We start from the raw sequence: 113145 nt of genomic DNA, 5'->3' as shown, positions 1-113145 counted from the left end.
TTGTAAGCATTGCTCCAAAGCTCATGATATGTAACCCATTATGTACATTGCATTCAAAGGAAATCTGTCCGTGCCAGATACATTATTTGGTGCTGGCTCGACAATTATACTGTTTCCAGAAACATAAATGCGGCGGCGGTTATCACCAACCCCATCTGTTGAACTATCAGGCATTACGACAAACCGAAGGGTAAATCCGGCAGGTATCGAAAAGTTGAAGGTCGCGTTAAGAATATTTTCATCAATTCTAAAATATCCAAGAATATTGACAGGAATTAGTCCATTATTACTATAGTTACCGCTTGCATCCCACGTTCCAAACCCATATGCCATTAGCTGAGTTTCCCCATTCTCACGCGCAGGACACCATTTCCGTCATAAACGGATATCTGATTGTTGGTTTGCACCATCCGACCATTGCCAGGATCATAACCATTATTTTCAAAGGTTCCGTCCTTGCTTAATCTCCAGCCCGTGGCTCCGGCAACGTAATTTGTAGACTCGATATAGGCGGCAATCATTGCACTGGTAATGGTGGCGTCACCGATAAAAGCCTGATTGATAATTGTCTGGCCGTTCTGAATGGCAAAGAAAGTTTTCGGCGTAGCGCCAACCTGCGACATTACGGCGAAGCGGTCAGCCAGGAACAGCACCTGCGTCTGCATGCCGGAAGGAGAATTCTCAACGCCAATCCCCATCCCAGCCGCGTACTGGCGACCATTGCTGTCTACCGCCACCTTGACAGAGTATTGAGCAGAGAGCTTGCCGTTGGTTTCAGCCAGCGCCGTGGATGTCTGCTGAATAGCAGCAACGTTACTCCCCACTGCGGCCTGCACCTGCTCAAACTTCTGCGCATAAGCCTGGTCGTTAGTGGCGATGGTCTGCTTAACGGCCAGGATATCGGCGCGGTTCTGGTTGTTTGCGCCAGCGATTGCCATCTGGTGATCAACAGTTGCATCGAGGTTCAGCGCGTTCTGCAGCATCGCATCAATGTTGGTATCTACCCTGGCAATGAGCTGCTTACCGGCATCCGTTTTCAGCACCTGCCCGGTAATATCTCCCAGCAACGCGGTAGCATCAACACTGCTGGCACCTTCTGTAAAGCCAGTCCAGTCGCCTGTGTTGCCGATACGGTCCACCAGCCGTGCACGATACCAGCGGCGAACACCAGCAGGCATAGGGCCGTGCTGATAGCTCACTCCGGGGTAAGGCACATAGGCCAGAAACTGCGGATTCTGCCCGTCTGCCGTTGTGGCCACCTGCATCTCTGTATGAGAGGTATCACCGGAACCATCAGGAAACGCCCACGTTACATCAATTGCCCACACCACGTTGTCAGTAGCGCGGAGGTTAACCGGCGTGCCTGGCTTACCCGCTTTGCCAGTGAGTGAAGTTGAGTCTGCGTATCCCCAGGGCGAAGATGTTTCCACCGCGTTAACAGCACGCACCCGGACATCATAGACGCCAGTGTAAATGCCCTGAATGCTGAAGCCCTGTGCGCTGGTGACTGCGACGTTAATCCAGTCGCCTTTATCCTTGCGCCACTGAGCCTCATAGCTGATCGCACCCTCTACCCTGTTCCACGTGACCTGCATTGATGAGACGGACAGCCCCTGCTCAACAAAGCTGACTTCGCTGATTTTGATGTTGGCCGGTGCCTTAAGCACGCTGATAGGTGTAACCGTGATAGGCGCGGGCTCAATGCGTACGCCATCATCAATGTAGCGGTACTTGTTCGGGTCGTGCTGCACCCCGGTGATGGTGAATGTACCATCATCGTTTCCTGCTACTGAGGTGACACGAAAATACTGAATTGCCAGATTGTCGCTGTCGATGGCCCAGACTGCGCCCGCCACCGGCGTCATGCGGAAGGCGGTATTCACGCTGACGGTTTTATTATCGGCGCTGATGCTGCCAATTGTTCGTGTCTGTGCAGTGCCGTCCGGCAGGTTCAGAACCAGCCGATCACCTACAGCGTAATCAACAGCACGGTCGAGCGTGATGTGAAGGCCATTTACCGCGCTGATGCGGCCACCATTCTGCTTACCGCTGCGGAACGGGTCTGCTACACCGATAATTTCAGCCGGGATCGGAATGTAACCATCCAGGCCAACGCCGAATGACACGGTCCCATCTTTCGCGTTGGAGAGAATGGCCCAGCGCCCGCGCCGATGCGCCTCGCTCTGAGACGTGCAGCCGATGGCGGTCAGGCTCATTTCGCGAACGTCATAGCGCTGCACCAGATCGGCGTCGTATACGCCTTCAACAGTGTCAGAGTAGTGATTAATTGGATCGGACCAGCTTACCTGACAGGATGAATAACGATTCTTATAGCTGCCACCGGCATACGTGAACAAGCCGTCGATAACGTTCGCCGCGTGGTAAACAAAATCTACGTCAACATTGCCGTCTGAGTCGATCTGCGGCACGTCCGCATTCACAAAAATCTGGCTGTTGCCCCAGAACGTGATGCCACGGAATATCGCCGCAATGTCCTTCAGCACGGTATACGCATCCTGCTGGCTCTGGATGAAGACGTTACAGGTAAAGCGAGGCTCCGTGCCGCCTGCGCCGTCTGACACCATCTGATCGCAGTACTGCGATATGCTGTAGAGCTCCCACTTGTCGATCATCGTGGCATCGACACGCGTCCCCATACCGAAGATTTTATCCAGCACCAGGTCATAGAAAATCCATGCCGGATTGTCGGTATAGGCATATTTGAAATCACCCTGCCATGTACCGGTATACGTGCGTGAAACCGGATCATAGGTCGTCGGCACTCTGACCATACGCCCTTTTGGCTTACAGGTAACCTTCGGAGCCTGTCCGCTAAACTGGCTGGCATCGACCTCAATGTACAGCACCGCAGTATTGGGATAACGGAGTTTGCTGTCGATGACCTCTGCGAATGAAAAAACTTTGAAGGCGTTGAGCAGCTTTGAGGATGTCGAGTCAGGGGTAATACGGCGCACCCGGACAGACCAGCCGGATGTCGCATCAGGCAAATCGATACGATGATCGCGCTGGTATTCAGACGTGGTCTTGCCGTTGAAGCTGCCGTCGACAACAGTGGTCCATGACCCACCGTCCGTCGACAGATCAATGGCATACTGTGTCACGGTGCCAACCATGTCGCCATTGTCTTTGTACTGATACTGGACCGGCAGGCTGAGCTTAATGCGGACTGCATCAAGTGTGAGATTTGAAAACTGGCGCGTCCAGGCGACAGCCTGCGTGACGGCAACACCCACTGAAAGTTCGTTGTCGACCTCCGGCATACCCTGAATATAGGTCTGGTCCTGCGTTCCTCTGCGCCAGTCCCACACGACACCGGTAAAGTTATAGGTGCCGTCTTCGTTCGCCAGCTGTGTATCGTTCAGGTAAATCTGCTGCGCGGTTAAATCGCCCTGAATCTCACCTTCGGAGATTGCCAGCAGCATCTTCAGTTTGGCGACAGACAGAAGATCGTCTGCCTGCTCTACCGGCGTATGAGCGCTACCGCCACCGCCTTTCCTGCCCTTAATCACGGCACCTTCGAGAAGTCGCATATTTCACCCATAAAAAAAGCCACCCGAAGGCGGCTTTAGAATTACTGTTCGAATATCAGGATGTTGCTGATAGACACTTAAGGATATGTTGAGTATTCAGCCCGTTCATGTTTGGGGCATGGACGCACACAGCAATGAGGGATGGCTGATTACCTCTGGAAAGGAAAAGGTATGCAGTATTTACATAAAAGAATGCACCTCAACCAGGGCGATACTGTTGTCGTTAACTGTTCTCATCAATGTAACGTGCTAATGACGACTGACAGCAATTTTAATAACTACAGAAGCAATCGCAGATTTCAGCATCATGGAGGTGGCGGTTTTTTCAAGCGCCTGCCGGCTCATCTGCATGTTCCTTATTCCGGCTACTGGAACATTACTCTGGATTTAGGTGGTGGCTCGGCCAATATTCAGCACAGTATCAGTGTCATCCAGGCTTAGTGCTTCTTATTTAGCCTGACCCAGAGCATCCATAAGGGCGTCAATGACTTTTTTCTGTGTGCCGCCCTTCATGTAATCTTGATGAGCATCGCCCTGTTAATTGTCACCATCACGCATCCAGATAAACTCTCTATTTAAAAAGGTTCATACTTCTTCAGTATACTTCCGGTTTATTTATTACTGCTGGTCGCTGGTAAAGTTGCCTGCACTGATGACCGCGCCGCCGATTTCCCGCGTTCCGTAAAGCACCGGCACCGGATAGCCCATCGCTACGGTGTTAACCGGGGCACCGAACGCGTAGTTCGGCTTATTGTCCGTACTGGATGATGCGCCAACGTTAAGCTTGGGCTGTGGCATCAGCATCTGCACGACTCCACCCAGCAGCATGCTGATACCCATACTGGTAAGCGCAGTTACTGCCAGACCTGTCGCAGTAGTGGTACCCAGCGCTGCGCCGTATGCCGCAAGTGTTATGCCTGCTGTGAAGAAAGCGGCCACAATCGCAACGGCACCGATGATGATCTGGAGTGTACCGCCACGCTTTGAACCTTCCAGCACAGGCTCCATCTGAAACTCGGTCGCGGCTGAGGACATGTCGAATTCATGCAAGCCGATATTGTCTTTTCCGCTGAAGAAGGCAAAGCGCACGCCGTTCAGATGCGCGTTTGACACATACTTTTTGAATCCCGGCACCTGTGAGCACATCGCACGCAGCAACTCCCGCAAATCAGCTACGTGGAACTGGTGAACCTGTCCAAACATTTTTGCCATCCGGCCTTTGAGTCGCATGGTTTTAAGCATTCATCAGCTCCTTTCTGCGCACGATACGCACGGTACGGTTACGCCAGTATTCGCCATAAGGCACCCGTGCAGACAGGCTTCCGGCGTTGTGATGAAGAATGATATTGTTGCCCAGGTAGATTGCGGCGTGGTTCGTTACCGGGGCGCTGATGCGCATCATAATCATGTCGCCCTCGCGCATCTCCGCTGGCTCAACCTGCACAAACCCCTCTGACTGCCAGTTGTCGTCATAAAGGTTTTCTTTGCCGTCCACCCACCACTCATAGTCTACAGACCAGTTTTTCAGGGTGATGCCGTGCTCACGCTGGTACCAGTCCATGATGAGCGTCCAGCAGTCATTGCCGCCAATCAGCCAGGGGCGACCTGTGTAGTCGCGATCAGTGCGCGGACTGATAGTGCAGAAGTCACCATCCGGCCACGACATGATGCCCCACTCCACACCGGAAAAGTCGCACTGCACCCTGTCATGCTCTGACGGGATGAGCTGCGGCACGTCCGGGTGCGAGTGGATAACCATCAGGATTTCGCCCTGCGCCTCCGCTGCCCGCTTATCCTCCGGCGACAGCGTGAAGTGCTCTGTCGGCACGTTAGCGATATTTCTACAGGGGATGTAGTTCTGGGTCCGGCCTGACTGGATGACCAGACCACATGCCTCTGTCGGGTATTCGGCGGCCACATGCTCGCGTATCGCCTCAAGAATTTTTCTACGCATTGTTATTTACCCTGAAGGTTTGCTGCCGGGAACCCTCCGAATGGCAGTGGCTGATCGTCGCCAAAGCGTGCTTTGCAATCTGCCATTCGCCCTCCACAAACATCTTTAGACGGGTCATTCGTGGGCGTGCCATCTTTCGCAAAGTACCGGTTGCCCGTGTAATCACACCCGGTGCCGGTGCGATACCAGCCACGCATGCACCAGGTACAGACCGGCGTTATCTGGCGCGATGGCAGTTGCAGGCTCTGGATATCAAACGGAGAGCAGAGTTCAAAATCTACCTGAGCACGTGTCTCAGATGTTTTAGCATTCACGTAAAACAGCTGAACGCGTTCTTCCTGCGGGTTAGCGGTGGGATTGCCTGCGGTCCAGTTTGCCGCATCAAGATACTTTGCCAGCGTGGTGTGGATACGTACCTTAGCCTTAACCATGTCGTCAAACTGCAGGCAGAGCGCGGTCACATAGTTGCCCACGTTGCCGACAGAAAGCTTTGGCGTCGGCTGTGAACCGGTGCTGCTCATTTCCATGCCGGTCAGCTCATAGGGGTGCGGATCGTACTCATTGCCCTGCCAGATGATGGACGGCAGGTTTTCCGCTGCAAAAGACTGCCAGCCCTCGGTCGGCAGGTTATACGCATGGAAGCGCAGCACGGTATCCAGCCCGAAGGCCGTACCGTCAATCTCAATCAGCTGGACCAGACTCCCCGGCTCCAGCGCCTGAATGTCCTGGTTGAAACTCATTTTTCACCCAATAAAAAAGGGCGCACATGCGCCCTGTTGTTATCGTGACATGTCACGGTGCGAAAGCCTGCTCAAAGGTAAAGCTGATTTCCACGAAATTGCCGTTGATGAAGGCGGGCCGGATCGAGTCCGACTTAACGCGGTAAAGCTTTTTCTCTCCCCACGGATTGACCCACCAGCAGGAGGCCGTAACGTGGGCTTTGAGAAATGCTCTGACAGTCGCCATATCGGCTTTGCTGCCGCTGCAGGTGACCGGCCACGATTCACGCTGGTCATTAATCCCGACACCAGCCACCTGCTTATAGCCCTCACCGAACTGGGCCTGAAGCGTGGCAACGTTGACCTCCTCCGTCGCCCCCGTTCTGACGCACCAGTCAAAGGTATCAGTCGCCATTTATTACCTCACGAAGTCCGGTATAGCAGTCCGCCCGGAGAGATCTCCTTCCTGAGCCGCTCGGTTAGTGTCATTTCGACAATAGATTTAAGCTGCCTGGCCGTGTCAGCCGTACCGCTGGCAGAAGTTTCGCCCGCCGCGCCTCCCTCACTGATGGTGACCGGAGCGCTGATGTTAAAAACCGTATTACCGTTACCGGAAGCGCGGTTAACGCCGGAGGTAAACGCAACTGTGCCGGGGCCGACAACACCGCCATCAGCATAACCTTTCATCAGGGAATAGAGGTTTGACACACCGATGCGATCTGTTGCCTCTTTGGTGAAAACAAATTCCCCTTTATGAACAATGCCCGCGGGATCATATTTACCGCCCTCGCCGGTAAACCCACCGCCGTCATAGCCGGTGTAGCTGGTTGAAAGCCCCATTGCGCCGATAAACCCACCGCCGTCATAGCCGCTGTAGCTGGTTGAAAGCCCCATTGCGCCGGTAGAACCGGTAGTGCCGCCCGTAGCTCCTCCGGATACCGCTCCACCGATGCTGCTGGCAATCGTGCCAAAGATACTTCCCCACGATGATGATGAAGATTTCAACGTATTCACGACAGCCATCTGAAGCGCGATCTTCGCAATGGTCTGCATGATGGAAAGGCCCCAGCTCTTCCAGTCTGCTTTACTTCCGTCCAGCATGGACGTCATGTTGCCCATTGCACTGTCCAGCATTGACGTCATACCCGATTCCACGGCGCCTGACACATCACTGGCGCTTTCAAGCCAGTTCTGAAAACCCCTGGATGCACCGCTAAGCCAGTCAGCTTCTGATGCCGCAATCGCCTGGTATTTTTTGTCCAGGTCATCCATCGCCTGCTGACGTGCGGCAATGGCTGCAGAGCCTTTATCCGTTTTATCGAAAACGCTATCTATCTGTTGCGTTTCTTCATAGCGGCTGCGCTGACGTTTACTGAGACCCGCTGTCGCCGTGGTCTGTGCGGTATCATCACGATATTTACGCGCTGCTTCGGTCAAATCTTTCAGCGCCTCAGCCTGATCGCGCTGTTTTTTAACGTTCGCCTCGGCTCGCTGCGTCCATATGGCTAATTCAGATGAGTTGTCGCGAATAGCTTTGCGCTGCTCTTCAGTCCATTTAGTTCCTGCCTGATGTGATGCGGCATATAGCTCCGATGCCTTTTCACCCTCCGTTGCGCGAACCTTCTGCACTTCAATGGCCGCACTCAGATCTTCAATTTTGCGGGCGTAGTTCTCAGCCTGACTTGCCGCTTCCTGCTCGGCTTTGTTCTGCGCATTGGTTGAAGCAGTACCAGCTTTTTTTGCTTCTGTAGCAGCGGCATCTTTTTTTGCGGCCTGGTCTTTGTTGTAAACGTACTGGGTATAATGTGCGCCAGTCAGTTTAAGATCGTCTGCTTCGTACTGATGCTGAGCATGTAGTTTCTGCAACCCGGTGAGACTGGAAAGCTCATTTTCACGACGGGCCCTCTCCAGCGCCGTTTGCTGCTCAGGGGTTGCACTGGTAACGTCAACAACCGGTCCTGCATACTGAGGTGGCTTTGCACCAGCAGTGGCGGACATTGAGCGGTTAAGGATGTCATAGGCACCCTTCAGGATAGAAACCGCGCCTGCCTGTTCAACGGCCTTCTGCGTTGCAAGATCGCTCGCATCGTTGACCAGCTTTTGCGTACTGGCGATTTTTGCCGCAGCCTGCTCACGCTGATACTCCAGCTTGTTTAGCTTATCGGTAAGTTCCACGTTCTTAGCCGTGATATCGGCCTGATCCATAAACGTGTTGATATAAGTCAGCGTGGGGTGTTTGTTGTAGTCCTGCTGAATATGGTCCAGACCACTCAGGTTTTCTTTTACCTTAGCAATCTGCGTGTCAAGGTCGCTCAAATCCTTCTTCTGCGCCTGTAGCGATGTCCGGGCATCAATGGCGGTAGACTTCAGGACCAGCACGGACATTTGCTTTAGCCTGCTGTTAACCTCATCAAGGTTATCGGCGAAGCTCACCGCCTCTTTGTGCACCTGCTGAGTGTGCTGATACAGACCAAACATAGCTGCACCAGCGCCAATAATCAGACCCGGCCAGCCGCCGATAAGACTCAGCAAGCCACCGCCAAGGCGTGACATCACGGAGGCAGTGCTGCTCAGGTTGCTGATGGCAGATGCTCTGCCAGCAATAGCTCTGTTAAGTCCGGACTGCGCGGCGATCAGTGCTCGCTCAGCAACAATCTGCGACTGAATCGATACTGCGGCGGCTCTGGCCTGTTGAGCGCGAAAAACTGTCTGTCTGGCCGCCGCCACACTGACCTGAGCGCCACGAACCTGAGCTTGTGCGAGCGCCACCTCTGCACCAATGTTAGAAACCACCGCCGCTGTTGACCGGTAAACGCTCCCCACCATATTGCCGAAGTAACGCACCAGACCAATGCTGACCAGCACGCCAGCAGTGTTAGCTACGGTGTCGATATTTTTCGCCAGATCGTCCAGCACTCCGGCAAGCAAAGAGGATGCCCCAACCGCCTGGTCGGCCCCACCGACCCAAGCCAGGAAGGCGTTTTCTACCTTTTGGGCCGATCCGCTGATGGAGGCAGGAAGGCTTTCAAATTCTTTTCTTAGCACTTCAACGTTGGTAAGCAGCGGCACGATTGTATCTGTGGTCAGCTGCCCATTGTTTGCCATATCGCGAAGACCGCTTACCGAGGTGCCAAGACCATCAGCCAGCAGTTTCGCCAGGCGACCACCATTTTGCATGATGGAATTGAAATTCTCTCCACTCAGCACACCTGAAGCAAGCGCCTGGCTTAGCTGAGTAACAACTGAGCTTGCCTCTTCCGTACTGGCACCCGAAAGATTCAGTGCTGTTGCTACCGTTTCGGTGACCCTGGCAATGTCTGCTGAGGCGTAGCCTGCAGAACGTATTGACTCAGCGATACGGCTATAAAGATTTGTATTAGCCTCGAGTGACGTGCCGCTGCGCTGGCTGATTTCCATCAGTGCTCGTTGGGCATTGGCAAAATCATCAGTTGAGGTAGACGCCATTTTCAGGCGTCCACTCATCTGATTCCAGGTATCGGCAAACTTAATGAGCTGATGAGTTGCAAATGCGTCAGCCCATCTACCAGCCAGACTGGCAGCAGATGACTTCACCGTTGCCAGTTGAGAATTCAGTTCCGATATAGACCGCCGAGTTTCACGGGCAGCGGCGGCGGCCTTCTTGTTACCCTGCTCCAGAGTTTTGTAATAATCGGCCCCCATGCGTGAGGCGCGCGAAATTTCAGACTGAAATGAACTGGAATTTGCGGAGATTTTAATAATGAGTTCGCGCAGCGTTGCCATAATTCACCTGTATAAACCGCACCGGCGCGGTAATCAAAGACTACTCATCCACCCTTCAAAGCCGCTGATTTCTTCCTCTTCTTCAGCGTTGCCCCATTTCAGCAGCATTTCATCAATCCTGGCCTTGCCACCCTGCGCGTTAAGAATGGCTGTTGAAACCTGCGCCGCCTGAACATCCCCGCGCCAGTCACCAATCGGGCTAAGACGATCATAGGCAATCCACATTTTTAGCTCGCTGGCGGTGATTGACGTGCGCAGTTCGTTCAGTGTGCGGCCCATACGAAGCGCAAGGGACATCATGAGGAAGGTCAGCGGCTCTTTTACTTTACCTCTGCTTTTTCCTGTGACATGCCCAGGCCGATAGCCTGGGAAAGCAGGCGCGAATGCACCGGGCCGTAAATTTCAGATACGGTCTGTTCGTCGCTTTCGCTGAATACGCGGTTGCCGCTCTCATCCATCAGCACATCGATAAACATCACCACGTCAGCCAGTTTGTTACGCAGGTATTCGTCCTGAATACTCAGTTTCTGCGGCTCCTGACCGTCTTCAGTCTCAGGAGGCATCATGATTTCTCGGAATTTCACCCAGGCTTCACCAGATGGCTCCCGCAGCATGACTTTAGCGCCGTTCCACTCCGGCACCTCAACTATCTTTGAGCGGAAACCTGATGATGCAGCAAGCGCAAGTGCGCGAAGTGAAGCTGGTGATGTTTGGGCTTGTTTTAATGACGGCATTTCAAATTCTCTGCATTTTCAGAAGTGGGTATGATGAGCCACACTGTGTGGCTCATTGAAGAGACAGGGATTATGATCCTGGTGCAACAATCGGCTTTGGTTTACCGCGCACGCGCAGTGAGTAGGTAGAAGAAACCACTGCTGATGTGCCCGCGGACCACGAACTCTGGCGTACCTCGATCAGAGCGTAATAGCCATTCCCGGACGGGAAAACGACCTTCAGAACGCGTAGTTCATCATTGTCATAAGCCTGTTGCAGTGCCTGACGCGCCTGTTCATCCCCCACCCAGTTTCGGGTCAGCGCCATTTCAGCGGGCGCAGCGAGACCGTTTGTTTGCTCCTGCTCGATAGAGCACAGCGTTGTCACATCAATATCGCTTTTTTGCCCACCGGTGTAGGTGACTTCTTTGGTCGCGCACTCCGCATTAAAGAACGTGATACCGTTCGGAAAGCCGCTGGCATTAAATGCATCCGCAGTAACTGGGGTAGATGAAACGCCAATCGTCATCCCCTGCGTTTTTTCATATTTGCTGGTCATGTTTTCTCCAGGCGAAAAAAAACCACCCTGCGGTGGCTGTTATAGTGTATGGGTGAGCGATTACTGGATGCTCTGAACTTCCAGAGTCGCCCGAAAAAGACCGGTTTCAGATTCGTAACCGTTGGTGTTATTGAGTTGCGTAAAATTCAGGGGTGACAATGCTGAAGATACAGCCTCACGCAGTGATCGGGCTTCATCCGGGGATGATGCGTACACGTCGATGTGCAATGAGCCGTTTTCTTCAGCCGGTCCGCTCAACGTGTCGCGGAAAACTTCACTGACCACCATGAATACGATCCACGGTGCGCTGATGGCAGGTGAACCCTGTGCATTAAGCGGTACTACATAAGGATACACCTGGCCGCCAGCCAGACTGCCAATCAGATTAAAGATTGATGCCTCGGTCATTTTGTCAGTGCCTCATCTATGGCCCGGTTCACCGTATCAAACGCGGCCTTAACGGCCTCGTCCTGTTTTGTTTCATACGCTGGCCGGATAAATGGTGTAGCGGCGATATCAGACGTGCCTAGCTCAACAAGCTGCCAGTGAAAAGCGTTACGGGAGTCACTGGCTTTCATCTTTTTGCTACTGTTATCCGTGTCGGGGTTGCGACCGCGAATGTCAATACCTGAAGAAATATCACCGTTACGTGTGCGCTGCGTGAGCACCACGATATTTTCCGCCAGTTTACCCGCGCGTTCAGGGGCTCTTCGTACGGCTTCGTCTTTAATTAAGGTAGCTGCTGAACGGGTTGCATTGCGCAGCATCCTGCCACTTTCAGCCTTACTCAGCGCATCAAGATCGCCGGAAATATCCAGTAGCCCAGAGAAGTCCAGCTTCATGTCTATCACGTATTTACCCCCTGCTTACAAAGCATTTCTAGCTCCGTCGCCTTTGCGGTCGGTATCGGATCTCCGGTTACATCAAGAACTTTGCCCTTGAAAGGACCGGTAATGCATTTAATCCTTGACGCTGCTGTGACATCGGTCCTGAAACGAATACAGACACGTACCGTTGCCTCTGATTTATGAGCGCCAGAAGTCATGAGTTCCCGACTGCTGACCCCTTTAACTTCAGCCCACACCGTCATGCCATCAACCCAGACGTTTTGCTGCTGTCCTGATGGCAGGCGTGTTACCGTAAAGTTCTGAATCGTCACTTTGTGACACAGTCTTCCTGCCTGCATACGTCCACCCTACACACTGTAAATTCGATAAGGCTGTAAGAGAGCCTCAACGCCCAGTGGCACCTCGCTGGAAATCTCACCGATACTCACTGCCTCACGATTTGAGTACCAGTGCCCGACAAGCAACAGCATCGCCGTTCGCACATCGTCATCCAGCAATAGTCGGTCTTCATCAGTATCGAAACCGGGTTCGGCATTTGTTTCGTAAAGCTTTCTGCGGGTCCAGGTTTCCACGTAACGCTTCGCGGCACCACTATAAATACTCAGTAAGGAATCTTCACTGCTGTCATCTTCATCGATACGGCAGTGTGCCCTGACAGTAATTAACTCAATCATAGCCATTGCTAACACCATCAAAAGCGGCCCGGAGGCCGCTGAATTAATGATTAACTGCCTGAAGCAGTCAGGGAACCGAACACAAACGCCTCAGGGCGGTATACCGCCAGAGCAAGACGCTCTTCGCAACGAATAGAAATCATGTTCTTTTCAAAGTCGTCAGCGTTTTCGGTAGAGATCACCACGTTAACGTCTTGACGGTCGAACAATTGAGCACCAGAGTCAAACGCTCCCGTCAGGAACTTACCCAGGAACTGAGATGCTTCGGTGGCAACAACCGGCAGCCCCCACAGCGTTGGCGTGGTTAGTTGAGCCGGATTAGCCAGAATATAGCGTCCCAACTCATCTTTGGTCAGCTCAATACGCGCCCAGTCGGTGAAGTGCAGAACGTGACCAGACGCCGGGAAGCGGGCTAGCTGAGCCTGAAGCATCGCCAGACGCAGCACGTCAATGCCGGTCTGCTTTTCAACGGCGAAAGCTGGATTGAAAGCCACGGCCTGCGGGATGATCCCCTTGAGGTGTGCGCCAGTACCCTCACCAAACAGAATTTCCTGCTCTTCCACATACTTCAGGCCGTAGCGCATCTCCGCATCAACGGTTGACTGAAGCTGAGCAAAATCATCCAGAATCTGCTTAGACGCTTTAAACATGTGAGCGATTGTGCTGACAGGGGCGGCTTCTTCAGCAAATTTAATGTCGCTGTAAGGCTTTGTGGTATTTTCAGGCACAACGCTGGCGTTGTTGGTAAAACCAGTCTGCTTCACATAATAGATTGTGTTGGATTGAGTGCAGCCCGGTGCGATCAGGTCACGGATGAACAGGCGCTGCTTAGGTGCCTGGTCAATGCCAGGCAGACGCACAGGCGGAACAATCTGACCGGGTACATTAACGCTTGTCAGCTCTGCCTTAACCTGGACGCTCGTGCGCTTGCCGCCTTCCATGCTGGAGCGGATATCCTTCATCACTTCCGCAGAGACCAGTTGCTGGCCAACAGACTGAATTACGTCCTTTGCGGCATTGATATTCATGCCAGCAACGTGTTGCTCAAGTTCACCCACAGAAGTCTGGATGGTTTTCATCGCTTCGTTGAGGGCATTGTGCTCGGTGGCAATCTTATCGACTGCCGCTTTGGTTTCAACTGACAGCTGACCAGAGTTTTGCGCCTCTTTGAGTGCATCTTCAGCCTTTTTGCTGAAGTCAGCAGAAACTTTCTCAAGTTTGGCTGACACGCTCTTCAGGAGCTCATTTACATCAGACATTTTTTTCCTTATTCGCCGAGCGAAGCCAGCGCAGATTTGAGGGAGTTGATTACCTCAGGATTCACTACATTCACAGCGCCCGGCTTGTCGTGATTTTCGGGGGTAGCGCCTGGCATACCCGGTCTGTTCATTGATGAGTGGGATGACAAAGCCAAAAATATTAATCAGGATGAAGATGTGCCAGTCCATCAGGTCAATTGGCTTGCCTGCCAGATCGCCTTTGACATGCGGCACAAATTTGTAAAAATTAAGAATGTGCTGGGCGCGGCTTTCACTGAAGTGAATATCTCGCTGCTCACCATTTTCAAATCGTCAAGAAAGCGGGAGCATGCCTGTTTTACATATTTTCCGGCAACAATCTCTCCCGCCACAACCCTTTCGGCGTGGTGTATACCATCAGCAACCTTCGCCATCAGCCTCTCGCTTTAAGGTGGGTCAACGTCTCCGGCACCGCCAGAATTCACCATGCTGCGTGACGCCGGGGTCATGCCAAATTCAGACATCATCCCGCGCAGTCGCTTCCAGGCATCAGCCATCATCGCCACTCGTGGGTGTGCCTTGATGAGCGTGTACCCAGCGCCGTTTTGGTCGTGCAGGTTTCTCCCTCTTCGTCCAAAATATCGCGGTGCGTTCTCCACTCAACGTAAGCACCTATCAGAAGCTCAAGAGCCATACCGTCAAGCGTTGTAATAACGCCAATGCAGCCCGGCTCCTCACCCAGCCGCTTATACCAGTATTTCTCCTGCTTGCTGAAATGCTTCGGAGTAGCAGGAACCCCAGAGGGAGGTCTGGGCTCGTTTTTATTGATTGCCCGTTTTGAAGGGTTACCCATCACCAATTGTAGATGGGTAGGGGTTTTCGGCGGTCCTGGCATAATCGAAAACTCCTATCAATCATTGCATGAGGAAACCCATAAAAAAGTTCTCTAACCTGCGGCGGTGTAAAAAAAGGTTAGGCGGCGGTCCTAAAGGCGCCAGACCCTGAACTTTCGACCCGTCCTCCCCGGCTTATTATTATGGTTGTCACTCACATCGATACAGTTGCCTTTGCATCCAGCCTAACGTGAATAACTATCATTTGAGGCGCTCGCGTGCGGTTTTGTTCTTATGGCATGGCCAGCAGAGCCCCTCAGGATTCGAATCCTCATCAGTACTCCCATGTGCCTTTGGCATGATATGGTCAACGGCCTTTGCTGCCGCTGCCCTGCCGTTGCGATTACAGTTCTGGCAGAGATATTTGTCGCGATTCAGTGTACGTGCCCGCCTGTCATCCCAGCCGCTGCCATAGACGCGCTGGTGCCTGCTCAGTCCGTTCTGATGCTGCTGCCAGCCTTCATTGAGATGATCAGCGCAATAGCCAGAGCGGTCTGTGGTTGTCTTAGCGCAGCCATGCTTACGGCACGCTCTCGGTATTCGTTGCGGCATCCAGTCTCCACGCCCTGCGGCGCTCAGTACGAGGTGTGTTGTCGGGATGGATTTCAACCGTTGCCGTATCTGCGTGGTCAACAAGTGAGTAGCATGGATAAACCACAACACCACCGCATGCGTCACCCACGGCGTAATCAGCAGGCGAACCATGATTCCAGCGGCTGATAACCTGATTGAGCTTCAGCTTTGGGACGCTGTAGCAAACGCCATGAATGAGCCGGTTAAGCGTGATGAAATCCGCCTGCTGCCGGTCTGTTTCAATTAATTTTGTTGCTATCTCAGGCTGATACTGCGGCGGTCTGCCGGTCCCAAGGTAGAAACTCAATAAGTCTTCAGGAAAGCGTGTCAGCCACTCAGCCACCTTCTCTGCGAAGCCCGGCACCGGAAGCGCATCATCTTCCAGAATCACTACCCGGCAATGCTGCTGGCTGGCCCATTCAATGGCGCGTCGGTGATTCCAGTTTGCGCCGTGCTGGTCATCATCAATCAGAAGGTGTGCATTAAGCTGGCATGCCAGTTGTTCTGCCTGATGCCTGCGGGAGTGATGACCCACAATCAGAAAGCTTATTTGTGTTTCCACCAGGCGCACTCCTTACCGATACCTTCAGACTTAAATACCGTATGCACGCAGGGGCCGGTGACCAGTCGATCACTGAAGCGATGCGCCACAACCCCGAAGGCCATCAAGTCACCAACAGCTGACAAGGATGATTCCTGTCCCCAGAACCTAAATGATTCGATGTGGTAATAAAGCCGGATAATGCCGTGTGCGATTGCCATTACACTAGTGCGACTGCCACCCAGCAGCCCGGCATTCAGCATCGAATAATGCGTTGCGTCTAACTGAGTGACGTACCACGGCGACGCCGGTGATTTATTGCTGTCGTTCTGGAGAAATATTGTGTCAGGCAGGGCTTTACTCTGTCCGCCGATAGGGATAGCGCCGGAAAATGATATGCCCGGTGTACTCGTGCCAGCAATGACAGTGGCACCGGGTATGGTAAACATTATTAATTCCCATCAAAAAACCGCCCTCTGGCGGCTGTTTACTACTGTTTTAATTATTACGGCTGTCTGATTTTACAGCCATTTGGGCAAGAATGTGGAATTTCTCACATATTCCCAGGCGATGAAGGTGATCATCAACAAATTTGTGGCAGAATAAATACTCAATGATTATCCTGGCGCTTTCGCCCTGAAGGAGTATTTTTAATGTTTTCTGCCATATGCGTCCCTGAAATTCATCATCAGCCGCATTCGAAAATATGTTTTTTGATGCTCTTTTCCTGGCCGGGATTGATATCACTTTTTGCTGAATTCAACACTATCAGTAGTACAGTCCAGCAGGCCAATATATTCCTCAGTTGCTGACTGGCCGCTGCGCTGACTAAACGGGACTAACCAAATGTCATTTCCAAACGATATCTGGTCGTAATCGATAAGAATCCCATTTTTTTCCGCTAAGTCCTGAACGTCAGAGAAATTTTTCAACTGAGACTCATCCCGGGTTTTAGCACGAATTACTCTCGTCATGATTGCCTGATTATCATAGTGGCGACAGGCTTCAGCCTGAGAATCACCGACCTTCGATGGTCTTGCTGATACTACGATAGAAATCATTACAGCTAATGCGAGTACTGCCAAAGCTATAGCTAAGATGACAAAATTTTTCACTAACTTTTTCATAGGATTCTCATCCTTACCGTCAAAGATGAGAATCATACTCGTTTACGCTCTAAAACTTAACAGCTGTTTCACCATTAATTTCGATTTTATAGGGCACGCCGTTAAATCGCTCACCCATCCATCGGCCAATGGTAGTCAGATCCTCGTTAGTTTTGCTGCGGTGTGTGCTTGCATTGAAATCATATAAATCAGGAGCCTGAGCCCTGACGACACCCTCAAAAGACCACGATCCGGTAGCATTGCGAGTAAAAGTACCATCCAGCTGTAAAGTAATATTACCGAGAATATAAGGCATGAAAACATTAGAGCTGGCCGTGTTGTATGGGAATGAAAATGTAAGGTTATGACGTCCGGGGTTCCCGATTGCATTCATGCGATCGCTAAAACCTGGGATATTACCAGCCTGGATAAACTGTAAAGACAAAGTGCTGATATCCACACTCATTGTCCTGCCATTACCCCACAAAAAATTGCTTAAAGCCGTTGCAATTGCATAAGGAGAGTTACTCAACTTTGGTGGTCCCTGAACTGGCGAGAAGTTAATTCGCTCACGGGTATCAAAGCGTTTTGCTAACTCTTGCAATGGATTTGGCAAAGTTTCACACATATTGATAAATACGCAATTTTTAAACCACCACATTGCGTTTTCTAATTTTTTCGATTCGGATAAGTTGCTCTTCAAATCCTTTGCTATAAGTGGTGTAGCATTCTTGTGGTAACTACCACTGTGCAGCTCTACTGCATATCTAACATTATGTGGTGGGCCTCCTGATGCAACATTACCCCCGCGGCCGCCTGGATACATTACACTGCTGCTACCTGTAGTTACTACAGGTGGAGAGACAACTACCATATCAGCCATATTTCTTCCTTTTCATTGTTTATGGATCGACCTGATAAATCAATTTCTGGAATGTTATTTTCTGCACTGCTCTCTTATATATTCTTGCAATCCTGCTATTTGCTTCCCGGAAACCAGAATTCGCGCTCTGAGGGTAAAATAATCCCGTTGAGCGGCGTCAGTAAGTCTGGCGCTGGCTGCATCATCCACGCCGGGGGTGCCGGTGGCGGGTTGCTTCGGGCAGATTGCGTTGAGTTGCAACCGGCGCTTGCCACTATCAACATCATCATGCAGCTGATCGATAGTCGCTTTAGCATCGGCTAACTCCTTCGTGTATTTCTCATCAAGTGCGGTCACATCACGCTGTCGTTTCTGCATATCGGCGATAGTGTCATGAATCTGCTTAAGGCTGCTTGTTGCAGTATCACGCTGCGCCTTGTAATCAATGGCACTGCCACGGTAATAGAGCGCGAATGCTACTGACGTGGCTAAGAGCAAAAGAGTCAGTAGCATGAGCGTACTAAGCACTTTAGCCTTTGAGGTCATCGTCACTCTCCGCCAGACACAATGAGCGTTCCATGTCTCGCCGGTTCATAAGACCTCTCCATTTCATGCCACCGGCATACACCCAGCGGCGAAGTTCTTCACACGCACCAGTAACATCACCTGAGTTCAGGTGCTTTAACAGAGTGGATTTAGAGAATGCGCCGGAGCCAACGTTGTAAGTGAAGCTGTAAAGAGCAGCGCGCTGATATTCACCAAGCGGCACTTTTACCATGCTGTCTACCGTCCTCCTGACCGGCTGCAGGTCACTCGACAGAAGCCGGTCACATTCCCGGTCGGTGTACTTTTTGTCTTTGATAATGTCGGTGCCGGTGTGACCGTCGCAGACTGTCCATACACCAGCCACGTCTTTGTAAGGCTCGTACGCCCTACCTTCGACTCCATTCTTTCCGCCCAGGAATACCGTAGCGATAGCCATAGCTCCGCCACCCGCTACAGCAATTAACCTGATACGAAGGCTTTTTGAGATAGCCATGAGTCACTCCTCGTTGGCGTCTGGGTCAGTGAGTCAGCGTTTAAGAGCTTTTATCTGCGCCAGGGTAGCCTTGCGTTTGTAGTACCAGTTGATGCCGAGTGTGAACAGGGCCACCAGAATCCCGGCCAGGACACCGACAGCACTCCATTCATCGGGGTTTAGTCGGGTCAACAGACCATTAGCGATCGTCCCGGCAGATGCGCCATATGCTGCGCCTGAAGCCAGTTTGCTCATATCAATACTCATATCACCAACGTCATTACGGTCGGTGCTATCGGTAGTCAGAAGAGAATTGCGCAACACCACGTTGTCAAAAAGTGTGTGGAGACTGATTGGTATGCGCAAAAACGGAAAAGGCCCACCGAAGTGAGCCTTTGAATCAGGATATTTAAAGCTGTCAGGCAGCGACTAACTCAAGCCGCTTGCCCAGCGCATTCAGCGCTATTTGAACCGTATCAATTTTGGTCGAGTGTTGCAGGTCAAAGATGCGCGTCACTTCCTGCTTTTTAACTCCCATGCGTAAAGCCAGCTCAACCTGAGTTAAGCAGGAAACAAGGAAAGCCTTCAGCAACAGCAACTTCGCCGACGCCTCTACAACATCGCAGGTAACCGGACCCGTTACCGGGACTGGCTGGTTATCATCAAAGTAAAAATTAAATCGCATCCAGCCCCGAAGCGTTGGATAATTGTTTCAGGCCTGGCTGCTTCAATATAGTCTTTCGCAGTGGTTCTTTAACGCAGCGACTGAACCCGCTCTGCTTCACTACTTCTCTTATCTGTTGAACATGTAACTAAAGCAATCTTTTATGTATGCCATGTCAACTTTGTTGTTTACCCCGGAGCGATTTAAATGCGTTATTTAGAATGAGCCCCTGACGCAAAAGGGGTAACTGCCTCGCCCATTGTCAACAGGGTTAACCTGCCTATACCCTATAGGGGATAAGAATCTATCTATCCCCTATAGGGTATAATTAAAATAAAAAACGCCTCCAGGCTGGTGAGACCCGAGGCGCTTAGATTTCCAAATCTGGAACTGACTTTTAGCAGATAAGCTGCACTGCCTTGTAACCGACCTTATCAGATTACTAAGGAAAATGCGGACCGCGTTAGCGGTTTTTTGATATTTTTTTTCGGCATCAGTTCGTCGTCCATATCAAGCCGCACATCCAGCATTGCCAGACATCCCTCAATAAAGCCTTCAGCCATCTGGATTTCAATTCTGACTATCTTTTCATCGCGCCTGGCCTGCTTAGCCAGGGCGCGCTTTGATATATTATAAAAGTAATGAAGCACAATGATCGCGTGCTCATCCGGCCGTTTAGCTCTAAGCCGTGACAGGCAACCTTCAATAATCAGCCCGTCTCCGTCGCTGCATGTAAGCGTTAACGTTGATTCCTGCGGCAGCAGCCCTTTAAACCCAGCCGCGATTGCAGAGTAATCGATACCGCTGCGGTCTGATTTAGCCCATCCCGCCCAGCGCTCTAATACCTGTGATATGTCACGCATATTTAATCCTCTCCACACACTTTATTTTTTTTTCTGTCCCGACAACGCCGACTGCAATCGCGAAATCAAGGAACCTGAATAGCAGCTCAACCTGACTGCCGTACTTCTCTTCAAACGCTTTCATATCCCGGAGCACTTCCGTGATGCGCTCTGCATAGCGGTATCACAAATAAATCATGTGCCTTCGTTCCTATTTCCCCCTGTCCATGTCCGATGATGTGATGAGGATCGTCAGCCTTCACGCCGCAACATGCGCACGTCTGCGACTTTACCCATCGTGTGTATTCCTCACTTTCCCAGCGCTTTCGCCTGGGGCGCTTCATGAATGATTCTGGAGAGTCCGGGTCGGTGCGCAGGTCGATTATCTTATTGACCAATTGAGCAGCATCCTGAATCACCTTGCGAGCCGGTCGCACCGGAATAATTCGGGCTTCTTTCAGCTCGCCGCTCTGGATAGTCTCTTTCGGCATGCGCAGAGCGCGCCGGGCCGGTGCCTCTGGTATCAGGTCAGTCACATCATTCAGGGTTGCCCACCAGCAAAGTTCCGGCAGGGTCAGCTGGTGTTCGACTGTTAACGCCATCTGGTTACATGCGGCCCTGATTATCCAGAGCGCAGTGTTTCCCATTGCGATGCTCTCTACCTTACCAGGCACACCATTTTCTCTAAACTCATTATCGTGGCTGTAGCAAAGAGACACCAGGCCGTCTTCAGTTTCTGACACAGTAAATTCATGGTGATGCCATACCCCCAGCTTTTCCCGTTCCCACTGGCAGTAGTTGAAAGACTGGACGAAGGATGCCAGTGCATTACGCCCACCAGCAGCCTTAATTACACGTTCATGACTGAAAAATGGAATCAGTGAGGACTCATTGAGTAACGGCTGTGTGCCATCATTCAGGCGGCCTGATGGCAGATCTGCCATATCCAGTGTCGGCGGGCAGATCACAACACGTCCCTGAAATAGTCTTAATAGTTCAGGACCAGGCTTAAACAGGACAATACCTGTGCGTGGGGCCACCTCGGGTGTTAGCAAAGCTCTCATGCGGACACCTCTTCAAAAGGGGTGATCGTTACTTCAGTTTTACCCTTCTTCGTCGTTGCGCCCCACTCTACCGTAAATCTCTTTATCGGACTGTCATCGCCCCACACACCGACATGTGTAAGACCGTCAAATAATGCTTTGTGATAGTTATTCAGATCCCGCTGGCGCTTGTCTGGCGGGAACAGCATAACTCTTACCTCTACGTTCGCTGTAAACGGCGTGAGAGAATGCTTTAACTGTTCCTTGACTGACGCCAAGGCGTTAGCGCGGAGACAGCGACCGGAAGCGCTGCTCCATACTCTCTCTCTGGTGTTACGCCAGTATGTGTTGACGCCTGGCGGAAACGGGAGAATTAACTTCATGCAGCACGCGCTCCCATATCCCGGATAGTCATTTCGTCAGGCAATCCACGAGCAGCCGGACGCAGAATGAGGATATTTGACCCGCAATCACGGTCGCTCTGTTCCACCAACACGCTGAATTCCAAAACTGTGCATAGTTGGTTTAATAATACAGCTGAGAAGCGCTGCATCTGCCCTAAAGCCAGCTCTCGATGATCATGTTGCTCTGATAAACACAGTTTCAGGTTGAGATCGTTCTGATACTGCCCGGTAATACGACCTTGACTGGCAATAGTTTCTGCCGGAACTATCAAACAGGCTGGATTCTCAGCGGAGTCTGGCGCCCTGGCGGATGTCCATTTAGTTTGGATGAACGTGTATTCCGCAGTTTTTATTTTAAAGGCGGCAATAACGTAAGCCGATGCTTCAGCAACGCTTTGCTCAAAGATTTCGTGCTCTGGCAATAACAAGTCATTGCCATCATCTTTTTCAGACTGAACAGCTTCCGCGCAATCATCCTTAGGGTGCTCTTTCATTGGCGATCCTCACTCAGAAAGCTTTCACCAATACGGCCTGTATCAAGCCCGCTGTAGCTGCCACAGTTGAGTGAGCCCCTTACGGCACAACGGTCGCAGTTCTCTTTGGCTTCATTACGGGATGCATCAAACCTGCCCACCAGCACTGCTTCACGCCATACCTGTGCTGCACGCAACCAGAAACCTTTACTCTCCAGTTCAGTGGCTTGCTTCGCCAGGTGGCTGTATTTCTCACTTTCTGTCGGTGATGGGACGGTGTTAATTGAATAACTCCAGTCGCTCGACCGCCTGAGATTCCCTCTTATGAAAAGAGGTTTGATGACTCGCTTCACTGATGTCTCATGCAGCCCTGTTAATTTGCAAAGATCGCGAACCTTCAGCGGCCCATTACGTGTAATCAGATCAAGAATTTTTAATTCGTGGTTGATCATGATTTGTCTCCCGTTAACCGCGAAAGCCTTGAGGCACTGAGCTGTCAGGCTTTGGAATATCCCGAATATCCCGCTGAATGTTGCGCTTCAGCGCATTCCACTCAGAACGCGGTGGGCGGCCTGCCTTATCCCACTTGATTGCTGACTGGAGATAGCCAGGCAAATTGCCAGGGATGAACAACGTTTTGGGACGCAGGTACTGGTATTCATCCGTGCCTTCCCAGTGGGCGTGTTTGTAATCCACCACCAGACAAAGCTCTTCCACCGTAAACGCATCTTTCAGCCGGGACTTGATGTGGCCCATCGACGACTGCGCCTCTGTGTGCTTAGCGCCGGTCATTTTATTAAGGTGGCGTAAGACTTCCCGAGAGCGCCTGATGATTGACCACTCATCGTCAGGGTGCGCCGCAACCTGACAAGAAGAACCTGGTGTAATCTCTGTAGTACTCTCTGTTGTATTCTCTGTAAGACGAGAGCAATTTGCCCCTATCGATGGGATTAAACTGCCCTTATCGATCGGTGTAGTCTGCCCTTTTCGATGAGAGCAATTTGCATCTTTCGATGAGGGCAATCTGCTCTCATCGGCCAGCAGTGGGTTTGCGTGGTTGATCGCGTAAAAATTCGTTCTGTCATGTCGCGTTTTTTTTAGCTGCTCAACGTAAATCAGCCCACTTTTCTTAAGTGAGGTTAGAGCACGTTTAACGGTATCTGACGACCACCACGGGAACTGTTCATTCCAGTCTTCAATAGTGTTGTAAATCCAGCGTTTGCCATCATGCTCAACACCTGAAGTGGTGTCCTCCAGCCAGTAGCAAATCTGTTGCAGCACGATGGCCTCATTAAGCCCAATACGCTGTGCAAGAGCCGGGCTGATGACCAGCGGTTTAACCTTCAGCAATAAACTCATAACCCCACCTTCCTGAACGTCTGACTGAACAGAACGCGGGGCTGTATGCAGGGTTCCGGATAATCAGGGCGCATGTAAATCACGCGATGATTCACCACGTCTACGCCTACCGTCACCACAACAACACCACGTGGGTCCATGTAGCGTTCCACCCAGGGTTTAACGATCTCGTTTTCCATCAGTTCACACCTGGCTGCGCCGTAAGGCGGCAGATAGACTTCCACACAGACTCAACTGCCGGAGCCGTGATTGGCTGGTAGTAGTCAGGTCTGCCAGCTGTCGGTATGATTTGCTCATAGACAGAAACACCAGCGATAACGCGGCGCCTGATTTGCCCAACTGCTTTGGTTTGGCTTACAATAGGCATGCGATTGATTCTCCACACACGTTGATTTAGTCGCGACCGACGCTCAGGGCTGCAATCTCTGGGCGTCACCTTTTTGGATTGAAAAAACGCTGCTTTCCGGGTTTCCAGCACATTGATATGCACACCTGAAGCATCAATTTCCCTGTCATTCGTCCTAAACACACCACCAAATGCCTAATACCCCGACGCCATATAGCGCCATGTAGCCGTGAATCTGGTGACGCATTTTTTGGAACAACGCTGAAGTGTTTTGCGCTCTTTCCTGTAGCTCACGCTGTCAGGCGCTGCGGCAATCTTTGCTATGGCTAACTCACCAGCTGCTGCACTCGCCTTTATTTCAGTGTCATAGAGATCGACCTTATCCATCTCTTTCACTGCGGAACTCCCACCAGCTACCTTGAGTTAGGTGCCGCGATAATTCTGCCAGGCATGCCATCCTTCGGGTGCGGGTAGATGTCAGGTCTTAGCTGATGCGGAGTTACAGCCCATCCTCCCAATTTGCATAGTGAGATCACTCGCTCTGAAGGAACACGGTTATTAGTGATCCAGTTAGCTACTGACTGAACGGAGTTGAATCCAAACAGCCGGGAAACTTCTGACATTGAACCAACAGCGCGAACAGCCTGCTCACTAACATTTCTGAAGCTTTGCTTCATCTTTGGGTCCTCATTGATAGGATGAAACCCATACTACTTACAGTAGCATTTTAGTGCAACTTAAAATAGAAATGACAACTCTGCTTTGTGCACTTACTCTTCCACTTATGGTGGAAGAAACTAAATACAAAGACTTTGCCGACAGGCTTAATAAGTCGCTCCAGAGCAAGGCGATGGGAGTTAAAGAGCTTTCAGAACTTAGTGGTGTCTCTTATGAGATGGCGCGGCGCTATACGCTTGGCACAGCAAAGCCGAGGGACAAAAAAATGTTGAGGATCGCAGACAAGCTTTCAGTATCGCCTGCCTATCTTGACTATGGGGTTATGGAAAACCTTGATATGCCTGACAAAGGAACTGTACGTATTAAGCAGTTAGACCTGCATGCATCCGCTGGAAATGGATATATAAATCCTCCTTTTCCAACCGTAATTAGCTCAATAGAAATACCTGAAACAAGAATTCATGAGCTATTCGGCAGACGTACACTCGACGGAATAGAATTAATTAATGTTGATGGAGACAGTATGATGCCAACGTTGTCTCCACGGGATTTATTGTTTGTCGATAGAGCTATTGATCATTTCAATGGTGATGGAGTCTATGTTTTTAACTTTGAAGACTCGACTTTTGTTAAGAGATTACAGAAGGTTAAGGGAAGAAAATTAGCCGTTCTTTCTGATAACGAGAAATATCCTCCATTCTTTATCGAAGAGAACGAAATGTCCGATCTTTACATTTTTGGTAAACTTATCAGGTGCTTACCGCTGAAGATGCTCGATTTCGGATAATCATAAACATTATAACAACCGGCCCAGGCCGGTTTTTTTTCGCCTTAAAATCAGTGAGTTATTACTAAAAACACCATTACCCCGCATCATTCTACTTTTTGTAGTTGATTTACTCTACTTAAAGTAGCTATATTCTACACATCGAAGTTACTCACGACTTTTGAAAATGAGAATGAAGATGAAAAAGAACATGTCGAACACAACGATCCAGGATTTGATTACTTTTCTACGCCTCTTCCCTGAAGCCGATGTGATCTGCTGTGGTGATGCAGGTGTGGTGAGTGTGCAATGTGATATCGGAGATGTGGTTCGGAAACCAACGTTTTAAGAGTGCGAAATTGCTGTGTTGGCGGTTACGCAGAGCGTTCTGTTTGACCGCCCTTTTTCACAACAACAAGGGCATTTGCAACGCGGGTGTTTTCACACGCTTCAGTGACGTTGAGTAAGTATCCTTTTTGTTGTGGTGAATGCGGCCAGCGCACGTGGAAGATTGACAAAAATTGCACACAGTCTAAGAATTTCCGCTCTGGTTTTTGTCAGTCTGACCAGAGTACCGGGAGGCACCCGGCACCGCAGCAACCTTCAGATGTGTGGAGTAATCAGGTTGTGGGTTATTGCAGTAACCCACCAACCGACTTTAACGAATCCTTAGTGTTTTTTATTGCCGTCACTGGCAAGGGATTCATGCAACCAAAAATCGTGTGTGGAGACTGTTATGGGTTACTGGAAGTTCACCAGCGCTGAGGCGTTAGCAGCATGGGAAAAGGGTGGCGCTGATGAAGTGCAGATGTGCAAAGAAGCGGCAGAGCTTTCTTCGCTGCCGGGTGGAAAGACCGCGTTGAAAAGCGATCTGACGCGCTCAACCTTCTGCGATGTGAATTTTGAAGCGGCACCTTACATTGCCAAAGAGTCAGAGACAGTACCCGCTGGTAATACCGGCTATACATCCTGGCCTGAAGCACGCTTACCAAAAGGCATCAAGGAAGAGCATTTGGCAATTCAGAAACTGTGGAGTGACCATATCCCGAAAACTAAGATCAACAACGACGAACATGACGAACTTCGTAAGGCTATGGGTCTGGAGCGGAGGATGCTGATTCTGAGCGGCCTTACTTTCTTCCGCCATGGTGAGGCTATCTACGTTCAGACAGGAGTGACGCTAAAAGACGGATTTGCTCCGATTGAAATTGTTGTGAGTAAGTATGCTAAAGCTCGTAGGGGGTATAACGATGAAAAAGCCTGATGACCACATCATCGTAGGCATCATCACCCTGCCCTACAGCCATATCCTCAACGGCTGGGTAATGCCTGATGGTTCAATAATCACTAATCCCATAAAAGCGCAGAACGAAGCTGAGCGCCTTAACAGCACCATCACCATTAACTGAGGGCGAAGATTTGCATCATTTCAAATCGAATAAAGAAGTCGTCACTGCCGGTCACCAGCTCGCTATGAACATGGGTAAAGAAACTTCTCTGATTGACATAGTAAAGATGGTTACTGAGCTGGCATCACGCCTTGACGTTACTACCGTGCGCGCCAATCTGCTGGCTGCAGAGGTTTTGCGTATAAACAGCATCCTGCCTGACACCATTGCCGCGCTTAAGATTGCAGGGGCTGACCTGACGCTGATTGATGACCTGAACTTAGCACTTGCTACCCCAGCTTGTGATCAGTGGATTCGCATATTGCGTGGAGAAGCCCTCGGAGAAGCACGCCGTGCTGTAACGACGCTGGGTAACCACAAGCAGCCCGGCATATCACAGGCGATCAATATCATTTCCCAGATGGAAATAGATTTACTCCACTCAGGCACGCTAACGCTTGAGGAGGTTTCATGAAAAAAATTGCTCAGTATTGCCGTAGTCATGGCCCCAATGCCGGATTCAGCGAAAAGTTAGCCTGGCAGTTATCAACAAGCCCGATAACGGGTCGGGAGCTGGCAGAGCGCCTTGGTATAACCCTTAGTGAATTTAACCGTCTAATATTTCACATAATGCGACGTGGGGGCAAAACGCTCCAGGTTGAGGCCTCTGATATAGTTTTTCTCAATGGCAACTCAGTCGATTGTACTTATACCCTGCTCAGAAATCCGCGCCGGGTTGCTCCACACCCACACAAGCCAGTGGTGATCAACTACAGCACTGACCGTTCCGGGGAAGCTATTAAGCGCTGTCGTGAAGCAGCAAAACGTCGCGCTCGTCGTATTGCCAGTGGGCTATATCTGGAATCAATGGGCTCAGCAGATTGAGATGTGTGAAATCCAGTGATTCGACCTGGTGTGGATCAAGCAATTTGGTACAGGCTGCGGTTGGCGAATACTGTTTGCAAGAAGGCTCCCCCCCTCTGACCGCGCAGCTGGTCAAGTTGCCTCAGAAGGGTCATTACATCGGTGAGGCCTATCCTGAGGTTGATGAGATGGTGATTATCTTGAACAAGATGAGGTAATTAAGGCTCTTAGATCCTAAGGCTATGAGGTGCACGAACAATCGAACCGCTGAATGAATTTGAGTCGCAAGCAAGAGCGCTAACGGCACACTGGATCGGCACCATAGAGATAAATGTTCGTGACTTGCTCGCCCTTACCGAAGAAGTCCGTGTGCTGGTACAGCCTGAAAAAGGGGCATAAATGTAAATGCGACGCACGTCGCCCCGGTCGTAAATCATACGGGCTGAACGAGAACATGGCGCTATTAATCCGAAGTATGATGATGAGCTGTCGCAGCAACTTCAGACTCTGACCCACAAGTAATGTGGGAAGTGCAATAAGTAACTGCCAGTTTAAACAGGGTGATTTGAGCCACAAGTCACTGGCACTAACTTAACTTAAATATCGATACGCCCTAACCTATCATGGCTACAAATCCTGATGCAGCAGGAATGTGTGGAGAAAATTATGTCGCGTTTAATAAGTTTATCCGCGTGGGCAGAGGAAGAATTTGATGATCCAATACCCAGCACCCCCACGCTTTTGAAGTATGCAAAGAATGGCATGATATCACCTCAGCCATTGAAAGCTGGACGCTGCTGGCGCGTAGAGAGAACGGCAAAATTTATTGGACTTTCTGCTGCGCCAGTAATCAAAAATAATGATGATAAGAGACTAAAAAGGATTCTTGAAGATGGCTCGTCCTCGTAAGTACAACGTGACGATACCCGGGTTATCGTGTTTTACAGACGTCCGCACTAAACGCGTGTACTGGAGGTTTAAGCATCCAGTGACAGGAAAATTCCACGGACTGGGAACGGATGAGGCAGAGGCTAAAGCAATTGCAATCGAAGCAAATACCCGACTTGCTGAAAACGCGATGAAGAATATGGTCCGGGTGCGTGATTGCATAGCAGAAACGGTAAATCATTCAATCACTGTCACTGGCTGGTCTGAACGCTATATTGCTTTACAGAGCCGGAGGCTTGGAGATGGTGATATTAAGCAATCCACATTTAAAGTCAGGCGTCTGGTTTCAAATCTACTGGCTAGCGAGATGGGGATCAAAGGACTGGATTTAGTTACAGTGCGAGACATACACACGCTTATGGAAAGCTACATCAACCAAGGCAAATGTTCCATGGCAAACACAATCAGAAGCGTAGCTGGTGACTTTTTTAGAGAAGCACAGCTTGCAGGAGAGTTTAATGGGAGCTTTAATCCGGCCCTGGCCACAAGAGTTCCTAAAATAAAAGTTATGCGGTCACGTTTAGACATGAACAAATGGCGTGATATTTATGATATAGCAATTAGCACTCATTATATTCAGCGAGCAATGCTACTTGCCGTCATAACAGGACAGCGCAGCGGGGACATCTCAAAAATGAAATTTTCTGATATCTGGGATGATCATCTTCACGTCGAGCAACAGAAAACCGGCGTAAAGATCGCAATTCCACTTTCGTTAAGGTGTGATGAGTTACGCATGTCTTTACGAGATGTTATCTCACAATGCAGAGATAAAATACTGAGTCCCTACATAATCCATCATCATCACGATAGTGGCCACGCTAAGAGAGGCGGGCAGGTTCATACTGATTCTCTTGGGATGCATTTCAGAATTGCTCGGGATGCTTCAGGAATAAGCTGGGGAGAGAAAACTCCTCCAACTTTCCACGAGCAGAGGTCGTTGTCTGAAAGGCTTTACCGGGCGCAAGGGATTGACACTAAAACCCTGCTCGGCCATTCAAGCCAAAAAATGACGGATAAATATAATGATGACCGGAATTCTGGCTGGAAAATGCTGGCTATTTAGAATGCAATTTTGCAGGGGTTTTGCAGAACAGGTTTGCCGCAAAAGAAGCATTAAAATGCTGGGTGTTTATTTCAACAAAAACATGGGGTTAAAAGGTTTTTTTATTTTCATCCAATCAAAAAAATCATATCTAACGACTATCGGTGTTGTAATCGGTTCCGCCCACCAAGGACGGGATAATTAGCATAAGGAGTGAAGCACGCACATTAGTTGAGACCAAAATAGCGATCACCTCAGCGCGTCATCGCCATGACAGAGAGATCGTCCAGCGTCAGGGTCTCGCCATCATAGCGATGTCGCAGCAGGTGATAGCTTTCGCATTCGATGATCGCCTTAACCGCATCTGAAAAGGTATTCATGGCACTGCGCATCTGGCTCAGATAGTCATGGGTGTCATAGACCCGATCGATCCCTTCCAGCGCATGGTTCATGATTTTGCGGGCGACGTCATTCGGCGTGTCGAGCGCAGAGAGTTTTGATCGGGCGGTACGGCGCAGGTCGCGTGGGGTAAACGGCTCCAGTCCCAGCCCACGCGGGGCGCGGATCATCCGCCGCAGCGCCTGATTCAGCGCGCCTTTGGACAGCGGCTGTTGGGGATCGCGGGGTGCGGGAACCAGCCAGGGCGAATCTGGTTCGGCGGCACTGAGCAACGCTTCAATGCACTGCCGCATCAGCGGTGAAATCGGCAGCACATGCTCGCGCTGCGATTTATTACGGGTGCCCTGCATCCACAATCCGAGCTGCAGATCGAATTCCGATTTCTGCGCCTGCACAATTTCATCCGGCCTTCGGGCGCTGACCAGACATAAACGCAGCGCCCAGCGCGCCTGCTCCGACAATGCCCAGTTATCAAGACCGTGCCAGAAAACCCAGATCTCTGCATCGGTCAGCTGCCGACTGCGTGGGGGTGTAGCGCGACCCGCAACGTCCCGCTTTTTCATGGAGGCAATAGGCGAATGATCGAGGTAACCCTGCATTTCAGCCCAGGAGAGGAATTGTTTGGTCAGCGCGAAAACCCGGCGCGCCTCCTCTTTCTTTCCGTCGGCAATCAGAATGTTGTAAAGCCGGTTTAGGCGTAAACGGTTCAGCGTTTTAATTGGCTGCGATCCAATGCCGGGCAGGACGTGTTTCAGCAGCGACGAAATGGCGATCTCAGGACGCCGGCGGCTGATCATCAGCGACAGTTTTACCCAGACCTTCATCACCTGCTCTACCGTGCCGTCGTCACCAAAATTATCCAGCTCGCTAAGCGACGCAGCGTTAACCTGCTCCAGCCAGATAAGGACATGGCGGCCAACATGGGCCGAACGCGCTGCAGTGGTGGTTGAATCGGTTATCACATTGCTACCTGTTAAACGCTTTAAAGCCGCCATTCTAACCATCAGCATGCTGTGACTCCAGACCTGATAAGTCTGGCGTCACAAAGACTCGTTTTGAGCCATTCTGGGGAACTTTCAGGGTCATGGACAGAGAACCAGGACGGTGGCGTATTTTGTTCATCTCTCCCGCAGATCGATGAATTAACAACCCATTGTTAGGGAATGTAAAGGTCTCTTACTGTGATATACAATGATAACTATTATCATTATCATACGCATTTGCTTACATACCTTAATAATTCAGGGAGATTTTCTAAGTGAATGTAACCATGCGTGTCCATAAGCGCCCTGTTGCGCTGCTGCTAGCCGGTTTATTGAGTACGTCTGCCAACGGCGCGACGCAGGAAGAGACGGAGAAACTGGCGGATGATGAAACGATGCTGGTCACTGCAAAGCAGGAGCTCAAACAGCAGCCCGGCGTTTCGGTGATTACCTCGCAGGACATTGAAAAAAATCCACCGGTCAACGACCTCTCAGACATCATCCGTAAAATGCCGGGCGTCAATCTCACCGGCAACAGTGCCAACGGCGTTCGTGGTAACAATCGTCAAATCGATATTCGCGGCATGGGGCCGGAAAACACGTTGATTCTGATCGACGGTGTGCCGACGACCTCCCGCAATTCGGTGCGTTACAGCTGGCGCGGCGAGCGTGACTCCCGTGGTGACTCTAACTGGGTGCCACCTGAAATGGTTGAACGCATTGAAGTTATTCGTGGACCGGCGGCAGCCCGTTACGGTTCCGGTGCTTCTGGCGGTGTGGTTAACATCATTACCAAACGTCCGACGAACGACTGGAGCGGATCGCTGTCGCTCTTCACCAACCAGCCGGAAGATAATAAAGAAGGCGCAACCCGACGCGCCAACTTTAACCTCAGCGGCCCGCTGGCGGGCGATGCGCTGACCATGCGGCTTTATGGCAACATCAATAAAACTGACAGCGACGCATTTGATATCAATCAGTCACAGAATGGCTCAGGCGCAGCCGGTCGTGAAGGCGTTCGCAACAAAGACATCAACAGCGTGCTCTCCTGGAAAATTACGCCATTACAGGTGCTGGATTTCAGTTACGGCTACAGTCGTCAGGGCAATATTTACACGGGCGATACCCAGTACAGCAACGGGGCCGGTAATGCGCTGATTGAATCCCTCGACGGGTCGGAAACCAATCGTCTTTATCGTCAGACCTGGGGCCTGGCCCACAACGGCATCTGGGACTGGGGACAGTCGAAACTGACCTTTAACTATGAAAAAACCAATAATACCCGCCTGAACGAAGGCACCGCAGGTGCAGGTGAAGGCCGGATCAACAGCAATACGTTTTCAACCAGTCGCTTCGAAAGTTACCGGGCAGGAGGCGAAGTCAGCTTCCCGGTGGAACTGCTGCGTGAACAGACCGTTACGCTGGGTGCCGAGTGGAATCGTGATGAGCTGAACGATCCTAACTCAATGAACGGCACCAGTGCGCCGGGCGTTTCGATTGGTGATGTAAGCGGTAATGCGGGCAGTCGTAACAGCCAAAACAGCGCAACGATAAGTTCGCTCTATGTTGAAGATAACATCGCTGCGACCGACAGCACTGAAGTGATCCCCGGTCTGCGCTTTGATTATCACGATACCTTTGGGGCGAACTGGAGCCCGTCACTGAATATCTCTCAGATGCTGGGAGACAGCTTTACCCTGAAAGCCGGTATTGCCCGTGCATTTAAAGCCCCTAACCTCTATCAATCCAGCGACGGTTATTTACTGGCTACACGAGGCAATGGCTGCCCGGTCAATGTGGCGAGCGGCAGTTGTTATCTGCTGGGCAATCAAAATCTCGATCCTGAAGTCAGCGTTAATAAAGAGCTGGGTATTGAGTTCAGTCAGGATGGCTATATTGCGGGCGTCACCTGGTTCCGCAATGATTATAAGAACAAGATCGTTGCCGGGACCGATGTGCTGGGGTACGCCTCTAATGGCAACAATATTTTGCAGTGGAGCAACGGCGGCAAAGCAGTGGTTGAAGGTCTGGAGGGTAACGTTACGATACCGCTGGTCAGTGACGAACTTGAATGGCGGACCAATGCCACTTACATGATCGAGTCAAAGGATAAAAAGACCGGCAATCCGCTGTCGATCATTCCGAAATACACTATTAACACCATGCTGGACTGGCAGGTGACGCAGGATTTCTCCACCAACGTTAACTGGACCCTGTATGGCCGCCAGAAACCGCGCCAGTATGCGGAATCGCGTACAGAAAATGGCGCAATGTCGAATCGTGAGGTTGGAGCCTATTCTGTTTTTGGCGTTAATTTCAATTACGACATAACCAAAAATCTGCGTGCTAATGCCGGGATTAATAACCTGCTGGATAAACAGCTCTACCGTGAGGCGGATGGGGCATCGACCTATAACGAGCCGGGTCGGGCTTATTATGCGGGTCTTACCCTGACATTTTGATCCACTGAAGCGCTTCCGGCTGGAAGCGCTTTTTTTATCCGGGAAAACCCCTGCTTCTCCCGGACTCTTATTCGCTACTTGAAATCAACCTGCATCAATTCGGCAATTGTTGAATCACGTGTTGTCAGCACACAGCGATCCAGGTAGTCGGTAAATCTGGACGGTTTATTCATGCCCAGTTGCAGCAGTCTGGAATTATCAAACACCACATTCAGGTTTGAGAAGTGCCCATACAGGTTCATTGCCCGCAGCATGATTCGTTCGTTGCACGGGCCGAAAAGATCCTTAAAGGTTCTTCGGCTGTCTGAAAGTTGCTTATAGGACACCTTTTGATAATCGCCGCCCAGCGCCCTGCTCCCTGACGCTTTGGCCATTGCCTCATCTATTTCTGCAAACGTGACACTGCTCTGTGTTCCGGCAGAAATGTGAATGACGTCATTAATGACATTTTCAGCGTCAAGCAGCATAACCAGCGCATCCGCGCAGTAATCAACGGGAACCACATCAATACGATCGTCCAGGTCGCAGGTAAATTTACCCAATGCCAGTGCCATGCGGAATACCCAGAAAATACTGGCTGATGGCAGACAACCCTGATCGGAATGCCCCACAACAATCGACGGCCGGGCAATAACCAGTGGCAGATGGGGTAGCGTTTCGGTCATGAGCTTTTCAATCGAGGCCTTACTCCAGGTGTACTCGACAATATGCTGATCCCGGGTGGAATTCAGTCCCCCCTCTGTGACCAGCGAACCGGGTTCTGGTGCGCAGGACATCGCAGTACCCACGTGAATAAATTTCTGTAATCCTTCTACACGGCTCATCCGCTCAGCGAACAGGAAGGTGCCTTCTACGTTCACTTTCCAGATTGTGGGATTGTTACCAAAAGAGGCGACGGCGGCGCAGTTAATGACATGCGTAACGCTATTCAGGCGTGTGTCATCAATAAAGTTTTCGGTGAAAGCCAGATCGCCCAGAATAATATTCTCAGGTGTTATCCTGTTGATTAATGGGGTATTTAAACCAAAGTTTTTCAGGTTTGCTTTAAGCCTGTTTAACCCTTCATCAACGGTTTCGCCTCTGACCAGCAGCAGCAATCGATTCTGAACGCTGTTCTGCAATAGCTTTGCGACAAAAGCCCCGCCTAAAAAACCTGTTGAACCGGTAATAAGGATATTTTTCATAATGGTGCCATTCAATCTGGTTAAAGAAAGGAAAGCATTAACTAACGTTTTCCCGGGCAATTAAACAATTCAACTAAATGAATCAATCGTGTAATGACGTTTTTACGTATCAGTGCGCTAACCGGACCAGTATAAAGCTAATAGTTAACGCCAGGCTAAACAGCACCACAGGTATTTCAGTAAATCTTTCATTTATATTTCGTTTATTTATTTTGATGGCAGGATGTGCAACGGGCACCTATTTTAGATGGCCTTCCAGAACCTTCACAGGCCCCCCTCTTAACTCAGACTTAATTTTAATTTCTTTGTAAGTGGGGTTACTCAGTCATTTATAACGTTATTTCATTAAGAATTTATTAAGAAGCATCTAGCCGTGATAACGTATTTACAGGTTAAACAAAGATGCTTTAAATAAATGTAATGCACGATTGTTTACCCGGCGTTTAATTATCTTCCTGTAAGCCTCGCCCCATTGATGAGCGATTACCCGGTCTGTGAGGCATGCTAAGGCATAAAATAAAAGCGAGCGTGTCGCGTTTCAGGCAGATCACGTTAATTTCTCTGTAAAGCACCGCATGACTTCGTTGCAGCAGCAGGTCTGATGTTATTAAACCCGCAGTCGTGAGCATCTGTTGTAAGACCAGGCCAGATATTACATGGCCTGATCTCACTGCCGGGTCAGTTGAAAATCGATCGCCTGATTAAAAACACATCATCCGGCCGGGTTATTTTATGAAAAGCGTAACGACAGGTAACTAACGTCGTGATTCCTGTATCCCGGCGAGCGAAACACCCTGAATCCTGGCTATGCTCAGCGGAGTTCAACCTGCAACTATGACGACCAGGATATAAAATGATGAAAAAGTTATCAGTTATTGTTATGGCAACCGGTCTGTTTTTGTCCGTGAATTTACAGGCTAATGCCGAGGGATGTCTGAAAGGAGCCGCAGTGGGCGGCGTGGCAGGTCATGTTGCTCATCATGGTGTCGCCGGGGCCGCAGCAGGCTGTGCAGTCGGTCATCATATGGCGAAGAAAAAACAGAAAGAAGCGGAGAAAAATCAGCAGGCTCAGTCAGCACAGAAATAAGCTGAGCTGATGCAGAAACCAGAGCCGATGACCGGACGAGGTGTTGTCCGGTCATTATTTGTGCCTGAGCGTTGAATTCTGGACATTATTCCGCGTTACGCGCTTTCAGCTTCCCGAACAACCCTTCGTCGGGAAGTCATACTGCTGATATTCTTGCCCACCCTTCTCATAACGAAACTATTAAATACATGCCTGTGAATTTGGCTTTGAGGAAGAAACCTATTTTCCGAACTGGCGCAGTGCGATGAATATGAGGCTTTACATTATGATGTTAATGTAAACTGATGAGTTTTTCAGGCTGGTTTTTGAGATAAAACGCTGATCCCCCTGATTAACATCACCTTTTATACTGGCACTTATGTCAGTGACCAGACGTTTGAATAAGGCACGCATATCTTTAATTTTGTCAGCGGAAAAGATCTTTTAAAAAAAACGCCCCTTATCACTCCAGCCGCATAAAATCATCCCGTCGGTGCATTCAGGCAAGACCATTGTGCTTCTTCTCTTTCTTCGCCGGACAAGGGTGCCCACCCCGATCATGAGGGAGCCTTAACCGCAATACTCCCGGCACTATTTTGGGTGCTTTCCAGGAGCGTCCTGATAATAAAATCATTACTTTGTCTTAGTTGTTCATGCTCTGGCTGAAGCTTTCCATATATCCTCATACCCTCAAGCATCATAAATACGCTTCTTGCCATTACGCTCGCGTTTTCATCCTGACGAAAGACCCCCTGCTGCTGCCCTTTTATTAAAATGCGCTCTACTTCATCAATGATATGATTGAATTTTTCAGACACTTTCTTTCTGACCTCTTCATCACCCGGCAAGCGTTCACTGGCCGCCGCAATGGTGAAGCAACCTCGTGCTCCCGAAGGCGCAGAAGATAACTGAGCCGCAAAGTCGAGCATTTCTCGCAAGGCGGCTTCTGGCGACATTTCCGTCTTTCGCTTTAGTGATCTTGCACTGCCCTCATCCATATAGCGCTGCAAAGCAGCAAGATAGATAGCGCGCTTATCCGGGTAAAGTTTATAGATGCTGGCACTTGCCAGCCCTGACGCCTTCATCAATTCAGCCATGGATGTGGCCTGATATCCCTTCTGCCAGAAACAGTCGAGTGCCGTGTCAAGGAACGCTTCTGGATCAAACTCTCTGGGTCTGCCTGCCGCTGATTTCATGTCACCCCCCTGTGCTGATGATCGATTGTAGATCGATCAATCTACAATTAAAAGAGTTTCTGTCAGCCTTATGCCAGCTGGCTGATTGTTAAGGGAAACCGACGTAATCAGACACAAGCCGCCGCCCTGCGGCGGGGCAATAATTACAAAGGGGTTACGCTCAGCACGTGATGATGAAAAACGTAAGGATCGGATAGCAGTTCAAAGCGGTCATCGTCAGGATACGTCACGGCAATCTGATACTTTTCACCTGCAAACGCTTTGATCGCCGCTAAGTCTTCCCAGTATGTCGCCAGAAAAAAATGTTCCCATTCACCCTGCGTTTCCCTGCGGACACGGGCTCCCAGACTCCCTGGCGTTCCTTCTGAATGTTCTACCCCGGTCTTTTGCAGATGATTTGCAAAGGCTTCTGCATGCCTGATCGGAACGCATCCGTGCCATGTTCTGACAATCATTTCACTATTCTCATGTTGTGGGAAACGTAAAACATAAATAAATGCCATGCGCTTTGTCTATGAAATGACACGCGTGATAATCTTAAATCATCAACTAATTATTTTTCCCCGCAGCGCCTGCAGGTTCAGGCAATGTGTCAGGCGCACTGATTATTTTGCGTCATAAACGTTTTATTACTGACTCAGGGAGTGAGTGACTGATGAATTCTTATTCGACACCTCGTTTAGCGCTGATCATCTCCGGTGCGCTGGGCTGCTTAGTGACTTTTTTTGTGTGGCGCAATGAAATCGATCGCACGACTTTTCTGACTAATCCCCTCCTCCAGGCACTGTGGAGTGCCGTCCTGCCTCTGGGACTCTCTGTTTTTTTGATCATTAAAAAATGGGGCAAGGGAACGGCTATCAAAGGCATTTTGAATAACATCAAACTTTTCGCAGGGGCTGTTCTGATGGTGGCCTTTCTGAGCTACATGCTGCTCACCACGATTGTCTGGCTACTTCCGGGTACCCTCAGCACCTATACAGAAGTAAGCGAGTTTTCAGGCGGCGGTCGTAACAGCTGTTCTGGCGCAGACGTTAACGACCCGGATCTGCAAAGACGCATAAAAGTGTGTGAACCTGCGGGTAATTACTTTGGCGGCGGACCGCTGCGCGTGACCAAACGCAGCAATACGGCAGGCATGACCATTGTTAATGCCGTCATAAAAGACTGACCCCAATCATGCCCTCTTCGCTGTATCTGAGGCTGGAAGACCGGGCCAGACACCCCTTGCCGAAACATACACCTCGCCACAACGCTATTTCACGGACGCCTGACTTCCTGCCAGGCGTAATAACAGCAGGATGCCTGATTCGGCGTTGATGATGGCGTTTTAAAGGATGATGTAACTAAGTTGGGTAACGGGCGCTATGGCTATCCTTCAGAGATGTCGGGAGAATTCATCGCGCTTGCAGCCGTCGTCATAAGATGAAAATGCACGACACCCTGTCTATTCTTTCTTCCGGGTTATTTCAGACCTTCCTGTCTGTTGACGCTGGTCTTCTTTACCCTGCGCGTTCTTCCTTACCATGATGTTTGAATCAATTATCGACGTGACCCGTCCGCATTGTTATTCGCTATTTTCAGCTGCGCGCGTTCATTATAAAAACGCCGATAAGATAACCAGACTGCGATAATCGTTGAAAGACTGGCGGTCCCAATTAGCATAAACGTCACCATAATCTGGTATTTGATCGCCTTAAGTGGATCGATGCCTGCAAAAATCAGCCCGGACATCATACCGGGCAGGCTGACCAGCCCGACGGTTTTAGCGGCATCTACTGTCGGGATCATCGCGGTGCGAATGCTGTCCGCAATGATACGACCGGTAGCCAGCCTCACCGAAGCCCCCAGACTCAGCATCTCCATAATTCTCTGCTGGTTATCGCTGAAGCGCTGATTCAGGTTACTGTAACAGAGCCCGACGGCGACCATAGCATTCCCGGCGATCATGCCTGAAATGGGAATGACCTGCATCGGCACAAACGCTATTGCACCGCTCAGTACCAGAGTCGTCAGTGTTATTCCGGTGCCGCTGAAGATTGCGATAAACGCTATTGCGAAGGCGTTCTCAATGTTTCGGCCGCGTTTACGGGCGTTGATCGCGGCATTCACGCAGATAAACAGCACCATCACGACCGTCAGCCAGCTGTTATTCACATCGAAAATAGACTTCAGCACAAAACCGACAATCACTAGCTGAATAACCGCCCGACAAACACTCCAGATGATATCTTTGCCCATGCCCAGTTTTTCTTTCTGGCTGATAAGCAACGCGATGAGGACCAGCGACAGGGAAAGTAACAGCGAGGTGTCGCTGATATTATGCTGATTCATGTTCATTCCCCTTTTCTGGCGGCGCAAGGCGCAGCACATGCCCGGCCTGCTGAATATCGCTGACATCATGGCTGATGCGTACCACGGCGACCTTCTCTTCCGCTGCAATCCGGTTAATCAACGCCAGGACGGCCAGCCTGTTCTCTTCATCAAGGGCGCTGGTCACTTCATCCAGTAACAGCACGTCAGGCATAAACTGCAGGTTGCGCAGCAGCCCGACACGCTGTTTTTCTCCGCCTGAGAGCTGTTCTACAGGCTTATGCAGCATGTCCGGTGCGAGGTTGATGCTTTCCAGCGCAGCAACAAGCTTATCCTGCTGTGGCTTCTGACGGCGAATCTGCCAGGGCAGCGCAAGGTTGTCATAAACCGTCTCACCAAAAAGCTGCGGCGTCTGAAAACAGTACGATACCTGCTGACGGTAGGTCTCAGCTTTCAGCGTCGTGATGTCACTGTTCCTGTAAAAGATTTGGCCGGTAGTCGGAGTGATAAGTGACGCAAGCATTTTCAGAAGTGTGCTTTTTCCGCTGCCGGAGGGACCGGTCAGCAACACGCTGTCGCCCTGGGCTAATTGCAAAGAGACAGGTCGCAGTAACTGACGATTCCCGACTGAAAAAGTGACGTCCTGCACATCCAGCAGGGGCAACGCTCTGTCCATATTTACGCCTCGGGACCCGGAATGAGTGGGAATGACTGAAAAGCGGGAGTGATGGCGCACAGGCTGCGTACCTTTTGTGTGCGTCACTCCTCTTACTACAGGTTAAGGCATTACCGTGCGGCTGTTGCGCTTTCGCGTATAAAAAACCCGGTAAGCTGCAGCCGGTCAAAAATCTGGCATGGTGCCCGGCCAGGGGACTGAATCAGGGTGGCAGACCGGCTGCCACCCGAACATTATTTGTTTTCCCAGCGGGTAGAAACCGGATTGCTTACGCTGTTTTTTTCCTGCGTATAGGTGCCGTTCTGTTGCGCAATGGCCTCGCCGGTATCCACAATCGCGTTCTGAATAAAGACGTTCTGCTTTTCATTTCGGATAAAGGTTAACTGATGAAAGGCCGTTTTATTGCCCCAGTCAGCCGAAGGCAGAGAGATAAAGCGCACGGTGAAGGTTTCATCATCAAACCTGCCCTGCATGACATAAACGCCGTAATGGTTTTCGCCCTGAGAAATAATCTTATAGGTGCCGTTGTCATAATAATAAATCTCAGCATCCGGAAACGGCTTTTTGTCATACATTTTGCGGTAGTGCAGCACCTGTTTGATGGTGGGCTGTCCAAAACTGACGGTTAGCTTGTTACCCTCTGCCGGTGTTGTCAGACCTTCAGCATGAACACTGCTCATCAGCATTAACAGGCTGGTCGTGACCATAGTGGTTGCTTTCACTCTATCTCTCCTTCGCGGATTGGGGGGACAATAGCGTAAAACACCCACGAACTTACACGGCAACCAGTGTCGGGTGAAGAGGCAGCTAACACCTTATTACACATTGTTATCATCACCACAGGTGACCAGATTGTTACGGAAGCTGACAGCAAATCGATGATCGGCTATCAGGGGTTGCTGCAGCTGATAATTACCCGCTCTGAATCACCGATGGCCTGCTGCTTAGACTGAATCATTGACCGTGACCAGACCAGAATTAACGGCTATTTACCTGAGCGTTGGTCAGGCAATATTCCTTCAGCATTGGTCTGACACGCATTTAATTAAGCAAACTGGCTCCGACGTTCACCGATAAACCCAGAATTGCCAGGTTGAAAATGAATGAGATAACAGACTGCAACAAGGCCAGTTTGCGCATCCCGGTTGTTCCGGTGGCGACGTCAGCCGTTTGCGAGGCAACCGCGATGGTGAAAGAGAAGTAAAGAAAGTCCCAGTAGCCAGGATTTTTCGTTTTATCCGGGAAGATCAGCGGACTCACGCTGTTATCCCGGTAAAGATAGTGCTGGTGGGCATAATGCATCGCAAATGCGCTGGGCAACATGGCCCAGGATGCGATGAGTGTCATTGCGGTCAGCAATAAATGCAGCAGTCGCGGCGTGCCGGAAAGCCCCTTCAGAGTGGGAAGTTCACTCAGAATGGCCACAATACTGACCGTACAGGCCACGATCACGATGCCCAGCACCAGTGCGGCACTCTGGTCCTGCTGGCGGGCAATGCGCCTGATGCCCGCCGCATCGGTGCGCAACATGCGAATCCAGAGAATACCGAGATAAAGCCACGCCCAGACATTCCAGCTAATCAGCAAACGCTGCATCTGGCCTTGGTGTTCAGAGAGCAGAAAATAGCAAATCAGCCCGGCAGTGATGGAGAGCAGCAGACGCAAGCGAGCATAAAGCGTGGAGGTTAACGATGTCGGCATCATGAAACCACTGTGGTTCAATCGGAGTGCTATCAACTGTAGTTAACGTCAGGTGAAAATCCTGGTCAGGCATTAATTCTTACACTTTTCACGGACAGGTGAGGGTTTGATGCCGGAACACGGAGAGGGTAAAAATCAGCGCAACGTTACGTGGAGAAAATGTCACATGATGCCGGGATCAATGAATCCTGTTTGCCGCAAACATAATTCAGGTTCAGGGACGCTGACAGCATTGAATACGCCATCATTGAATCAATCCATAATAAATAAAGCTGACTGCACGGGTGGCACAGTATTTCAGCGATGCCTGCCGTGTCAGCAGGCATTATTAATCGGGCTTGTAGCGGTATATTCAAAAAGGGGTCCGGTCATGCCGGACCCCAATGTTGTGCAACGCATGATTCAGGTTACTTTGACATCTGCTCGGCAGATTTAAGATGCTGCTCTACAACCGGCGTGTGCGCATCAGCCAGCGTCTTAACATCGGAGTCGTTGATTTTCATCGCGTCACTTTTTAGCGTGGACAATACCATTTTATGATCCATGACGCCTGCGTGTTCCATATACATTTTGTCAAAAGCACTGCCGCTCTGCTTTTCGAGTTTACCGGCCATAACCTTGTGTTTAGCGTCGGGTTCAGTGGGCAGTGTTACGCCTTTTTGCTGAGCCACCGCCTTAACTTTGGTCAGGGCGCTACCGTGATCGTCGACCATCTTCTGAGCAAACGCCTTCACTTCAGCACTTTCCGCTTTGTTCAGCGCAATTTTCGCGGCGGCTATTTCATTGATATTGGCCTGCGCCATATCTTTAAGCGCTTTTTCGTCACCTGCGCTGAGCTTATCCTTCGCCACCGTCTGCTCGGTATTGCCGCCCTGCGGAGCGGCCGTTTGCGTCTGGGCCTGAACGCCAGCGGTACTGAACATGCCGACGACGGCAGATACAGCCAGCAGGCCTTTTAAGGTTTTACGCTTTTGCATTATGTACTCCTGAATGTCATGGGAAAGGCAGATACCAGAAAAAACGGCACGTCCTCTCAGGAAAATATCAAACGTTTTGAAAGTATAGTGGAATATTGAGTGACGACATTAATTCAGGTAATAATTTCATCGCCCCAAACCCTAATAGCCTGGTAAAAGCGTTACGCCGGGCTATTTAACGCCTTCGTTTAAATCAGGATTTGCTGAACAGCGCTGGAAATATCCTTGCTGGATTTTAAAAGCGCAGGGTGAATGTCAGCCATGAAGAGAGCCGTTTTATCTTTCCGGCATGAAAATACCGCTTCGGTAATATTAACGTTGCGCTTCGTTTAATCGTCGTTATATTGCTGAATAACAGTGGGTTCATTTATTGGGTAACCTCACCCCGAGGAAGAGAGCGAAACGCGCCACTGAAGCATTCAGCATCGAATTTCGTTTTTATTTTCCGGCGTTCCGGGTTGTTCTGAATGATGTTGGCTGGTGATAAACGTCCGGTTCACGACCTGCTTTGCCCTTGCTGAATCAATCACTGCACGGTTCAGGGGATTGCACACGTTCAATCAAAACGCGTCCAGGATGTTGATGATTGCATGCTCTGACAGGTGTCCACAATCCCGTGTCTTCAGCTATATACGCTAATCGATGCAATCAATAATGCAATCAAGTTACGCATTGATTTTTGATGTGCTATTACTGTTGTCATCACTCCTGTCCTGATAGCGAAAAATGGTTAACGCACTTTTTACACGCTGGGCAACGCAGATCCAGCAACAGACTCAGCGTCCTGCTTATCTTCGGATAGCTGATTTCATTGCTGAAGGTATCGCATCGGGTGAATTACCCTCGCGCTATCGGTTGCCTCCATTACGTGAGCTGGCAGAGATACTTGACCTGAACTACACAACCGTGACGCGGGGCTACGCTGAAGCCCGCCGGATGGGCCTTATCGATTCCCGACCAGGATTAGGCAGCTTTATCCGCAATAAAGCATCGTCAGCCTCACTCGTGCCTGTGAGCAGTTATGAGATGACGATGAATGCGCCCGTCGAACCGGCGGGTCATGCCGTGGAGGACGCGTTAAGAACCGGCGCAATAAATCTGTTTAACAGCACCGATATGCTGAGTCTGATGCGTTACCAGGATTTTGGTGGCAGCGCAGAGGACAAAGCCGCGGCAATACGCTGGATGAGTCGTAAACTGAGCATCACCAGCGAGGCTGAAGTGCTGGTTTGCCCTGGGATCCACAGCGCGCTTTTTGGTCTGATGACGCTTTTTAAACGCAAAAAAGGGTGTGTCTGTGTCAGCAGCCTTGTTTATCCGGGGATGAAGGCAATCGCAAACCATCTTGATATCCGGCTTAAAGCAGTACTTTGTGATGAATACGGTCCCGATCCGTCCGTTCTGGAGGCGCATTGCAGAGCGGGTGAAGTCACCGCGCTGTATATCAACCCGACCCTGCACAATCCGACGACGTTAACCCTGCCTGAGCACAGACGGCGAGCGCTGGCGGACGTCTGTCGGCGTTATAACATTTCGGTGATTGAAGACGATGCTTATGCGGCGCTCAGTGATGACCACCTGCCTGCCTTTGCAGAACTGATACCGGAACTGACCTGGTACGTGACCGGCATGTCCAAGTGTTTTGGTCCGGGTCTGCGGATTGCTTTTCTCAAAGGGCCCAATGGCCGCGCCACCGAACGTCTGGCGGGTGTTCTGCGGGCGCTGACGGTTATGTCCAGCCCGTTTACGAATGCGCTGGCGCGCCAGTGGATTAATGACGGCACGGCCGAGCGTATGCTGAAAGAAATTAAAAGTGAGGCAAAAATAAGGCAACAAATGGCTTCCTTCCACCTCTCTGCCTATGAATATCAGGCGGATAATAACGGATATCATTTGTGGCTGCCCCTGCCAAAAATGATTAACTCAAACTCTTCAGATGTGGCGGCCAAACTCCGGGAAAAGGGAATCAGTGCGGTGTCAGGCGTTGCCTTCTGTACTGATAATAATCCCGTCGAGGCATTGCGCCTGTGTCTGGGCGGTTCTCAGACCCGTGAGCAATGTGAAGAGAGGCTCAAAACTCTTTCTGAAATGCTGGCCGATCCCTTTTATTTTTCCGGGATGGCCATATGAACCGTTCACTTAACGCAACTGATTGTGCTGTAACGTCGACGCTGCCGTGCTCAGCGTCAACCCGTCTTTAAAATTTAATACAACTGGCTGATAAGGCTTCAGAAATGCAAAATGATCTCAACAGCGTCCTGCAGGACGAATTAAACAGAATAAACAACGCGGAGCATCGCAATGACCGTCCTTATTTCGACGTTTCATTCATCAGGCAATACCCCGGCCTGTATGGATTAATGTGTTTTCTGTTTGTTCTTACAATGAGTTTACTGCTGTACTCTGACTCTTTCGGCACGATTGAATATATTGCGTGCTGCCTGATATTTGCGGTCTGCAACTTCTTTTTCTTTTTCCACATCAACCCTTCTTATCAGGTTAATGATATTGATAAAGGTGCCTGGAAAAACTGCTATACCGGTGACTGGTACAGGGAAGTTTATGTTGGTAAAGCGTTCATAGATTCACTGCTGAACGGACATATCCTCACTGAGACCGAGAAAAAGACCCTGCTGTCGCAGTATGAGAAAAAAGGCCATCTCTACTTCGCCGATATTTATCACCTCCGTAACCGATAATGTCTCGCTCAGGGTTGCCTGTAACCCTGAGCCCCCCTTTTCAACGCTGCTCAAAGCCCGCTCGCCGTGTGCTTAAGGGTGCATCACAGCACCTTGTTGCCCCGTGCCTGCGGTAAAAGCACGTTGCCCGACGCTGTACTGCCATATCTTTCACTCCCGCACTTCATCGGCTTTCCCCATACCCTGCTTTCTTTTGCACGTCACCCTGACGATGTTTCTGATCGGCTCTGCGTAATCCACCGAGCAAAGTGGCATTCTCAGGCCAGGCTAGAATGGTTAGGTAAGCGTCAGCAAAACCCGGGTTAACGGCGCGGCTCATTACAGAGAGGACGATACAATGAAATTCGGTGTGATTTTTGAAGATACTGGCGTTGAAGAGGAACATGATTTTGATTCCAAACCGGTTGCCGGAGATTTAGTGACGTTAACGCGCGATGGGGTCGGTAAAGATTATATTGTGATTATTGAGCCGGATCCGGACCATACCCATGATGATGGACGTGATGGTCATCCGACAAAGGCCAGGGTCCGCCCTGCCTAGCGCCCGGTAAGACTCAAACCACACGGCGTGAACTGCACCCTAAACGCTGGAGATTCCACGGAGTAAGGTGCAGTTTTTATAGGCTTGTCTGAACGATGTCCGGGGCATAACGAAGGTTACCCCAGACGATAGCGGTAAACAGCCTGCTCACATCAGCGCGATACCGAAGCGTTTCAGAAGCAGCGCCCAGAGTGCGAAAAGGACGAGGGTAATAGCGCAGGAGATGAGCAGCGTCAGCCAGAAGCCGGTGCGCTGTGCGCTGTGCGAGAAACGGAAACAGAACAAACATGGGCAGTGTCGGCACCACATACCAGAAAGTGTACCAGGCATGAGCGCTGATTTTTTCCTGCGTCTGCCCTTCCAGCTTCATCCAGATCAGTACCAGCACGGTGACCAGCGGTAAGGCGGCCAGTAAGCCGCCCAGGCGATCGCTACGTTTAGCCGCTTCTGAAATGAGCACGACCATAAAAGCCGTGATGGCGTATTTTGATATGAGCCAGAGCATGATGATCCTCTTGATGCCTTTGTTCGGCCGGTGAAGGCCGGACCGTTTACGATCGCCACGCTGGCATGTCAGCGCAGGCGGTTACGGCATCATCCTGCGTAGCGTGTCATCCCTGAGAAAATAGTGATGGAACAGCGCCGCCAGCGCATGCAGACCAATTAACCAGTATCCCAGCGGAGCCAGCGTTTCGTGCCAGTCAATCAGCATACTGGCAGTGGCAGGATCGGGAGAGGTTGCCACAGGCATCGATATTCCAAACAGGGCCCACTCTTTTCCGCGCAGGAAGCGCGAGCTCAGCCCGAGAACCGGCAGGATAACAAACAGCGCATAAATCAGCGTGTGAACCAGATGGGAAATACCCGTCTGCCAGCGCGCAACCGGCGGTGTGATCGGCGGTGTTTCAGACCGGGTGCGCAGCCACAGGCGGGCTATCATCAGGATCATGACGCAAAATCCTGCGGTAAAGTGGGTGACCATCACCGCATTTCGCTGCCAGGTTCCCTTCTCTGCCATCCAGCGCAGCTCAATGGTGGCGTAGGCCACGATAATCAGTAAAACCGTCAGCCAGTGAAAAAGAATTTGCGAACCCCGGTATTTCTTCAGCATAGATAAACTTCCGTCACTCTTTTTTCGTCACTATACCCGTTAATTATTAAAGATGTATTAGGCGTTTATTGGTTGCTCAGGACAGGCTATCAGACCTGTCACGCTGCCAGTGAATGGTGTGCCAGTCCGCTGGCGCAGCGGCATGTGAGGTTTACATCTGAGCTTATGAATGACCCTATCACCAGACGGCGACGCTTATACTTTCCAATAGCGATAAATCTTAAACTTAACCTGATGCGCATTCTGTAACCTGATGCAGGCACACCGCTAACGCGCTGCGTGGGGCGGTAAGTACAATCCTCACTGGAACGATTAGCCAGCCACGCACTTAAGTCAAATCCGCGCCCCGCCGTCACGGTCTGCTCACGCCTCGCTTAACCTTAGTGCCAGTGTAAATCAGAGTAAAAATAACGGGCGTTATCGTAACCTTAGAGCTCTACATTTCTCATGCAAAAACAGTAACTTCTCCTCTCATTAATGTTCGCCTATGCTGGCTGCTCACTACATTTTGCGTCAGAGGGATTTGCTATGTTATCTGTGCCCGCAACCTACAGTGCAGAGGCTGTTAATTGCCTTTACGAAGTCATCGACATACTTAACCTGAACGGCGCACGATGCCACGTTATCTTTGACAGTCAGGCCTCACGTGCCGCGGTGATCGAGGCTGATACCACAGAGCAACTCGGTGAACAGCGCCACCCTGTGCTGGCCGTGCTGGAAATGGAGCGCGTCACCCGCATTAACACCCTGCTGCGCATTAAATCATTCTGGACCGATTCAGACAGCGTTCACGCCGGGGTGGCGTCTGGCTGCCTGGCGAAAGCGTTATATAACGCGCTGACAACGAAGAAAAATATTACGCTGGTGGGATTATAAGGGCGTGTATCGAACCCTGAAGTGCGGGCCTGTTACGTCAGACAGTGGCAGGCCAGGCATCTCTGACGCGCACAGCGTTGCGTTTGATGTTGCCTCCTGACGATAAGAGCCACGTCCTCGCCATACCCACCCGCATGATTCCGGGTGACACAAAGACCCCCGGTATAGCCGGATGGTTAAAGTCGGGAATCAAATCGAGGGGAAATGGCAGAGGCTGTGACAATTAACCCCAGCAGCGGGCCTGTTTTCCGCGTCTGAGCCGTACCTTCCGACTGCGTGCTGAAAAGGTGTGCCCTTCACTGTCAGTTATCCGCGTTGCGGACACAGGCATCCCAGGCTTTTAACGCAGTTGAAACCGCCGCGTCCAGTTCTTCACCGGATGCCCCATCACGGGCTTCCGTTGACAGGCCGATCTCAAAACAGTGCAACATCATGGCAAGCGCCCGCACGTCTGTACCGGCAGCCAGTTGTCCCGCCTCTTTTGCTTTTGTGGCACATCGTAAAAACCCCGCCCTGGTCCGTTCGCGCTGGACAGCCAGAATGTTACGGATGTGGTCATTGGCGGGTGAACAGGTATTCACAGACAGCGCAATCAGGCAGCCGCTGGGATGTCCCTGCTCTGTCTGCATTTTTGCCGACCGGCGCAATGCCAGCTCGACAGCGTCACGCGGTGCAAGCGTGTCATCCCACAGACAATCGTTAACCTGACCGTAAGTGGACACATAGCAGGCGACAACTTCTTCAAACAGCGCCTCTTTCGAACCAAAGGCCGCGTAAAAACTCGGTGCGGTGATGCCATTTCCAAGGTTCGATTTGAGCATGGCAAGTGAGGTGGACTCGTAGCCATACTGCCAGAAAAGAATCATCGCCTGACGAATTGCCTCATCCCGGTCAAATGTCCGTGGACGTCCCATCTGCGCCATATCCCCTCCGTTGTCTGTTTGCCAGACATAAATACTAATCGATACAGATGTGCTTGACAAGCTGCGAGCTCGCCTATAGCTTCAGATAAATACCAATCGGTACATAAATCAGAGCGCCCGTTGCGTAAGGGTTTCCGTTCTTTCAGTGATTAAAAGAGGCTAACGTGCACACCACAGAATTTTATGAACCCACCACAAAGCGGGGCCTGCCTCTGGCATCCCTGCTGGCATTTGCCATGACGGGCTTTATTGCCATCCTGACCGAGACGCTGCCAGCGGGGCTGCTCCCTGAAATTGGAGCAGGCCTGGGCGTTACCCAGGTGATGGCAGGCCAGCTGGTGAGCATTTATGCGCTGGGATCGCTGATCGCGGCGATCCCGTTGACGGTGCTGACCCGTGGCTGGCAGCGTAAAACAGTGCTGCTGCTGGCCGTGGGCATCTTTCTGATTTTCAATACCATTACCACTTTATCGTCCAGTTACTGGCTGACGATGGCGGCCCGGTTCATGTCGGGTGTGGCTGCCGGACTGGCATGGGGGATTCTGGCAGGCTATGCCCGCCGACTCGTTCCTGTTGCGTTACAGGGCCGCGCACTGGCTATTGCAATGGTTGGCATTCCTGTTGCGCTGTCACTGGGCACGCCCGCAGGCGCATGGCTGGGCAGCGTGATGGGGTGGCGAGTGCCCTTTGGGATCATGGCCGCGCTGGCAGTGATTCTTTTTATCTGGACGTGGGTCGCGGTTCCCGACCTGCCGGGACAGCAGGCTGACCGCCGTCTCCCTGTGTGGCACGTGTTCATGATGCCCGGCGTCAGACCGGTTCTGGCGGTTATCTTTCTCTGGATGACGGCACACAACATTCTTTATACTTTTATCGGCCCGTTTCTGCAGTTGTCGGGACTGACAGCAAGCGTCGGCCTTATCCTGCTGATTTTTGGTATAGCGGCCCTTGTCGGCATCTGGATTACCGGAATACGGGTAGATCGCCATTTGCGCAATCTGGTTCTGTTTAGTCTGGCGGCACTGGCGCTGGTCTCTGCGGTTCTCACCGCAGGCATGCGCGAGCAGGTTGTAGTCTTTCTGGCGGTCGTGGTCTGGGGGGTGTCGTTTGGGGGCGCGTCAACGCAGATGCAGACGGCCGCCGCCGACGCGGCTGGTCATCATGTCGATGTCGTCCAGGCAATGGTCACCACCGCATGGAATCTGGCTATTGCCAGCGGCGGCGTCATCGGTGGTCTGCTACTCAATAGTGCCGGTGCAACCTCATTCCCCTGGGCGCTTTTGGCCTTTATGGCTGTCGCGTTGATCATCGCCCTGCGCGCGAAAAAGTATGCGTTCAGGCCGGGCATCAGAGGTCGCGCCGCAAAGTGATAAAATCCAGCGACGGGTGATCGCTGCCCATAGCCTTACGACAGGGATCTCTGCCCGATTGCAATTTTCACCTGAGGTTTCGCCTTCAGACTGACGCTAAAAGGGTCCGCTTTGTGCCTGCTGGATGCTTTCAGACTTCGCGAATGGGGTATTGCGGCAGGTCATCTGACGGATGGCGTAATTCACCATCATTATGGCGCGGATGGAATATATCATGCAGATCTGTTCAGATATGATGCCCGATTAAGTCCTGCATGATATTCACTTCCGGAATCTGAAAATGGCACGAAACCGTACTTTCTCCCTCAATATCAGCTGGCAAACATTGCTTAAAGACGCAGGCCTGACGCCCGGAGATATTCTGCGCAGGGCGCACCTGCCAGATGATACATTTTCAGGAACCGATCGTGGTCTCACGACAGATGAATACATTCGCCTATGGCATGCACTTGAAGCCGGAATAAATCATCCGGCGTTTCCCCTGCCCCTGGTGGAAAAGGTTTCTGCTGAATCTTTTGACCCGCCGCTTTTCGCGGCGTTATGCAGTACCAATATGATGCAGGCAGTCCAGCGGCTGGCCCGATATAAGCAGCTCATTGCCCCGATGATGCTGGAGACAGCCGTTGATGATAATGGCTGTCTCATCGTTTCACCGCGCTGGTTATCAGCCACAGACATTCCCGTGTCTTTACAAATCGCAGAACTGGCCTTTCTGCTGAAGCTGGCCCGACTGGCAACACGTGAACCGATTATGGCAGCAGGCGTCATGCTCCAGCAGCTTCCCACGGACGCACAGGCTGGTCACGTTACCCGGTTCTTTGGTACCCGCATTTCGCAAGGCGAAAAGCCAGCTATCCGCTTTTCTGCTGCTGATGCCCACAGACCTTTTTTAACGGTAAATGAAGGAATGTGGCAGATATTCGAGCCAGAGCTGCGCCGCCGTCTGAGTGAGCTGGATGTAACGGCCACAACCTCTGAACGCGTCCGGGCGGTACTTCTGGAGTTGCTGCCGGGTAACGAGGCCACTATAGAGAAGACAGCAGAGCGTCTGGGTATGAGTAAACGCACGCTACAGCGCAGACTTGAGGATGAGGGTGAGAATTTTCGCACTCTGATCAATACCAGCCGCGAAAACCTGGCCCGCCACTATCTGCGCAATACCAGACTGCCCGGCTACGAAATTGCCTTCCTGCTGGGTTTTGAAGATCCGAATTCATTCTACCGTGCTTTTATGGCCTGGACAGGCCAGACGCCTGAAACCGTCAGGGAAGCCATGCGTTTCAATTAAATGAGAGCATCATGACAAATCGTGTTGTATTGCTGGCCGGTGCCACAGGTCTCACAGGTGGACAGCTCCTTCAGCTCCTTCTGAATGATCCGGACGTCATCTGCATCCATGCACTGAGCAGAAAGCCACTCAAAGTCAGTCATCCAAAGTTACAGGTTCATCTCGTCGATTTCAGGTCACTGGGGCAGCTTCCCCATGCAGACGAAGCCTATCTTGCACTGGGTACAACAATCAAAGTGGCAGGCAGCAAAGAGGCGTTCCGGGCTGTGGATTTTGAGGCTAATATGGCCGTTGCAGAGGCCGCTATACGCGCCGGGGTCAGCCGTATAGGGCTGGTCAGCGCCAGCGGTGCCAACGCCAGATCGTCTGTGTTTTACACGCGGGTCAAAGGTGAGCTGGAGGAGGCGCTCAGAGCACTGCCGCTCACCACGCTGGTTATTGCGCGACCCGCTTTATTGCTCGACTACCGTGCGGGACTGGGTCAGCCGGTGCGTCTGGGGGAAATTATTTCCATCCCGATAGCCAGACTGTTATCTCCCGTTCTTCCCGGAGCTTACAAACCAGTGAAGGCTCTGGCTGTAGCACGGGCCCTGACACAGACGGTCCCTGTGACGAAGGGGATAGTTATCCTGTCCTCCGATCAGTTAACAGAACGGGGAACTGTGACCGGGTGAAATGAACATTCTGTTCATAGTTACCACTGCTGTTGATGGTCTGCTCGCACTTCGGCTACGGTACTGTTGAACCTTCCGCGAGGAGGCACATTTCAGGCAGCCAGCACCCTCTCAAGCGTTTTAGAATATGGGTGTGGCTTCCTTTGCTGAGGTATCCAGCCTGTCCCGTTTAGCGCGGGTTCCCGAAGATGAGGGGCTGTAAAACAGCTATCGAAAAACTGCCACGCATCAGGTCAGCGTATTCCCGCTTAGCTCAAAAATGGCGCGCTTTCTGCAACGAATGGCACCTTCAGCAAGAAGTCTGGCGTACAACGCAAGACATTCCCGGCATGGGTTCAGGCAAACTAAACGCCGTTCATTCATTGAGGTGCCTATGTTTACTCAGGAAAAGAAAACCGCGCTGGTCACCGGCGCATCGTCCGGGATGGGTAAATCCATCGCCCGCCGTCTGATACAGGATGGCTATCAGGTTTACGTTGCGGCCCGCAACGTTGAAAAGATGGCCGACCTGGTCAGTCTTGGTGCCCGACCGCTGCGGATGGACATTTCTGTCGATGAGGACATTGTCTCCGGTGTAAAAACAATTCTGAGCCAGACCGGCGGTGTTGATGTGCTGGTTAATAATGCCGGCTTTGGCCTCTACGGCCCGGTAGAAGAAATCGGGATTGATGAAGCCCGCTATCAGTTTGAGGTCAATCTGTTTGGTGCCGCACGGCTGACACAGTTGTTGCTCCCCGCGATGAGAGACAGACGCTCCGGACATATTGTGAACATCACCTCCATGGGCGGCAAAATGTACAGCATTCTGGGCGCCTGGTATCACGCAACTAAACATGCGCTGGAAGGCTGGTCAGACTGCCTCAGGCTTGAAGTCGCGGGTTTCGGGATAAAAGTAGTGATTGTTGAACCCGGTGTCATAGAGACGGGTTTCGGCGATGCCGCCAGTGACACGCTTATCAGACGTTCGGCCAGCGGTCCCTATGGACACCTTGTCAGTATCGTGTCTGCCGCGATAAAGAAAACTTACGGGCACGGCACAGGCAGCTCACCAGAAGTCATTGCAGACGTCGTATCCCGGGCAGTGAAAAGCAGCAACCCGCGTACCCGGTATGCGGCCGGTAAGTTTGCAAAGATGCTCATCCGCATGCGCGTCTGGCTGGGCGACCGCATCTTCGACCGTATTATTCTCAGTCAGATACGCTGAAAGACGGTCAGCGCTGATACCGGTTCATCGCATAACGTGTGTCATAACAGTAAGTCTGATTCATCACCGGCACCGCACGGGGCTTCGGGCGCAGTCCGGGCGTTTCCGGTGTGACAGGTGCCCTGGCGGGTCCGGCTTAGGGATTTTGTCATGTCTCGAAGCAGGCAGCAGAGACCCGGTATAAAAGGCTGGCAACGGAAGTCAGGTAACCGGCGAAGCCATTTTAAGGCCCCGCCGCCAGACGTAACCTGATTCAGAAAAGTCAGCCCACACTTATGACGATTTTTCCAAACGCGCCGTTGTCGAGTTGTTCCAGCGCTTGTGGCAGTTCGCCGAAGCGGAAGGTTTTATCAATGACAGGCCTGAGTCTGATGACGTCCACAGCCCGAACCAGATCCTCAAGCGCCCGCCGGTGGCCTACGCCAATGCCCTGCACAGTCGGCGACTTGAGCAACAGCATGCCGCCGGGGACGGTAATGTCGTCTGTGTCCATCATGCCAATCAGGGAGATTCGGCCGTGTGAAGCGACGGCGCGAACAGAATCTGCAAAATTACGTCCTCCGACGGTATCCACAACGTGGTCGATGCCTCGATCGCCGGTCAACCGGTGAATAGCGTCGACCCAATCCTCACGCGTGCGGTTAATTCCGTGATCGGCACCGAGTGCCCTCGCAGCAGCCAGCTTCTCATCGCTGGATGAGGTGATAAATACCTCGGCTCCCACTGCTTTACCAATCTGAAGTGCGAAAAGCGCCACGCCACCGGTTCCCTGAACCAGCAGGGTTTCACCTGCCCTGAGGCCTCCGCGCTCAATCAGTGCAAACCAGGCGGTCAGGCCTGCACAAACCAGCGTGCTGGCTTCCGCATCGGACAGCGACTCAGGTGATTTGACCAGCCACGCTTCGTTCATGACCACGTATTCAGCCAGTACGCCCTGAAGCGCGTACCCTGTGGTGTCATAACGCGGGTTTCTGGCATCGTTATGAAGTTTGCCGTCGATCCAGTCCGGGAAAAAAGTCGATATAACGCGTTCTCCCGGACTGAAGCGGGTTGTGCCCGGCCCGACAGCCTCCACCACACCAGCCATGTCCGACCCTGGGGTAAAAGGCAGAGGCATGCCATTACCCATTCCGCCTTCAATAATGACCTTATCCCGGAAGTTAAGGGAGATGGCGTTCACCCGAACCAGCACTTCGTTCGGCCCAGGCTGAGGGATCTGAGCTGCCGTAAGGGTCAGGTTCTGACGACCGGGCTGATTTAAGGTCCAGCGTTGCATTGTGCGAGCCATGATGATTCCTGATGGGGTGATTAAGAGACAGTCAGAATTCTAGCATTGCCATTTAAGTGACAGTGAAGATAGTATTTCCCTTAATTGGTTCCCCCAGGGCGACAATATGAAAAGCGAAATGAACAGCATTCCTGTTTTCGTGACTGCTGCGGAGTCAGTGAGTTTTTCGCAGGCGGCTGAAAAACTGCACGTCACACGTTCAGCCGTCGCTAAAACGGTATCCCGGCTTGAAGAGAGGCTGGGCGTTACGCTTTTTAACCGAACCACCCGCAGCCAGAGTCTGACCGACGAAGGCACGCTTTATTACGAAGCCTGCCGTCGGGCGCTGGATGAAATCAGCATGGCGGAAGACATTCTGGAAGGTGGCAAGCTGCAGGTAAGCGGAAAACTGCGGGTATCTGTTCCGGTTCTCCTCGGTCAGTTGTGTGTGTCACCCCTGCTGGCCGCTCTGGCGAAAGAGCATCCCGCACTGGAGCTGGAAATGTCATTCAGCGACCGGCCCGTGGATTTGCAAGAAGAGGGATTTGACCTGGCTGTCAGAATCGGCGCACTGCCTGACAGCACGCGTCTCATCGCGCGGGATCTGGGTTCTCACACTATGGTGTTCTGCGCGTCGCCTGATTACCTTCGACAGGCTGGCGAGCCGGTTTCGCTGGATGAGCTGAAACAGCATGCCGCCGTCGCCTACATCCGTTCCGGGCGCATTCTTAAGTGGCGCGTTAAAAATGAAAAGGATGAGATAACGGATTTAATCCCACCAGCCCGATTTATGATGGATGACATGCAGGCGGTCAAAGATATCACCCTGGCAGGCGGCGGCATCGCCTCACTGCCCTACTGGCTGGTGCGCGAGGAACTCGTGAGCGGCAGCCTGACAGAAATATTAAAAGACCGGTCTGCAGGACGCTGGCCTGTCTATGCTGTATGGCCGCGCACGCCGCATCTAACCCTGAAAGTCAGGCTGGCCGTGGATAAACTGGTGAGTGAATTTCCGGCGATGATGGCGACGCTTTGAGGCCGGGCACGGCCAGAGACAGATGTTCAGGTCGTCCCGATGTTGTCAGCGTCTTTTTCAACTGTTCACGTACCGTCGAGCCCAGCTTTCGCCATTCCATTAATGCCTGCTCGTCAAAATCCAGTAAATGCACTATCAGAGGTCATCGAGCGTCATACGTACTGGCTGAGGATTGCGAAGACGTTCTTTTACACTCTCAATAAACTCTGCGGTTATAAGTGTCTGTCTGAACGGCAAACGTTCATTGTCAGCGATATATTCAAGCATGAGACGAAGCGTCAGAGGGAGTAATACCCATTTTTTTCAAGTGCAGTAAAAGAACGCGCTTTGAGTTCATCATCAATACGTAAATTAATGCTACCCATGTCTTACACCTCATGTCATTACAAATATTGCGCTACAACATACCAGGGCAGGTCATGAGGATGTCCAAACGCGTCGTATGAAGGGTGCTCACCGTCCGCTCTGTGTCAGATCCAGACCCTGAAAGGTTTCGGTTCGATGCGCCCCGGTTCAGACTATGTTTCATTGAAGCCATCATTCTGCGATGTACAGAGCTTCCTCTTTTATTAGCGGGTAGAGCGTGACCTCTCAACGCTTTTAATACCGTTGATATTCCTTTCATGGCACTGTTTAAAGCACTTAGCGAATCGAATAAGACCTGATTCTCAAAATTCGAAAATAATTTACGCGGCACCGGGGAGAGATCACACAGAAAAGGGCCTTTATTATCTGCATCATTAATAAAGTAACGTTCTTTCACCAGTACGGTCCGTTTCCCTTTAAAGCCTGTCGTTCTGACGGACTGGATGCCTGCTTGCTGCTCATGGCAGAGAGCAGGCTCGTTACCGTTTATAAGAAGCAGGTCAACCGCGCCTGATTTCAGGCGGGTGAATACCTGCCCTGCGCGTTCACCTCGTCATAACCGCGTGCCGACAGAAGCTGAAATTTCAGTATCTCGCCCGGCTACTGCTGAGGTGCGGCAACACCGCGGGTGGCAGCAACGATGACGGGGCTGTCGGCTCGTCATTCAGCGTTCGCAAAAATGACCCGGCCCAGTGATGATTGTTCTGCATATGCAGGCCTTTCAGCAGACGGGCATGCAAAGAGCGCCGTTCGTGTAAAGGCATCTGCAGAGCGCGATGGACCGCACTGGCCATTGCATCAGGATCATAAGGATTGACGATAATGGCCCCCTCCATCTGATCGGCGGCACCGGCAAACTGCGAGAGGATCAGCACCCCAGGATTTTTCGGGTCCTGCAGGGCAACATACATTTTCGCCATCAGGCTCATACCCGCCATGAGGGGCGTCACCAGCGCAACGCGTGAGGCACGATAGAGACCGGCCTGCTCTTCCCGGCTGTAAGCGTGAGTCAGATAGTTAACCGGATACCAGTTCATGGTGCCATGCACGCCATTAAGCTCACCACACTGCGCTTCCAGCGCGTGTCCGAGTTGTGACGCCGCGTGTGCATGTCCGGCTGAGGGCGGCGCAAGCTGCAACAGCGTAATATTTTTCTGATAGCATTCATGCCTTCGCAACAGCACTTCCAGCGTGCTGATGCGGTAAGGCAAGCCCGAACTCTCATCCAGGTGGCCGCCGCTGAGTACGCTATTTTCGGGCAGACTTTCGCGGCACTGCATTTCCATAAAGGCGCAGCTGTTACTCTCGCGCAGAGACTCAACATCGTCCAGGTCAATCCCGACCGGAAAGACACCGACTCTGATGATCCGGCCATGAACGCGAAAGCTGTCCGCTTCCAGCCGCTCCAGCCGGAATTCGCTCTCCAGCCAGACGAGGAAGTTATTCCTGTCCTGCACGGTCTGAAAACCAATCAGGTCACAACACAAAAGCGAGTCGGTGAACCAGCGCCACTCCGGGATGCTTTCAAACATTCTGCCCGCCGGAAAAGGCTGATGCAGGAAAATGCCGACGGAGTTGGTCAGGCCCTCTTCACGGATAAAGGTGGCACAGCCCAGCAGGTGATAATCCTGAAGCCAGATAACATCGTCAGGGGTGGCATTTTCACAGATGGCGCGCGCATACGCTTTATTGATGTTTTTATATTCCTGAAATCCACTTGCAGAAAAACGGGCCATGTCCGGGCGCTGATGGAAAACAGGCCAGAGCCCCTTATGAATATAAGTGTGATATCCCTCTTCAAGCTCGGCTGGCGTATAGGGAAACGTGACCGTTTCATACTGACCCTGCTGCTGCGCGGCGTAAGATCTTGCCCCCTCATGCGGGACAACGGTGCTTTCACCATTCCAGCTAATCCAGAGGCCGCCCTGACGGGAGAGTATTCCGTCATAGACGGCAGTAAGCGTCGATCGTTGCGATTGATTGTGAGAAACAAGAATAAGGCCTGACATGGTGAATTCCTTAAGCGAGTGCTGTGAACAGGTAACAGAACCTGGTATACAGCGGCTGTGAAGCTGAGGTCGGAGGATAAACTGGAGAAGACCACTCATAAGTGCGCCCTGTCGGCTTAATGCCTGCTGGCACTTTTTACGTCAGACGGGTCATACATCCCGTCGTGCAACGTCATCCCCCAGACGCCGGGCAGCGAGGGAAATGCACTGAAGCCGTTGCGCTCAAAAAAGTCCGGCACGGGTTCACCCATCGCAATGATGCTGCGGCAGCCCCTGGCACCGGGATGAGACAGGCAGCAGCGCAGCAGCCACGAACCCAGCCCGACAAAGCGATACTCCTGAGAAATATAAAGATTCCGGATTACCCAGGTTTCAGCCATGTCAGTGACGACCCGGGCAAAACCGATTTGTCGGCCATTACGGTAAAGTCCGAAACAGAGGCTGCTGTTCAGCGCCAGAATCAGCGCACGACTGTCCGGGATCGTTGTGCCCAGCCATTCAGCTATCAGGCGATAATTCAGTAAGGCCGGATCGGTACTGGCTTCAATGGCATCCCGAAACCATTTGCGGGGCGAGATAAGGCGCAGGCGCTGCTGCTCAGCCAGATCGGCGAATGCCGCCTCGCGGCATCCAGGTATGGACCAGGGCTTATTGATGCATTTCATTCACGGCTTCCTGAAGAAAGGCGCTTACGCGCCCGGTGCCGTTAATTAAACCGCCAGGTCTGTAAAAATGGCGTAAAAAGAGCCCGTTGGGGTGTAAAAACGCTGCAAATCATCTGCCTGCTTTACGATCAGCGGTCCGGATGACGCGCAAAGTCAGTGAATGGAAGTCAGGGAATTTAAACGGTTATGAATGATGTCGTGAACGGGCCCTCTGGCAAAGGCAGGCGAAGCAGTAACGTTAATCGCGCCTGAAAAAGCTGAATGCGAAACAGAGGTTCGCTGACTACAGACACCTTTCCGGCACCACTTCGATTTGAGTCAGGAACCGGTGCAACAGGCACTGAGGATCGCGATGAAACGGGTGATTATGCCCGAAAGCTTCAACCATTTATCACATGCGACCTGTCGCCCCTGAAGTAACGCACAACGTTATCAAATGCGGTTCTGAAATAGTGCGCATAGCTGGCCTGTTCAACATATCCCAGATGCGGCGTACACAGTACATTTGGCATCTGCAGGTAAGGATGCCCGGTGTTGTACAGGGGTTCTTCTTCATACACATCCAGTGCCGCAAAGCCGGGCCGCCCCTGATTCAGGGCAGCCAGCAACGCGCCTTCTGAAACCAGTTCAGCACGGCTGGTATTGACGAACAGCGCATCACTTTTCATCAGCGCAAGATCGGCTGGTGTAATGTTGCCCTGCGTTGCCGCCACCAGTCGCTGATGCACGGTTAACACATCGCTGGTGGCAAAAAATTGCGCCCGACTCTCAGGCACCCTCCACCCGTCAGCACGCGCCTCTTCCTGAGCACGCAGACTTCCCCATATCTGCACCTGCATCCCAAAAACGGCGGCATAGGAAGCAATACGTTTACCAATTTTCCCATACCCCAGAATGCCGATGACCTGATTATGCACCGCCGAACCGGTTTCTGTTTGCCAGTGCCCCTGCGCCATTGCCTTCACCGATGAGACGAATTTTCTTCGGGATGCCATGATCAACAGCCAGGTTAACTCCGCAGGCGCAACCGGAGAGCCGCTGCCTTCCACAAGGGCGACGCCCGCCCGTGTACATGCATCAATATCAACATGCCTCGACAGCTTGCCCGTCTGACTGATCAATTTCAGATTTGGAGTCCGTCGCAGAAAGGCCTCATCGATCACCGTCCTTTCGCGGATAAGAATTAATGCTTTTGCCGATGATAGCCGTTCATCTGCCAGCGGATCCCTGCTGAGATCGCCCAGTACATCGCACTGAAAATTGTTATTGCTATGGAGGAAATTCAGCGTCAGTGTGGCACGCTGATAATCATCTGGAATAACAATACGAATGGTCATCAGGAAACCTCATTATTAAAAATTTTTGCTCACCGCTAAACATCAATTAATAACGCCTTTACCCGACTGACGTTTGCCAGACTCATTACCTTTGTTAATATTCAATCTTCAGCTGTGTTATTTTTAACCGGGCATTTAACTCCCCCTTTCGATAATAGCGAATGCTCGTCTGGCTTTCCTCTCCCGTCTTATAAGAAAGAATCTTTTTATCGTGGCGGAATAATGAGACCATCCCAGGAAAATTTTTTCCACCCGTATTCGATCCATCTGCTATAACCTAAGCGCGCATTCAGAATGCGAAGCAATTCCTGCTTCAGCTTCATGCTATTACGGTGTAATGAAAAGCTCATTGAAGCCGATAACGCTGGTACACATGCCATGTTGCTCGCCCGCAAAAAGCAGGTACACGCCCTGAATGTAATAAAATATTGCTGAATTAAACAATAAGACAGCGTTGAGATAAGACGTCATGTGAATGGGGTTATCGTAATGATTACGCTGACCAAAAGATTAAATCAAAACGCGACTTTCGACAGTTTTAGCTGTGTTTATAAAGCCTGAACTTCAGAGGGACTTTCTTTAACAGGCTGAAAATTAGGTATTTACAGGAATAAGATGAAACCTGATATGAACAATGATGAGACGCGCAATCTTTTGCAGCAGCGTATTAAACGTGGTGAGTTTCACCCGTTTTTTCAGCCTATCGTCTCTCTGGAAGATCTGCGCGTAATGGGGTTTGAAATGCTGGCGCGACACATCTCGCCGGAAGGCACCGTGACGCCGCCAGCAGACTTTATCCCCGCGATGGAGCGAAATGGTCTGCTTGATGAACTGATGCTCAGCCTCATGGCCCAGGGTTTTAAAGTTGCCGCCGCATGGCCTGAACAGCAGTTTTTATCCATGAACGTGTCACCTTCCCAGCTGAACGGGAGATATCTTACTGAAATAATACGAAATACCGCCCTTGAATTTCAGTTCGATCTCGCCAGGCTGAAGATTGAGATCACGGAAACGGCCCTCTTGAATGACATCAACACCGCCCGGACTGAGATTGAAGCTCTGGCAGGGATGGGCTGTACGATTGCAATGGATGACTTTGGTACAGGGTATTCCAGCCTCGCCTGGCTGATTCAGTTACCGGTTAACACACTTAAAATTGACGGCAGTTTCATTCGATCAATGTTGCACAAAAAGGACAGCCGGAAGATTATTTCCAGCGTGGCCGGGCTTGGCCGAAGCCTTGATATGGATGTCATCGCGGAGGGTGTAGAAACCCAGGAACAGGCAGAAATGCTACGGGGGATAGGCTGCCTCTATGCACAGGGCTATCTGTTCGGGAAACCGGTCTCAGGCGCGGAAAGCTGTAAAATGCTCCACACCGTACCCGATAAAGGGTTTCTGCGGCGGCTTTCGCGTCTTTCCCTTGATCAGCGCGCGCATCAGATATCATCAATGTATGCGATTCCCGGCACGTCCATCTGTTTTCTGAACCCGGATTTGGTGATCGTGGATGCCAGCGACACCTTTGCCGAACGGGTCGGCTGGGCCCCGCAGGATCTTATTCACAAATATATTTATGAAGTCATTCCGTCTCAGGCTGAAAAACTTCTCTGGCTGCAGGAATTCCGCCTGAAAGGACTCCCTTACCCGCCGTATGAGGTGAGGCTCCCTGACGGTTCGTCCGATCTTGTCATGGTGACCCGGGTGGAAGATGAGGCCAAAGATTTGCTGGGATTTTGTGTATTTGGTGTGAAAATGAGCAACCGGCAGGGTGAGTAAACGGCCTGTTATTTTGGGAGGATTAACCATTGCGACCCGCCTTAGCCCTGATGTTCCGGCGTAAAACATGGCAGGCTACGCGGGAAATAGCTCACCTGCTCTTTATGTGCCCTCAGGATTAATCTCTTCGATAAGCTTTTCGTCCTGATGATGAATATTCCCGACTCTGGCTGAAACAGGATGCCAGGAGAAAGCCGTTTCGGGCAATGCAGCCTCATGGGCAATTTCCTGCGCCCGTCCGGGTGAGGTTTCAACACTGAGCCATTCACGTACGGCTGCCGCATCTAAAACCAGTGGACGGCGATCGTGGATATCAACCATGCCTTTGTTGCTTGCTGCCGTCACGATAACAAATCCCTCATGCCCGTGGTCTTTACCGTAAGGCGCTCTGCCAATGGCGGCGAAAAACAACGGTTCATGCGCGTTATGATGAATAAAGTAAGGCTGTTTTTTGTCACCGTCACGTGTCCATTCATACCAGCCATCGGCGGGAACAATAGCGCGACCCTGTTCCCACAGCGGCTTAAACATACGGCCTGTTGCGGCGGTTTCACTGCGGGCATTGATCAGCGGCTGCTTATTCCACCACGCCGGACCGTAGCCCCAGTAAACCGGGTCAAGATGACATTCATCGTCCCGCTCATTAAGCAGCAGCACTTTCGTGCCCGGAGCAACGTTGAAACGCCCTATCGGCTCCGGATCAAAAATGATTTCATCGGGCTTCAGCCCCAGAGAGTCAAAGTAGTCGTCTCTGCTGCTGTACTGCGCAAACCGTCCACACATAGGCACCTCCTTCAATAAGAGTAGCCCAGCAGAAATCAGGTCAATCCTGAAAGAGTGATTATTTCGCTGAAGATGTCGCCCGGTTTGTCGAAAACAGGATTAATCAATATGAATGGGCGAAATGATGAAAGGGCGTATTACAGCCAATAGCCTCGCTGATTGCTGCCTCGTTCACAACAGATGCGCGTGGTCATTATGGCGGAGGCGGGCTTCGACGCTACCCGGATTATTCATTACACAGCCACAGGACCAGCCGGTCAGCCAGAACAGGGCGCCGGTCTGTTCACCTTCATCGATGGCAATACAGGTCAACAATGAATGCGTGCTGAGTCTTGCGACGATAACCCGATACCTTTCCGCAGGCAGTAGCTTTCACAGGGCTATTAACAGCATGAAGCAAGGGTCGCATGTCAGTGAGTTCATTATGACCATCGCTTTAACAATAAGGAAAATAACTCATGAGTATCGTTTTCATCCCTGCCCTCATCCCATTGCTGCTGAAAAATGAGAATGAGAAAGGGAGTCCGCTTACTGAAGAAGAAGTCAGCAGCATCCGGGATAATGCCTCGGCGATTGAAGTGGCAAGCGACATTGCTCTCACGATGGCAGAATGTCGCGGTTACGCTGATATCAATCCCGACAATTGCTGGGCTGAATGGAAAGCGTACCGGCGTAATCATCTGCATTCTGCTGGTGACAACGGATAACGGAGTCGCATGAATGCCCGGCATTCACCTGTCAGTGTTTAACGGGGAAAACAGATGTTTGAAACCCTGTCGATTGCCTTTGCGGCTATGGCCGATTTTTCCCGGCTGTCAGGCCACGACAGCACCGCACCGCATGCTGATAAGAGCCATTCATGCAGCAGCCTGCAACGCCGATGTATAGCCATGCAGTTTGAAAGGAGGTAGAGTCATATTTTCTGAAATGTGAGTGTTATTATGAACCGCAGCGAGGACATTCTTGATGCAGCTGAATACTGCATGCGACAGAAAGGCTTTTATCAGACATCGGTTCAGAGCATCGCCAGGCAGGCTAAAATCAGCGTCGGGCTGATTTATAAATATTATAAAAATAAAGAAGCTATTATCGAAGCACTCATAAAGCGGGTAGTGCAGCGAATGATAGATTCACTGAAAAACAACCTCGCTAATCGTGCTCCTGCCGGGAACCTGCCCTCTTCTGCGCACCACGTCGTGTCAATCGATGTTGAAAAAAACATTGTACTGCTTATTGATATATCTGCAGAGGCCACGCGAAATGAACGCATCCGTCAGATAATTTCTGATGCGTGGCAGGCTTTAAAAGAGAACTTTGTTATTCAGGAGCTGGCTCTTAATCCGACATTACAGGCTGAGGTGATTGAGACACGCCTGTATATTATGTCACTGATCATAGATGGCCTGACAATCCGGCGCTGTATGAAACAACGCGAAATTGAGGGCAGCTTTATGTCATTCCTGGATGTCATCAGCCGCGATATCAATCGGCACAGTGCGGCTTAATTCAGGAAAAAAGATGGCCGCTGAGAAGGCTGTTAATCCGCGCTAACTCCTGCTGATCAAGATTTTTATCGCCAAACGTCCGACAGGCCACGCCATCGATCAGCATCAGCAAAAACTGAATACGGTCGCTACGCTGCTGAGGGGTCGCTGCGGGCATCTGCTGCTCAAATACCCTGTCCAGTTCCGTCATTAACGCGTTTTCTTCCTGCGCAAGTAACGCGCGTACGGATTGATTACGCGATGCCTCTGAATACATTTCAGGCAGCAGACAACGGTCCCTGAAAGACCACGCCTGCCAAAAATCAGATTCTGTATCGATGATCTCTGCGGTGCTGGTCAATCGCTGGATGTTTTCCAGCAAAAACACCCGCCAGTGTTCTGCGATACTTTTTATCGTTTCACTGACGATTAACTCCTTGCTGCTGAAGTAGCGATAAATCTGTCCGGCACCCAGACCGGACTCATGGCTTATGTCAGCCATGCTCGTGCCATGAAAGCCAGAGCGACTGAAGCAGTTTTTCGCCGCAGAAATGATCTGCGCCTGCCGCTGTTGCAGGAAATCCTCATTGTCTGACTTGCTCACAACCACTCCTGTTAACTGACGTCTGGCGCTTCCTGATAATCATTGCGCTATGATAACCGGGACTGGCAGGCCGCGACATATCAGCCCCGGGTTGAAATGTTCTGAGTTCCCCTTCTGACATCGACATATCCAGGCAAAACCTGCTTACCCGACCTGACAGAGTAAACGGCGCGTGACACAGGGTGCGCATGCGTACATATGAATGCGCACCCCGTCTTTACATTTTCACTGCCGACTCCTGCAATGCCGTCCCCCCACCCATAACCTTGTAAAACGTATTAAGGTTCTGGTAGTACGCCTGCTCAGCGCTGACCAGACTGGTTCGGGCAGTGTAGAGCGTACGCTGAGCAGTTAACGCATTCAGATAGGTGTCCACGCCATTCTGATAACGCAGATCGGCCAGGTGATAATAGGTCTGTGAAGCAGCCACATTGTTACGCTGGCGGGTCAGCTGATCGTTGAGGGTGCCTTTACGCGCCAGTGCGTCTGCGACTTCCTGAAAAGCAGTTTGCACCGCCTTTTCATAGGCCGCCACGTAATACTCCTTTTGCGCTTTGGTGTAGTTCAGGTAAGAAACGTTGTAGCCACCTTTAAAGATTGGAAGCGAAATGCTGGGGGAAAAGGACCAGATTCCCGCCCCGTTTTTAAACAGTGAAGAGAGATCGGCACTGCCAACGCCACCGCTCGCCGTCAGTGAAATGCTCGGGAAGAAGTTAGCGCGTGCCGCACCGATACTGGCATTGGCTGTCTTCAGATTGTGCTCAGCCTGCAACACATCCGGACGATTAATCAGGGCTTCAGATGAAACACCGGCCGGTACGTCACGTAAGGCCTGACCAATAGTCTCAATGTTCTGCGGCAGCAGATTATCAGGCACGCGGTGACCCACCACCAGCTCCAGTGCATTCTTATCCTGCGCCACAAGCGTGGTATAGCTGGCGACATCTGCCTGCGCAGACTGATAAGTGGTGTCTGCTGAGGCGACATCCACCATAGAAGCGACGCCGTTTTGCAGACGTTTGCGTGTCACCTCCCGTGACTCTCGCGCACTCTCTGCGGTCTCTTTTGCAATCTCAAGATTGCTGCGGTCGGCGGCCAGCTGTAACCAGTAATCGACCGTGTTGTAGAGTAAGGTCAGGCGCGTACTTCGCGCACCTTCCAGCGTGCCAAGGTAGGTTTCATACTGCTGGCGAGACAGGCTCTGATTTTTTCCAAACAGATCCAGCTCAAACGAACTGACGCTGCCCTCTGCGGAGTAACTGTTGCCCAGTGCCGTTTGATTGCCCTCTCCTGTCAGCGCACGAGAACGCGTTCCACTCACATCGGCACTGAGTGTGGGGAAAAGATTCGCGCGCTGTTCACCATACTGGGCATGTGCTGATTTCACACTCGCAACGGCTTCCCGCAAATCGCGGCTATTGTCCAGCGCCATTGCGACGACCTGGCGGAGCCGGGGATCCTGCACATAATCCTGCCAGCCCACCTCGCGATAATGACTCGCGGCTCTCGGCAGGTTACGGTAAGCCTCGCCCGCCGGATTTGCTGCAACGACCGCATTTTCAGGGCGGGAATAATGCGGATCGAGCGAAACACATCCCGCAAGGAAACAGGGTAAAAACACGGCTAAAAATTTTGCAGACATTGTCATTATTCCTTCACCCTTGCTGCAGAGTCTGACGACAGCGTTTCCTGATGCGGCCTGGCCGGAAAGAGACGACGGACCAGCACAAAGAACAGCGGTACAAAGAAGATGGCGAGCAGCGTTGCGGTTAAGGTTCCCCCGATAATACCGGTACCAATGGCGATGCGGCTGTTTGCGCCCGCGCCCGTCGAGATAGCCAGTGGCAGCACCCCCGCAATAAAGGCCAGCGAGGTCATAATGATGGGACGCAGGCGCATCGTTGCTGCATGCGTTGCGGCCCTGAGCAGGCTCTCTCCTTTACGGTATTGCTCTTCTGCAAACTCCACGATCAGAATGGCGTTCTTGGCCGATAAGCCGATAATCGTGAGCAGCGCAACCTGGAAATAAACGTCGTTTTCCAGTCCCCGCAGGGTAATCGCCAGCAGCGAGCCTATAACGCCTAGTGGCACCACCATCATCACTGAAAAGGGCACTGACCAGCTTTCATATAACGCGGCAAGGCACAGGAACACCACAATCAGCGAGATGCCATACAGCGACATGGCCTGATTGCCAGAGAGTTTTTCCTGATAAGAAAGCCCACTCCATGCAAATGTGTTTCCTGCGGGTAATTTCGCGACCAGCTTTTCCATTGCGGAGATGGCGTCCCCGGAACTCTTGCCAGCCGCCGCCGAACCCTGAATTTCGTAAGCGGCCAGGCCGTCATAACGTGACAGAACATCGGGACCATACGCCCATTTCATTGAGGCAAAGGATGAGAACGGCACCATCGTGGTATTACTGCTGCTGTCCGTGCCACGGACATACCACTGGTCAATATCTTCCGGCTTGCTGCGGAACTGCTGTTCCCCCTGGATGTAAACTTTTTTCACACGACCGCGATCGGTGAAGTCATTCACGTAGCTCCCCCCGATGGCCGCACTTAACGTGCTGTTAATATCGCTAATGGTCAGACCCAGCGACTGTGCTTTCGCATCATCAATATCGACATCCAGCTGCGGCAGGCTCGGCAGCGAGTTGGCACGCACGGCACTGAGCGCGGGATCCTTGTTGGCAGCCGCGATGAGCTGATCCCGCATAGACAGCAACTCATCCCGGCTGGTGGCACCACGCGCCTGCAGTTCAAAGGTGAAGCCATTTGACTGACCCAGTCCGGAAACCGGCGGTGGCGTGAGCACAAAAACCTGCGCATCACGAATGCCCGACAGCGCCTTCATTGCGCGACCGGCAATAGCATCAGCACTGTTTTCGCTGCCTTTACGATCACTCCAGTTCTTCAGCGCAATGAAACCGATACCGGCGTTCTGACCATTCCCCGCAAAACTAAAGCCGTTTACCAGCATGCTGACGTTAACGTTATCTTTCTCCTGGGTTGCAAAGTAGTGCTGTACCTGACGACGCACGTCACTTGTCCGATTTTCCGTGGCGCCAGGGGCCAGTTGATACTGCACCATGATGTAACCCTGGTCTTCGGTCGGGAGGAAGCCCGTCGGCAGGCGCATGTAGAGCACCGCACAGCCGATCAGCAGCACACCATACAGCAGCAGATAACGCACTGAACCGTTCACAACATGACCAACGCCAGACTGATAGCGTGCCTGGACTTTCTCATAGCTGCGGTTAAACCAGCCGAAAAACCCTTTGCTGCTGCTTTCGTGATCATGCGGTGTAAGCAGGGTGGCACAGAGTGCGGGGGTCAGCGTCAGCGCCACAATCACCGACAGCACCATTGATGAAACAATCGTGATTGAGAACTGACGATAGATCACACCCGTCGATCCGCTGAAAAAGGTCATTGGCAGGAACACCGCCGAGAGCACCATGGCGATGCCAATCAACGCACCGGTAATCTCCTTCATCGATTTTTCCGTTGCCTGTCGCGGTGGTAAGCCCTCTTCACGCATCACACGTTCGACGTTTTCAACCACGACGATGGCATCATCAACCAGTAAGCCGATGGCGAGCACCATACCGAACATCGTGAGGGTATTAATTGAATAGCCAAAGAGGGACAGCACGCCAAAGGTGCCGAGTAATACCACCGGGATAGCAATCGCCGGGATTAGCGTCGTGCGGATGCTTTGCAGGAAAACAAACATCACAATGACCACTAAGATCACCGCTTCGATCAGGGTTTTAACTACCTCTTCTATTGAGATTTTGACGAAATCGGTACTGTCGAGGGGATACGCAATTTCATAGCCAGCAGGCATAGTGCTGCGGAACTCATTGATTCTGGCTTTTACCTGTTCGGCGGTTGAGAGCGCATTAGCCCCTGACGCCAGCTGGACAGCAATACCGGATGCCGGATGACCGTTCGCCAGCACGTTAGAACTGTAATCCTCATCACCCATTTCAACGCGTGCGACATCACTCAGTCGCACCACTGATCCATCGGCCTGACTTTTCAGTACGATATTGCGGAACTGCTCAGGCGTTTGCAGACGTGACCGTGAGCGGACTGTCGCCACCAGCTGTTGTTCTTTGCTGGCTGGTTGTGCGCCTAACTGACCGGAGGAGACCTGCGTGTTTTGACTCTCAAGGGCCGTGGTGACATCAGAAGGCATCAGTGAATAGGAGGCCAGTCTGGCCGGATCGAGCCAGATACGCATCGCATATTCAGCACCAAATACCTGAACGCTGCCCACCCCCGGTACGCGTGCCAGACTGTCTTCCATGTTACTCACCATATAGTCGGCGACATCTGATGAGCTGCTTTTGTTGGTTTTATCGTACAACGCAAGAATCAGCAGAAAGTCACTTTGCGCCTTCTGCACGGTCACACCCTGTGCGGTGACGGCGGTCGGCAGGCGGCTCTCTGCCTGCTGAACCTTGTTCTGCACCTGAACCTGAGCAATATCCGGGTCGGTGCCCTGCCGGAAGGTGACATTAATTCTGACCTGACCCGTAGATGCCGTGCTGGTGGCATTGAAATAGAGCAATCCATCCAGCCCGGTAAGCTGCTGCTCAATGACCTGCGTCACGCTGCTCTCCAGCGTTTCCGCAGATGCACCGGTATAGGTTGCCTGGATACTGATTTGCGGCGGTGCCACATCCGGGTATTGCGCCACAGGCAGGCTGTTGATGCTCAGGATGCCGAACATCATGATGCACAGGGCAATAACCCAGGCGAAAACCGGACGACGAATAAAGAACTGAGCCAGCATATCAATTGCCCTCGCCTGAAGCGGCTTTATCGTCTGGCGTCACTTCAACGGCGCTGACACGCATGCCCGGCTGCACTTTCGCGGTTCCTTCCACAATCAGCTTGTCGCCGCGATGAAGGCCCGAGGTAATCAGCCATTTGTTGCCAATCACGCGATCGGCCACAACTTCACGGCTTTCAACCTTACTTTCGTTATCCACCACCAGCGCCGTAGCATGGCCTTTCGCATCCCGGGTGATGCCCTGCTGCGGTGCCAGAATGGCATCACTTTTTACGCCATTGGTGACACTGGCCCGAACGTACATGCCGGGCAAAAGTTCATGCTGCGGATTGGGGAAGATCGCCCGCAGCGTAACCGTGCCCGTCGCTTCATCAACAGAGACTTCGGTCAGTTCCAGCTTGCCGGGATGTTCATAGGCAGTGCCATCTTCCAGAGTGACCCTGACAGCCACGGCATCTGTACTCTGCTGCAGTGACGCCTGCTGGCGCTTCAGTTTCAGCAGCTGGACACTGGACTGGGTCAGATCGACATAGATGGGATCAAGTGCGCGAATCGTTGCCAGTGCAGAGGTCTGGCTGGCCGTCACCAGGGCACCTGGCGTCACCGATGAGATTCCGATACGGCCACTGATGGGCGCTTTGATTTGGGTATAGTTCAGGTTGATACGGGCACTTTCAACGGTAGCGCGGTACTGATCGACAGAGGCGACGTTCTGCTGATAGGTTGCCTGCGCATCATCGGCATCCTGCCGTGACACACCCTTTTCTTTCACCAGCGCAGCATAGCGTTCAGCTTTCAATTTGCTGCTTTTCACCAGCGCCTGTGCATTTTTCAGCTGTGCTAAGGCTTGATCGTAACTGGCCTGATAGCTGGCAGGATCGATCTGATAGAGTATCTGCCCGGCTTTGACGTCATCCCCCTCTGCAAACAGGCGTTTCTGGATGATGCCATCCACCTGTGGCCTGACATCTGATGTCATACTTCCCGTTACGCGCCCGGCCAGCTGGCTATCCAGTGTCACAGATTCCGTTTGTAATGTTTTCACACCCACTTCGGTGGTCATGTTTGTATCCGGATGACGACTGTTTTGATCGCAGGCCGCCACCATCATCACAATTCCTGCGATCACACTGCGCTGAAACTTTCTCATAAATACCCTGTAATGAACGTTCATTCTCAGCGTGCAGTCTAATTAAGCAGCATCAAAATGTATGTCAGCAAAACGAAAAGAAGAATGTCCGGAAATATGTAAGCCTGCTGACTGTCAATCACGAAGAAAGCAGCCGGGGATCGTCAGGTTTTTAGCAGCGCCCGCCACTTGTGTGGCACCGTTGACACCGGAGCAGGACGGTCAATCCGCCGGGATGTAATTAACTACGCGGGTGATCATTTTTATAAAGCGATTATCCCGGTTCAAAATCCTCTCAGTGAATAAGCGTTTCTGTTGCAGATAAGATGATTAACGGTTTGAAGATGCAGATGCATGAGGGCATGCATACCCCATGTCAGGCGAGGGCGATGTGCCTGTGCAACGCTTGAAGTTATGGAAATGTTCTATACGAAACATATTTTGAAAAAAACTGAACAATCAATCTGGCGGATTCAATCAGATATGGGCATGCCGCCTGCTTATATTTGATAGTAATGTTTACCCAAGCATCACTTTGTAATGGGACAGTTAGAATTCTCCGACTCCTTTCAGACAGCTTTCGAAAAAATGGTTTGCATAACTGATTCTGAATAGAATGCTTCAGAACTTACTTATGAGCACCTGCGTTTATACTAGCGATTATTCACACATAAGCCATGAACCTCAGATATTGAAAGTAATCAATAAGATTATTTAAAGCATCCGCTATCTTCGGCAACCAGATTTGTAAAATATCTGAAAGGTGAATTAAGCGTAAGATAACCCCATTAACAGCGTCGAAAGAAGGTCAGTATTGCATGAAGAGTGTCGATAGCCACCAATGATTTTACTCACACAGGCGTTTTGCAGCTATTTGTTAACACTCTCTGCCACGATTTTCCTGCTCCCTGAATAAGTGCTCATATATTTATTCAGGTAAAAACATATCACAACGTGCTTTCAGGTATGCCATGATAGTTTCTGTTAAAATAAATTAAACCTGATGAAGGTTGGCCCATACGCATTTTCCTGATTTTTGCGAACAGAACGCTATGGGAACCATTCTCGATTACTTCATTGATCTCACAATCAAAATTCACCAGTGCATCATCTAATGCGGGTGCCCCTGTATGAAGTTTTGACCAGCTATGGGAACTAAACCGGTCTGCCATTGAAAGTGATTTATTGGCAAATGAAGATGATAAATCCTTTTGTGATGAAGAGAGTATGTTCACACATAGCACGCCGCTGGAAACAAAAAAATCATGGGACCATGATTTACGGTTAATACATACCAGTAACGTTGGTGGGGTATCGGTCACACTACACACTGCGGAAACAGTCATTCCATAGTTGTTTTTTTCATGGGCGGTGGTGACAATAGAAACAGCGCTACCAAGCATTGACATTCCATTGCGAAAATCATTAATGTCTATCATTTTCTTTACCATTTCGATCTAAGTGAAATTTATTACTCAGGTTTAATAATACGTATCGTATTATTATAAAAAACCAACCAGAAATTCATGCTTATTTGCAAATAAAATTACAGATATCCTGCCGTGGGAAGCTGCCCACATAGCATCGTACCTGCATTTAAATACGTCATTTCACCCATAAAAGCGTGTTGGGTTATTACCATAGTGTCATTAACACATCTGGCGACAGGGTGATTTTTCGAAACGCCAGTCATACCTGATAATAATTGCATGTTGCGGCAAATTTTTGCTGCTTCGTGAACAGCGTTGGTGCTGGATAAACGCAACATATTTATCTGATGATCGTATAATCCTTCTCCCTTGGAAATGCAGGACCATACGTTTTGCAGTGATTGATAAAAGTAAGAGCGCATTGAATGAAAACGTGCTTCAGCTTTAGCGATCTCAATTTTAGCGGTAGGTTTTTGTATTGTTGCAGGTGCGCCGGTGACCGACAGATTCAGATTTGATGTATTTCGGACTTCATTGATTGCCCGCCGCGCAACGCCAATCGCAACCACAGATAGCACCTGTGTTGCCAGTGAAAGGGTAGGATATTTGAACAGATTTTCCTCAAGGTTTGCTTTGTCTCCCCGGATAAAAGTCCACTCCTCAGGAACGAAAACATCTTTTACCACCAGATCATGACTGCCGGTACCCATTAAGCCCACCATATTCCATGTCTGATCAATCGTGACATCTGACACGGGCAGCACAGCCACCCGGGGAAGTTCTTTACCCCCCGCTGATTCCGTCTGAATCCCCACGCCAACAACATCTGCGCCCATGCATCCACTCGAATACCGCCAGCGGCCCGTAACTCTTACCCCTCCTTCAACCGGAGATGCCGTTTGCGTAGGGAAAATGCCTCCTGCAAAAATGATATCGGCTCCTTTATCGGTATTGTAAAGCGCTTCAAGTGTTTTTGAAGGTAGAGCTGAAAGGTAAAATGGGCTCATCCCAAAACTCGCTACCCATCCGGCAGAGCCGTCAGCCTCTGCCAGGCATTCAATCAGCTGACAAAAATCAAAAGGATTAGATTCCTTCCCGCCTAATCGCTGAGGCACCAGTGCCCTATAAACACCGGCCGTCCTGAAACGCTCAATGATGTCTTGAGAGATATGTCTGCGATCATCAAATTCACCTGTGAGTGCCCGTTCTCTGATATTACTCAACAGCGCCTCAAATTCTGAGGGTGCCAAATCCACAATGCCCGATTGCATGACTGACGACGATAAACCGATCATTTTTACATTCTCCCTGAGTGATCCAGACCCGCAGAAGGCAAAAACACAAGCAATTCTCATGTTTTCTTGCTGAAGTTAATTTACAAATCGGCGATAAGAGACAATATATTCCCTTTCACTGTCAACTTAATTCTGTAATAACCCCTCATTTTTCCTTGTAAACTTTTCTATCCAAAAGTCCTGCCCGGGCCTCTTTAGCGTTTAATTTACAGGCAGATATGATAAATTTTCCGTCGCATCATCTCACGCGATAACTAATAGTAAGTAGATGATTTTATTCGCATTAGTATTATTATTTTAAATGTAATTTTTCAGTTTTTATTTTATACAGTTCAGGAAAGCCAATTAAGTAGCTTAATTGCGCAAAAATCAATCGACCTAACCATCATAAAGTTAAACGTTTAAAACCTGTAAGCCTCGTGGATTAGGCGTGCTCAAATGCAATGAATATAAAAAAATGAGGGACTCTGACATAGGCCAGAAAAAAACCTTCCCCGACGCATATAATCAGTTTTTTGAATGTTATTCGTTGCTTCAGGCTCAGGTTATTGCCACTAAGCGATCGTGCAGGAAATCAATGAATGTCCGCACTTTTTCCGGCACATGGCGTGTATTGGGATAAAGCGCGTAGATACCCTGTGGGGGAAAAAGATGATCGGGCAGAAGATGTATTAACCTTCCCTTCGCTATCTCATCCTGTACCAGCCAGGCCGGCAGAAGGGTAACGCCAGCTCCGGCTAACGCAAACGCCAGCAAAGAGGACGCGCTGTCAGCCATGACCATTGCTGGAGAGCTGGCGCTCAACAGTACAATCAGCCCGCCGGGTGTGACAACCTGCCAGCTGAGCGGCGTTGATAAGCGGCTATGCGCAATCCATTTTGCAGAAGCAAGCTGTTCAAGGTTCCGGACAGACCGGGTGTGGAGGGTGCTCAGATAACGCGGCGCTGCAACCGCCAGAATATCAAACCGATCGATGAGACGGGCATGATGGCTGGAATCGGCCAGATGACCGAGCCGGATAGCCACATCAAAGCGACCGGCAATGAGATCGTCATTTTTTGATGAAGAAACGTGCTGGATACGTAACTGTGGATGTTTCGCCGTAAAATCCGTGAGTGCTGGCACAATCACCCTGGCCCCATACTCCGGGGTTGTGGTGATCCTCAGCAACCCGCTTAATCCGGCATGATCGCTGCGGACATCCTCCAGGGCGCTTTCGGCATCCTCAAGAAGCTGGAGACAGCGATGATAAAATCGTTCTCCGGCATCCGTCGTCGAAACGCGTCGGGTACTTCTTGTCAGCAGTGAAACACCAAGCTCTTCTTCAAGATGTTTGATATTGAAACTGACTACTGCTTTGGTAAGTCCCAGCGTCTGAGCGGCACCGGTAAAACTGCCCGCCTCTGCTACCGCAACAAACATAGCCAGGCGTTGCATATTGATCATCACGTCTCCTCTTCGGTATGCAAATTGTCAAAATAATTTTGACAGTGTAGCAAGGGAAAAGCAATTTATCCGGGTTGATATCGGTCTTATACTGCGCGCCCTATGCTCTCCTGTCTGAGAAAACAAATGTCTTATCGTGTGCGCGTTGCCAGTGTGTATCTGCTGGGATTTTTTATCGATCTGGTGAATATGTTTATCGCCAACGTGGCTTATCCGGATATCGGCCGGCATTTCGACGCACCCGTCAGCCAGCTGGCGTGGATAAGTAATGGATACATTCTGGGGCTGACACTGGTCATCCCCCTGAGTAGCTGGCTGGCAAGGCGGATGGGGGCGAAACGTCTTTTCATGCTGTCATTACTGATTTTTATTTTGGGTACCTGCGGAGTGGGTGCGTCAGCATCGGTTACGCAACTCATTACCTGGCGCTGGATTCAGGGTATTGGCGGCGGATTGCTGATCCCCATAGGACAGACAATGACTTACGCTTTGTATCAAAGTAATGAGCGCGCAAAATTATCCTCTGTTGTCATGCTGGTCGCTCTGCTCGCACCCGCCCTCTCGCCAGCCATTGGCGGAATACTGGTCGAGCATCTCAGCTGGCGCTGGGTATTTCTGGTCAGCCTTCCCCTGGCCGTGGTGACGCTGCTCATGGCAGGTTTATGGCTCAAACCGGTTCGCCCGGAAAAGACCGCCGAACCGTTAGATCTGGTGGGATTAGTCAGTGGCTGCGTTGCGCTCACGCTGATTTTGCTGGGGCTGACCTATGTGGGTGAAGCCGGAGAGTTCATTAAAGGCGCACTGATGCTACTGGCAGGTATTGTTACACTGGCGGGTTATGTCAGCAACGCGCTTAAAAAACGTCACCCGCTTATTAACCTGCATCTGGTGAAAGATCCGCTTTTACATACCGCAATGCTGATTTATCAGTTTATCCCCGGTGTGTTTACTGGCGTCAGTATGATCACCATGCTCTATCTGCAAAATCAGTTGGGGATGCATGCCAGCTTCGTGGGTTTGCTCATGCTCCCCTGGTCAATAGCCTCTTTTGCCGCTATCAGCCTGACGGGCAAAAAGTTTAACCGCTGGGGCCCCCGTCCGCTCTTTATCACAGGCTGCCTGGTTCAGGCATTAGGTATCGGGATGCTGGCGCTAAGAGGGCATAGCATAGACACGATTATTTGCATACTCGCTTTCGCTTTTATGGGATTTGGCGGCAGCTTGTGCAGCAGCACGGCGCAGAGTTCTGCTTTTATTCAAATGGCTGATCGTGAACTGGCCGATGCAAGCGCCCTGTGGAATATCAATCGTCAGCTTAGTTTTTGTCTCGGCGTAACGCTGGTCAGCCTGCTGTTCAATCTGATAGCGAACACAGGGATGCCTGTAGATCAGTCCTATCGTCTTTGCTTTGTCATAGCAGCATGCAGCGCTGTCATCCCTGTTCTGTGCTCTCTCCGCATTGCGAATCACAAAGTCGTACTTACGCTTAATAAGGAACAAAAATGAACCTTTTCCTGAAGGAAGTCCTGGATGCCCATGAATTGATAAAAGAATGGCTGGGCAATGAAACTGCAAAAGATGAGGTTTGTGAAGATCTCCTGGCACGTTTCAGTCCGGCATACTCCATGGTAACAACCGGTGGCGGGTTGCTGGACTTCACAACATTAGACTCCTTTTTTCGGACTCAGCGCGGCGCACGCCCCGGTTTAGCAATCGAAATCAGCGACATGCGAGTGATTGCGGATAACGAGAATGGTGCAACCGTTGTTTATAAAGAATTACAGCAGCTTCCGGGTCACAGCCCCACGCTGCGTTTTTCGACCGTCGTGTTCGAATCAAAGCCGAATGGCAAAATCATCTGGCGTCATCTGCAGGAGACAGCGTTGCCCCAGCCTTCATAGCATTGATGACCTACCCCGCCGATGTGCGGGGTTTCTTTACCTGTGCAAAAAATAAAGATGCAAAAACCTGCGTTTATTGTGGAAATAACTCTTTGGATGGACTGCCTGTTTTTATAACGGTTACCTTAAGAATTTTAATTTCTGAACAATCCACAATGTGAATGTTTAAATCAGGCTCCTCTTATCTAAAGAGATTCCATTAACAGCGCATCCTCATCATTGAAATAACATGCATTCCGCTGGATAGATAATGAAGACTAAAGCAGATCATGTCAGCGAGGGATATACCTTTCCCTTTATTGATACACTCTTTGATTACGGAGCTTTTCTGGGCCACGCCAAATCAGCGGGCAGCATTGGGCATGTATATAACGATTGTCCTGCAAGCGTGGCAATTATCGGGGCAGGCCTGAGCGGAATGATTGCGGCGCGGGAGCTTTTGAAGGCGGGTCTCACGCATGTCACGCTCTTCGAAGCGAACGCTGCCAGATCCGGTGGGCGACTGTTAAGCCAGAAATTTGATGACAATATGCCGGAATATATAGCTGAAATGGGAGCAATGCGCTTTCCCCCTTCAGAAACAGGTTTGTTTCACTATCTGGCTGAATTCAATATCGATACAGCCTCTGAGTTTCCGGATCCTGGCATTGTTGATACCGAAATTCATTTTCAGGGTGTGCCGCACAAATGGACTGCGGGAACCCCGCCCCCGGCACTGTTTTCGCGGGTTGATCGCGGCTGGCGATGTTTTTTACAGGAAGGCGTCCTTATTGAAGGAAAGCAGCTTCAGGCGCCTGATTCAATCACTCTGGCGTTGAAAGAAGGCCGGCTTGCAGATGCTAAAGAAGCCTGGCAGCAATACCTGGATATCTTCGGTGATAACTGCTTCTACTCTTCGCTTGTCAGGATCTTCACTGGCGCAAATCCGCCGGGAGGTGAACGGTGGCATAAACCCGATGATTTTGCTCTCTTTGGCTCGCTGGGTATTGGCTCCGGCGGCTTTCAGCCGGTATATCGGGCGGCGTTTATTGAAATCATGCGGCTGGTGGTAAACGGTCTGGAAGACGATCAGCGTATGGTCCCGGCAGGCATTGAAACACTTACGACAAGAATGAGCAGTGAAATCCTGCAGGGCTGCACGTTAAGCGATCGTATCGTTCACCAGAAAGTCGAAGAAATCGCCCGACTTGAAAGTGGCCAGTTTGTGGTTTCAACCAGCACAGGCAACCGCCAGGTTTTTGACAGAGTGATTGTCACCACATCTACCCGCGCAATGCAGGTATGCCTGGATTTGTCGAGACACAATACGCTTTTTCCGGCTGATGTCTGCCGGGCAGTGAATGAAACCCACCTTATCGGTTCGTCAAAGCTCTTTCTCTTGACCCGGGAAAAGTTTTGGCTGAAAGAAGAATTGCCTCATACCATTCTTACGGACACGCTTGCACGAGGTATTTACTGCCTCGATTATCAGCCGAATGATCCGGAAGGACATGGTGTCGTGCTAATCAGCTACACATGGGAGGATGATTCTCATAAATTAGTCACCCTAAAAGATAAACGTGAAAGGCTAGAGCGACTGGTTAAAGAACTGGCGATATCTGCCCCGGTGTTCGCTAAACACCTTAGCCCTATGAATAACGATCCCCAATATATTCTTGAATATGACTGGCTGACCGATCCTCTGGCAATGGGTGCCTTTAAACTCAACTATCCCGGTGACGATCGCTATTCTGAATCGCTGTTTTATCAGTTTCAGTCAGCTAAAGATAATGAATCTGATCAGGGAATTTATCTGGCCGGATGCAGTTGCTCATTTACTGGTGGCTGGGCCGAGGGCGCGGTACAGACGGGTATTAATGCAGCTTGCGCTGTCATTTACAGCCTCGGGGGTCTGCTCCGGAAAAATAATCCGCTTCACAATATGCAGCGTCATTATCATTACTGAGCATTGTTAAACATGGAAAAAAGAACACAATTTTTGCTGAAGGATGAGCAGACCCTGAACAGGCGTTACGGGGATCTGAAAGCCAGCAACCATATCCGGCTGCACAATTATCACGCCAGCAAAGATTTGAATGCATTTATTGCATTCGATGAACAGTTATTCTCTTCAAACAAGCTCGACTCGTCAGAGACCGGATTGCCCTTATCGGGCTTACTCTTTTCATGCAAAGACAATATAAATGTAAAAGGTTTTGCGACAACTGCCGGCACGCCGGGATTAATCGACTTTTATCCGATGGATGATGCGCCAGTGATTAGCCGGCTTAAGACACTCGGTGCTGTCATGTGTGGCAAAAACAATATGCATGAGCTTTCTTTTGGTGTGACCTCTCTGTCTGGTCAGTGGGGTAGTGTTGGCAATCCAGCGCACCCTGGCCACATCGCCGGAGGCAGTAGTGGCGGAAGTGCCGCAGCGGTAGCTGCCGGCATCAGCGCATTTTCCGTCGGCACCGATACCGGCGGATCAGTACGTATACCTGCTGCACTGTGTGGAGTCGCAGGTTTCCGACCCAGCACGGGACGTTATCCAACCGGAGGCATTGTTCCTGTTTCCCGCACCAAAGATACTCCTGGATTTATTGCCCCGACAGTCAGTGACCTAGCGCTGCTCGACGCCGCAATGATGGATGAACCCGCTATTACCCCTCGTCTGCCTTCACGACTAGGGCTGCCAGCTGAGTTTATGTGGAGCAATCTGGATACTCCCATACGGGAAACCTGCATGAAGGTGGTCAGGCTGATGGCGCGGGCAGGCGTTGAGATCGTGACGTTCGATGACAGCATATTCGGTAAGCTGAACAAAGCAATCCAGTTCCCTGTACCGTTTTTTGAATTTTTCATCGACTTCCCCGCGTTCTTGCTGGAGCAGCGCCTCGTCGCTGATTTTGACACCATCATCAGACAAATTTCCGACCCAGCCGTCGCGTCTATCTTGCAGAAGCAGAATGCGCAGGAACAGGTTAGCTGGAAGGACTACATGCATGGCCTGAAATCGATCGGTCAACTTCGCGCTTACTGGGATCAGATTTACAGCGAATTAAAGGTGGATGCCATCCTCTATCCGACGGTGTGTTGTGAAGTGCCAGAGATCGGGAATGTGAGTCAACCTGATATTTTCAATAAACTCATTCGTAACACCGATATTGCGAGCAGCGTGGGTGCGCCCAGCGTGACAATACCGGTTGCTGACCAGGGAGATTTGTCTGTTGGATTATCGTTAGATGGGTTGCCAAAAGCAGATCGTCAGTTAATTAGCCATGCCCTGGCTATAGAGGCTATTCTCCATCGCTAACTTTTTTCTTCAGGAACCCCTATGTCCGATATGGCAATTTCAAAGCGTTCTCCTTCGATGTTTTGGGGAGCAACAATCATTTGCGGCACTGTGGTGGGTGCAGGCATGTTCGTCTTGCCGGTCGTGATGGCCGGGGCATGGTTTGGCTGGGCATTACTGATACTGACATTTAGCTGGGTCTGTATGTTAATCAGTGGTCTGATGTTTCACCGTGTGAGCCAGCATTACCCTCTGGAAACCGGCTATGACAAAATTGTCCGTGATGTATTAGGTCGTAACTGGGCTGAGGTAAATGGTCTGAGCCTGGTTTTCGTGCTCGGCATTCTGACATATGCCTATATTTCAGCGGTCGGACCTGTTTATGATCACTCGCTGAGCAAATTAACCGGCAAAACGGTTTCATCATCCGAAGCCAAAGTGATATTAAGCCTGACCGTAGCTGCCATCGTCTGGTTAGGCACCAGCAGCATTGGCCGAATAATGTCTGTTCTGCTCATCACCAAAATTGTTCTGTTACTTACCCTATTTGGTGGATTATTAACCACCGTGAATATCAACTACCTGCTGGACAGTCATAATCCGACAGCATCGTACTGGCCCTATATGCTCGGCATCGTGCCATTCTGCCTCGCCTCATTCGGCTTTCATGGAAATATTTCAGGCCTGATTAGCTATTACAATGGCGATCATCGACGTGTTAAAAGATGCCTGTGCACAGGCACCGCCGTGGCGCTGGTTATCTATCTTTTCTGGATAATCTGCACTATGGGTAACCTTCCCCGCTCAGCCTTTCCGGAAATTGCCAGCCAGGGCGGAGATATTGCCGCACTGATGCACGCGTTTAGTCTGCATGGTTATACTGCCGGGATGTCGCTGTTGTTTTCGACGTTCTCACATTTTGCCGTTATCTGTTCGTTCGTGGGGGTGACGGCAGGCCTTGTGGATTACATTAGCGACCGCTTTGCTTTCCCAAAGACCAGAACGGGTCGCCTCAAAGCCACAGCGATCACTTTCCTGCCGCCATTGAGTTTATCTCTGCTTTTTCCGGATGGGTTTGTTAGGGCGATTGGTTATGCCGGGCTAATCGCGACAATTTGGGCAGTGATTGTTCCGGGATTACTTCATCTGAAAATGCGATCCCGTCATGACTCTGGCTATCAGCGCGGCCAGTGGGACGGGCTTCAGTTGTGCATGATTATGGTATTCGCCGCCCTCAACATCCTTTCATGGGCGCTGAGTGAGTTTGATCTGTTGCCAGTATTTTAACATCATCAGAAACTGTTGTCGGCATCATAATTTTTTCTAACTAACTGTAATTAAACGAATAAGTGAATGTTATGATGCTAACCTTCCCTGTAATCTGACCTGCCCATCGCCGTTGGGCTGGCGCTGCATGACACCGGAATGACACTGAACGACGTGATTGCGTTATGCCGCCGGGATAGTCCCTCACAGGATTTTATCTATTCTGCTACACGACATCATGAACGCAGACCCGGCCCGGTTCGCCGGGAAAACCTGACAGGCATTCACGCGCACACGAGCGCGGTGGGGCCTGGATGCGCTGCCGAACCCACGAGTCTTTAACGAGATCCGCAGCCTGCCCGGAGGATTATATGCGGCACATTACGGTCATGCGTTTATACAACCACTGCTGGGCCTCAGGCATCTCACCATGGCTCAGAAGTACCTCGATTCCCGTGGCGATGCGTATGCACTGGTGTGATGCATATGTAATTTCGGACATTTTCGCACGGGTTAACATTTGCCCTTGCAACGCATGAAATTATGGATATGCTATATACAAAACATATACGTTTCATATAAGGCTTACATGGGTATCGTAAAAATCTCCGACCTGATGCATGAGAATTTGCGCATCGCCAGTCAGGCGATGAGCCGCTCAATCAATGCACAGGCTGAACACTGGCTGAAACTGGGTATGCTGGCTGAACTCTATCCGCAGCACACCCAACACCAACTGGCGCAGATGCTGATCCGGCTTGAACTGGAAGGCAACGCTGATATCCGCAATATGCTCCATAAAGAGACCCTCACCACACAAGGAGATGTGTCATGAACACCGTTAAAATTCATACCGCAGCGGAGATTGAGATGGCACGGGCAGCCGGACAGGCTGCGGCTCAGGTGCTGGCGATGATTACACCACACGTTCGCCCAGGCGTGACTACCGAAGAGTTAGATGACATCTGTCACGATTACATCGTGAATGAACTCAAGGTGACGCCCGCGAACATCGGTTATCACGGCTACACGCGCACGACCTGCACGTCAGTCAATCATGTGGTGTGCCACGGCATCCCGTCCGGTAAGAAACTTAAGGATGGCGATATCGTCAACATCGATGTGGCGATAATCAAAGATGGCTGGTACGGCGATACCAGCCGGATGTACTTTGTCGGCACGCCGTCGGTCCGTGCAAAGCGTCTGGTTGAGATCACCTATCAGTCGATGGTTGCGGGGATTAAAACTGTCCGACCTGGTGCAACGCTGGGTGATGTGGGCGCGGCCATTCAGCGTGTTGCTGAAACGGCCGGTTTTTCTGTCGTACGTGAATATTGCGGTCACGGCGTCGGTGAAATTTATCACACCGATCCGCAGGTGCTGCACTACGGCACGCCGGGTGAAGGCATGCCACTGAAGGCGGGTATGATTTTCACCATCGAACCGATGATAAATGCCGGTAAAGCAGGAACCAGCGTGCTGTCAGATGGCTGGACGGTCGTGACCAAAGACCGCTCGCTCTCGGCGCAATGGGAACATACCGTTGCCGTCACTGAAGAGGGTTTCGATCTGCTGACGCCGTGGCCAGATGGCACCGGCGACTACCCGAAGATTTAATCATACAGCCTGAGATGCGGTCTCAGGCTGCCTTCTTCACTTGCTCCTGACTTCACTGAGTGTGTTGAGCAGGTCTGAATGCCAAATCTGCACGTTGTTGCGCCCCGCGCGTTTGACCTGGTAAAGCGCCTCATCAGCGCGTCTCAGCCATTCATGAATCGACGCCGCTTCTCGTGCTGCTGAAATGCCGATACTCACCGAGCACTGAAAAGTGGATGAAGCGGGTAATCGCAGTAAGGCAATTCCCTGTTTTATCTGCTGTGCCAGAAGCAGGATGCTGGTTTCATCGGCATCCCGCACGATCACGCACAACTCGTCACCGCCAAAGCGGGCAGGCACATCTTTCAGGCCGACGCTGTCTCGCAGCAGCGCCGAGATCTCTGCCAGCAGAAAGTCACCCGCTTCATGCCCAAAGGTATCGTTAACCTGTTTGAAGTGATCGACATCCAGCAGCATTAACCAGGCTTTGCCCTCGCCTCGCTGCGTGCGTAAAAATTCACTTTCGAGCCGCCGCTCAAACAGACGACGATTAGGGATTTTCAGGCCTGGATCCATCAGCGCGATGCGTTCCAGTTCGCGGTTTTTCTGCCGCAGACTCAGCGTCAGATTATGTGACACCACACTGAGTGCCAGCAGATACAGGCTGGCCAGCGGCAGTGTCAGCCAGACAGTACGGGTACTGAACGTCAGCACTAAGGGGGCTTTTTCCGCTGACCAGACCAGCACAAAGGCAAACAGAAAAGCCTGCAGGGCAGACTTCAGCTGAACCCAGCCACCTGCCGAGTAGCGATCGGAGATCAATACCGCCATGATGATAATTGAGGGCAATGGACTCAGTGCCATGGCAGCAACCCAGACGCCGCCGAAAGCGGCATCCAGCGTCAGGTTCTTACGTTCAACCCCCGTAGGGTCGCGTGACCGCAATGCCATTCGGCAGGCTATATAAGGCCAGATAAAAGCATTAACAAAGAGCAGTGCGCAAAGTTCAGGCCTTTTCCCCATCTCCATCAAAACCGACAGAATGGGCAGAAAACAGAGAAAGGTGCCGAGCTGGCGCATCATGAACATACGGCGCACAAATCGCGTCGAGCGGCGCTTCAGCTGAACATCATCAGGAGTGTAATAATTCATAGGCAGACTGAAGCAGCGACAGGTTCAGGCAGTTTATCGGGAATTGATAAAATAAGGTAAATTTTTTGCAGAATATTCTTATTGCATGAGTCTGGAAGCAGGAGTTCAAAAGACCGCCACCTGCGGGGTAATGGCAAAACGATGCTGCGCGCCACTGTTGCACGCGCAGCCAGATTATCTGCGGCCTTTAGCAACCGAAGCAGACCAGTTGAAATCACTGACTTCACTGGCGGTTAATGATTCAGGTTTCTTTTTACGCAGCGGTTTTTTCCTCGCCTTCTCAGCCAGCGCTCTCTCCTTTTCCAGCTTACTGGCCATTACCATCTGCCGCGCTTCACCATTAAGTTCTTTCTCTTTTTTACTGTCCGGCTCTTTACCGGTTCGTTGACGGTACTTTTCAGCCAGCCCTTTATAGGTTTGTTCGACGGCCAGACGTTCATCAGCGCTGAACTGATCAATGGAAATCATCTTCTTATCGCTCATAGCGGCATGTCCTGTGCAAGTTGTCCGGGCAAGTGTACCGCATTCAGGGCCTGTTAACGCAGTGAATGCGGAATCCGGCAGGGAAACCGTCCTGTAAGTCCCTGCTACCCGGTAATTTCTCTGAAAGGTACACTTTAGCCCTGCTAAAAATAAGGTTGTCTCTTAATATAAAACTAATGTTCATCAGGTTTACTGGCAGTGACCACGTACTGCCGAGGAGCTGAAGGAATGATTAAAGAGACCGACCGCCTGTCACAGGCGCTATTACGGCGGCATGGGATTGGCGTTAAACAGAAACGCATACATTTTCGTGGCAGGGATTTGTTGTTTCAGCTTCACAACGCCCGCTATGAGGTCTTTAACGGTGATCGCTGCATCGCGACCGTCGAGACGAACAATATCAATGACGCTATCAGGCAGTTTAAAGCGCTGGACACTCCTGGGGAGAAATAAGCATGCCAGATTATCGTCTGTTCCAGAAGGACCAGTCAGTCAGGGCCGTCAATCTCTTAAGACAGGATCAGCAGGACGTGTTAGCTACGGAAGGTTACGGGATCGTCCGGGACGTGATTTATGCCGATAACGCCGATGCCGCCGTGGTGCGCCATAAACAGTTGCGCCACGACGAGGATAACGCTGCTCAGACGTTTGCAACGGATTCGGTTTTAAGCACGCTGTTTAGCCTGATATCCCGCTAAGCCAGCCTGGGGCTTTGGTTTACCGGCAAAGTTACTGTTAATTCATCCTGTGCTGATTAGAATAAAGAAAACTCCCCCAATACAGGTTTCTGATGAAAATCACCATTCACGAAGAAGACGAGCAGTTTATGCACCACTTCTTTGCCGCGCCCTGCCACACCCTTGATACAGACTCCCTTCAGGCACAACAAATTCAGCAATCGCTTCAGGTGGCCATCCAGCAGAAAAGCGCCGAGGCTGATGGAGACTGGAAACGCAGCCTGACGTTTCTGCTGCTGTTCCTCTTTTTATATGCTGCGCTGGGTGCCTCGCTGACGCTTGATCTCAGTACCACGGGCGCTGCGCATAAGAGCATTGAATATGCGCTGGAAGCGATTCCGGTGCTTATCGCCTTCTCCGGTTTTTTCATCTCGATTCTCTATCTTTTCCTGACCCGCGCCAGCGCTCGAAAGCAGCGCAACTGGGAAAAGAGCATTCTGGTGCTGGAAACATACGCCATCGGAAATCTGTTCAAAGCCACCCACACCCAGGGCGGCGGCACCAGCAATTACTCCGTGCCCAACCTTTCTATTTCGCTCGCGCTGTTCATCTGCGTGACCTGGCTGGTGATTTATAACTATCTGACGTTTACCACCAGCGGCGTGTTTGGCAGCGTCATCTCGCTTTTTATCAGCACCATGGTTTATGTCATTCTGGATATTCAGCTGCTTAAACCCTTTATTCATGCTGTTGAAAAAGACGAACCTGAAAAAAGTAAAGCGGACAAAGATCAGAATTAACACCTGCTACAGACGGTAATGCAGATACCCGACCCGTGCGTCGGGTATTTTTTTGCTGCTATCCGAACCTATTTGCTGAATAGCTTTTATTGCACGGACACGCATGTGATATGGCAATGGAACGCACATGGTATGTTGTAACTATCAGCGAAGCTATTCATTCCGGCCTCTGGCCTGCCAGCACACAGCAGGAAGGCCCACTTTCAGAGCGGGCCAGAGGGTTACCAGCGGGTTTTCTGCATATCAATCACGAAACGATATTTCACATCGCTGACAAGCATACGTTCAAAAGCAGACTCCACCTCTTCACCGGTGATCATCTCCACGTCGGCCGTAATGTTGTGCTCACCACAGAAGTCGAGCATCTGCTGCGTCTCCTGGATGCTGCCAATGGAGGTGCCAGTGATACTCAGGCGACGAAACACCATCGGCGTGACATTCGGTGACGGATGAGGCTGATCGGGGATCCCCACCAGCACCAGCTGACCGTTGGTTTTTAGCGTGCTGAGATAAGGATCAAGGTCGTGCGGCGCAGCAACACAGTCAAGAATGATATCCAGTGACGCCTGACATCCGGCCATTTGTGCCGCATCCCGCGAGATCACGACATGTTTAGCACCCAGCCGACGCGCATCCGCCCCTTTCGCCGGAGAGGTCGTAAACAGGGTGACTTCTGCACCCAGTGCGCTGGCCAGCTTAACGGCCATGTGGCCCAGGCCACCAAGACCGACCACGCCGACACGATCGCCTGCCTTTACGTTGAAGTGCTGCAGGGGTGACCAGACGGTTACGCCTGCGCACAGTAGCGGTGCCACCGCGTTCAGTGCCAGATTATCGGGAACCGTGACCACAAAATGCTGGTCGGTGATGATGTGCTGCGCATAGCCGCCAAACGTTGTGTGACCGGTATATTTATCGATGCCGTTATAAGTCGGCGTGAACCCGGCCTCACAATATTGCTCTTCCTGCTGCTGGCAGAAGTGGCACGCACGGCAGGAATCAACCATGACGCCAACGCCAACCGTGTCTCCGACGGAAAATTTCGTGACGTTGTCACCTGTTGCAATGACCCGTCCGACAATCTCGTGACCGGGAACCAGCGGATAGCGGCTGACGCCCCACTCATTGCGCGCCATGTGCAGGTCAGAGTGACAGACACCGCAGTAGAGAATGTCGATTTTAACATCGTCAGCCTGCAGGTCGCGTAACGCAATCTGCCCGGTTTTCAACGGGTGATCTGCCTGCGTGGCGACCAGCGCATTAATTTTCATCTGTTGCCTCTTCTTACCTGATGGTCGTAAAGAAAGCGGCACACTATAGACACACAGACTCCCTTTTGGTAGTAGTTACCTTTTGGTTACCATAAAACGGGATGTGAAATTATGCCGGTCTGGATTGACGGGAAACTGTGCTTTTATGCGGACTCGCCGCCGCGTCGGCTGCTGGAACTTTTTTCGGTGAAGTGGAGCACAATGGTGCTGCATGCGCTCTGGCACTGGCCGGATAATCGGGCTCGCACCGGCGAACTGGAGCGCAGTCTGCAGGGAATCTCGAAGAAGATGCTGATACAGACGCTGCGGGAACTGGAGCAGCGCGGACTTGTGTCACGTCAGGTGTGGCAGGTGGTGCCGCCAAAAGTGGAATACAGCCTTACGCCACTGGGTCTTACATTCGCAGAGCCGATTGAGCAGATGTATCAGTGGGGGCTGGAGAATCAGGCTGCGCTGGATGAAATGGAAAATCATGCTCGCAGCCATCAGGAAAGTGACAGATAAAACAGGGGTCGTCAGGCCGATTACCGGGACTTAATCGAACGGGAATTCGCGTGCCAGCACGCGGGAAATCACATTCAGGGCACCTTCATCATTGTTGCTCTGAGTCTGGTAGCGAGCCACTGCAGCAACAGCGTCAGCAGCATTGGCCATTGAGAAGCTGAAGCAGGCCTGACGCAGCATCTCAATATCATTTGCACTGTCGCCAATGGCCAGCACTTCACAATCGCTGATCCCCCATTTTTCCTGCAACAACGCAATACCGTGGGCTTTGTGGCAGCCGGGAATAATAAGGTCGATAAAGCCAAAACCGCTGGAAACAGGATGCATGATGTTCTCCAGCTCGCCCAGACTGGCATGCAGTCGTTGCAGCAGCGCCTCCACACCTTCATGCTCCAGCTTCAGCGAGAATTTGAAAATGGTGTCGTCGATGGCATAAAGGTCATCGCGTTTTTCCAGCCGGTGATAGTGGTTTGCCAGCTGTTCCATCACCGCATCAGAGGCGGAAGAATGCATGTAGGCACTTTTGCGTCCGCACACCACCACGGCGATATCGGGTTCATGTGCCAGGATATCGAGGATCTTGTGTACTTTTTCCTGCGCTAACTCGCCACAGAAGATCTCTTCGTTGCAGTCAGAGACCCACGCGCCATTCTCAGCCACGAACGCAATCTCATCTTTGATGTCAGGAAAATAGCGCTGCAGCTGGTAATACTGATTACCACTGGCCACCACAAACCGGATGCCCTTCTGCTTCAGCAGCGCATACTGACGTGCAAAACGCTGAACGTTGTACTGCTTATTATCGTCCAGAAAGGTCCCGTCCATATCCACCGCAATCATCTTAACCGCCATCTCGCCTGCCCCTTTACGTTCGCCGTTCTGTCCTTCCGGCTGATTGATTTGATTCATAAAGCTTACTCGCTGTGTGGATTAATGAGAATGCAAATAGTGACTTTGCTAACGGCTTTCAGAGCGTTCCGGTTCAGAAGTTGTGTTATCACGCACGTTTTTTGTCGTTAAAAGAATGTTAACCTCAGTCGCAAATTACGAATGAAGGTTAATTTAATTACATTCGTAACTCAATCCCTGACATTGAGGAGTCTGAAATGCGTGAAGAATGCCGCTCTACCCCCTTACCTGATGATGTTAAAACGGCTATCCGCCAGATGAAGCAGCAGCTGCGTCAGCAAATCGGCGACGTCGATATCCTTTTCCGGCAGGTGTGCGACAGCATTAACACCGCCATTGCCGAAGCGAAAGCAGAGGAAGCGCGAACCGGCACAGCCTGGCCGGTGGTGCCGATGCAGGACATAACAGAAGGACGGGTTTCGGATGAAACCCGGGCGCTGATTAAACGTCGCGGGTGTGTGGTGATTAAGCAGCATTTCGCGCGAGAGCAGGCACTGGCATGGGATAAGTCGATGCTCGACTATCTGGATCACAACCGCTTTGATGAACATTATCGCGGTCCCGGTGATGACTTCTTTGGCACGCTGGCCGCCTCACGCCCTGAAATTTACCCGATTTACTGGTCAAAGGCGCAGATGGATGCGCGGCAGAGCGCGGCGATGGCTGATGCGCAATCCTTTCTGAACCGGCTATGGACCTTTAATGCCAACGGCAAACAGTGGTTTGATCCTGATATCAGCGTTATCTATCCCGACCGCATCCGTCGCCGTTTGCCCGGCACCACGTCGAAAGGATTAGGTGCCCATACCGACTCCGGCGCACTGGAACGCTGGTTACTGCCCGCCTATCAGCAGGTTTTCAGTACGCTGTTTCACGGTGATTTTGCCGCTTACGATCCCTGGAACGCCGCGCACCGTACCGACGTAGATGAGTATGACCTGCCTGGCACCACCAAATGTTCCGTGTTCCGTACGTTTCAGGGCTGGACCGCCCTTTCCGATATGATCCCCGGTCAGGGCCTGCTGCACGTGGTACCGGTGCCGCAGGCGATGGCCTATGTCCTGCTGCGCCCGCTGCTTTCAGATGTACCTGAAGATGAACTGTGTGGCGTGGCACCGGGCCGGGTGTTGCCCATTAATGAGCAGTGGCATCCGCACCTGATTGCCGGACTCTGTTCGATCCCGGCGCTGGAGGCGGGCGATTCGGTGTGGTGGCACTGCGATGTGATCCACGCCGTTGCGCCGGTCGAAAATCAGCAGGGCTGGGGCAATGTGATGTATATCCCCGCAGCGCCAATGTGTGACAAGAATCGTGCCTATGCCCGGCGGGTTGCGCAGGCGCTTGAGCAGGGACGGTCGCCGGACGATTTTCCGCCGGAAGATTATGAAGCTGAATGGGATCAGCGTTTTAAGCCGGACGATCTGAACCTTAACGGACGCCGCTCACTGGATTTAGCCTGATCCAGACCCCGCGTTCTGCACCGGCGCGGGGTAATCCCTGATACACTACTGTTTTTCTGCGAAACTCGATTATGAACCCGCGACATCATCAGATTATTCAACTCGTTAACAGCCGGGGCAGCGTAACGGTCAGTGAACTGGCGCAGCTTACCGGAGTTTCCGACGTGACAATGCGCCAGGATCTCACGCTGCTGGAACGTGACCGGCTGCTGCGCCGTGTTCACGGCTCGGCGCTGGCGCTGGACAGCGACAACGTCGGCACCCGCATGAACACCCGTTACCCCACCAAGCAGGCGCTGGCACAGCATGCCGCCAGCCTGGTGCAGCCGGGTGAATCCGTGTTCATCGAAGGCGGCAGCACCAATGCGCTGCTGGCGCGTGCGCTGGCTGACCGTGCCGATCTGACGCTGATTACCGTCAGCCACTATATCGCCCAGCTTCTGCGGGAAGCCGCCTGTGATGTGATAGTGCTGGGTGGATTGCTGCAGAAAAGCAGTGAGTCCGTGGTCGGCCCGCTGACCCGTTATTCCATCCAGCAGGTCCATTTTCACAGAGCGTTTGTTGGCGTGGATGGCTGGCACCCGGAGACCGGCTTTACCGGCCGCAACATGCTGCGCTGTGATGTGGTGGATGCGGTGCTGGCGAAGGGCGCTGAAAGCTATGCCCTGACCGATGCCTCGAAATTCGGGCAGGTTCACCCCTATCCGCTCTCATGCGGTTATCAGGTGGGTAATGTCATTACCGATGAGACACTCGATGCAGCCACGGTCGCGCTGCTCAGGGAACAGGCCATTGAGGTGATACAGGTCGCGGCAGTTTAAGCAGACCGGGGCCCCGGCCTGACGGAATCGCGCAGCATCAGGCTCGCCGTAAAAGGTGCCTGGGTGTGCCAGTCACCGCCATCCAGCATCGTCAGCAGGCGGTTAATCGTCTCATCGATCATCTCAGTCACCGGCGGTTTCATGCTGGATAACGACGGCGTGATATAGGGTGCCAGCGGGATGTCATCGAAGCCTATCACCGACACCTGATCGGGCACCGTAATCCCGCATTCGGTCAGGCGCTTAATGGCACCAATCGCCATCTCATCATTACTCGCCACCAGCGCAGTAAATGACACGTTCCGCTCCCGCAGCGTATCCACGGCGGCCATCCCGCTCTGCGCCGTCCATTTCCCCGCCACCACATGGCGGTCGTCAGCTTTCAGACCCTGTGCGGTCAGGGCAGCGTGATAGCCGGAAAGGCGTTCGACGCCGGTCGGGGAGTCCAGTGAACCGGTGATAAAGGCGATATCGCGATGCCCCTGATTCAGCAGATGGCTGACAGCTGTCGCACTGCTGGCGTGCTGATCGCTGTAAATGCAGTAGCTGTGGTTGATGCGCAACCGCCGGTTGATGACCAGTATCGGCTGTTTGTGGCGGGAGATAATCGCGTCCAGCGCGTCAATACTCAGGAAACGCGGGTAGATAATGATGCCATCACAGCGCAGGTCGAGCAGAAACTGAATCGCCGCTTCTTCCTGTTCAGCGGTGTGCTTGCCGTCCGCCAGAATCAGCTGACGACCCTGCTGCTCCATCATGCGTGCGGAATGGGCCATTAATTCAGTGAAGTAGCTTCCGGTATAGAGCGTATTGGTGATCACCAGTCCGATAGTCTGAGACGTTTTGGTCGCCAGGTTACGCGCCAGCAGATTGGGCCGGTATCCGGTTTCAGCAATCGCCTTTAACACCCTTTCACGTTTCTCCTGCCCGACATAGCCATTGCCGGAGAGCACGCGTGACACTGTCGCTTTTGAGACGCCCGCTCTGTTTGCCACTTCCTGAATCGTTGCCATCGTGATGCTCCTTTGCTGCGTCGTTCTGCAGTCTACCTAAGCCTCTCAATATTGGAAATATTTACCCCCCGTCTGCGCACGACGTTGCCTGGCGCGTTCAAGTGATATAGCTCACAAAACGGCAATTTGCCTGATTTTTACGCTTGTCGGCGTTCTGAAAGCACTTCATGATTTTGTGAAACCGGTTTCCTATTTGCCTGTCATCAGGCGCTAAAAACATAAAAACTTTAACCGACTTACCCTACAGAGAAGAGCGATCATGCCCATGAACTATGCCGAGGTGTCACGCGCCATCGTCGATGCGCTAGGCGGCCTGACAAATATCGAAGCCGTAACCCACTGCATGACCCGCCTGCGGTTTGTGGTGAAAGATGAAACGCAGGTCGACTATCCCCGTCTTAAAGCCATCCGGGGCGTCATGGGCGTGGTACACAACGACACCCAGTGCCAGGTGATCATTGGTAACAACGTTTCGCACGCCTACCAGGCGGTGCTGGAACTGGGTTCACCCGGCACAGCATCGGCTGTCCCGGTGAAACGCAGAATCACCCTAAGGGGCATTGGCGCAGGCATTCTGGATGCGCTGGTGGGCACCATGTCACCCCTGATCCCGGCAATTATTGGCGGGTCGATGGTTAAGCTGCTGGCGATGATCCTTGATATGGCGGGCGTGTTTGAAAAAGGCTCGTCAACGCTGGTGATCCTTAACGTGATAGGTGATGGTGCTTTTTTCTTCCTGCCGATCATGGTGGCGGCCTCTGCGGCGCTGAAATTCAAAACCAACATGTCGCTGGCAATCGCCATTGCCGGGATACTGGTTCACCCCAATTTTATTGAGCTGATGGCAAAAGCGGCGCAGGGTCAGCCGGTGGAGTTCGCTTTCATCCCGGTCACTGCGGTGAAATATACCTACACGGTGATCCCGGCGCTGGTGATGACGTGGATCCTGTCCCACATTGAGCGCGGCGTGGATCGCATCACCCCCGCCGTGACGAAAAACTTCCTGAAACCGATGCTGATTGTGCTGATTGCGGCGCCGATAGCGATTGTGCTGATTGGCCCGATTGGCATCTGGATCGGCAGCGGCATCTCCGCGCTGGTCTACACGGTACATGGCTATCTTGGCTGGCTTTCCGTTGCGATTATGGGTGCCATCTGGCCGCTGCTGGTGATGACCGGGATGCACCGGGTGTTTACGCCGACCATCATCCAGACCATCGCCGAAACCGGCAAAGAAGGCATGGTGATGCCGTCAGAGATTGGTGCCAATCTCTCGCTGGGAGGATCCTCGCTGGCCGTGGCGTTCCGCACCAAAAATCGTGAACTGCGCCAGACTGCGCTGGCAGCGGCGGCATCAGCCATCATTGCGGGCATTTCAGAACCGGCGCTGTATGGTGTGGCGGTTCGTTTAAAACGGCCACTCATTGCCTGTCTCATCAGCGGTTTTATCTGTGGCGCAGTCGCGGGTATTGGCGGGCTGGCCAGCCACTCGATGGCCTCTCCCGGCCTGTTTACCAGCGTACAGTTTTTTGATCCCACCAATCCCATGAGTATCGTCTGGGTGGGCGCCGTCATGGTGTTGTCAGTGGTGCTGTCATTTGTGCTGACGCTGCTGTTAGGGTTTGACGATATTCCTGAAACGGAACCCGAGCCCGAAACCCGAAACAGCGCGCAACCTGCGCCTGTTAATGAACGCGCTAACGCCATCAATAGCCACTAAAGGAAAGGGTCACGCTGACCCGGAATAAGAGGATTGCATGTCTGATTCAAGGTTTCCGCAAGGATTTTTATGGGGCGGCGCGCTGGCCGCCAACCAGAGTGAAGGCGGTTTTCGTGAGGGCGGAAAGGGCTTAACCACCGTCGATATGATCCCGCATGGCCCGCACCGTATGCCGGTCAAACTGGGTCTGGAAAAGCGTTTTACCCTGCGTGACGATGAATTCTATCCCAGCCATGAGGCTATCGATTTCTATCACCGCTATCCGGAAGATATTGCACTGATGGCCGAGATGGGGTTCAGCGTGTTCCGCACCTCTATCGCCTGGAGCCGTCTTTATCCCAACGGCGATGAACTGACGCCTGATCCCGACGGCATCGCCTTTTACCGTGCGGTGTTTGAGACGTGCCGGCAATACAACATCGAACCACTGGTTACGCTCTGCCATTTTGATGTGCCCATGCATCTGGTGACCGAATATGGCTCATGGCGCAATCGCAAAATGGTCGACTTCTTTGCCCGATATGCCCGCACCTGTTTTGAGGCGTTTGATGGTCTGGTGAAATACTGGCTGACCTTCAATGAGATCAATATCCTGCTGCACAGCCCCTTTTCCGGTGCCGGCCTGGTGTTCGAACCGGGTGAGAATCAGGACCAGGTCAAGTATCAGGCGGCGCATCACGAACTGGTTGCCAGCGCACTGGTCACCCGAATCGCGCATGAAGTGAACCCGGCAAACCAGGTCGGCTGCATGCTGGCAGGCGGCAACTTCTATCCGTGGTCGAGTAAACCGGAAGATGTCTGGGCAGCGCTGGAGAAGGATCGCGAAAACCTGTTCTTCATTGATGTGCAGGCACGTGGTGCTTATCCGGCTTACGCCGCACGCGTGTTCCGTGAAAAAGGGGTAACGCTTGAGATCGCTGACGGCGATGCCGACATCCTGAAAAACAGCGTCGATTTTGTCTCATTCAGTTATTACGCCTCCCGCTGCGCTTCAGCAGAGATGAACGAGCAGAACAGCAGCGCTGCCAATGTGGTGAAATCCCTGACCAACCCCCATGTGCCGCGCAGTGAGTGGGGCTGGGGCATTGATCCGCTGGGCTTACGCATCACCATGAATATGATGTATGACCGCTACCAGAAGCCACTTTTTCTGGTGGAGAATGGACTGGGCGCACGCGATGAAATCACTGCGAATGGCGAGATCAATGACGACTACCGCATCAGCTATCTGCGTGAACATATTCGCGCAATGGGCGATGCCATCGAAGATGGTGTCCCTGTGATGGGTTACACCAGCTGGGGCTGTATCGATCTGGTTGCTGCCTCAACGGGTGAAATGAGCAAGCGCTACGGGTTTGTCTATGTTGACCGTGACGACCTGGGGAATGGCACGCTGACGCGCACGCGGAAAAAATCTTTCTGGTGGTACAAGAAAGTGATTGCCAGTAACGGTGCGGACCTTGAGTGACAACGTCACTTAAAAGGCGTGCCGTAACGCGCTGCTGCGTGGCAGCCAGGCAGGTGCAGGCGGTTAACGCATGCGTTGTGCTCCGGCAGTAATTATCGTATAACCAATGTCTCCGAGGGGTGTCCTGTAATGGGCTGAGATGGCGCAAGCCGAACCCTTTGAACCTGATCTGGGTCATGCCAGCGAAGGGACGGGTCGGCAGATTTTCTGTCTCATATCCTGCACTATCCCCTGTTCCAGACCGTATGCCCGGATCTCCCTTTAACTGGAGATCCCATGTCACATCCCCTTTTCGAGACCGGCTTTTATGGTCGTCTGCGCCAGCAGGCGGGCACGCAATGGCACGCTTATGTTGCGCACGATTTTGTACAGCAGCTTGGTCAGGGCACACTGCCTCCCGCCGCTTTTCACCACTACCTCATTCAGGACGCGCTGTTCCTGCTGCACTTCGCCCGTGCCTTGGGTTTGCTGATCAGTAAACTCTCTGATCCCGCCGCCCTGCGAAGTGCGACAGCATCGCTTAACGCCATTATCAGCGAGCTGCCGCTGCATCAGGCTTACTGCCAGCAATGGGGTATCAGTGAGACGGCGATGGCAAGCGAACCCGAGGCAGTGGAAACGCTCAATTACACCCGCTATGTGCTGGACGTGGGTCACACCGGCGATGCACTGGAGCTGATGGCGGCGCTGATGCCCTGCGTGGCCGGTTATGCGGAAATCGGCCTGACGCTGCTGAACGATCCCGCGACCCGTTTTGAGGGAAATCCTTACGCTGCATGGATAGAGAATTACGGCGATGAAACCTATCTGGCCGGTGTTCGCGCCTCAATTGCGCTGTTTGAAACCCTGGCCGGGCAGCGTGCCGGTGAACAGCGTATTCATGCACTGGCAGAGATTTTTACTACCGCGACCCGGCTGGAAGCGGCGTTCTGGCAGATGGGTCTCAATCATGCCGACAATCTGCGGGTCGGCTTATGAGTCTGTCAGTCGATGCCGTCCCGCCGGGTATTTCCGTTCGTCAGCTCTGCCTGACAGTGGGTCAGCAGCCTCTTTTCAGCCAGCTGGATCTGGAGATTGTGGGCGGCGCATTTACTGCTTTACTCGGTGCCAGCGGCGTGGGGAAAAGCAGCCTGATGCGGGTCATTGCCGGTCTGACGCCACCTGTTTCCGGGGAAATTAGCGGGAGCGACGGCCTGCCGCTGGCCGGGCGTATCGCCTGGATGGGGCAGCAGGATTTGCTTTATCCCTGGCTGACGGTGGAACAGAACGTCTGCCTCGCCAGTCGTCTGAGGGGTGAGAAAGCTAATCGCGAGCGGGCGCAGTATCTGCTGGCGCGGGTGGGCCTGAGCCACTGTGCCCATGCCCGGCCTGCAACGCTTTCCGGGGGAATGCGGCAGCGCGCCGCGCTGGCGCGGACCCTCTATACCCGTCAGCCCATCGTGCTGATGGATGAGCCGTTTTCCGCACTGGATGCGCTGACCCGGACTCAGATCCAGACACTGGCCGCAGAAATGCTGGTCGGGCATACCGTACTGTTGATCACGCATGACGCCGCGGAAGCCTGTCGGCTCGGTCATCACCTGCTGATCATGGGGTCAGCGGGCATTGAAACCTGCCCGCCACCGCAGGGCCAGCCCCCGCGTGCAGCAGAGGACGTCAATGTCATCCAGCGTCAGGCCGCCCTGCTGAAACAGCTGAGAAGGATAGCCGGATGAGAAGACGTTTCGCCGCTCTTCGACGAGGAGTCATGCTTTCTGCCGGGTTGATCGCGCTATGGTGGCTCGCCACGCTCACTTCCATTCCGGCCTTTCTGCTGCCCTCGCCCGCGACGGTCGCGACCGCGCTGTGGAACAACGCCGCCTGGCTCAGCCATCACAGTCTGATAACCCTGACCGAAATCCTCAGCGGCATGGCGCTCGGTGTGCTGCTGGGTAGCGTGCTGGCGCTGGGTATGACTTTTTCGCCCTGGTTGCAGCGCTGGATGATGCCGCTGGTGATCACCAGCCAGGCGATTCCGGTCTTTGCCCTGGCACCGCTGCTGGTGCTCTGGTTTGGCTTTGGCATGAGCGCCAAAGTCGCGATGGCGGTACTGGTGATCTTTTTCCCGGTGACGTCCGCTTTTTATGATGGCCTGCGCCGCGTGCCTTCCGGCTATCTCGATCTGGCGCGCACGCTTGGCGCTTCACATGCAGCGCAACTGCGTCACGTCCGGCTGTTAGCCGCACTGCCTGCCCTGGGCTCGGGCTTGCGGATGGCAGCGGCCGTCGCGCCGATTGGCGCAATCATCGGTGAATGGGTGGGATCGGCTGAAGGACTGGGCTATGTGATGCTGAATGCCAATGCCCGGATGCAGAGCGATCTCTGTTTCGCTGCCCTGTTTATTCTGGTGCTGATGACGCTGACGCTGTGGCTCATCATTGACCTCCTGCTTCGACGCCTGATTACCTGGGCTCCCGAGACACCTTAATGACCCCACTCATGAGAAACCCTATGACTAAACTCCCGCTGTTTACCCTGCTGTTCAGTGCAACCTTAGCCACACAGGCTCAGGCGATGGAAAAACTGACGCTGGTGCTCGACTGGTATATCAATTCCGACCACGCACCCATTATGGTGGCTCAGCAGACCGGCGCGTTTGCGGCAGAGGGTCTGGAGGTCAGCATTGTGCCGCCTTCTGATCCGGCGCTGCCGCCGCGTCTGGTGGCCGCTAAACAGGCGGACTTAGCGATAACGTATCAGCCACAACTGCATTTCTTCGCCGATCAGGGCTTACCGCTGATGCGGGTGGGCACGCTGATAAGCAGTCCGCTCAATACGCTGATGACGCTGGACAAAACGGTAAAAAAACCCGCGGATTTAAAAGGAAAGCGCATCGGCTATTCAGTCAGCGGCATTGAAGAAGCGACGCTGGCGACCATGCTGAACCATGACGGCGTAAAGGCCGATCAGGTGAAACTGGTTAACGTCAACTTTCAGCTTACCAGCGCCCTGCTGACCGGACAGGTTGATGCCGTGATTGGCGGCTATCGCAATATAGAAGCCCTGGAGATGCGGCTTGCAGGTAAAGCGCCGGTGGTGTTTAACGTTGAGGATTATGGTGTGCCCGCCTATGACGAGCTGATCATTGTTGCCCATCGTGATGAGGCACACTCGGAAAAAATCAAAAAGTTTTTGCGGGCGCTGAAGAAGGGAAATGCGCAGTTACAGGCACATCCTGAAGAGAGCTGGCAGGCATTTTCACAGGAGCATCCGGAGCTGAACACGCCGCTCAATCATCAGGCATGGAAGGCTACTCTGCCGCTGTTCGCCGCCGATCCGGCAAAACTGGATCGCGCACGCTATCAGGCGTATGAGCAGTTTCTGTTTGATAACAGGCTGATTAAAAGCATCACCCCGGTTGAGCGCTACGCCATCGGCAGTGAGTGATTACGCGCGCCCGCAGCCCTCGCTGCGGGCAGATTGACTAGCGTGTCTTCTGATAAAGCCAGTGTTCGATGTCGCTGGCGGGCAGCGGTTTAGAGAAGAAGTAACCCTGAATCTGATCGCAACCGTACGTTTTCAGCAGTCCCAGCGTGGCTTCGGCCTCCACACCCTCGGCCAGCACGGTGTAGTTCAGCTCTTTAAGCATCTGGATAATGCACCTGACAATGATTTTCGATGCGTCGTCATTGCCCATACGCGAGATCAGCGACCGGTCGATTTTAATCACATCCAGCGGGATATCCTGCAGATAGCTGATGTTGCTGTAGCCGGTGCCGAAATCATCCAGCGAAATCACGAACCCCTGCGATTTCAGCGCTTCCAGTCCTTTGATCGCCACATCGCTTTTGGTGATCAGTTCGTTCTCCAGACACTCAATCCCCATAATTGAGTGGGGCAACCCGGCTGTCGCTAATTTCGCCACCAGCTTGTCGGCAAAATCGGGTCTGCTGAAGTCGCGTTCGCTGACGTTGATCGAAACCGGAATTAAATCATACTCGCGATTCCAGCGCGCCAGCTGCTCAACGGTGTGATCGATAACCCAGTTGGTCAGATCGGAGATCAGGTTAGTTTTACCTGCTAACGGAATAAAATCTGAGGGGAAAAGCTCACCCCGCTCAGGATGATTCCAGCGGATCAGCGCTTCCAGTCCGACCGTTTTACCGGTTTTCAGACACACCTTGGGCTGCCACGCCAGATAGAGCTCTTCATCTTTATTCAGCGCCTGAGCCAGATCGTTCATGATCATAAAGTCATCGGTACGCCGTGAGTCGTAACTCTCCTCAAACGACATCGCACTGATGTTCTCATCAATCGCTTCATGCAGCGCGCTTACGGCCTGGCGCACCGTTTCGTTGGCATCCATCTGTCCCGGTACAAACTCGGTGTCGCCGGTATAAACATCCAGATCGAGGGTAATATTTTCCGCCAGATCGGCCCGCATCCCGTTGAAGAGATCGATCATGTTTTGGGCTGAATAACGGCCTGAATAAGGCTGAATGATGGCGAAACGGCCAGGGGCAAACGAGTAGAGTGCCTCGTTCTCCTGCAGATTCAGCCGGTGCGCAACATCCTGCGCCATCTGCCTGAGCAATTTCTCCATCGGCGCAATGCCCACCGCGCGGGAAAGCTCATAAGCCCGGATAATGTCGAGGCAGTCGATAAGAATCAGGCGAAAACGGCTGTGGGGTGCGGTAAGGGTCAGTTGCTGCAAATCCCGGATCAGGCGTGGGCGGTTCGGCAGATGCGTTATAACGTCGGCAAAACCCGCGTTGTTCCAGGCATCCAGAAAAGAAGTGACCAGCGTGGCCAGTGAGCGAAGCGTTGCAAGTTTCTCATCCGTAAAGGGATGCGGCTGCGTATCGGTAACGCAAAGTGTACCCAGCATCGCGCCGTCAAGGCTCTGTAGCGCCACGCCTGCGTAGAAACGAATATGCGGGTCGCCTTTCACAAACGGATGCGTAACAAAGCGATCATCCAGTAAGGTGTCAAACACCACCAGGTGACCCTCACCGTCGATAACGTGTCGGCAAAGGGAATCATCACGCGTCGATTGTTTGAGATCGAAGTTACGTGACGCTTTTATGTATTGATTATGATCGTCAATAATCGAAATGAAGCTGCCTGAAATACCCAGCACCTGACTGGCGAGATGCACAAATCTTTCCAGCACTTTATCCCGGGTTTCATCCGGCGATAAAAGTGCCTTGATCGCACTCAGACGTTTTACGTCGCTGCCATTTTGCTCGTTATGCACTGAAACCTCTCCTATGCAGGCGCAAAAATCGAAAATAATTTCGCTTAAGAATGCTCAATTAGCGCCCAATTATCAGATAAATAGCGGCTCAATCTGACAGTACTTTCACAGCGAAACAGTGTCGCACGATATCTGATCGCTGTCGAAATCATTTAACGCTCTTAGTTCATACGTGCAACCTTTGGCGACTCCGTTCTGAAGCCCAGACCGATCAGGCGACCCAGCACAAAACGCAGAAACGGCAGGCGACGGATAATGGCCGGAACCTTACTGCTGCCCGTGGGTTTTCTTCTGGCTTTGTTTCGGCTCATCTTAATCTGGAGAAACTGCGTGGCGACAGTGGGGAACTGACGGCGCTTCTGCACTTTTTCCAGATCGCGTAGCTGCAGTTCACCGCTTTTCAGGGGATCGGTCAGGAGATTCGCTGTTGCCACCGCATCCTGAATCGCCAGATTGACGCCAACCCCGCCGATGGGCGACATGGCATGTGCGGCATCACCAATGCAGAGCACGCCGGGTTTTGCCCACTTATCAAGACGGTCGATACGTATCGACAGCAGTCTGAATGCCGCCCAGCTACTGATTTCCGTCATGCGCGTCGGCTCAAAAGGCGACACCGCCGCCACTTCTGCTTTAAACGCGTCGAGTCCGGCGGCCTGCTTAGCCTCAAACTCCCCTTTCGGAATGGTCAGCCCGCACTGCCAGTAGTCTCCACGGTCGATGACAATGAAGTTCTGCCGCGGCCCTTTATGGCCCATGCCCAGTTCGGGATCCTGCGGCTGCTTACTTAAGCGGAACCAGATGACATCGCGCGCTGCGCCAAATTCCTGTCCGGTCAGACCGGCCGCTTCGCGCACGCGTGAATGACGACCGTCGGCACCGACCACCAGCTTACAGCGGATATGCAGCTGCTGATGACCGCACGAGGCCGTTACGCCGCTGACCGTGCCATTTTCATAACGGAGCGATTCAAAGGCGGTCGATTGCAGCAGGCTGAAACCCGGATAGCGGACACTCTGCTCTGCCATATAGTTCAGGAAATCCCATTGCGGCATGAAAGCAATAAAACGACACTGCACGGGCAGACGCGAGAAGTCTGCCATCGTAATGCTTTGTCCGGCAATTTCGGCCTCCAGCTTTTCGGCACGCTGATGGGGCAGCGTCAGGAAGGACGCCAGCAGTCCGAGCTGATGCATAATTTCCAGCGTAGAGGGGTGGATGGTGTCACCGCGAAAATCGTGAAGAAAATCAGCGTGCTTCTCAAGCACGACAACGCGCAGGCCCGCGCGGGCAAACAGATAGCCCAGCATCAACCCGGCCGGGCCACCGCCGACTATACAGCAGTCAGCGGTAAGAATTTCAGTGGAATGTGGCTGCATGTCAGCTCCCTGTCGCGCCAGTATTGCTATGATTATTGCGTCAACCGTGGCGACGTTGCCGCAGTCGCTCGATGGTGCGGTGATGAGGCGAGTCACGCAATGCGATTAAACCCAACGGAAAACTGCCGAAGAGCCTTGTGCTCAGCAGTCAGGAGATCATTATGAACGTGATCCGCAACACGCTGTTTATTCTGTCGCTGTTAAGCCCTCTTCTGGCAGCCGCTGCGCCCTATGACACGCTGAAATTTGCGCTACGTCAGCAGCAGATAACCAACGATTTGCGTCAGAAGTGTCAGTTACCGCCAGCCCTTTCCGATGAAAAACTGCGGCAGGCGTTTCTGCACGATAAGCAAAACCTGAATCAGAATCAGACAACGCTGACCGCTGCGGTTCAGGCGCTGAAAAATCAGGATAATCCAGCCTACCGCGAACGCATGGCGCAAGTGGTTTGTCCACCGCAGACCGATTAAGCTTTTCCCGGCTGAAAATGATTCTGCCGTTTGTTTTCACCTTATCACTCAGTAAACTGGCACGCTGGTCTGGTTGAACAAGAATGTCTCTCAATGAATGAAGAATCACCGCAGCCGGTTTATGTGCCCCGCTCCCTCGCGGCGCGCAGCCGGATGTTTCGCGCCCTGCTCCATCGTGACAAAACGCCGCTGGCGATGCTGTTTTGCGCAGCGCTGGTCGGTACGCTGGTCGGCCTGGCGGGCGTGGCGTTTGCCCGCGCCGTTGAAGCAATCCAGCAATGGCGCGCCGACACGCTCATCCCCGCGCAGTTTCATGGCGGGATGCTCTACGCTGCCGCCTTTGCCATTTCGGCTCTGCTGGCAATGATCGGCTATTTTCTCGTCAGGCGTTTTGCGCCCGAAGCGGGAGGGTCCGGCATCCCTGAAATTGAAGGGGCGCTGGAAGAGCTGAGACCGGTGCGCTGGTGGCGCGTGATTCCGGTAAAGTTTTTTGGCGGCATGGGCACCCTGGGTGCCGGGATGGTGCTGGGCCGTGAAGGCCCGACGGTGCAGCTGGGCGGGAACATTGGTCGCATGGTGATTGATATTCTGGGGATGCGCAGCAACGAAGCGCGTCATACGCTGCTGGCGACGGGCGCTGCGGCTGGTCTGGCAGCGGCGTTTAATGCCCCGCTGGCGGGCATCCTGTTTATCATCGAGGAGATGCGACCGCAGTTCCGCTATAACCTGATTTCGATTAAAGCGGTGTTTACCGGTGTGATCATGGCAAGCATCGTGTTTCGCTGTTTCAACGGCGAACAGGCGGTGATCTCGGTAGGCAAACTGGCTGATGCGCCAGTGCAGACGCTGTGGATGTATCTGTTACTGGGTATGATCATCGGTATGGTCGGCGTGCTGTTTAACCGCCTGATATTTATTACGCAGGATCTCTTTGCACAATTTTATGCCGGTAAAACGGCACGTGTTGTGCTGGCGGGTGCGTTGCTGGGCGGCGGCTGCGGTATTCTGGCGCTGCTATTCGCACCGGGCGCAGGCGGTGGCTCAGAATTGATCCCCCAGGCGGTTCATGGCGTCTTCCCGTTCACCCTGCTGCTGCTCATCTTTATGGTCAGGCTGGTCACGACCCTGCTCTGTTTTGGCTCGGGTGCGCCAGGCGGTATTTTTGCGCCGATGCTGGCACTGGGAACGCTGCTCGGAACAGCTTTTGGGGTGGCGATGACGGACCTGTTTCCGTTGTATCATCTGGACGCAGGGACTTTTGCTATTGCAGGGATGGGCGCACTGTTTGCGGCTTCCGTCAGGGCACCGCTTACCGGGATCGTGCTGGTGCTGGAGATGACCGATAACTATCAGCTGATATTGCCGATGATTATTACCTGTCTGGGCGCTACGCTGCTGGCGCAGTTTTTGGGGGGGAAACCACTCTACTCTTCAATACTGGCCCGCACGCTGGCGCGTCAGGCCGAAGCGACCCGCCCCTAGCGGCGGGTCGTCGTGTCAGTCACTTATCATCAAAATAGTCAGCAGGCATCTGCCCCGGTGCCTGATTGATCACTTCATCATTATCCGGCCCTTCGTTTTTCATGTAAGTCACTTTGGCAAACTCAGGAATGATCACATAAGGATAGGCCGGGCCTTCATCGCGGAAGCGGTGCATGTCTTCAATGAAGTCATTCTGATAGCAGATGGTTTTCTCCGGGTGCTGACCTTCTCCGGCGATCCACTGCGGGAAGAAAATTGTCCCGTGAAGCAGGGTGCGATTCAGATCAAACAGCAGGCTGACGCAGGTGCCGGTGGGTTCATGCCAGTCAACTTTATAGATGCCGGGCGCAAACTGCACCGCGTGCATTTTCTGATTCGTCACCCAGCGACCGCCCACCAGCCCCTGATGAATGCGGTAATCGCAGGTCGTTTCATTACGCGCGTACCACTCATATTTCCAGCCATTATCATAGGTATAAACGAAATGTGTGCCAACGAACTGAGAGAGATCGCTGGAGATATCTTCCGGAGAGTCTGTAGACATTTTAACCTCTGTTAAATAGCGCCTGAGACAGGTGCCGATGGACTTAATAAAAGCTAAAGCGTAATCAATCGGTGAATATTGACTATGGCGCAGATTATTAATTTTGCCATAAGCGACCCGGCAGACTGTCGGTGACCCCGGAAGATATCGCGGCCAGCTCTCACTCTGCCTGACTTTTTATCAGCGCATAGCGGTTCAGCAACTGGGAAAACTGCATATCGATTTGCGCCAGCTGAGCGGCTCTTCCCGATGCCGCGTTTTCTGACTGTCCCAGCAGATAAAGCTGCTCTTCGAGGGGAACGGAACGGCTGAAATTTTGCGTAATCGTAAACACCATCGACTTCAGTTCTGAGCCGGTGAGGTAGCTGCCTTTGCGCTCATCAAGCTTATTCAGGCGGTGTGTCAGCGCCTGCAATCCTTCCATGCCCTGATGCCAGCCAGCTAATGACTCTGTGGGTAGCGCATTGCCCGTAATGTAGTGCTGCCACTGGCGTTTTAACGCGTCTGCTTCGTCAGGCTCAGCGCTGGCAGCGAGCACAAAGCCATACTCCTGTCGCCATAATGGCGAAAGCTGCGCCAGCGTGGTCAGCGCATGGGCATCAGCGATGACCGGCACAGGGCTGACCGGCTCCGGGTCGATTTTTTGCCTGCTCCATAGGCCGATCGCGCCCACAACCAGCATGGTCAGCATACCTGCGACGAAAGGTTGCCACGCCTGCCGGGGCGGTGAAATGGGTGATATCTCCTTATTCACTGGCACCTGATGCGTATTCGGCGGCGTTGATCCAGGCTTCACGACCGGTTCAGCGGCACCGCTGCGGCTGGTGGCTGGCTGACTTCTTGCGGCAGTAATACGCGGTGCCCGTTTTGCGACGCCGTTTGCATCGCCGACGCTGGCGGGGAGAGTCTCATCGGAATTAACCGTGACCGTTGCAGGCTCCGCTGCCATTTGGGCACCCCGGTCTTCCGCAGGGATAACGCTGGCAGACGGGTCACGCTGACTGGCGTACTGATTTTCAAGCCGGGTGGCTGCATTGTGCATAAACAGAGACAGCTCACCTATCTGACTAATATTTTTCAGCTCCAGACGCTGCAGGAGATCACGCACAGTGTTCAGATATGTCTCGGCCTGATAGATCAGAGGCAGCTGCGCATAATCAAGCGTCAGCGTACGCAGTACGGCCTGGAGCCGCTGACTCAGCCCGGCAAGGATTTCAATCCGGGCATGGGCTGGCCGAGGCCACAATGTTCCCCACTGCTGGGTTATCAGCATCTCCAGCGGTGCCAGTCCCTCGTTCAGACCCGCCATACCAGCCAGTCGGGTTCGCGCCAGCGTGTACCAGCACAGCGTCTGCAGTTCCAGGCCGTTGCTATGAAACAGCGAAAGACTCAATTGCTCCACGCGTTCCCAGTCTACATCCGGACGCGCCGGATGAGACAGCTTCGCCAGTTCATCGCGCAGTGCAGCATAATCCGGCAAGCCACGCGGATCGCTGCCGGTTTTAAAGGTTTTCGGGGTGTTCACTAAAGGAAAGCTCCTGAAGATCCCTTTCTGAGAAACAGGAAAGGTAACGGCGGGTATCATCGGTTTGAACACGCGCTTTGCGGCTCAGTTTCGCTGATTGCGACCCAGCACGAGGTCTGCTGGCTCTGTTTTGTATTGCGCAAACAGCCGGGGTGATGCGATGGCTCAGATTTGTTGATTACCCAGGAAATGTTGCTGTCTCAGGTGACGCAACAAAACACGCCCCTCTGGCATAAACTCGGTGCCGTAGCGTACCAGCCCGAGGCCTTTCAGTTCGGCATCAATGGCGTAACGCAACTCGCCCGGCTGGGTCTGTTCAAGCAGCACCACCTTGATCGTCTTCAGGCGTGGCTCATACTTGAGCAGCACCTCAGAAAGCGTGTTCATTAACTGGTGTGCCGTTCCCGGCATCCCCTGCAGAATTTTGGTCATATCCGGCAGACCAAAGTCGGGCAGATGCGCAAGCGTACCCGCCCGACAGTTGAGGATGCGCTGCATATTATCCAGCACCGAAAGGATCACCTGATTCGCGTCGCTGACCTGCTGCAGATCGAGCCCCCCGGTGAAGTTACCGTAAAGCATCTCGTATAAAGAAACCGCATTATGTTCCTGTGGCATCACGGCTCCTTAACGGGTTGCAGCATCAACTGACTGGCACCGGCTTCGATAATGCGCGGTTTGTCGGGATCGAGATCGTTACGCTCAAGCACCCATTTCCAGCGGTCATTTACACTGTCCGGATGACGGAAAAGACCCACGATGGCAACGAAGTTTGTCTCAGGCTCCATTGGCATATCCAGACTCGCGGCACCACCGGGTTTCAGCACCACATCCCGGCTGGCCAGCAGATCAGGGCTAAGAATGGTGTCCCCCTCTTTCACTAACTGCTGATAGACGGATTGATCAAAGGCTTTGCGATCCTTCAGCTGATAAATCCTTATCACCACCGACTCTGACAGGGAATTATTTTCGCGGGCATCGGTGTTCAGCGTTTCACGTGCGGTGAAATCGAGATGCAGGGTTTTGATCTTTTTGTAAAACACAGCAGTGAATGCTGATTTGGTGCCATCGGTGACGGTCTGCTTCAGGCCACATCCCGTCAGGCTAATCGCCAGCGGCAGCAGCAGCCAGCTTCTGTTTTTAATCGAACTTATACGTAACACGTTGGTTTCCTTGTTGTGGAACGGCAGGCTGCAGGCCGGTGTAATAACCCAGCTCAGTGGTGTAATACGACGGGAGATCGGGCAGACTCTCCTCACTGTCAGCGCCCAGTACACCGTTCATGCCCAGCCAGAAAGCCCCTTCCCCTAATGGCGGCGCAATTAGCAGAGGGGTGCTGAGCGTCAGGGTAATCCGGGCTTTGAAACGCCACCCCAGATAGACCCGCAGCATGATCAAAAAATCTTTCCAGAGCAGACCATCAGGCTTCCAGCCCTGCGCTTCCTGCTCATCCTCAGTCATCAGCGCAATCAGTAACTGGCTGTTCGCATCCATCGCTTCCTCACCCAGCGGTGAATTGCCGTCGAGCAGGAAATCATCCTCGCCGTAAAAACCTAATGGCTGACTGATCTCAACCGGGCGCAGACAATAGGGACTGACCTGAACGCGGGTTTCCGGTGCCAGCAGGGTCACCAGCGCCTGGATGCCCTCCTGCGTTTTTCCTGGCTGACGTAAAATCCCGAGCAGCGCCAGAAACCGCGAAACCGGCGTGGCAATATGGTTCGCGGTGCCGGGAATACCCAGTCCTGCCAGCCCTAACAGTGACTGCGAAACCGTGTCTGTGCCGCCCGGCTCAAAGGTGGCGGGATAAGAGTATTTGCGCCAGATACGATAAAACTGCGTCAGGATGCGGTGGCTGAAGATATCCAGAAAGCTCTGCAGCGCCTCGTGTCCCTCACGGCGCTGCGTAATATCATCCAGGTAAGTTGTTGGCAGCGGAGAATCCACGCCGTACAGCCCCATGAAGGTGGTGCGGATGACCGGGGGTTTGCTTTCATCCTCTTCATCATATTCAACGTTTTTCAGCTCAGTGGCGGGAAACCCCATCCCCGGATGCGGGCTGAAGCGAACCGGGTCATCGGAAGGATGGCTGGTCGATCCTATCAGCGGCTTATCGGGCTGGCCTTTCTCAAGCAGCTGGCAAAACCGGTAAAAATTCATTCTGTGAAGGTCGGCTTCCAGCCGTGGCGTCAGCCGGGAATGCGGCGATTGTGTTTCTCTTGCCATTCCAGGCGCTCTCCGGTGGGTTGCAGGGTGATAACGAGACGGTTAAACAGGTAGATATCGGTATAAAGTGCAAAAAAGCGGCTCAGCATTTCACCAAACAGGCAGATGTCTCCCCGCCCGGCAAAGCCGTGACTATCCAGCGTGACGTCGATCAGGACGCCGCGCACCAGATAGCCCTGCTCAAAACGCTCAGTCTCACTGTGTTTCACCTCTGTGATGGCTTCGAGACGACGACGATTCATCTCGCTGTGCGTCCACTCATAGAGCGCCAGCGTGCCGCGCAGCACATCGGCGTTGTCCATCATTGAAAGAAAACTGCTGCCGAGATGGCTCAGTATGCGCCAGTGAAAACGGTCCTGGGCCGGGGGATAACACGGCAGCGTTGGCGCACAGAGATTACGCACCGCGATGCTGGCCGAGGTGGTTTTCATCACCGTATCCAGCACAGTGCTTTGCAGTGCCCGCCGGGGGAGCTGACCATGCGTACCGGTGAGCGTCAGCGACAGGCTTTCATCTGCCGGTAGCGTGTGATTGTCAAAGGCCTCACCGCCGAGGATAAGCCAGGTGTTATGCAGCCCGGACGGACCCCGACGAACGCGGGTGTGGTAGTAATATTCCGGTGCCTGGTGACGCATCATGCCGCCTTTGTGGCGAAAGCTGGAAAACGGCACATAGGTATGCTGACTGGATGAAATGACCGAATCCACCGCATAGATTCCGTATGGCCATCCTGCACGCGCATCGGACGAAGCATATACTCGGTCTGCAGTGAGTTGAGCGTGAGGGGATCGGACTCCAGCGGAAAAAGGTTGATCACCGGGACGCAGTTCAGACGCAGGTGCTTTTCCGTGAAGCTGAAGTCATGTTCCCAGCGCTCAGTAAGTGTTACGTCGATTTCAAACCAGCGAAGTCCGGCCGGAAAATTCACGCTTTCCAGACCGCGCAGGGCGGTGAACATGAATTTTTCACGAAAGGTAAAGTACTCCAGCAGCAACTGATAACCGCTGAAACTGCTGGTGCCGGTTGGCCAGAGCGTGTCATCTTCGCCAAACCCCTGGGCGGTAAAATGCCCTGCCAGCGGTCTTGCGTCTGTATCACCTGGCATTCTCAGGCACATCCGCGCCACATTCATGGTAAAGGCTTCATGCATTGCACAGGCCAGCGGCGCATCAGCATTGAAGTAAAGCGAAACCGAACTGAGATCGATACGATCCCAGTCGGCAAGATCGCTGCAGTCAAACCGCAACGTGACAAGCGATCGCCCTTCAGAATCGGTGGTAAGACGGACGTTCTCCAGCGACAGTGGCTGAAGGTTGATCGCTTTGGTGGTGGTATAACGGCAGCGTGTTCCCTTCTCGCCAATCGGGCGGGAATGCACCTCAAAGCCTTTCGCGATGCGCATCGGCTCTTTCATTTCGCGCCAGTCCGGCGTGAATTCGACCACCGACATCGACGGAATAGTTCGCAGATAATGCGGCCATAGCAGGCTGACCAGTCCTTCGGTCAGTTCGGGTAAGTCATCATCCAGCTTTTCACGCAGCCGCCCCATCAGGAAAGCAAAACCCTCAAACAGGCGTTCTACATAGGGGTCACGTGCGCCCGCTTTATCAAGGTTGAGCATGGCTGCCTGCTCCGGATGAGCGCGGGCAAACTCTTCACCCGCTTCCAGCAGGTAACGCATTTCGGCGTCATAATAACGCAGGGTTAAATCATCCATAAATTATCATCTTTCTGGTGGGTATATTAGCTGCACAACACCGCAGCACGCGCCGGATCCAGAGCAATAAGCCCGGAAAGCAGAGATTCCATCTCTGGCTGCAGACGGGATTTGTCCGCCTCGCTTCGCCCTGCTTTACCGCGCAGCAGTTTTAACCGGCGTGCCCTGACTTCGAACATCAGTTCCGGCACCCACTGCTCAAGCGTGAGTTTTCCGGCACTGCTATCCAGTTCACCCAGCAGATGAAGCGCCATCTCGTTTTTACCGCACTGCTCGCTGACCCGCGCCATCAGCAGGCGCTTCAGCCATTGATCGCGTGAGGAGGTGTAACCCGGCTGAATCTGCAACCAGCTCAGCGCGGCCTCCATCCCTTCGCTGTCAGCGCGGGAGAGGACCTCAGGTTCCAGCGTCAGCACGTCATCCGCGCCGATCCCTGTGGCTCTGACCGGTTCATCTTTCCATCCCTGCAGATCGTCCAGCACGCTTTCGTTAATCCATTGCAGCGTCACTTCATCGGCAAAGGGCGTGCCATCGTTGAACGTCAGGACTTCCAGTCCGGGGAGGCGCGCCAGTAACCCTTTCAGGTCACGGCAGAGGATGTCTGCGCAAGCGGTATCCGCATCCAGTTTTATCAGCGCCTGCCAGGCGTACCACTGCACATCCAGCCACAGATGATTCACTCCCTGCTCCAGCAGCGTATCGGTATGTTCCAGCAGCTCAGACCAGCTTTTTTGCAGCCAGAGGCGTTTCAGATGCGCTTTGTTGTCAGGTTTTGGCGGGGTCAGTCGGGTGCGCCCGGCCGCATCCAGCGGAGGAAGTTCTGTCAGCGTGTCCCAGCGAACACTTTTCAACAGATGATGCCCCGCCAGCCAGCCACCGGGCTGATCCCGCAGGTATTTGGCCAGCACTTTCGCCTGATCGAGCAGGTCACGCCCGGAGGTGACGGTGCTCATCACCGGGGCTTCTGAGGCGGTTGAGACCACAGCACCACTCTCTTCACGGCTGGTCTGCGGCACCAGACTGTTCGCCCCACCACTCTGCACCAGCCGGTTATCCAGCGCCTGATACAAACCGGTTAATTCGGGTCGTGCCGCCTCGTCGAAGGTCAGAAAAGTCTGTTCAGCAAGCACCAGCGCAGCGGTAATTCGCTGCATGACCGCCATGTCCACTTCAGGATAAAGTAAGAGGCTATCCGTCACGCGACTGCTGCCCAGCCACTCCAGGGCAGACTTCCGGCTGCGCTCGCGATGTGGGTGCAACGCGGCACCATATCGGTCCAGCATCGCTGCCAGCAGCTCAATCCCCTGAGCAAATCCGGCTTCGCCCTCCTGATGCAGACGTGCCCAGGCGTAAAAAGTCAGCACGCGCAGATCTTTGCAGGTGGTTTTCAGCAGCTTTTCTGCCAGCTGGCAGATTAATGCGGTGTCGATTCCGGAGAGCTTGTTGACCTCTTCGCGGATACGCTGAAAATCATCGTCATATCCCGGATCGTCTCCCGCCCCCTGGTTGCTGCCGAGAGGAGCCAGCCAGCTATGCCACTCCGCACTGCGCATACGTGCTTCAGCCAGTGCGCTCTTCTCATCTGCCCCGCAGGCGTTAAGAATGTTTTGTAATGCGGCCATTATTCTGTTCCCTTCATGGCAAAGTTATCGGTAATGGTTAATGCCTGTGCAGCCGCAGAGGCATCCACGCTAAAGATTTGATCCGGCAAAGTGAAATTCCGTAATGCCAGCAGTGCCAGCGGGCCTTTGCCCAACTGGGATCGCAGTACCCACTGTAGCGTGAGACCATCCGGGGCGGTGAAGCTCATCATCCACTGGCTGCGGTCAAGCTGCCTGCAGAAGACTCTGGAAGGTTTCGCAGCGGTTCGCACTGCCTGTCAGGCCAAATGACAACATCGGCTGTCGACATTTTCTCCACGGCTTTCCAGCTCTCGCCATCCGAGAGTATTTGTTTAAGCAACGTTCGCTTCAGGGCATCAATTAGCCGCAACAGCCCCCAGTTAATTCTGTCTTCTCCATGTTTCGCCGGTGCCGTCGCCATCAAGCAGCTCAGCGCTTTTATCCGTCAGCCCGCCAGCGTGACCCTGACCGATGGTGGCCCGGAACAGACGGGCAATATTGGTCGGATGAAGAATGGCCGGTTCGCCTTTGCGCTTTTTTTCACGGGCCACGAATAAATCGTTGTTCAGGTTATTTCCTGTGCCATCAAAAAACAGGCTGATATGCAGGGTTTTACAGCAGGGCGGTGCCACACGCCGTTCCGAGGCCAGGCAGAGTTCCTGCCGGTATGCCCGCTCCTGACTCTCCTGTTTTGCAAGATTGTCGCCTGTCAGTGAAACCTGAAGGGGCAGGCGGCCCTGCGCCGGGAACGCTGGCGGGTAACACAATCCATTAGTGGTTATTTCGGACATACTTTCGGCTCCGCCATCTTAATCGGGTCTTTTATCGGATACCCTGGACGACCGTAATTTGCGCAACTGGTGGTCACTCTCACCTGGTCACAGGGCAGAAAATGTACCGTGATGCCACAGGTATCCTGCCCGGTATAGTCCGGTACCGGCACAACGATGCTGTGATTACGATTATTCACACTCATTTTCTTTTCCCATACCAGATACCTCGCCGTATCTGCAAATCCAGGAAATCCCTTTGTCGATGCTTCTCCGCTCTCCCAGTCCACTCTTACCATCATCCCCGGCCGCCACTTTGCGGGCACGCCATAGCAGCAGCCACCGCCACCGCCCTGGAACGGCCCGATAACATCAATGCCCGACTGACCATCAACACTGAAGTGGTTAATTGCCCACTTCGTGTGGTTGAAGGCCTCAATGGTGCCACCACCGCCGCTCCAGGCCGTCGCTGAAGACTGGCTGCAGCCCGCCAGCAGCAGGGCACAGGCTGCAATGAGATAATGATTAATCATCATTTTGCATTCCTTTGTTTAATGGACGGATTTCGTACACTTTGCTTAGCCATAATCGCGCGGGCAACTGTGGCTGGGCTGTTTTCAGAGAGGTCAAACAGACGTGATAACCACCAGACCGGTGATTATTTCGGACAGACTTTCGGCTCCGCCATCTTAATCGGGTCTTTAATTGGATAACCCGGACGACCGTAATTTGCGCAACTGGTGGTCACTTTCACCTGGTCACAGGGCAGGAAATGTACCGTGATGCCGCAGGTATCCTGATCGGTATAGTCCGGTACTGGCACAACGATGCTGTGTTGTTTTTTCTGAGCGTTTATTTTTTTCCTCCATGCCAGATATTTATCCCAATTTTCATATCCCGAGAAATCCATCGCATATCCTAAGCCGGTTTCCCAGTCCACTCTTACCAT

Annotated in this window: 114 protein-coding genes, 10 pseudogenes and 1 riboswitch (1 of these 125 only partly in view); of the genes and pseudogenes, 45 read left to right on the top strand and 79 right to left on the bottom strand. The window is 52.2% G+C overall.

Annotated elements, in window-relative coordinates; genetic code table 11:
• The 3 genes in view from N5J69_RS06480 to N5J69_RS06470 are tightly spaced (each overlapping or abutting the next) and all read right to left on the bottom strand, a layout consistent with a single transcriptional unit that may run on beyond the window.
• Positions 1–25 carry the 5' portion of a hypothetical protein gene (locus N5J69_RS06480; protein ID WP_279768927.1) on the bottom strand. Its footprint begins 653 nt before the window's first position, so only the first 25 of its 678 coding nucleotides appear in the window; its start codon is at positions 23–25; its stop codon lies off the left edge, out of view.
• Positions 22–333: a hypothetical protein gene (locus N5J69_RS06475; RefSeq protein WP_279768925.1), complete on the bottom strand. Its 312-nt coding sequence runs from the start codon at positions 331–333 to the stop codon at positions 22–24. Before N5J69_RS06475 ends, N5J69_RS06480 begins: the two co-directional genes overlap by 4 nt.
• Complete coding sequence (locus tag N5J69_RS06470) at positions 333–3551, bottom strand: host specificity protein J (protein WP_279768923.1); 3219 nt, start codon at positions 3549–3551, stop codon at positions 333–335. Before N5J69_RS06470 ends, N5J69_RS06475 begins: the two co-directional genes overlap by 1 nt.
• A 141-nt stretch (positions 3552–3692) precedes the next feature.
• Between N5J69_RS06470 and N5J69_RS06465 the strand changes: the two genes are divergently transcribed.
• A complete protein-coding gene (locus tag N5J69_RS06465; RefSeq protein WP_279768921.1) occupies positions 3693–3992 on the top strand; it encodes a DUF1883 domain-containing protein in 300 nt (99 codons plus the stop codon).
• Between the two features lie 177 nt (positions 3993–4169).
• On the opposite strand, the gene N5J69_RS06460 is transcribed toward N5J69_RS06465, so the two are convergent.
• The 32 genes and pseudogenes from N5J69_RS06460 to N5J69_RS06305 all read right to left on the bottom strand — a co-directional run bounded on the left by N5J69_RS06460 (position 4170) and on the right by N5J69_RS06305 (position 24819).
• Complete coding sequence (locus N5J69_RS06460) at positions 4170–4793, bottom strand: tail assembly protein (protein WP_279768919.1); 624 nt, start codon at positions 4791–4793, stop codon at positions 4170–4172.
• On the bottom strand, positions 4786–5505 hold the full coding sequence (locus N5J69_RS06455) for a C40 family peptidase (protein ID WP_279768917.1): 720 nt from the start codon (positions 5503–5505) through the stop codon (positions 4786–4788). The genes N5J69_RS06460 and N5J69_RS06455 overlap by 8 nt, the downstream gene beginning before the upstream one ends.
• Positions 5506–5507: 2 nt before the next feature.
• On the bottom strand, positions 5508–6245 hold the full coding sequence (locus N5J69_RS06450) for a phage minor tail protein L (protein ID WP_279768915.1): 738 nt from the start codon (positions 6243–6245) through the stop codon (positions 5508–5510).
• A gap of 52 nt (positions 6246–6297) precedes the next feature.
• Positions 6298–6639: a phage tail protein gene (locus N5J69_RS06445; RefSeq protein WP_279768913.1), complete on the bottom strand. Its 342-nt coding sequence runs from the start codon at positions 6637–6639 to the stop codon at positions 6298–6300.
• An 8-nt stretch (positions 6640–6647) separates the two neighbouring features.
• Positions 6648–9986, bottom strand: coding sequence for a tape measure protein (locus N5J69_RS06440; RefSeq protein WP_279768912.1), 3339 nt, complete (start codon positions 9984–9986; stop codon positions 6648–6650).
• A 33-nt stretch (positions 9987–10019) separates the two neighbouring features.
• Positions 10020–10283, bottom strand: coding sequence for a DUF4035 domain-containing protein (locus tag N5J69_RS06435; RefSeq protein ID WP_279769433.1), 264 nt, complete (start codon positions 10281–10283; stop codon positions 10020–10022).
• Positions 10284–10306: 23 nt separating this feature from the next.
• Entirely contained in the window at positions 10307–10720 is a 414-nt protein-coding gene (locus N5J69_RS06430) for a phage tail assembly chaperone (RefSeq protein ID WP_279768911.1), read from the bottom strand.
• A 70-nt stretch (positions 10721–10790) separates the two neighbouring features.
• Positions 10791–11258, bottom strand: coding sequence for a phage tail protein (locus N5J69_RS06425; RefSeq protein ID WP_279768910.1), 468 nt, complete (start codon positions 11256–11258; stop codon positions 10791–10793).
• Between the two features lie 60 nt (positions 11259–11318).
• Complete coding sequence (locus N5J69_RS06420) at positions 11319–11666, bottom strand: DUF3168 domain-containing protein (protein WP_279768907.1); 348 nt, start codon at positions 11664–11666, stop codon at positions 11319–11321.
• Positions 11663–12109 carry an HK97-gp10 family putative phage morphogenesis protein gene (locus N5J69_RS06415; protein WP_279768905.1) on the bottom strand — a complete coding sequence of 149 codons (447 nt, stop codon included), beginning with the start codon at positions 12107–12109 and terminating at the stop codon, positions 11663–11665. Before N5J69_RS06415 ends, N5J69_RS06420 begins: the two co-directional genes overlap by 4 nt.
• Positions 12106–12444 carry a phage head closure protein gene (locus tag N5J69_RS06410; protein ID WP_279768904.1) on the bottom strand — a complete coding sequence of 113 codons (339 nt, stop codon included), beginning with the start codon at positions 12442–12444 and terminating at the stop codon, positions 12106–12108. The genes N5J69_RS06415 and N5J69_RS06410 overlap by 4 nt, the downstream gene beginning before the upstream one ends.
• Positions 12445–12453: 9 nt before the next feature.
• On the bottom strand, positions 12454–12780 hold the full coding sequence (locus N5J69_RS06405; RefSeq protein WP_279769432.1) for a head-tail connector protein: 327 nt from the start codon (positions 12778–12780) through the stop codon (positions 12454–12456).
• A 50-nt stretch (positions 12781–12830) separates the two neighbouring features.
• Positions 12831–14039 (bottom strand): phage major capsid protein, encoded by a 1209-nt coding sequence (locus N5J69_RS06400; protein WP_279768902.1) that lies wholly within the window; start codon positions 14037–14039, stop codon positions 12831–12833.
• A gap of 117 nt (positions 14040–14156) precedes the next feature.
• Positions 14157–14452 (bottom strand): annotated as a pseudogene (locus tag N5J69_RS06395) (hypothetical protein); the annotation flags it as partial.
• A 12-nt stretch (positions 14453–14464) separates the two neighbouring features.
• Positions 14465–14712: pseudogene (locus N5J69_RS22205) on the bottom strand (phage terminase small subunit P27 family).
• Between the two features lie 400 nt (positions 14713–15112).
• Entirely contained in the window at positions 15113–15463 is a 351-nt protein-coding gene (locus N5J69_RS06385) for an HNH endonuclease signature motif containing protein (RefSeq protein ID WP_279768901.1), read from the bottom strand.
• Positions 15432–16049: a hypothetical protein gene (locus N5J69_RS06380; protein WP_279769431.1), complete on the bottom strand. Its 618-nt coding sequence runs from the start codon at positions 16047–16049 to the stop codon at positions 15432–15434. The genes N5J69_RS06385 and N5J69_RS06380 overlap by 32 nt, the downstream gene beginning before the upstream one ends.
• A pseudogene (locus N5J69_RS06375) lies at positions 16031–16288 on the bottom strand (glycosyltransferase family 2 protein); the annotation flags it as partial. The pseudogene N5J69_RS06375 and the gene N5J69_RS06380, both read right to left, overlap by 19 nt.
• A 480-nt stretch (positions 16289–16768) precedes the next feature.
• Positions 16769–17152, bottom strand: a complete 384-nt coding sequence (locus tag N5J69_RS06370; protein ID WP_279768899.1) for a hypothetical protein — start codon at positions 17150–17152, stop codon at positions 16769–16771.
• A 49-nt stretch (positions 17153–17201) separates the two neighbouring features.
• On the bottom strand, positions 17202–18014 hold the full coding sequence (locus N5J69_RS06365; protein WP_279768897.1) for a lipid II-degrading bacteriocin: 813 nt from the start codon (positions 18012–18014) through the stop codon (positions 17202–17204).
• A 54-nt stretch (positions 18015–18068) separates the two neighbouring features.
• A complete protein-coding gene (locus N5J69_RS06360; protein ID WP_279768895.1) occupies positions 18069–18539 on the bottom strand; it encodes a lysis protein in 471 nt (156 codons plus the stop codon).
• Positions 18523–19032 (bottom strand): lysozyme, encoded by a 510-nt coding sequence (locus N5J69_RS06355; RefSeq protein ID WP_279768893.1) that lies wholly within the window; start codon positions 19030–19032, stop codon positions 18523–18525. Before N5J69_RS06355 ends, N5J69_RS06360 begins: the two co-directional genes overlap by 17 nt.
• Positions 19033–19065: 33 nt before the next feature.
• A complete protein-coding gene (locus N5J69_RS06350; RefSeq protein ID WP_279768891.1) occupies positions 19066–19278 on the bottom strand; it encodes a phage holin in 213 nt (70 codons plus the stop codon).
• Between the two features lie 151 nt (positions 19279–19429).
• Complete coding sequence (locus N5J69_RS06345; protein ID WP_279768890.1) at positions 19430–19696, bottom strand: helix-turn-helix transcriptional regulator; 267 nt, start codon at positions 19694–19696, stop codon at positions 19430–19432.
• A 413-nt stretch (positions 19697–20109) separates the two neighbouring features.
• Complete coding sequence (locus N5J69_RS06340) at positions 20110–20538, bottom strand: antiterminator Q family protein (RefSeq protein ID WP_279768889.1); 429 nt, start codon at positions 20536–20538, stop codon at positions 20110–20112.
• A pseudogene (locus tag N5J69_RS06335) lies at positions 20531–21581 on the bottom strand (DUF968 domain-containing protein). The gene N5J69_RS06340 and the pseudogene N5J69_RS06335 overlap by 8 nt, the downstream one beginning before the upstream one ends.
• Positions 21578–21943 (bottom strand): RusA family crossover junction endodeoxyribonuclease, encoded by a 366-nt coding sequence (locus tag N5J69_RS06330; protein WP_279768888.1) that lies wholly within the window; start codon positions 21941–21943, stop codon positions 21578–21580. The pseudogene N5J69_RS06335 and the gene N5J69_RS06330 overlap by 4 nt, the downstream one beginning before the upstream one ends.
• Positions 21940–22458 carry a hypothetical protein gene (locus N5J69_RS06325; protein ID WP_279768887.1) on the bottom strand — a complete coding sequence of 173 codons (519 nt, stop codon included), beginning with the start codon at positions 22456–22458 and terminating at the stop codon, positions 21940–21942. The genes N5J69_RS06330 and N5J69_RS06325 overlap by 4 nt, the downstream gene beginning before the upstream one ends.
• Positions 22455–22889, bottom strand: coding sequence for a hypothetical protein (locus tag N5J69_RS06320; RefSeq protein ID WP_279768886.1), 435 nt, complete (start codon positions 22887–22889; stop codon positions 22455–22457). Before N5J69_RS06320 ends, N5J69_RS06325 begins: the two co-directional genes overlap by 4 nt.
• A gap of 13 nt (positions 22890–22902) precedes the next feature.
• Complete coding sequence (locus N5J69_RS06315) at positions 22903–23796, bottom strand: conserved phage C-terminal domain-containing protein (protein WP_279768885.1); 894 nt, start codon at positions 23794–23796, stop codon at positions 22903–22905.
• Positions 23793–23975, bottom strand: coding sequence for a DUF4222 domain-containing protein (locus N5J69_RS06310; protein WP_279768883.1), 183 nt, complete (start codon positions 23973–23975; stop codon positions 23793–23795). The genes N5J69_RS06315 and N5J69_RS06310 overlap by 4 nt, the downstream gene beginning before the upstream one ends.
• Before the next feature lie 580 nt (positions 23976–24555).
• The gene (locus N5J69_RS06305; protein ID WP_279768881.1) at positions 24556–24819 is read right to left on the bottom strand and encodes a YdaS family helix-turn-helix protein; all 264 of its coding nucleotides are present in this window, start codon (positions 24817–24819) and stop codon (positions 24556–24558) included.
• A 53-nt stretch (positions 24820–24872) separates the two neighbouring features.
• Here N5J69_RS06305 and N5J69_RS06300 point away from each other — a divergent pair, with 53 nt between their 5' ends.
• The 8 genes from N5J69_RS06300 to N5J69_RS06265 all read left to right on the top strand — a co-directional run bounded on the left by N5J69_RS06300 (position 24873) and on the right by N5J69_RS06265 (position 29852).
• Positions 24873–25607, top strand: coding sequence for a S24 family peptidase (locus tag N5J69_RS06300; protein ID WP_279768879.1), 735 nt, complete (start codon positions 24873–24875; stop codon positions 25605–25607).
• Positions 25608–25785: 178 nt separating this feature from the next.
• Positions 25786–25935: a hypothetical protein gene (locus N5J69_RS06295; protein ID WP_279768877.1), complete on the top strand. Its 150-nt coding sequence runs from the start codon at positions 25786–25788 to the stop codon at positions 25933–25935.
• 387 nt (positions 25936–26322) lie between these two features.
• Positions 26323–26850 (top strand): hypothetical protein, encoded by a 528-nt coding sequence (locus N5J69_RS06290; RefSeq protein WP_279768876.1) that lies wholly within the window; start codon positions 26323–26325, stop codon positions 26848–26850.
• A complete protein-coding gene (locus tag N5J69_RS06285; RefSeq protein ID WP_279768875.1) occupies positions 26837–26995 on the top strand; it encodes a DUF1317 family protein in 159 nt (52 codons plus the stop codon). Before N5J69_RS06290 ends, N5J69_RS06285 begins: the two co-directional genes overlap by 14 nt.
• A gap of 10 nt (positions 26996–27005) precedes the next feature.
• Positions 27006–27449, top strand: coding sequence for a hypothetical protein (locus N5J69_RS06280; RefSeq protein WP_279768873.1), 444 nt, complete (start codon positions 27006–27008; stop codon positions 27447–27449).
• A complete protein-coding gene (locus tag N5J69_RS06275) occupies positions 27446–27859 on the top strand; it encodes a hypothetical protein (RefSeq protein WP_279768872.1) in 414 nt (137 codons plus the stop codon). Before N5J69_RS06280 ends, N5J69_RS06275 begins: the two co-directional genes overlap by 4 nt.
• Before the next feature lie 645 nt (positions 27860–28504).
• Complete coding sequence (locus tag N5J69_RS06270; protein ID WP_279768870.1) at positions 28505–28747, top strand: excisionase; 243 nt, start codon at positions 28505–28507, stop codon at positions 28745–28747.
• Complete coding sequence (locus tag N5J69_RS06265) at positions 28731–29852, top strand: phage integrase Arm DNA-binding domain-containing protein (protein ID WP_279768869.1); 1122 nt, start codon at positions 28731–28733, stop codon at positions 29850–29852. Before N5J69_RS06270 ends, N5J69_RS06265 begins: the two co-directional genes overlap by 17 nt.
• A gap of 233 nt (positions 29853–30085) precedes the next feature.
• On the opposite strand, the gene N5J69_RS06260 is transcribed toward N5J69_RS06265, so the two are convergent.
• Complete coding sequence (locus N5J69_RS06260) at positions 30086–31225, bottom strand: site-specific integrase (protein ID WP_279769429.1); 1140 nt, start codon at positions 31223–31225, stop codon at positions 30086–30088.
• Positions 31226–31500: 275 nt separating this feature from the next.
• On the opposite strand from N5J69_RS06260, the gene N5J69_RS06255 reads away from it, so the two are divergent.
• Positions 31501–33675, top strand: coding sequence for a TonB-dependent siderophore receptor (locus N5J69_RS06255; RefSeq protein WP_279768867.1), 2175 nt, complete (start codon positions 31501–31503; stop codon positions 33673–33675).
• Positions 33676–33749: 74 nt separating this feature from the next.
• On the opposite strand, the gene N5J69_RS06250 is transcribed toward N5J69_RS06255, so the two are convergent.
• Positions 33750–34859: an SDR family oxidoreductase gene (locus tag N5J69_RS06250; protein WP_279768866.1), complete on the bottom strand. Its 1110-nt coding sequence runs from the start codon at positions 34857–34859 to the stop codon at positions 33750–33752.
• An 856-nt stretch (positions 34860–35715) separates the two neighbouring features.
• Between N5J69_RS06250 and N5J69_RS06245 the strand changes: the two genes are divergently transcribed.
• Positions 35716–35946 carry a hypothetical protein gene (locus N5J69_RS06245; protein ID WP_279768864.1) on the top strand — a complete coding sequence of 77 codons (231 nt, stop codon included), beginning with the start codon at positions 35716–35718 and terminating at the stop codon, positions 35944–35946.
• Between the two features lie 536 nt (positions 35947–36482).
• Here N5J69_RS06245 and N5J69_RS06240 read toward each other — a convergent pair.
• Positions 36483–37121 (bottom strand): TetR/AcrR family transcriptional regulator, encoded by a 639-nt coding sequence (locus N5J69_RS06240; RefSeq protein WP_279768862.1) that lies wholly within the window; start codon positions 37119–37121, stop codon positions 36483–36485.
• 143 nt (positions 37122–37264) lie between these two features.
• On the bottom strand, positions 37265–37576 hold the full coding sequence (locus N5J69_RS06235; RefSeq protein WP_279769428.1) for a hypothetical protein: 312 nt from the start codon (positions 37574–37576) through the stop codon (positions 37265–37267).
• 200 nt (positions 37577–37776) lie between these two features.
• On the opposite strand from N5J69_RS06235, the gene N5J69_RS06230 reads away from it, so the two are divergent.
• A complete protein-coding gene (locus N5J69_RS06230) occupies positions 37777–38289 on the top strand; it encodes a hypothetical protein (protein ID WP_279768859.1) in 513 nt (170 codons plus the stop codon).
• A 371-nt stretch (positions 38290–38660) separates the two neighbouring features.
• On the opposite strand, the gene fetB is transcribed toward N5J69_RS06230, so the two are convergent.
• The 5 genes from fetB to N5J69_RS06205 form a co-directional block, all read right to left on the bottom strand.
• Positions 38661–39452 carry an iron export ABC transporter permease subunit FetB gene (fetB, locus tag N5J69_RS06225; RefSeq protein ID WP_279768856.1) on the bottom strand — a complete coding sequence of 264 codons (792 nt, stop codon included), beginning with the start codon at positions 39450–39452 and terminating at the stop codon, positions 38661–38663.
• A complete protein-coding gene (locus tag N5J69_RS06220; RefSeq protein ID WP_279768854.1) occupies positions 39439–40107 on the bottom strand; it encodes an ATP-binding cassette domain-containing protein in 669 nt (222 codons plus the stop codon). The genes fetB and N5J69_RS06220 overlap by 14 nt, the downstream gene beginning before the upstream one ends.
• 233 nt (positions 40108–40340) lie before the next feature.
• Positions 40341–40814, bottom strand: coding sequence for a hypothetical protein (locus N5J69_RS06215; protein WP_279769426.1), 474 nt, complete (start codon positions 40812–40814; stop codon positions 40341–40343).
• 334 nt (positions 40815–41148) lie between these two features.
• Positions 41149–41808 (bottom strand): DUF1345 domain-containing protein, encoded by a 660-nt coding sequence (locus N5J69_RS06210; RefSeq protein WP_279768852.1) that lies wholly within the window; start codon positions 41806–41808, stop codon positions 41149–41151.
• Between the two features lie 407 nt (positions 41809–42215).
• Positions 42216–42785: a DUF4142 domain-containing protein gene (locus N5J69_RS06205; protein WP_279768851.1), complete on the bottom strand. Its 570-nt coding sequence runs from the start codon at positions 42783–42785 to the stop codon at positions 42216–42218.
• Positions 42786–43511: 726 nt separating this feature from the next.
• Here N5J69_RS06205 and N5J69_RS06200 point away from each other — a divergent pair.
• The 3 genes from N5J69_RS06200 (at position 43512) to N5J69_RS06190 (ending at position 46025) form a co-directional block, all read left to right on the top strand.
• Positions 43512–44915: a PLP-dependent aminotransferase family protein gene (locus N5J69_RS06200; RefSeq protein WP_279768850.1), complete on the top strand. Its 1404-nt coding sequence runs from the start codon at positions 43512–43514 to the stop codon at positions 44913–44915.
• A 104-nt stretch (positions 44916–45019) separates the two neighbouring features.
• Positions 45020–45484 carry a YlaC family protein gene (locus N5J69_RS06195; protein WP_279768849.1) on the top strand — a complete coding sequence of 155 codons (465 nt, stop codon included), beginning with the start codon at positions 45020–45022 and terminating at the stop codon, positions 45482–45484.
• A 337-nt stretch (positions 45485–45821) separates the two neighbouring features.
• Positions 45822–46025, top strand: coding sequence for a hypothetical protein (locus N5J69_RS06190; RefSeq protein WP_013196355.1), 204 nt, complete (start codon positions 45822–45824; stop codon positions 46023–46025).
• A 147-nt stretch (positions 46026–46172) separates the two neighbouring features.
• Here the strand turns inward: N5J69_RS06190 and N5J69_RS06185 are convergent.
• Positions 46173–46530, bottom strand: a pseudogene (locus tag N5J69_RS06185) (DUF3147 family protein).
• An 81-nt stretch (positions 46531–46611) separates the two neighbouring features.
• Entirely contained in the window at positions 46612–47136 is a 525-nt protein-coding gene (gene cybB, locus N5J69_RS06180) for a cytochrome b561 (RefSeq protein ID WP_279768845.1), read from the bottom strand.
• A 528-nt stretch (positions 47137–47664) separates the two neighbouring features.
• On the opposite strand from cybB, the gene N5J69_RS06175 reads away from it, so the two are divergent.
• A complete protein-coding gene (locus tag N5J69_RS06175) occupies positions 47665–48012 on the top strand; it encodes a hypothetical protein (protein WP_279768843.1) in 348 nt (115 codons plus the stop codon).
• 302 nt (positions 48013–48314) lie between these two features.
• Here N5J69_RS06175 and N5J69_RS06170 read toward each other — a convergent pair whose 3' ends face one another.
• Positions 48315–48935, bottom strand: a complete 621-nt coding sequence (locus tag N5J69_RS06170) for a TetR/AcrR family transcriptional regulator (RefSeq protein WP_279768841.1) — start codon at positions 48933–48935, stop codon at positions 48315–48317.
• Positions 48936–49099: 164 nt separating this feature from the next.
• On the opposite strand from N5J69_RS06170, the gene N5J69_RS06165 reads away from it, so the two are divergent.
• The 4 genes from N5J69_RS06165 to N5J69_RS06150 all read left to right on the top strand — a co-directional run bounded on the left by N5J69_RS06165 (position 49100) and on the right by N5J69_RS06150 (position 53471).
• Complete coding sequence (locus N5J69_RS06165) at positions 49100–50305, top strand: MFS transporter (protein WP_279768839.1); 1206 nt, start codon at positions 49100–49102, stop codon at positions 50303–50305.
• Between the two features lie 280 nt (positions 50306–50585).
• Positions 50586–51593, top strand: a complete 1008-nt coding sequence (locus N5J69_RS06160) for an AraC family transcriptional regulator (protein WP_279768838.1) — start codon at positions 50586–50588, stop codon at positions 51591–51593.
• Positions 51594–51604: 11 nt separating this feature from the next.
• Entirely contained in the window at positions 51605–52267 is a 663-nt protein-coding gene (locus N5J69_RS06155) for an NAD(P)H-binding protein (protein ID WP_279768836.1), read from the top strand.
• 373 nt (positions 52268–52640) lie between these two features.
• Positions 52641–53471: an oxidoreductase gene (locus N5J69_RS06150; RefSeq protein WP_279768834.1), complete on the top strand. Its 831-nt coding sequence runs from the start codon at positions 52641–52643 to the stop codon at positions 53469–53471.
• A gap of 262 nt (positions 53472–53733) precedes the next feature.
• Here N5J69_RS06150 and N5J69_RS06145 read toward each other — a convergent pair whose 3' ends face one another.
• Positions 53734–54759 carry an NAD(P)-dependent alcohol dehydrogenase gene (locus N5J69_RS06145; protein ID WP_279768832.1) on the bottom strand — a complete coding sequence of 342 codons (1026 nt, stop codon included), beginning with the start codon at positions 54757–54759 and terminating at the stop codon, positions 53734–53736.
• A 106-nt stretch (positions 54760–54865) separates the two neighbouring features.
• Between N5J69_RS06145 and N5J69_RS06140 the strand changes: the two genes are divergently transcribed.
• Entirely contained in the window at positions 54866–55774 is a 909-nt protein-coding gene (locus N5J69_RS06140; RefSeq protein WP_279768829.1) for a LysR family transcriptional regulator, read from the top strand.
• Between the two features lie 46 nt (positions 55775–55820).
• On the opposite strand, the pseudogene N5J69_RS06135 reads toward N5J69_RS06140, so the two are convergent.
• The 5 genes and pseudogenes from N5J69_RS06135 to N5J69_RS06115 all read right to left on the bottom strand — a co-directional run.
• Positions 55821–55910: pseudogene (locus tag N5J69_RS06135) on the bottom strand (type II toxin-antitoxin system mRNA interferase toxin, RelE/StbE family); the annotation flags it as partial.
• A pseudogene (locus tag N5J69_RS06130) lies at positions 55910–56139 on the bottom strand (type II toxin-antitoxin system RelB/DinJ family antitoxin). The pseudogenes N5J69_RS06135 and N5J69_RS06130, both read right to left, overlap by 1 nt.
• A 585-nt stretch (positions 56140–56724) precedes the next feature.
• On the bottom strand, positions 56725–58149 hold the full coding sequence (locus N5J69_RS06125) for a trehalose-6-phosphate synthase (protein ID WP_279768828.1): 1425 nt from the start codon (positions 58147–58149) through the stop codon (positions 56725–56727).
• Positions 58150–58265: 116 nt separating this feature from the next.
• The gene (locus tag N5J69_RS06120) at positions 58266–58814 is read right to left on the bottom strand and encodes a GNAT family N-acetyltransferase (RefSeq protein WP_279768826.1); all 549 of its coding nucleotides are present in this window, start codon (positions 58812–58814) and stop codon (positions 58266–58268) included.
• Positions 58815–59194: 380 nt separating this feature from the next.
• Positions 59195–60151 (bottom strand): D-2-hydroxyacid dehydrogenase family protein, encoded by a 957-nt coding sequence (locus tag N5J69_RS06115; RefSeq protein WP_279768824.1) that lies wholly within the window; start codon positions 60149–60151, stop codon positions 59195–59197.
• A gap of 615 nt (positions 60152–60766) precedes the next feature.
• On the opposite strand from N5J69_RS06115, the gene N5J69_RS06110 reads away from it, so the two are divergent.
• Positions 60767–61930 carry an EAL domain-containing protein gene (locus tag N5J69_RS06110; protein ID WP_279768823.1) on the top strand — a complete coding sequence of 388 codons (1164 nt, stop codon included), beginning with the start codon at positions 60767–60769 and terminating at the stop codon, positions 61928–61930.
• Positions 61931–62032: 102 nt separating this feature from the next.
• Here N5J69_RS06110 and N5J69_RS06105 read toward each other — a convergent pair whose 3' ends face one another.
• On the bottom strand, positions 62033–62713 hold the full coding sequence (locus tag N5J69_RS06105) for an SOS response-associated peptidase family protein (protein WP_279768821.1): 681 nt from the start codon (positions 62711–62713) through the stop codon (positions 62033–62035).
• Positions 62714–63171: 458 nt separating this feature from the next.
• Between N5J69_RS06105 and N5J69_RS06100 the strand changes: the two genes are divergently transcribed.
• Together N5J69_RS06100 and N5J69_RS06095 are read left to right on the top strand one after the other, a co-directional pair.
• A complete protein-coding gene (locus N5J69_RS06100) occupies positions 63172–63420 on the top strand; it encodes a hypothetical protein (protein ID WP_279768819.1) in 249 nt (82 codons plus the stop codon).
• 234 nt (positions 63421–63654) lie between these two features.
• A complete protein-coding gene (locus N5J69_RS06095) occupies positions 63655–64218 on the top strand; it encodes a TetR/AcrR family transcriptional regulator (RefSeq protein ID WP_279768817.1) in 564 nt (187 codons plus the stop codon).
• Position 64219: 1 nt separating this feature from the next.
• Here N5J69_RS06095 and N5J69_RS06090 read toward each other — a convergent pair whose 3' ends face one another.
• The 7 genes from N5J69_RS06090 to N5J69_RS06060 form a co-directional block, all read right to left on the bottom strand.
• Positions 64220–64801, bottom strand: a complete 582-nt coding sequence (locus N5J69_RS06090) for a TetR/AcrR family transcriptional regulator (protein WP_279768815.1) — start codon at positions 64799–64801, stop codon at positions 64220–64222.
• A 217-nt stretch (positions 64802–65018) separates the two neighbouring features.
• Positions 65019–66449: an efflux transporter outer membrane subunit gene (locus tag N5J69_RS06085; protein ID WP_279768814.1), complete on the bottom strand. Its 1431-nt coding sequence runs from the start codon at positions 66447–66449 to the stop codon at positions 65019–65021.
• The gene (locus tag N5J69_RS06080) at positions 66449–69610 is read right to left on the bottom strand and encodes an efflux RND transporter permease subunit (protein ID WP_279768812.1); all 3162 of its coding nucleotides are present in this window, start codon (positions 69608–69610) and stop codon (positions 66449–66451) included. The genes N5J69_RS06085 and N5J69_RS06080 overlap by 1 nt, the downstream gene beginning before the upstream one ends.
• A gap of 1 nt (position 69611) precedes the next feature.
• Positions 69612–70760 (bottom strand): efflux RND transporter periplasmic adaptor subunit, encoded by a 1149-nt coding sequence (locus N5J69_RS06075; protein ID WP_279768810.1) that lies wholly within the window; start codon positions 70758–70760, stop codon positions 69612–69614.
• Positions 70761–71686: 926 nt separating this feature from the next.
• Positions 71687–72178, bottom strand: a complete 492-nt coding sequence (locus N5J69_RS06070) for a flavin reductase (protein WP_279768807.1) — start codon at positions 72176–72178, stop codon at positions 71687–71689.
• A 107-nt stretch (positions 72179–72285) separates the two neighbouring features.
• The gene (locus N5J69_RS06065; RefSeq protein WP_279768804.1) at positions 72286–73524 is read right to left on the bottom strand and encodes an acyl-CoA dehydrogenase family protein; all 1239 of its coding nucleotides are present in this window, start codon (positions 73522–73524) and stop codon (positions 72286–72288) included.
• 480 nt (positions 73525–74004) lie between these two features.
• Complete coding sequence (locus N5J69_RS06060) at positions 74005–74910, bottom strand: LysR family transcriptional regulator (RefSeq protein ID WP_279768800.1); 906 nt, start codon at positions 74908–74910, stop codon at positions 74005–74007.
• A gap of 126 nt (positions 74911–75036) precedes the next feature.
• Here N5J69_RS06060 and N5J69_RS06055 point away from each other — a divergent pair, with 126 nt between their 5' ends.
• From N5J69_RS06055 to map, 7 genes are all read left to right on the top strand, one after another.
• A complete protein-coding gene (locus N5J69_RS06055) occupies positions 75037–76416 on the top strand; it encodes an MFS transporter (RefSeq protein ID WP_279768798.1) in 1380 nt (459 codons plus the stop codon).
• Entirely contained in the window at positions 76413–76811 is a 399-nt protein-coding gene (locus N5J69_RS06050) for a DUF4440 domain-containing protein (protein ID WP_279768795.1), read from the top strand. Before N5J69_RS06055 ends, N5J69_RS06050 begins: the two co-directional genes overlap by 4 nt.
• 250 nt (positions 76812–77061) lie before the next feature.
• Complete coding sequence (locus N5J69_RS06045; protein ID WP_279768793.1) at positions 77062–78756, top strand: FAD-dependent oxidoreductase; 1695 nt, start codon at positions 77062–77064, stop codon at positions 78754–78756.
• Positions 78757–78768: 12 nt separating this feature from the next.
• A complete protein-coding gene (locus N5J69_RS06040; protein WP_279768791.1) occupies positions 78769–80106 on the top strand; it encodes an amidase family protein in 1338 nt (445 codons plus the stop codon).
• A gap of 21 nt (positions 80107–80127) precedes the next feature.
• Positions 80128–81372 (top strand): aromatic amino acid transporter, encoded by a 1245-nt coding sequence (locus N5J69_RS06035; protein WP_279768790.1) that lies wholly within the window; start codon positions 80128–80130, stop codon positions 81370–81372.
• A 568-nt stretch (positions 81373–81940) separates the two neighbouring features.
• Entirely contained in the window at positions 81941–82186 is a 246-nt protein-coding gene (locus tag N5J69_RS06030) for a ParD-like family protein (RefSeq protein ID WP_279768788.1), read from the top strand.
• Complete coding sequence (map, locus tag N5J69_RS06025) at positions 82183–82968, top strand: type I methionyl aminopeptidase (RefSeq protein WP_279768786.1); 786 nt, start codon at positions 82183–82185, stop codon at positions 82966–82968. The genes N5J69_RS06030 and map overlap by 4 nt, the downstream gene beginning before the upstream one ends.
• Positions 82969–83004: 36 nt before the next feature.
• Here the strand turns inward: map and N5J69_RS06020 are convergent, their stop codons facing one another.
• Both N5J69_RS06020 and N5J69_RS06015 read right to left on the bottom strand, forming a co-directional pair.
• Entirely contained in the window at positions 83005–84099 is a 1095-nt protein-coding gene (locus N5J69_RS06020) for a sensor domain-containing diguanylate cyclase (protein ID WP_279768785.1), read from the bottom strand.
• Between the two features lie 174 nt (positions 84100–84273).
• A complete protein-coding gene (locus N5J69_RS06015) occupies positions 84274–84582 on the bottom strand; it encodes a hypothetical protein (protein WP_279768784.1) in 309 nt (102 codons plus the stop codon).
• A 228-nt stretch (positions 84583–84810) separates the two neighbouring features.
• Here N5J69_RS06015 and N5J69_RS06010 point away from each other — a divergent pair, with 228 nt between their 5' ends.
• The 3 genes from N5J69_RS06010 (at position 84811) to N5J69_RS06000 (ending at position 86059) form a co-directional block, all read left to right on the top strand.
• Complete coding sequence (locus tag N5J69_RS06010; protein WP_279768783.1) at positions 84811–85035, top strand: hypothetical protein; 225 nt, start codon at positions 84811–84813, stop codon at positions 85033–85035.
• Between the two features lie 2 nt (positions 85036–85037).
• The gene (locus N5J69_RS06005) at positions 85038–85280 is read left to right on the top strand and encodes a hypothetical protein (protein WP_279768782.1); all 243 of its coding nucleotides are present in this window, start codon (positions 85038–85040) and stop codon (positions 85278–85280) included.
• 92 nt (positions 85281–85372) lie between these two features.
• The gene (locus tag N5J69_RS06000; protein WP_279768781.1) at positions 85373–86059 is read left to right on the top strand and encodes a hypothetical protein; all 687 of its coding nucleotides are present in this window, start codon (positions 85373–85375) and stop codon (positions 86057–86059) included.
• Between the two features lie 221 nt (positions 86060–86280).
• Here N5J69_RS06000 and N5J69_RS05995 read toward each other — a convergent pair whose 3' ends face one another.
• Positions 86281–87330: an NAD(P)-dependent alcohol dehydrogenase gene (locus N5J69_RS05995; RefSeq protein ID WP_279768779.1), complete on the bottom strand. Its 1050-nt coding sequence runs from the start codon at positions 87328–87330 to the stop codon at positions 86281–86283.
• A 111-nt stretch (positions 87331–87441) separates the two neighbouring features.
• Between N5J69_RS05995 and N5J69_RS05990 the strand changes: the two genes are divergently transcribed.
• Positions 87442–87834, top strand: coding sequence for a helix-turn-helix domain-containing protein (locus N5J69_RS05990; RefSeq protein ID WP_279768778.1), 393 nt, complete (start codon positions 87442–87444; stop codon positions 87832–87834).
• Between the two features lie 30 nt (positions 87835–87864).
• On the opposite strand, the gene N5J69_RS05985 is transcribed toward N5J69_RS05990, so the two are convergent.
• Entirely contained in the window at positions 87865–88686 is an 822-nt protein-coding gene (locus tag N5J69_RS05985) for a Cof-type HAD-IIB family hydrolase (RefSeq protein ID WP_279769424.1), read from the bottom strand.
• A gap of 254 nt (positions 88687–88940) precedes the next feature.
• On the opposite strand from N5J69_RS05985, the gene N5J69_RS05980 reads away from it, so the two are divergent.
• Positions 88941–90203: a DUF1479 domain-containing protein gene (locus tag N5J69_RS05980; protein WP_279768777.1), complete on the top strand. Its 1263-nt coding sequence runs from the start codon at positions 88941–88943 to the stop codon at positions 90201–90203.
• Positions 90204–90274: 71 nt separating this feature from the next.
• Positions 90275–91024, top strand: a complete 750-nt coding sequence (locus tag N5J69_RS05975; RefSeq protein WP_279768775.1) for a DNA-binding transcriptional regulator YciT — start codon at positions 90275–90277, stop codon at positions 91022–91024.
• Here the strand turns inward: N5J69_RS05975 and N5J69_RS05970 are convergent.
• Complete coding sequence (locus N5J69_RS05970; protein ID WP_279768773.1) at positions 91021–92037, bottom strand: LacI family DNA-binding transcriptional regulator; 1017 nt, start codon at positions 92035–92037, stop codon at positions 91021–91023. The genes N5J69_RS05975 and N5J69_RS05970 overlap by 4 nt on opposite strands.
• Positions 92038–92296: 259 nt before the next feature.
• Between N5J69_RS05970 and ascF the strand changes: the two genes are divergently transcribed.
• From ascF to N5J69_RS05940, 6 genes are all read left to right on the top strand, one after another.
• Positions 92297–93757, top strand: a complete 1461-nt coding sequence (ascF, locus tag N5J69_RS05965; RefSeq protein WP_279768767.1) for a PTS cellobiose/arbutin/salicin transporter subunit IIBC — start codon at positions 92297–92299, stop codon at positions 93755–93757.
• Between the two features lie 37 nt (positions 93758–93794).
• Complete coding sequence (locus N5J69_RS05960; protein ID WP_279768765.1) at positions 93795–95225, top strand: 6-phospho-beta-glucosidase; 1431 nt, start codon at positions 93795–93797, stop codon at positions 95223–95225.
• Between the two features lie 105 nt (positions 95226–95330).
• A riboswitch (TPP riboswitch) is annotated at positions 95331–95433 on the top strand.
• 68 nt (positions 95434–95501) lie between these two features.
• Entirely contained in the window at positions 95502–96203 is a 702-nt protein-coding gene (gene tenA / locus N5J69_RS05955) for a thiaminase II (protein ID WP_279768763.1), read from the top strand.
• Positions 96200–96940 carry an ABC transporter ATP-binding protein gene (locus tag N5J69_RS05950; RefSeq protein WP_279768762.1) on the top strand — a complete coding sequence of 247 codons (741 nt, stop codon included), beginning with the start codon at positions 96200–96202 and terminating at the stop codon, positions 96938–96940. Before tenA ends, N5J69_RS05950 begins: the two co-directional genes overlap by 4 nt.
• Positions 96937–97692, top strand: coding sequence for an ABC transporter permease (locus tag N5J69_RS05945; RefSeq protein ID WP_279768761.1), 756 nt, complete (start codon positions 96937–96939; stop codon positions 97690–97692). Before N5J69_RS05950 ends, N5J69_RS05945 begins: the two co-directional genes overlap by 4 nt.
• Before the next feature lie 23 nt (positions 97693–97715).
• Positions 97716–98651, top strand: coding sequence for an ABC transporter substrate-binding protein (locus tag N5J69_RS05940; protein ID WP_279768760.1), 936 nt, complete (start codon positions 97716–97718; stop codon positions 98649–98651).
• A gap of 37 nt (positions 98652–98688) precedes the next feature.
• On the opposite strand, the gene N5J69_RS05935 is transcribed toward N5J69_RS05940, so the two are convergent.
• Both N5J69_RS05935 and N5J69_RS05930 read right to left on the bottom strand, forming a co-directional pair.
• Positions 98689–100461, bottom strand: a complete 1773-nt coding sequence (locus tag N5J69_RS05935) for a sensor domain-containing phosphodiesterase (protein WP_279768759.1) — start codon at positions 100459–100461, stop codon at positions 98689–98691.
• A gap of 161 nt (positions 100462–100622) precedes the next feature.
• On the bottom strand, positions 100623–101840 hold the full coding sequence (locus tag N5J69_RS05930; RefSeq protein ID WP_279768758.1) for an FAD-dependent oxidoreductase: 1218 nt from the start codon (positions 101838–101840) through the stop codon (positions 100623–100625).
• A gap of 161 nt (positions 101841–102001) precedes the next feature.
• Between N5J69_RS05930 and N5J69_RS05925 the strand changes: the two genes are divergently transcribed.
• Together N5J69_RS05925 and clcA are read left to right on the top strand one after the other, a co-directional pair.
• The gene (locus tag N5J69_RS05925) at positions 102002–102310 is read left to right on the top strand and encodes a YicS family protein (RefSeq protein ID WP_279768757.1); all 309 of its coding nucleotides are present in this window, start codon (positions 102002–102004) and stop codon (positions 102308–102310) included.
• A gap of 93 nt (positions 102311–102403) precedes the next feature.
• Positions 102404–103792: a H(+)/Cl(-) exchange transporter ClcA gene (clcA, locus tag N5J69_RS05920; RefSeq protein ID WP_279768756.1), complete on the top strand. Its 1389-nt coding sequence runs from the start codon at positions 102404–102406 to the stop codon at positions 103790–103792.
• Between the two features lie 19 nt (positions 103793–103811).
• Here the strand turns inward: clcA and N5J69_RS05915 are convergent, their stop codons facing one another.
• From N5J69_RS05915 to N5J69_RS05865, 11 genes and pseudogenes are all read right to left on the bottom strand, one after another.
• Complete coding sequence (locus N5J69_RS05915; RefSeq protein WP_279768755.1) at positions 103812–104336, bottom strand: phenolic acid decarboxylase; 525 nt, start codon at positions 104334–104336, stop codon at positions 103812–103814.
• Positions 104337–104496: 160 nt separating this feature from the next.
• The gene (locus tag N5J69_RS05910; protein ID WP_279768754.1) at positions 104497–105861 is read right to left on the bottom strand and encodes a VasL domain-containing protein; all 1365 of its coding nucleotides are present in this window, start codon (positions 105859–105861) and stop codon (positions 104497–104499) included.
• A gap of 165 nt (positions 105862–106026) precedes the next feature.
• On the bottom strand, positions 106027–106479 hold the full coding sequence (gene tssE, locus N5J69_RS05905) for a type VI secretion system baseplate subunit TssE (protein WP_279768753.1): 453 nt from the start codon (positions 106477–106479) through the stop codon (positions 106027–106029).
• Complete coding sequence (gene tssJ, locus N5J69_RS05900) at positions 106479–107024, bottom strand: type VI secretion system lipoprotein TssJ (protein WP_279768751.1); 546 nt, start codon at positions 107022–107024, stop codon at positions 106479–106481. Before tssJ ends, tssE begins: the two co-directional genes overlap by 1 nt.
• Positions 107002–108087, bottom strand: coding sequence for a type VI secretion system baseplate subunit TssG (tssG, locus tag N5J69_RS05895; protein WP_279768749.1), 1086 nt, complete (start codon positions 108085–108087; stop codon positions 107002–107004). Before tssG ends, tssJ begins: the two co-directional genes overlap by 23 nt.
• Positions 108051–109768: pseudogene (tssF, locus tag N5J69_RS05890) on the bottom strand (type VI secretion system baseplate subunit TssF). The gene tssG and the pseudogene tssF overlap by 37 nt, the downstream one beginning before the upstream one ends.
• A gap of 62 nt (positions 109769–109830) precedes the next feature.
• Entirely contained in the window at positions 109831–111426 is a 1596-nt protein-coding gene (tssA, locus tag N5J69_RS05885) for a type VI secretion system protein TssA (RefSeq protein WP_279768747.1), read from the bottom strand.
• Positions 111426–111641: pseudogene (locus tag N5J69_RS05880) on the bottom strand (hypothetical protein); the annotation flags it as partial. The pseudogene N5J69_RS05880 and the gene tssA, both read right to left, overlap by 1 nt.
• Positions 111640–112217: pseudogene (locus N5J69_RS05875) on the bottom strand (DUF2235 domain-containing protein); the annotation flags it as partial. The pseudogenes N5J69_RS05875 and N5J69_RS05880, both read right to left, overlap by 2 nt.
• A complete protein-coding gene (locus N5J69_RS05870; RefSeq protein WP_279768744.1) occupies positions 112205–112732 on the bottom strand; it encodes a DUF3304 domain-containing protein in 528 nt (175 codons plus the stop codon). The gene N5J69_RS05870 and the pseudogene N5J69_RS05875, both read right to left, overlap by 13 nt.
• Positions 112733–112854: 122 nt before the next feature.
• Positions 112855–113145 (bottom strand): DUF3304 domain-containing protein (locus N5J69_RS05865; protein ID WP_279768742.1); only part of this gene is annotated, 291 nt, incomplete at its 5' end.

Source organism: Pantoea sp. GD03673, from assembly GCF_029844725.1.
Lineage (GTDB): Bacteria > Pseudomonadota > Gammaproteobacteria > Enterobacterales > Enterobacteriaceae > Pantoea.
The sequence above is the reverse complement of the archived record's forward strand: the minus strand, read 5'-3'. Positions and strand labels throughout refer to the sequence as shown.

What these genes read in the sequence shown, in the direction of transcription:
- N5J69_RS06240 (WP_279768862.1), bottom strand. Translation starts at nt 37,121, where the DNA reads ATGAAATCAGCGGCAGGCAGACCCAGAGAGTTTGATCCAGAAGCGTTC.
- N5J69_RS06215 (WP_279769426.1), bottom strand. Translation starts at nt 40,814, where the DNA reads ATGGTCACGACCAGCCTGTTAATGCTGATGAGCAGTGTTCATGCTGAA.
- N5J69_RS05870 (WP_279768744.1), bottom strand. Translation starts at nt 112,732, where the DNA reads ATGATGATTAATCATTATCTCATTGCAGCCTGTGCCCTGCTGCTGGCG.
- N5J69_RS06030 (WP_279768788.1), top strand. Translation starts at nt 81,941, where the DNA reads ATGGGTATCGTAAAAATCTCCGACCTGATGCATGAGAATTTGCGCATC.
- N5J69_RS05995 (WP_279768779.1), bottom strand. Translation starts at nt 87,330, where the DNA reads ATGAAAATTAATGCGCTGGTCGCCACGCAGGCAGATCACCCGTTGAAA.
- N5J69_RS06145 (WP_279768832.1), bottom strand. Translation starts at nt 54,759, where the DNA reads ATGGCTCGCACAATGCAACGCTGGACCTTAAATCAGCCCGGTCGTCAG.
- N5J69_RS06425 (WP_279768910.1), bottom strand. Translation starts at nt 11,258, where the DNA reads ATGACCAGCAAATATGAAAAAACGCAGGGGATGACGATTGGCGTTTCA.
- N5J69_RS06210 (WP_279768852.1), bottom strand. Translation starts at nt 41,808, where the DNA reads ATGCCGACATCGTTAACCTCCACGCTTTATGCTCGCTTGCGTCTGCTG.
- N5J69_RS05960 (WP_279768765.1), top strand. Translation starts at nt 93,795, where the DNA reads ATGTCTGATTCAAGGTTTCCGCAAGGATTTTTATGGGGCGGCGCGCTG.
- N5J69_RS06115 (WP_279768824.1), bottom strand. Translation starts at nt 60,151, where the DNA reads ATGACCATTCGTATTGTTATTCCAGATGATTATCAGCGTGCCACACTG.
- N5J69_RS06005 (WP_279768782.1), top strand. Translation starts at nt 85,038, where the DNA reads ATGCCAGATTATCGTCTGTTCCAGAAGGACCAGTCAGTCAGGGCCGTC.
- N5J69_RS06245 (WP_279768864.1), top strand. Translation starts at nt 35,716, where the DNA reads ATGAAAAAGTTATCAGTTATTGTTATGGCAACCGGTCTGTTTTTGTCC.
- N5J69_RS06040 (WP_279768791.1), top strand. Translation starts at nt 78,769, where the DNA reads ATGGAAAAAAGAACACAATTTTTGCTGAAGGATGAGCAGACCCTGAAC.
- N5J69_RS06015 (WP_279768784.1), bottom strand. Translation starts at nt 84,582, where the DNA reads ATGAGCGATAAGAAGATGATTTCCATTGATCAGTTCAGCGCTGATGAA.
- N5J69_RS06325 (WP_279768887.1), bottom strand. Translation starts at nt 22,458, where the DNA reads ATGAAAGAGCACCCTAAGGATGATTGCGCGGAAGCTGTTCAGTCTGAA.
- N5J69_RS06125 (WP_279768828.1), bottom strand. Translation starts at nt 58,149, where the DNA reads ATGTCAGGCCTTATTCTTGTTTCTCACAATCAATCGCAACGATCGACG.
- N5J69_RS06360 (WP_279768895.1), bottom strand. Translation starts at nt 18,539, where the DNA reads ATGACCTCAAAGGCTAAAGTGCTTAGTACGCTCATGCTACTGACTCTT.
- N5J69_RS06430 (WP_279768911.1), bottom strand. Translation starts at nt 10,720, where the DNA reads ATGCCGTCATTAAAACAAGCCCAAACATCACCAGCTTCACTTCGCGCA.
- N5J69_RS06080 (WP_279768812.1), bottom strand. Translation starts at nt 69,610, where the DNA reads ATGCTGGCTCAGTTCTTTATTCGTCGTCCGGTTTTCGCCTGGGTTATT.
- N5J69_RS06150 (WP_279768834.1), top strand. Translation starts at nt 52,641, where the DNA reads ATGTTTACTCAGGAAAAGAAAACCGCGCTGGTCACCGGCGCATCGTCC.
- N5J69_RS06340 (WP_279768889.1), bottom strand. Translation starts at nt 20,538, where the DNA reads ATGCGTGACATATCACAGGTATTAGAGCGCTGGGCGGGATGGGCTAAA.
- N5J69_RS05970 (WP_279768773.1), bottom strand. Translation starts at nt 92,037, where the DNA reads ATGGCAACGATTCAGGAAGTGGCAAACAGAGCGGGCGTCTCAAAAGCG.
- N5J69_RS06235 (WP_279769428.1), bottom strand. Translation starts at nt 37,576, where the DNA reads ATGATTGTCAGAACATGGCACGGATGCGTTCCGATCAGGCATGCAGAA.
- N5J69_RS06065 (WP_279768804.1), bottom strand. Translation starts at nt 73,524, where the DNA reads ATGAGAATTGCTTGTGTTTTTGCCTTCTGCGGGTCTGGATCACTCAGG.
- N5J69_RS06355 (WP_279768893.1), bottom strand. Translation starts at nt 19,032, where the DNA reads ATGGCTATCTCAAAAAGCCTTCGTATCAGGTTAATTGCTGTAGCGGGT.
- N5J69_RS06410 (WP_279768904.1), bottom strand. Translation starts at nt 12,444, where the DNA reads ATGCAGGCAGGAAGACTGTGTCACAAAGTGACGATTCAGAACTTTACG.
- N5J69_RS06045 (WP_279768793.1), top strand. Translation starts at nt 77,062, where the DNA reads ATGAAGACTAAAGCAGATCATGTCAGCGAGGGATATACCTTTCCCTTT.
- N5J69_RS05990 (WP_279768778.1), top strand. Translation starts at nt 87,442, where the DNA reads ATGCCGGTCTGGATTGACGGGAAACTGTGCTTTTATGCGGACTCGCCG.
- N5J69_RS06140 (WP_279768829.1), top strand. Translation starts at nt 54,866, where the DNA reads ATGAAAAGCGAAATGAACAGCATTCCTGTTTTCGTGACTGCTGCGGAG.
- N5J69_RS06460 (WP_279768919.1), bottom strand. Translation starts at nt 4,793, where the DNA reads ATGCTTAAAACCATGCGACTCAAAGGCCGGATGGCAAAAATGTTTGGA.
- N5J69_RS05975 (WP_279768775.1), top strand. Translation starts at nt 90,275, where the DNA reads ATGAACCCGCGACATCATCAGATTATTCAACTCGTTAACAGCCGGGGC.
- N5J69_RS05915 (WP_279768755.1), bottom strand. Translation starts at nt 104,336, where the DNA reads ATGTCTACAGACTCTCCGGAAGATATCTCCAGCGATCTCTCTCAGTTC.
- tssE (WP_279768753.1), bottom strand. Translation starts at nt 106,479, where the DNA reads ATGCCACAGGAACATAATGCGGTTTCTTTATACGAGATGCTTTACGGT.
- N5J69_RS06385 (WP_279768901.1), bottom strand. Translation starts at nt 15,463, where the DNA reads ATGCCGCAACGAATACCGAGAGCGTGCCGTAAGCATGGCTGCGCTAAG.
- N5J69_RS05925 (WP_279768757.1), top strand. Translation starts at nt 102,002, where the DNA reads ATGAACGTGATCCGCAACACGCTGTTTATTCTGTCGCTGTTAAGCCCT.
- N5J69_RS06370 (WP_279768899.1), bottom strand. Translation starts at nt 17,152, where the DNA reads ATGAAAAAGTTAGTGAAAAATTTTGTCATCTTAGCTATAGCTTTGGCA.
- N5J69_RS06470 (WP_279768923.1), bottom strand. Translation starts at nt 3,551, where the DNA reads ATGCGACTTCTCGAAGGTGCCGTGATTAAGGGCAGGAAAGGCGGTGGC.
- clcA (WP_279768756.1), top strand. Translation starts at nt 102,404, where the DNA reads ATGAATGAAGAATCACCGCAGCCGGTTTATGTGCCCCGCTCCCTCGCG.
- N5J69_RS06000 (WP_279768781.1), top strand. Translation starts at nt 85,373, where the DNA reads ATGAAAATCACCATTCACGAAGAAGACGAGCAGTTTATGCACCACTTC.
- N5J69_RS06155 (WP_279768836.1), top strand. Translation starts at nt 51,605, where the DNA reads ATGACAAATCGTGTTGTATTGCTGGCCGGTGCCACAGGTCTCACAGGT.
- N5J69_RS06120 (WP_279768826.1), bottom strand. Translation starts at nt 58,814, where the DNA reads ATGAAATGCATCAATAAGCCCTGGTCCATACCTGGATGCCGCGAGGCG.
- N5J69_RS06295 (WP_279768877.1), top strand. Translation starts at nt 25,786, where the DNA reads ATGAAAAAGAACATGTCGAACACAACGATCCAGGATTTGATTACTTTT.
- N5J69_RS06200 (WP_279768850.1), top strand. Translation starts at nt 43,512, where the DNA reads ATGGTTAACGCACTTTTTACACGCTGGGCAACGCAGATCCAGCAACAG.
- N5J69_RS06095 (WP_279768817.1), top strand. Translation starts at nt 63,655, where the DNA reads ATGAACCGCAGCGAGGACATTCTTGATGCAGCTGAATACTGCATGCGA.
- N5J69_RS06085 (WP_279768814.1), bottom strand. Translation starts at nt 66,449, where the DNA reads ATGACAATGTCTGCAAAATTTTTAGCCGTGTTTTTACCCTGTTTCCTT.
- N5J69_RS06250 (WP_279768866.1), bottom strand. Translation starts at nt 34,859, where the DNA reads ATGAAAAATATCCTTATTACCGGTTCAACAGGTTTTTTAGGCGGGGCT.
- N5J69_RS06445 (WP_279768913.1), bottom strand. Translation starts at nt 6,639, where the DNA reads ATGGCGACTGATACCTTTGACTGGTGCGTCAGAACGGGGGCGACGGAG.
- N5J69_RS06230 (WP_279768859.1), top strand. Translation starts at nt 37,777, where the DNA reads ATGAATTCTTATTCGACACCTCGTTTAGCGCTGATCATCTCCGGTGCG.
- N5J69_RS06170 (WP_279768841.1), bottom strand. Translation starts at nt 48,935, where the DNA reads ATGGCGCAGATGGGACGTCCACGGACATTTGACCGGGATGAGGCAATT.
- N5J69_RS06035 (WP_279768790.1), top strand. Translation starts at nt 80,128, where the DNA reads ATGTCCGATATGGCAATTTCAAAGCGTTCTCCTTCGATGTTTTGGGGA.
- N5J69_RS06365 (WP_279768897.1), bottom strand. Translation starts at nt 18,014, where the DNA reads ATGGCTGATATGGTAGTTGTCTCTCCACCTGTAGTAACTACAGGTAGC.
- N5J69_RS06275 (WP_279768872.1), top strand. Translation starts at nt 27,446, where the DNA reads ATGAAAAAAATTGCTCAGTATTGCCGTAGTCATGGCCCCAATGCCGGA.
- N5J69_RS06440 (WP_279768912.1), bottom strand. Translation starts at nt 9,986, where the DNA reads ATGGCAACGCTGCGCGAACTCATTATTAAAATCTCCGCAAATTCCAGT.
- N5J69_RS06070 (WP_279768807.1), bottom strand. Translation starts at nt 72,178, where the DNA reads ATGATAGACATTAATGATTTTCGCAATGGAATGTCAATGCTTGGTAGC.
- ascF (WP_279768767.1), top strand. Translation starts at nt 92,297, where the DNA reads ATGCCCATGAACTATGCCGAGGTGTCACGCGCCATCGTCGATGCGCTA.
- N5J69_RS06175 (WP_279768843.1), top strand. Translation starts at nt 47,665, where the DNA reads ATGTTATCTGTGCCCGCAACCTACAGTGCAGAGGCTGTTAATTGCCTT.
- N5J69_RS06270 (WP_279768870.1), top strand. Translation starts at nt 28,505, where the DNA reads ATGTCGCGTTTAATAAGTTTATCCGCGTGGGCAGAGGAAGAATTTGAT.
- N5J69_RS06405 (WP_279769432.1), bottom strand. Translation starts at nt 12,780, where the DNA reads ATGATTGAGTTAATTACTGTCAGGGCACACTGCCGTATCGATGAAGAT.
- N5J69_RS06475 (WP_279768925.1), bottom strand. Translation starts at nt 333, where the DNA reads ATGGCATATGGGTTTGGAACGTGGGATGCAAGCGGTAACTATAGTAAT.
- N5J69_RS06310 (WP_279768883.1), bottom strand. Translation starts at nt 23,975, where the DNA reads ATGGAAAACGAGATCGTTAAACCCTGGGTGGAACGCTACATGGACCCA.
- tssA (WP_279768747.1), bottom strand. Translation starts at nt 111,426, where the DNA reads ATGGCCGCATTACAAAACATTCTTAACGCCTGCGGGGCAGATGAGAAG.
- N5J69_RS05945 (WP_279768761.1), top strand. Translation starts at nt 96,937, where the DNA reads ATGAGAAGACGTTTCGCCGCTCTTCGACGAGGAGTCATGCTTTCTGCC.
- N5J69_RS06330 (WP_279768888.1), bottom strand. Translation starts at nt 21,943, where the DNA reads ATGAAGTTAATTCTCCCGTTTCCGCCAGGCGTCAACACATACTGGCGT.
- N5J69_RS06450 (WP_279768915.1), bottom strand. Translation starts at nt 6,245, where the DNA reads ATGAGTTTCAACCAGGACATTCAGGCGCTGGAGCCGGGGAGTCTGGTC.
- N5J69_RS06195 (WP_279768849.1), top strand. Translation starts at nt 45,020, where the DNA reads ATGCAAAATGATCTCAACAGCGTCCTGCAGGACGAATTAAACAGAATA.
- tenA (WP_279768763.1), top strand. Translation starts at nt 95,502, where the DNA reads ATGTCACATCCCCTTTTCGAGACCGGCTTTTATGGTCGTCTGCGCCAG.
- N5J69_RS06055 (WP_279768798.1), top strand. Translation starts at nt 75,037, where the DNA reads ATGTCTTATCGTGTGCGCGTTGCCAGTGTGTATCTGCTGGGATTTTTT.
- N5J69_RS06010 (WP_279768783.1), top strand. Translation starts at nt 84,811, where the DNA reads ATGATTAAAGAGACCGACCGCCTGTCACAGGCGCTATTACGGCGGCAT.
- N5J69_RS06110 (WP_279768823.1), top strand. Translation starts at nt 60,767, where the DNA reads ATGAAACCTGATATGAACAATGATGAGACGCGCAATCTTTTGCAGCAG.
- N5J69_RS06060 (WP_279768800.1), bottom strand. Translation starts at nt 74,910, where the DNA reads ATGATCAATATGCAACGCCTGGCTATGTTTGTTGCGGTAGCAGAGGCG.
- N5J69_RS06320 (WP_279768886.1), bottom strand. Translation starts at nt 22,889, where the DNA reads ATGATCAACCACGAATTAAAAATTCTTGATCTGATTACACGTAATGGG.
- N5J69_RS06305 (WP_279768881.1), bottom strand. Translation starts at nt 24,819, where the DNA reads ATGAAGCAAAGCTTCAGAAATGTTAGTGAGCAGGCTGTTCGCGCTGTT.
- N5J69_RS06075 (WP_279768810.1), bottom strand. Translation starts at nt 70,760, where the DNA reads ATGAGAAAGTTTCAGCGCAGTGTGATCGCAGGAATTGTGATGATGGTG.
- N5J69_RS05950 (WP_279768762.1), top strand. Translation starts at nt 96,200, where the DNA reads ATGAGTCTGTCAGTCGATGCCGTCCCGCCGGGTATTTCCGTTCGTCAG.
- N5J69_RS06205 (WP_279768851.1), bottom strand. Translation starts at nt 42,785, where the DNA reads ATGCAAAAGCGTAAAACCTTAAAAGGCCTGCTGGCTGTATCTGCCGTC.
- cybB (WP_279768845.1), bottom strand. Translation starts at nt 47,136, where the DNA reads ATGCTGAAGAAATACCGGGGTTCGCAAATTCTTTTTCACTGGCTGACG.
- N5J69_RS06465 (WP_279768921.1), top strand. Translation starts at nt 3,693, where the DNA reads ATGGCTGATTACCTCTGGAAAGGAAAAGGTATGCAGTATTTACATAAA.
- N5J69_RS06285 (WP_279768875.1), top strand. Translation starts at nt 26,837, where the DNA reads ATGAAAAAGCCTGATGACCACATCATCGTAGGCATCATCACCCTGCCC.
- N5J69_RS05940 (WP_279768760.1), top strand. Translation starts at nt 97,716, where the DNA reads ATGACTAAACTCCCGCTGTTTACCCTGCTGTTCAGTGCAACCTTAGCC.
- N5J69_RS06420 (WP_279768907.1), bottom strand. Translation starts at nt 11,666, where the DNA reads ATGACCGAGGCATCAATCTTTAATCTGATTGGCAGTCTGGCTGGCGGC.
- N5J69_RS06435 (WP_279769433.1), bottom strand. Translation starts at nt 10,283, where the DNA reads ATGTCCCTTGCGCTTCGTATGGGCCGCACACTGAACGAACTGCGCACG.
- N5J69_RS06020 (WP_279768785.1), bottom strand. Translation starts at nt 84,099, where the DNA reads ATGAATTATTACACTCCTGATGATGTTCAGCTGAAGCGCCGCTCGACG.
- N5J69_RS06100 (WP_279768819.1), top strand. Translation starts at nt 63,172, where the DNA reads ATGAGTATCGTTTTCATCCCTGCCCTCATCCCATTGCTGCTGAAAAAT.
- map (WP_279768786.1), top strand. Translation starts at nt 82,183, where the DNA reads ATGAACACCGTTAAAATTCATACCGCAGCGGAGATTGAGATGGCACGG.
- fetB (WP_279768856.1), bottom strand. Translation starts at nt 39,452, where the DNA reads ATGAATCAGCATAATATCAGCGACACCTCGCTGTTACTTTCCCTGTCG.
- N5J69_RS06400 (WP_279768902.1), bottom strand. Translation starts at nt 14,039, where the DNA reads ATGTCTGATGTAAATGAGCTCCTGAAGAGCGTGTCAGCCAAACTTGAG.
- N5J69_RS06350 (WP_279768891.1), bottom strand. Translation starts at nt 19,278, where the DNA reads ATGAGTATTGATATGAGCAAACTGGCTTCAGGCGCAGCATATGGCGCA.
- N5J69_RS06455 (WP_279768917.1), bottom strand. Translation starts at nt 5,505, where the DNA reads ATGCGTAGAAAAATTCTTGAGGCGATACGCGAGCATGTGGCCGCCGAA.
- N5J69_RS05985 (WP_279769424.1), bottom strand. Translation starts at nt 88,686, where the DNA reads ATGGCGGTTAAGATGATTGCGGTGGATATGGACGGGACCTTTCTGGAC.
- N5J69_RS06105 (WP_279768821.1), bottom strand. Translation starts at nt 62,713, where the DNA reads ATGTGTGGACGGTTTGCGCAGTACAGCAGCAGAGACGACTACTTTGAC.
- N5J69_RS06290 (WP_279768876.1), top strand. Translation starts at nt 26,323, where the DNA reads ATGGGTTACTGGAAGTTCACCAGCGCTGAGGCGTTAGCAGCATGGGAA.
- N5J69_RS06255 (WP_279768867.1), top strand. Translation starts at nt 31,501, where the DNA reads ATGCGTGTCCATAAGCGCCCTGTTGCGCTGCTGCTAGCCGGTTTATTG.
- N5J69_RS06345 (WP_279768890.1), bottom strand. Translation starts at nt 19,696, where the DNA reads ATGCGATTTAATTTTTACTTTGATGATAACCAGCCAGTCCCGGTAACG.
- N5J69_RS06190 (WP_013196355.1), top strand. Translation starts at nt 45,822, where the DNA reads ATGAAATTCGGTGTGATTTTTGAAGATACTGGCGTTGAAGAGGAACAT.
- N5J69_RS06260 (WP_279769429.1), bottom strand. Translation starts at nt 31,225, where the DNA reads ATGGCGGCTTTAAAGCGTTTAACAGGTAGCAATGTGATAACCGATTCA.
- N5J69_RS06265 (WP_279768869.1), top strand. Translation starts at nt 28,731, where the DNA reads ATGGCTCGTCCTCGTAAGTACAACGTGACGATACCCGGGTTATCGTGT.
- N5J69_RS06050 (WP_279768795.1), top strand. Translation starts at nt 76,413, where the DNA reads ATGAACCTTTTCCTGAAGGAAGTCCTGGATGCCCATGAATTGATAAAA.
- N5J69_RS06160 (WP_279768838.1), top strand. Translation starts at nt 50,586, where the DNA reads ATGGCACGAAACCGTACTTTCTCCCTCAATATCAGCTGGCAAACATTG.
- N5J69_RS05980 (WP_279768777.1), top strand. Translation starts at nt 88,941, where the DNA reads ATGCGTGAAGAATGCCGCTCTACCCCCTTACCTGATGATGTTAAAACG.
- tssG (WP_279768749.1), bottom strand. Translation starts at nt 108,087, where the DNA reads ATGGCAAGAGAAACACAATCGCCGCATTCCCGGCTGACGCCACGGCTG.
- N5J69_RS06315 (WP_279768885.1), bottom strand. Translation starts at nt 23,796, where the DNA reads ATGAGTTTATTGCTGAAGGTTAAACCGCTGGTCATCAGCCCGGCTCTT.
- N5J69_RS05930 (WP_279768758.1), bottom strand. Translation starts at nt 101,840, where the DNA reads ATGCAGCCACATTCCACTGAAATTCTTACCGCTGACTGCTGTATAGTC.
- N5J69_RS06220 (WP_279768854.1), bottom strand. Translation starts at nt 40,107, where the DNA reads ATGGACAGAGCGTTGCCCCTGCTGGATGTGCAGGACGTCACTTTTTCA.